Below are 103,740 nucleotides of genomic sequence, written 5' to 3'. Positions count from 1 at the left end.
ACTCCCGTCTGCGCCGCCAGGCGCTGTTCCGGGGGCTCCCGCCGCCCCCGGGCCCCCCCCCCCCCCCCCCCCCCCCGCCGCGGAAAGTGCCGGCCGATCTGCCGCCGGTGCTGCCCGATCTGGTGGACGACGTGATCCAGTATCAGTGGGGGGTGACCGAGCTGACGGTCGGGCTCCTGACGGTGGTGTCAGTGGTCGTCGGCTGGCTGGTCGCCGGGCGGATCCTGCGGCCCGTCCACCGGATCACCGCGACCGCGCAGCGGCTGTCCATGTCGACTCTGCACGAACGCATCGCGCTCGTCGGGCCGAAGGACGAGTTGAAGGAACTGGCCGACACCTTCGACGCGATGCTCGACCGCCTCGAGCACTCCGTCGAGGCGCAGCGGCGCTTCATCGCGAACGCCTCCCACGAGCTGCGGACCCCGCTGGCCGTCCAGCGAGCGGCGATCGAGATCGGCCTGCCCGAGGACGTCGGCGAGATCCGCGACAAGCTCCTGTTCCACAACCGCCGTACCGAGAGCCTCATCGGCGCCCTGCTGGTCCTCGCCCAAGCGGAACACGGCCTGGAGAAGCGGCTCCCGGTGGCCCTGGACGAGGTGGTGAGAGTCGTCCTGGCCGAAGGGAACGCGGACGGCCTCACCGTGACCACCCGGATCGAACCGCTCACCGTCGATGGGGATCCGATCCTGCTGAACCGGCTCGTCACCAACCTCCTCGACAACGCGGTCCGCTACAACCATCCCGGCGGCAGCGTCGAGGTGACGCTCTTCGACAGAGCTCTGACCGTCCGGAACACCGGCCCGGACGTGCCGGGCGAGCGTGTGGACGACCTCTTCGAGCCCTTCCGGCGGCTCCACACGACCCGTGAGCAGGGTGCCGGACTCGGGTTGTCGATCGTCGCGTCGATCGCGAAGGCACACGAGGCGGGTGTACAGGCATGCCCCAACCCCGGGGGCGGCCTGGAGGTCGTGGTCGTCTTCTGAGCGGCTCGGGTTGTGCCGCTGTCACGGGCAAGACCGATTCCCTGTGACTCCAATTCGCTTGGGGCGGACAAACGCCCCCAAATAAATCAACTCTTTATCGGACAAGCATCATCAAAATGCTTGTATGGGGCGCGTAAGGTCCCGAATTAAAACGCTGACGGTGATCAACCATAAAGCGCCGAGTGAAACTCGGGGCTAGTCATCGGCCGACGCCGTGGGGTAGAAAGTTCGAGGCGGCGAAAGGGGAGACTGCTTTGAGATAGAAATTGAGTCGTTTTCACATCAGCCGCACAGCGGCAAGGAGAACGCTCTTCCGTAATCGCGGAAAGGGCGCCACGCAAAAGAGGGGATGGATAATTCCATGAAGGCGAACAAGCGAGTGGCCTCGGTCGCACTTATGCTCGGTCTCTTCGGCTCCGCGCTCGTGGGTGGCGCTTCCATGGCCCAGGCCACCGGCGGTTATTCCTGCTCCAACGGCCTCGCCAACGTCGTCACCTGCAACAACACCGTCGCCGGCGTCCCGGTGACGCTCAACATCACGGGCAACAGGACGCTCAACGGCAACGAGATCGGCATCCTCCAGAACAACCTCAACAACACCGCCGTGAACGTCACGGCCATCAAGAACTCGGTCTTCAACACGTACGCGTCGTTCAACCCGACGGTTATCATCAAGAAGATCAACGTCTGTATCGCATCGGTCTGCTCGTAATCCGGATCCGGGCTCGGATGGGGGTCCGGAGACGATAGTGCGCAGTAAGTTCTGAGGCTACGGCGGGCCGCTGACCGGGCGGTGGACCGCCGTAGCCTGCTTTTCGCTGAATGCGTGTTGAATGGCCGGCTATTAAGGGACCACCGCATAGGCCCTGACGGGAAACGTCCCCATGCCCGCCACCATGGGCGGCGCGGCATGGAAGCGGAAGCCCTCGTCCGGCAGCGCCGCGAGCCCGGTCATGTGCTCGACGAGCGGGATGCCCGCCTGGAGCAGCACCGAGTGTGCCGGGCGCGGGCCGTGCGACGGGGTGTCGTCGATGTTCAGCGAGTCGATGCCGACCAGCGCCGCACCCTGCTCCGCCAGCCAGGCGGCCGACGCCGGCGCCAGATACGGATGCTCGCGCTGATACTCGTCAGTGCCGAAGTGCCGGTCCCATCCCGTCTGGATCAGTACGGCCCGGCCGCGCACGTCCAGGTCCTTGTCGAGGACGACCTTTCTGACGCCCTCGGCCCGTACCACCAGTCCTGGCAGATCGGCCAGCTTGCTCAGCGGCACCTGTGACAGGTCCTGGCCGTCGGCGTAGCGGTGGTAGGGGGTGTCCAGGTAGGTGCCGGTATTGGCGGCCAGCGCGATCGTGCCGATGTGGAACTCCGTGCCCGGCGCGTAGACCTCACGCGAGGCCTCCCTGCTGAGGTGCGTGCCGATCACCGGCCCCGGAATGCCCGGGTACGTCACCATGCCGTCGGTGATGCGGTGGCTGAGTTCGACGATCATTGAGCGAATCCGATCCTGGTGAGCTTGTAGATGGCCGTGACGCCGATGAGGGCCCAGACGAGGTTCAGGCCCGCCGAGGGCCAGGCGGCGTTCGCGGCGCTGTTGACCATCAGGCCGATCGAGCCGGCCAGGTTGATCACCTGGTAGTGGGCGCCGTCGCCGGACATGCGTGATGAGGAGACCATGGCGTACCCGAACAGCAATAACGCGGCGCCCAGCCAGCCGAGGGCGTCAACGAGGAAGCTCATGCGCGCAATTGTCCGGAGTTATTGCGCTGAAGCGCAAATAAAGATTGCTAAAGGTTGACGTAAGCTGATCTGCATGGACATCGACCCCCGCCGGCTGCGTGTCCTGCATGAGGTCGCCCGCCGCGGCGGCGTCATGCGGGCGGCCGAGGCCCTGTTCCTGACACCGTCGGCGGTGTCCCAGCAACTCGCCCAGCTCGAGCGCGAGGTGGGCCTCGCCCTCATCGACCGCTCACAGCGCCGCGTCTCGCTCACTCCGGCGGGCCGGGTGCTCGCCGGATACGCCGAGCGGGTCGAGGACGAACTGGCCGAAGCCAGGCGCGAGCTCACCCGCTTCACCGAACGACTGGCCGGGCCGGTGCGGATCGCCGCCTTCCCGACGGTGATCAAGCACATACTGGTGCCCGCCATGCGCGACCTCGCCGTCCGCCACCCCAAGATCGTCCCGGTCATCCATGAGGTGTACGGCCAGCCCGCGCTCCAGGAACTGCGGCTGGGGGCCGTGGACGTGCTGATCACCGAGCAGGACATGAGCCTGCCGGTGCCGGCGCAGCCGTCGCTGGCCGTCCGCCCCCTGTACGTGGACGAGTACCGCATCGTGGTGCCGCCCGACGGACCCGACCCGCACACGGTCGCCGACCTGGCGGAACTGCCGTGGGTGGCCAGCGAGCCCGACCAGGCGTGCGGGCAGGCGCTCGATCGGCTGGCCGGGCTGCACGGGTTCGAGCCGCGCAAGGTGCACGTCATCACCGAGTTCGATCCCACGCTAGCGCTGGTGGCGGCCGGGTACGGGGTGGCGATCGTGCCGTCGCTCGCCCTGCTGGACGTGCCGGAGGGGGAGGTGCGGGTCAGTGAGATCCGGGATGTGGGGGCGCGGCGGCTGGACGCCGTCACGCGGGTCAGCCGTACGAGATCGGGGGAGCCGGACCCGGTGCAGTCGGTGGTCATCAGCGCGATCGAGGACGCCACCGCCGCGCTGGACGCCACCCTCGTCGGCCACCTCCACACCCCCGAGCCCATCGACCCCTAGCCTGGCCGGTGAATCGGCCCCGGCCGGGCGTCGCCGATGTGGGTCAGCGGTGCAGCAGCGGTAGCCTGCTCCAGCCGTGTGCGATGAAGGACGGGACGTGCGGCAACTCGCTCTCGTCCACGGCCAGCCGGAGGTCCGGGAACCGGGCGAACAGCGCGGGCAGGGCGGTGAGCGCCTCCTGGCGGGCCAGCGGAGCGCCGATGCAGCGATGCACACCGATGCCGAAGGCCAGATTTTCGTCGCGATCCTGGGTCGGGTCGAACCGGTCGGCGTCCGGGCCGTGCTGGTCGGGGTCGTGCCCGGCCGCCAGGTAGCTGGTGATGATCGCGTCGCCCGCCTCGATCCGTACGCCACCGATCTCGATCGGTTCGATGGCGAACCGCAGCGGCAGGTTGGCGATCGACGGCGCCCAGCGCAGTGTCTCCTCGATCACCGCCTCCCAGGAGATCTCTCCCGCCAGGACCCGCCGAAGGTGGTCGGGATGGGAGAGCAGGGCGTGTACGGCGTTGCCGATGAGGTTGACGGTGGTCTCGTGCCCGGCCGCGATGAGGAGCAGCAGGGTGTCGCGCAGCTCGTCGTCGCTGAGCGAGTCGCCGCTGTCGCGGACGTTGATCAGCTCCGTGGTCAGGTCGTCGCCCGGGTGCTCGCGCTTGTAGGAGACGAGGGCGGGCAGCACGGTGCCGATCTGGGCCGCCGTGGCCGCCGCCTGCTCCGGGGTGGCGGTGGTGTCCATGATGGCCTCCATCACCTGGGCCATCGCCACCCGCATGTCCGCCGGGACACCGAACAGCTCGCAGATCACCCGCATCGGCAGCGGGTGGGCGTAGGCGCCGCGCAGGTCGACGACCTGGCCCGGCGGCACCGTGGCCATGGCGTCCAGCAGCTCCGTGACGATCCCCTCGACGATCGGCTGCATGGCCTTGGTACGGCGCGCGGTGAAGCTCGGGGCGATCAGTTTGCGCAGCCGCCGGTGCTCCTCGCCATAGGCGCTGAGCATGTTCGACACGCCGATCCAGGTCATGATCCAGGTCCAGCCCGGCTCGGTGAGCGCCTGAGGCAGCAGCCGCCAGTGCCGCTTGTCCTTGCTCACCCGCGGATCGAGGATCAGCTGCTTGAGCAGGTCGTGCCGGGTCACGGCCCAGGCCGGGATGCCTCCCGCGAGCTCTACGAGGACCAGGGGGCCGAGGTCACGTAGCCGACGGACCTCACCGGCGAGGTCTGCTCCGAAGGGGTCAAGGACGACGGAGGCTGCGCTATCCACGGGGATTCTCCTGGCTGATCTGGGCGGATGGGGGTGAAGCGCACCGGCAGGTGTGCCAGCGCGCGATGGAACGGGCCGGGCCGCCACAGGAGCTCCTCGCGCGGCACGGTCAGTTCCAGGTCGCACAGGTGAGAGGTCAGGCGTTCGATCGCGGTCATGGCGATGAGCACGGCCGGGTCGCTGGCCGGGCAGCGGTGCGGCCCCGCGCCGAAACCCAGGTACGCGCCGCCGTCGGAGCGCAGCTCTTCGGGAATGTTGGCAGGCTCGGTGTTGGCCGCGGCGTAGGAGACGAGGACCAGCTCGGCCGGCTGGATCCAGGTGCCGTGGAAGTGCACGGGCTGGCGCACGAAGTACGGGCCGTAGTTCGCCATGGCGGGCTCGGCGCGCAGGGCTTCCATCAGGGCGTCGTAGGTGCTGAGCGCGCCGTTGGTGAGCGAGCTGTAGTAGCGGTCGTCGCTGACCATCCGGGAGATCGTGTTGGAGATCAGGTTGGCCGTGGGCTCGTAGCTGGCGGCCATCACGAGCACGATGTTCTGCGCGAGCTCGTCGGTCTGCAGCGCGGCCGGATGATCGATGAACCAGGAGGTCAGGTCGTCGCCCCGCTGGCCGTACTTGGCCTGGAGCAGCTCGCCGATGTAGCGGCCGAACGCTTCGCTGCCTCGCGCGCCCGTCTCGCCGTCAGCCTCCATCATGTCCGCCAGGGCCTGGATCAAGCCGGCGCTGTCGGAGTCGGGCCGCCCGAAGAGCAGGTTGAAGATGCGGGCCGGGATGAGCCGGGCGAAGTCGGCGACCAGGTCGGCCTCGCCCTTTGCGGCGAACTGGCTGATGAGCGAGTCCGACACCTCGATCACCATCTGGCGCAGCTTGTGCGGCTGGACCAGCTGGAAGCAGTCGGAGATCACCTTGCGGTAGCGGGCATGCTCGGCCCCGTCGGAGAACAGCGCGTTGGGCCGGTGGCCGAGCATGGCAATCATGCCCGCGGCCTCGGGGGTGTCGGGGAGCCGCGTCTGCCAGGCGCTGGGGTTCTTGCTCCAGACGCCGCCGACGTTGGTGAGGACGTCCAGGGCGGCCTGGTAGTCGATCACCAGGTGGGCCTCGATGCCCGGGGCGATCTCCACAGGGGCGACCGCGCCGTGCCGCCGGCGGAGATCCGCGTAGACCGCCTGCGGGTCGCCGGCGTACTCAGATCCGTACAGGCGCCCGGCGTCGGGCATATAGCGCATGGTCATGACAGCACCAGCTCTCTGATGTGCTCCACCAGCGCGATCAGTGAGGCGCGGGCGGAGGCGGGGTCACGGGCGTCGCACACCACCAGCGGCGTGCGCGGGCCCAGGTCGAGCGCCTCGCGCAAGGCCTCCGGCGGGTAGTCCGGCGAGTCGGGGAAGTGGTTGACGGCCACTGCGTAGCGGATGCCGGCCTTCTCCACCAGGTCGAGGACGGCGAAGCTGTCGTCGATGCGGCGGGTGTCGGCCAGCACCAGCACCCCCAGCGCGCCGCGGACCAGCTCGTTCCACAGGACCTGAAACCGGGCCTGTCCCGGTGCTCCGAACAGGTAGAGCACCACGCCCGGCAAGGTGAGGCGGCCGAAGTCGATCGCGGTGGTCGTGGTCGTCTTCTCGTTCACGCCGGTGAGGTCGTCGACCAGCGTGCCCGCCTGGGTGAGCACCTCCTCGGTGTTGAGGGGCTTGATCTCCGAGAGGGCGCTCACGATGGTCGTCTTGCCCACGCCGAACGGCCCGGCGATGACCAGCTTGACCGGGATGTGTTCGGTACTGATGCCGCTGTCAAAGAGCGCGGAGGCCACTGAGTACCAACTCCAAGATCTCGATGTCGGGCAGGTCGGCGGCCGGCGGATCGCGGGTCAGCAGCGTTCCGCCCCCGACCAGCCCGGCGACCAGCAACCGCACCACGCAGTACGGCAGGCCCAGGTGCGCGGCGCACTCGTACACCGACAGCGGCCCATCCCGCAGCAGGGCGAGCAGATGCGACCCCGGAGGGTCCAGCCCGTTGGTGGCGGCGTCGGGCGCGATGTAGACCAGGGTCGTGCGCTCGACGTTGATGTGCTCGGGCACGGTCAACCTCGCGGCGGCCATGTAGTCCGGGACGACACGCCGCCGCCGTCCGGAGGTCATGTCCGGACGCCCGGCACCCTGGCCGCGCTGGCCTCGTCGAGAGCCTTGACCAGCTTCTGCACCTGCAACTGCACCTCGAAGGCCAGCGTGCCGATGTTGACCGTGCCGGTGGCGGCGACGACGATGGCGGCGCGGTCGCCGGCCGGGGCGATGTAGTAGTAGCCGCCGCTGCCGGCGGAGATGACGATGTCCACCACCTCGCCGTCGGCGCCGTTGCTGAGGCCGTCGCACAGGGCACGGGCCGCCCCCAGCACGGAGCTCGTCATGGCGGCGGCGCGCTCGCCGGTCTCGGCGGTCACGTCAGCGGAGCCGCCGAGGATGAGCCCGTCACGGCTCAGCACCACGCCGCGGGCGACACCGGGCACTGCCAGCAGAGGCGACAGGACCCAGGACACGTCGAGGGACAACGGGCGACCCTTGGTCTGAACACGGCTGGAAGCGCTGTGAGCATCCATGGAGCGGTCAAATCCCTTCGGTGATGTCATGCTGCTGCGGCGGGAGCGCTTCGCGGCGGCCCGCTTCGGCTCCGACCTGGAAGTCTCCCCACCGCTTCTGGGCCTCCTCCGGGGTGGTGAGCAACTTGTCGTCCGAGCCGTCGGAGCCGCCCTGGCCTCTGCTGGGCCTCGGCCCGGTCGGCGATTGGCGGCGGCGCTGTGGCAGCGGGGCGAGATCCCCCGCAGGGGCCTGTCGCTGCTCGGGGGTCGTCGCGGGCTCGGGTCGTACGGAGGAGGCGACGGGCTCCAGCCGGATGGCCGGTGCTGGGGCCGGGGCCGGGACGGCTGCCACGTGCGCCGACCGGAGGGCGGTGGCGGAGGCCGGGACGGCGGCGCGGATCGGCTCGGGCGCCAGCACCGACGGACGGCTGTCCTCCGGCATCTCCACCAGCAGGGCGGTGGGGATGTTCAGCACGGCCTGGACGCCGCCGAAGGCGCTCTTCTTGACCGTGACCTGCATGCCGTAGTGCGCGGCCTGGCGGCCGATCGCGGCCCAGCCGGTGTGGGGCGGGTTGCCCAAGTCGATCAGGCGGACCGGATGGGTGCCGCTCAGCAGGCGGGTCGCGCGGGCGTACTGGTCCTCGTTGAGGCCGACACCGGCGTCGTCGATGACGATGGCGGCGCCGGTGTTGGTCTCGTGCACGGCGATGGTCACCTTGAGCGTGCCGTGGGAGTGGTGGACCGCGTTGGCCAGCAGTTCGGCCGTGATGAGCAGGATGGACTCCGCGGCGCGGGCGGCGACCCCGATCCGGCGTCGCAGGTGGTTGGCCGGGCCCTCGACGCGCTGCTCGAAGTTCTCCACCCGGGAGATGGCGCCCACCATCAGGTCCACCAGGTAGGTGTCGTCACGCGACAGGCCGGGCGTGGCGCCGCAGGCGATGCCGGTGACCTGCACGCGACGGATCATCAGTTCGTTGAACATGTCGAGCCCCAGCACCTCGCGCAGCAGCGCCGTGTGCTCGTCACCGCTGTAGCGCTGTTGCACGCCGGCGAGCAGGTCCTGGGCGCGCAGCGCCTGGGTCTGCACGCGGGACATCGCGCCCCTGACGACGGCCTGGGCCGCCTCGTCGATGCGCTCGCCTTCCTCGCGGACGCCGCGGGTGAGCGCTTCGAGGATGGCGCGGTGCTGTCTGTCGATGTCCGTGCCGGCCAGCGCCGGGTTCTGCACGCCGGGCACGATCACGTGCGGGGCGCGCAGGTGGGACAGCAGGGCGGGTATCCGCTTCGAGATCAGGTGCTCGGTTTCGGCGCGCAGGAGGTCCTGTTGGGCGCGCGCCTCGCGGATCTGCTCCACGCTCTCCTGAGCTTGGCGCTCCACCTGCCCCTGCCACTGGTTCCTGGCGCTGGTCTCGCGCGTCAGGTGCTCGTGAGCCTGACGGGCCTGGACGAGCTCCCCACGGACCTTGGCGAGGTCGCGGCGTAGGCGTATGTGGAAGATGACGACGCCCGCGAGGGCGAGGGCGAGAACGGCGGCGCCGATCATGATCGGGACGCTGAAGGAGTCTGGCGGCATGACAGTCCTGGGGTCGGGGAGAGCCGGCGGGGAGGGTGTCGACCGCCGAGGGGCCCGTTAGCGGCGCGTGTCGGTCTCACGCGGCGGCCGACGGGGGCCGGATCGGCGTGGTACGAGCCCTTCCGCGACGCCGGCACCGCTACGTGCCTGGTGCGGTTCTGCCGGAGGCATGGCGGTGCCAAGCGACATGGGCATCCTCGGTCTCAGTGGAACGACGGCCAAACGGGAAATCCAGTATTCCCGTTTGGCCAGGTTAGTCAACTATGAGTGAGGAAATCACTGCGTTCGGCAATACGGTTTGGCGTCCGATTTGTCGGGTTTAATGCCGATGGACCACGATGTCGTGGACTGTGGTGCTGGGCGTGAGGAAGGCGAGGAGCCGGGCGCCTTCGGCGTCGAGTTGTTCGCGTTCGGCCGCGGTCAGTTTCCGGAATGGGCGCACGGTCAAGGTCGCGGTGTCGTGGTTGGTGGCGAGCTTCCAGGTGGCGGCTACATAGCCGTCGACCAGTACGGAGCGGGGCTGTTCGTTGGTCCTGCCGAAGCCCTGGTCGGCGTAGTTGACGGTGACCACGCGGCCGCGGTCGTTGTGGGAGAGCAGCAGGTTGTCGAAGTCGTAGAGAAAACGTACCGGGGCCGGGGTGCCCGGATCCGGCCGTGGCGCGTCGGGAAGGTCGAACAGTTCACGGCCCTGCTCGTCCCGGAAGGTGACCAGGCGTGGCCGGAGCCGGTCGATGACCTCGGACAACCGAGTCAGCCCGCACCATCGCTGGGCGTCGAGGACGGTCGCCGGGCCGAAGGCCGCCAGGTAGCGCAGTACCAGGGTGTCCACCGACGCGGCCTGGTCCACTGTCCGGCCGAGCCAGGTCTCGACCGTGGTGTGGGCGGCCGGGCCGCTGCGGCCCCACAGCCCGCGCGGCGGGACCTGCACCAGCGGCACCCAGGCGCGGGCCGCCTGGGCCAGCGCGGCCGGGTCGCGTTCCGGCCACCGCTGGGCCAGCTTTCGGCCCAGGGCGCTGAACGTCAGCGGTTCGGATGCCAGCAGTTCGCGGGTGGTGGACACGAGTTCGGCCTGGTCCAGGCCGGTGAGGTGCCGGCCGAAGGCACCCAGCGTGCTGCGCTCGATGACCGGCTCCACCAGCGGCCGTAGCCAGAGGCAGTCGGCGGCGGTCACCAGGTGGATGGTCGAGCGCATCAACGCGATCCGTACGATGGCGCCGTCAGTGAGCAGCCGGGCGGTGGGTTCGGGAGCGTAGTCGGCCAGGCGGGTCCACAGCCCGACGTACCAGGTGTGCGGCGTCTGGGCTTGCAGGCCGGCCAGCCGTTCCAGCGCCTGCGGCACGGTCAGGTTCGCGCGGTGCAGCAGCAGTTGCCGGTCGAGGGTGGCTCGGTTGAGCGCGCGGGTGGTGAGTCGTGGCACGAAGGGTCCTCAAGGGATGGGGTAGCCGGGCCGCGCCCGCCGCGACCCGGCAGGGCGCCGCTAGCGGAGCGGGCGGAAGAAGGTCCGGATGTCGGCGGTGAGCAGGTCGGGTGCTTCCACGGCGGCGAAGTGGCCGCCGCGGTCGAATTCCGACCAGTGGGTGATGTTGTTGCCGTATTCGGCGTAGCGGCGGATGGGCAGGTCGTGGGCGAACACGGCGACACCGGTGGGTGTGGTGGCCGGCTCGGTGTGCCAGGTGTTGGCGTGCATGTTCTCGTAGTACAGGTTGGCGACGGATCCGGCGGTGCCGGTGAGCCAGTAGAGCATCACGTCGGTCAGCAGCAGGTCCCGGTCGATGGCGGCCTCGGGCAGGTCGGCGGCGGGGAAGCTCCACTCCTTGAACTTCTCGACGAGCCAGGCGAGCTGGCCGACCGGTGAGTCGGTGAGGGCGTACGCCACCGTCTGCGGCCGGGTGGCCGAGATCTTGAAGTAACCGCTCTGGTCGTCCATGAACTCCTTCACCCGCCCCAGCCGGGCCCGCTCGGCGTCGGTCAGCGTGGCCCGCTCCTCGTGCGAGACATCCCCGAACGGGATGAACCCGAAGGAGGCGGCGTTGACATGTACACCGACGACCTGCCCGGTGGCGGCGCGGCCGAGTTCCGGGGTGACCAGGGCGCCGAGGTCGCCGCCCTGCGCGCCGTACCGGTCGTAACCGAGCCGGCTCATCAGCCGCGCCCACGCCCGCGCGATCCGGCCGCTGTTCCACCCGGTCTCTCGCGTGGGGCCGGAGAATCCGAAGCCGGGCAGCGACGGGATGACCAGGTGGAAGGCGTCGGCCGGGTCTCCGCCGTGCGCGGCCGGATCGGTCAGGGGGCCGATGACCTTGAGAAACTCGACCACCGATCCGGGCCAGCCGTGGGTGAGGATCAGGGGCAGGGCGTCCGGGTGTGGGGAACGTACGTGCATGAAGTGCACCCGTTGCCCGTCGATCTCGGTGGTGAACTGCGGGATGTCGTTCAACGCGGTCTCATGCTTGCGCCAGTCGTACGAGGTGCGCCAGTACTCGGCCAGCTCCTTGAGGTAGGCCAGGGGAACGCCGCGGCTCCAGCCGACGTCGGGCAGTTCGCTCGGCCACCGCACGGCGGACAGCCGACGGTGCAGGTCATCGAGATCGCTCTGGGGGACATCGATCCGGAACGGCATGATCGTTTCGCTCATGTCTGACACGCAAGGTCTCCTTGAATGATGTCTCGTGGCTAGAACGCGGCAGCGTGGTCGAGGACCCAGTCGTGGTAGCCGCGCGCGGGACGACCGGTGACCTTCTCGATGTCGGTGGTGGTGGGTGCGGTGCGGCCGACGGAGGCGGCCCAGGTGGCGAAAATGCTGTCCAGGATGGGGCCCGGCACGTGGGCGCTCATCGCCTCGCGCACGCTCTCGGCGGGTAGTTCGGCGTAGCTGATGGGCCGGCCGAGTGCCTGGCCGAGGATGGCGGCCTGGTCGGCATGGCTGAGTGATTGCGGCCCGGTCAGCCGGTAGACGCAGCCGGCGTGCCCGTCCTCGGTGAGTGCGGCCACGGCGACCGCGGCGATGTCGGCTTCGTGCACCGGGGCGGATGCCGCGCCGGCGTAGGCGCCGCGGATCACGTCGCCGGACCTGGTCTGCCCGGCCCACATGAGGCTGTTGGCGGCGAACACGTCCGGGCGCAGGAAGGTCCACGCCAGGCCGGAGCCGCGCAGGGCCTGCTCGATCTCGGCGTGGTAAGTGGCGATCGGTCCGTCCTGGACCTGCGCGTCGTCGTCGACCCCGCCGGAGGACAGCAGCACCACCCGGCGCACGCCGGCCCGCTGGGCGGCGGCGACGAACGCGGGCCCGCTGCCCGGTACGGCGAACAGGAAGACCGACTCCACGCCGGTCAGGGCCGCGTCCAGCGACGCCGGGTCGGCCAGGTCGCCGGCGGCGACGTCGACCTCGGCCGGCCACACCGCCTGCTGCGGGGACCGGCTCAGGGCACGCACGGCGTGACCGTTGGCGACCAGCACGTCGAGCACATGGCGGCCGACGTTTCCGGTGGCGCCGGTGACGAGGATCATGAAGCTCTCCTTGGTTTCGAGGGTTCCCGGGCGACCCCGGTACGAGGAACACTAGAAACCATTGAGGACAGGTCCGGTCCTCAGCTCTTCAGATCGAAGGGAGTTGCTCGCGGATGTTGGAAACCTCGGCGCGGCTGCTGCGGCTGCTGTCCCTGCTCCAGTCCCGCCCCGACTGGTCCGGTGCCGAGCTGGCCGAGCGCCTCGGTGTCACCACCCGTACCGTCCGCCGCGACGTCGACCGGCTCCGCGACCTCGGCTATCCGGTGGAGTCCGCCACCGGCATCACCGGCGGCTATCGGCTGGGGGTCGGCGCCGCCCTGCCGCCGCTGCTGCTCGACGACGACGAGGCCGTCGCCGTCGCGGTCGGACTGCGCGCCGCCGCCACGGGCACGGTCACCGGGATCGAGGAGACCTCGCTACGCGCGCTCGCCAAGCTCGAACAGGTTCTGCCCTCCCGGCTGCGCCACCGCGTAGGCGCGATGCAGTCGGCCATCCTGCCGCTGACCGGCCCCGGCCCGACGGTGGATCCCGATCTGCTCACCGCCTTGGCCGCCGCCTGCCGCGCCCACGAGGGCATCCGCTTCGGGTATCAGCAGCGCACTCGCCGCGTCGAGCCGTACCGCCTCGTCCACACCGGCCGGCGGTGGTACCTGCTCGCCTTCGACCTCGACCGCGACGACTGGCGTACCTTCCGCGTCGACCGTATGGACTCGGCTCCACAGCCTGGGCCGCGTTTCACGCCCCGGCCCGAACCCGCCGAGGGGGTACAGACCTATGTCTCCAACGCCCTCACGAGTTCCCCGTACCGGTATCGGGCGACCATCCTGTTCCACGCGCCGCTCGATGTCGTCGCCGAACACACCTCACCTACCGCGGGCCGTCTCGAACACCGCGACGCGGACAGTTGCCTCTTCTACGCCGGCGGCGACTCCCTCGACAAAATCGCCCTCTATGTCGCGCTCAAGGGCATCGACTTCCAGGTCCTTGACCCGCCCCAGCTCAAGGACCATGTCCGGGCACTCGCCAGCAGGCTCACCAACGCGGGGTCATGAGCGTCAGTCGGCGACCTGGGGACCGTTGACCCTCTCCAGCAGGCGGGCCAGGCGCTCGCGCAGCCCCGGGCGCGCCGGCAGCTCGCCCGCGGCCATGCTGACCAGGTGCTGGGCGCCGTCGAAAGTGACCGGCCCCAGCCGTGGCACGGCGATCGCGTCGTGCGCCAGCCCCTCCAGCGCCGTGTCGCCGCCTTCCAGCGCCAGGATCGTCGCCCCCGTACGGCGGGCGTCGTTGACCCGTTCGAGCAGCGGCACGGGCGCGTCCTGCTCGGCCACCACGAACAGCGTCTCGCCGCGCCCCGCCCGCTGAATCCGGTCGAGCCCGACGCGCAGGTGGGCCGGGGCGTCGGCGGGCGGCTTCCAGCGGACCAGGGTGGGGGCGAGCTGCGGCAGCTCGGAAAGCCGGGCCTCGTCGGCGAGATGCGCGGTGAGATGCCACGGCTCGTCGTCGGGCGTGCCCACCAGCATCAGGCCGCCGGGCGAGCGGGTGGTCCGCAGCGCCAGGCCGAGCTCGCGGGTGCGCTCCACCCAGCCGGTATCGGCGAGTAGTTCGCGCAGAAAGGTCACCGAACCAGCATCCATCCGTCCATGGTGCCTGACCGTCGCAGTGGAGTTCACCGTTTCGGGGCGGCCCGGTGATGCGGTCGTGGCCAGTGTTATGTGGCGCGGGAGGCAGTCTGACAACGGCTCGGATTCGCCGTCGTTTCGGGCCTTGACACGAGGTTACTGCCGGGTAACGATCGGCTCGCGGCGCCGCCTTCCCCTGAGCGAACCCCACGGAGAGGGGTGGCACATGAGGTTACGTGTCCGCGTCAGCATGACCATGATCCTCTTACTGATCGCGTCCTTCGTCGCGGCGCCGCCTGCCCGCGCGGCCGCGGCGGGGGACGTGGTCACCGCCCAGCCCACCACCGTCTACCTGCTGCCGGGCAAGCTGCTCGAAGTCCCGGTGAACGCCTGGCACCTGCTCTACCGCTCGACCTCCGCCACCGGCTCGCTGAACGCCGTGTCCGGCACCCTGCTCGTACCCAAGGCGAGCTACCCGCTGGGCAAGCGCCCGATCATCGGGTATGCCGTCGGCACCCACGGACTCGGCGACCAGTGCGCGCCCTCGGCCAGCATGAGCCGGGGCGGCGAGGCGGAGCTCGCGCTGGTGAGCCTGTTCCTGCTCAAGGGGTTCGCGGTGGCCATCACCGACTACGAGGGCCTCGGCACGCCGGGAGTGCACACGTACATGGCGGGGATCTCGCAGGGTCACGCCGTACTGGACTCGATCAGGGCCGCCACGCGCGTGTCGGGCTCGGGCCTGTCCACGGGCGGGCCGGTCGCGATCATGGGCTACTCGCAGGGCGGCGCCTCGGCCGCCTGGGCGGCCCAGCTCCAGCCGTCGTACGCGTCGGAGCTGCGGCTCAAGGGCGTGGCCGCGGGCGGAATCCCGGCGGACCTGCACGCGGTGGCGGACCACCTCGACGGTAATGCCAACTTCGGGCTGGCCGCAGCGGCCGGGGTCGGCTTCGACGCCGCCTACCCGGAACTCGATCTCAACGCCGACCTCAACGACCGCGGGCGCGCCCTGCTCGCGGACGCGGCCGACGACTGCGTGGGCGACCTGGGCAGCAAGCTCGCCGGCCTGCGCTTCTCCGACCTGAGCCCCGTGGACCTGATGAACCAGCCCAAGTGGCTGGCCCGGCTCGCCGAGAACCGCCTCGGGGCGACCGCGCCGCGTGTCCCGATGTTCATCTACCATGCCCAGGGCGACGAGATCATCCCGCAGGCGATCTCGGCCACGCTGCGCTCGGAGTACTGCCGGGCGGGCGTCAACCTCCGCTGGACATCCCTCCCAGCCCCGAATCACGTGACGGGGGCCATCGAGGGCGGGCCGCTGGCCATCGAATGGCTGGCACTCCGCATCCTCGGCCTCCCGGCCTTCGGCAACTGTTAGCGGCCTTATCGCAGTTTGGCGGGCGGCCGTATAGGTAACCATAGGTAGTGGATCAATAACCCTCCGCGATGGGAGTCCTATGCGTCGCCTGATCCTCACCCTCACTCTCGTCTCCGCGACCGCCGCAGGTGCACTGACACTCGCCCCTGCAGCGACGGCTCAGGCCACCGCCCGCGAGTACATCACCGTCACCCAGTGCGTGTTCGCGGGCGGCGTGGTCGTTCCTGACTGGCTGAGCCCGACCGGGCGCACGTGCATCGGCGGCGGTTACAACGGCTACCCGGTCTTCCCCTACTGATACGAACGGGTCCGCCCCCTTCTCCCGGGGGCGGACCCGTGGACATTTGAGTGTCAGGGGTCAGGGAGTGCGGTGCTGATGCTGCTCGGGCAGGTGGCTGTCCGGATGGACCCACAGGAGAACGTTGCTCGCCTGCTCCCACTGCTGCCGGAAGAACGCGAGGACCTGCTGGTCGGAGTGGCGCAGACTGAAATGGGTCAGGACGAACAGCGTCTGCGGATGGGCCTCGACCACGGGTCGCAGTTGACTCCAGACCGTGTGCCCGATTCGCTCCGCGCGCTCCAACTCGGTGTCATCCAGAAAGGTACATTCGGTGATGATGACCGGGTATTCAAACAGCCACGGGTTACGGGCGAACACGTTCACATGAGTGTCGCCAAGAAAGGCGAACAGCGGCCGCCGGACCTCGTGGTCGACTTCGACCCCCTCTTTGCGCTTCCGCGCCATGATCCGGCCGAACTCACCGCCCTTGCCCTGCTCGATCAGGTCCTGCCGCAACCGTTCGAACTCGGGCCGTAGGGCCTTGCTCCGCTCCGAGAAGGCGTACCCCACACAAGGCACCTTGTGCTCACACTCCACTACCCGCACGTGGTGTCCCCGGCGCCCGAAGCTGAACTCGTCGCCGCCCCGCACCCCGTGCAAGCGGTGCCCTGCCGCCAGGGCGGGATCGAACCCCGCGCCGTGATTGAGCTCCGCGGACGCGCGTAAGTAGGACTCCACATACGGCACCGCCTCGGCAGGCAGGTAGATGTCCGTGCCGGCGGGATTGGCGGCCAGGTAGTCAAGGTCCTTGGCATGGTCATGGTGGGTGTGCGTCAGGAAGACCGTGTCCACCTGCCGTCCCTCGCACAGCCCCGCGTCGAGGCTGCACCGCAGCTCGGGGATGTGGAAGAACGTCTTGTCGTTCGCGCGAGAGTAGCCGGTGAGGGTCAACTCGCTGCCGGGCATCCGCCAGGTCTTCCACTGCCTGAACGGGTGCCCCCGCTCAAGGCGCGCGGGGTGGTCGGCCGGGGCCAGGTCCAGCTCGGTCATTTCTCGCTCATCCCATTCGTCTCGTTCAAGCGGCGTTGGGCGGTGGGGTACTCGTACGGGACCGAACCTGCCAAAGGGCCTGGCGGACAGTTCGCGACCTTTGCCCGCCCGACGCCACAGGACAGCGACCATGGCAGGGCACGGTGATCTCCCCGGCTCGCTTGATCTTCTGCAGAACCTTGGCACAGCGTCCCGCGAAGAGGTAGCGAATTAGACGTCATTGCCGCCCGTCAAGCGGGTTGTCGACGAAGGCTATCGATGCCGACGCGGCCCGAAGTCAAGAAGACGCACGTCAGGGGGCCCAATCCGCCCTTCCGGAGGCGTATGCCCGAAGAAACCCCCATAGCCATAAGAAGGGATGGATAAGCTGGCTCCTGAGTGGTACACGGTGTCGGTGCTCGGCCCAGCCTGGTGAGGCAGTGGGATGTGGCGCGGCGTTGCCGTCGCGGATGTAACTGTAGGAAGCAGGCTCTATGGCCAAGCGCTGGACCATTCCTGCGTTAGCGACCGTGATGGTATTCACCCTGACCGGTTGTAAATATCCAAGCTGGACGGAAACGGGCTGCCGTCAGGAGGCGATCCAGGAGACCGTCGAGCTCAAGAAAGCAACATCGGCGCTTCTTCCTGAGTCCATAGCCGCCACACTTGAGGCACGTGACGACTGCGATTCGGGTGATGAGGGTGGCTGGTTGACTGCCATAGTGGACGGGAAGACACCCAGCGGCACGGTTCTCGACGGCTTCACAGCGAAGGGCTGGAGCCAGCTCAACCTACGCAAGGACGAGTGCAACGTCGAATGTATCGCCGGCGTCACTGACCAATGGCACGGCAAGAAGGTCGAGGTCGTCGTCGGTGCGACGCAGCAAGTCCAAACTCATGAGGTAATAATCGAATTTGCCGAATAACGATTTCCCGGGTGGGGCCGTGGACAGTCGGACGCGGCCGACTGATCCCCATACGGCTGACTGTTCAAACGAAGTCTGCATCTTGCTGTTGCCGTGTCGCATCGTGACGTTCGGGGCCGTGATACGCCTCGGCCTTCCTCACCAGCGGGCAAGGCCCGCGTGCCTTTTCAAGGGGCGGCGCCGGATGGCTGGATGCGCCCTCATCGTTTGTCGTGAGTCGGTACGTTGGCCACGTGCGAACAGGCTCACCTGATACCGGCAGGCCCGGCTATCACAACCTGCCGAATGGGGGCGGGGGCGGCCGGTCCCTCGCTGCTCCGCGACCGGGATAGGCGTGGTCAGGTCGCAGATGTCGCGAGCATTTTGATCGTGAAGTCGATTGCTGTGGCGAGCCGTTGGACGTCGTGTCCGGTGCGTTCACGTACGCGTAGTCCAAGCACCGTCGTGAACAGCAGCTCCACTGCGGCGTCGACGTCCAATGCGGCGGGCAGGTCGCCGTCGCGGATGCCGCGACGTAGCAGTGACGCCAGGGTTTTCCTGGTGACTTCGAACGCGGCCTCGGTCCTCTGCTGGACCTCGGGGTCGGTGGTGCCGAGTTCGGCAGCCGTATTGACCACGAAGCAGCCGCGACCGGCCTCGTGACTGATCATCCAGATCAACCACTCCCGCAGGACTTCGAGGCTGGGACCGGCGGCGCTGAGCTGCTCTTCGGCTTGCGTGGACTCCGTCGCCCGATAGTGGTCCAGCGTCCGCAAGAACAATGTGCGCTTGTCGTTGAAGGTGCGATACAGGCTGCTTTGCTTGAGTCTGAGCTCGGCGCCCAGGTCGCGGACGGACGTGGCGTTGTAGCCGCGGCGCCAGAACAGGTCGGTCGCCTTGGCGATCACATCTTGCTCGTCGAACTCCCTGGGCCGTGCCATGGTCGTCATTCTACCAACGTTGTGGAGCGATCGTTCCCGTATTATGGTGTGCCGTCATATGGGAGCGACCGCTCCCGAATGAGAGAGGGGAGATTCGACGTGACGGCAACGGACCCGACGACGACCGGGCGAGACGCGTCAGCGAAGAATTATTGGATCGCGGTGTCTGCCGTGGCCTTCGGCACATTTCTCCTGGTGACGGCCGAGCAGCTCCCCATCGGACTGCTCACCCCCGTCGGATCGGCGCTGTCGGTCTCTGAGGGTGCGGCGGGTCTGATGGTCACGGTCCCCAGCATCGTCGCCGCCGTCGCGGCGCCATCGGTTCCGGTTCTCGTCGGCAGGATGGATCGCCGGCTCTTGCTCGTCGCCTTGATGGGGCTCATGACGCTCGCCAACCTGGCCTCCGCCCTGGCCCCGAACTATCCGCTTCTGATCAGCGCCCGCGTGCTGGTCGGGGTGGCGATCGGCGGGTTCTGGGCCATCGCCGGGGGTCTGGCCGTCCGGCTCGTCCCCGCCCCGCTCGTGCCGCGGGCCACGGCGATCATCTTCGGCGGCGTCGGGGCCGCGAACGTCTTCGGCGTCCCCATCGGCACGGTGATCGGCGGGCTGGCGAGCTGGCGGATCGCGTTCGGCGCGCTGAGCGCCCTCGCACTGGTCGTGCTGGTCGCTTTGCTGGCTGTGCTGCCACCGTTGACCGCTGCTCAACCCGTCGGCCTGCGGCGGCTGGCTGACCAGTTCCGCAACCAGGGCGTCCGGGTCGGCATTCTGGCGACCTTCCTGATCGTGACCGGCCACTTCGCGGCATACACGTTCATCAGCCCCGTGCTGCAGGATCTGTCCGGCATCGATGCGCAACTCGTCGGGCCACTGCTGTTCGGATTCGGCATGGCGGGCGTCGCAGGGAACTTCATCGCGGGTGCCGCCGTGGCGAAACGGCTCCATCGGACGGTCCTCACCATCACCGCCGCCTTGGGGGTGACCGTGCTGCTCTACCCCATAGCAGGGCTCACCGCCGCTGGCGGGGTAACGCTGCTCGTCGTCTGGGGCCTGGTGTACGGCGGGGTCTCCACAAGCCTCCAGACATGGATGATCAAGTCCGCGCCACAAGCGGTCGAGGAAGCCTCCGCTCTGTGGGTGGCAGTGTTCAACCTCTCGATCGGTCTCGGCGCGCTGGCCGGCGGCACAATCGTCGATGCCCTGCCACTCCAGGGCATCCTCTGGCTCGCCGGCGTTCTCGTCCTGGTGGCCGGGCTGGCAGTGTGGAGCGCGCGCCGGAACGACAGCCTTCGATGACACCCATCTCGCCAATCTGCGGCGACCATGTTTGCCGCCCATCGAACTCGGACAGGACCGCGTACCCGTCGACTGGTTATCCCGCACGATGATGGTGGTCAGCGGCGCCGCTGACTCACATGTCGGCGATGAGCTTGTCCACCCGCTCGTCGACGCTGCGGAAAGGGTCCTTGCACAGGACGGTGCGCTGGGCTTGGTCGTTCAGCTTGAGATGCACCCAGTCGACGGTGAAGTCGCGCCGCTTCTCCTGCGCCTTGCGGATGAACTCGCCGCGCAGTCGCGCCCGGGTGGTCTGCGGCGGCACCGACTTGGCCTCGAAGATTTTGATGTCGGAGGCCACCCGCTCCACCAAGCCGCGGCGCTGTAGCAGGTAGAACAGGCCGCGCTTGCGGTGCACGTCGTGGTAGGCGAGGTCGAGCTGCGCCACCCTCGGCGACGACAGCGGCAGGTCGTACTTCTTGCGGTAACGCTCGATGAGCTGGTATTTCGTCACCCAGTCGATCTCGCGCGCCACCAGGTCGAGGTTGCCGGTGCCGACCGCGTGCAGCGTCCGCTCCCACAGCTCCAGCACCCGGTGCGTGATCGCGTCGCCGCCGCGGCGCTCGACGAAGTCCTTGGCCTTGGACAGGTATTCCTGCTGGATCTCCAGGCTCGACGCCTCACGGCCGTTGGCCAGCCGCACCCGCCGCCGCCCGGTCATGTCGTGCGACACCTCGCGGATGGCCCTGATCGGGTTCTCCAGCGACAGGTCGCGCATCACCGTGCCCGCCTCGATCATGCGCAGCACCAGGTCGGTGGCGCCGACCTTGAGCAGCATGGTGGCCTCGCTCATGTTCGAGTCGCCGACGATGACGTGCAGGCGGCGGAACCGCTCGGCGTCACCGTGCGGCTCGTCCCGGGTGTTGATGATCGGCCGGGACCGGGTGGTGGCCGAGGAGACGCCCTCCCAGATGTGCTCGGCCCGCTGCGACACGCAGTAGACCGCGCCGCGCGGCGTCTGCAGCACCTTGCCCGCGCCGCAGATGATCTGCCGGGTGACCAGGAACGGGATCAGTACGTCGGCCAGCCGCCCGAACTCGCCGTGCCGGCCCACACAGTAGTTCTCATGACAGCCGTAGGAGTTTCCGGCCGAGTCGGTGTTGTTCTTGAACAGGTAGACGTCGCCGGCGATGCCCTCTTCGCGCAGCCGCTTCTCGGCGTCGACGAGGAGTCCCTCGAGGATGCGCTCGCCGGCCTTGTCGTGGGTGACGAGTTCGATGACGTTGTCACACTCGGGTGTTGCGTACTCAGGATGGCTGCCCACGTCGAGGTACAGACGTGCGCCGTTGCGGAGGAAGACGTTGCTCGATCGGCCCCAGGACACGACCCGCCGGAACAGGTAGCGCGCGACCTCGTCGGGGGACAGCCTGCGCTGTCCCCTGAACGTGCAGGTCACGCCGTACTCGTTCTCCAGGCCGAAGATGCGACGATCCATTGCCTCACGCTACTCTCTCCGCACGGTCTCGCCCAGGTCATCCAGGTGGTCGGCGTCGACACCAAAACCCTGGGGCCTCCTGGCCTGAAATCCTTGAACCGGGAAGCACTCGGCGCGGCGCCAGCGGGTGCGACGGCATCGAGCGTGCCCCAGCAGTGCACGATTCCGTGCCGACCGGGTGCCGGACGTCACTCGCCGGGCTTGGCGAACTCCACGCCGTCGAACCGGAACACCGTGACGCGGCCGGGGTAGTCGGCGACCGCCAGGAGCCGGCCGTCGGCGGAGAAACCGACCGCCTGGCACCAGCGCGACCACTCGCCGGGTACGGCGAAGCGCGGCTCCAGCGGCTGTCCGGTCGCGACGTCGTGGACGATGACCGGGCCACCGGAGAGGGCACCGGCGAGCAGGGTGCCGTCGGGTGACAGCGCGAAGTCCGCCAACCGCGCGTACCCGTCCTGCTCGCCCTTGATCGCCCAGCACAGGGCACCGGATTCCACTGAGACGCCGAAGCATCCTGACGTCTCGCCGCTCGCGACGAGGATTTGCTCGGTCCCGTCGAACGCCAGTTTGTCGAACCGGTGGCTGGTCCCCTGGAATCTCGCCGGGAAGGGGAACGGGGCGGCGAGGACTCGCTGACCGGTGTCAACATCCCAGATCTCGAGGTCATGCTCCGTATCGCGATTGTCTGGATCATGGGCGAGAGCGACGAGCCGGCCCGACGGCGACAGTGTGGCGGTGGTCTGGAAGCGCTTGCCCGCCGGAAGATCGAGGCACGAACCGCCGTCCGGACCCAGCACTCGCAGCGCGTGATCATTGTCGACGATCAGCATCCGCCGACGGGCGGTGTCCCACGCTGGCCGGGTGTGGGGCAGGCGCTGGACATGACCGGTGGCGAGCGCCACCGTGTAGCTCACCTCCACCATGGTGATCCAGTCGCGGACGGTGAACGTCAGGTGCGATCCGTCCGGCTCGAAGGCCACGGTACGGATCATTGAGTACCGATACGCATCGGTGTACACCACCTGGCGGGCGCCGGTCCGTAGGTCGACCGTCTGTACCTCGCAGCCGGCATTACGGGTCCGGTCGGGGATGCCGCGGGCGACCGCGACGGTGTGGCCGTCCGGGTGCAGGGCGATCGCCACGACGCCGTTCGTGGCCCGCGTCGTGCATTGGGCGACGACGTCGCCCGGCTCGGTCGCAGCGACGTCGCGGAGCAGGGCGTACCCGTCACGCATCTTCTCGGTGACGACCTTCTCCAGGGCCTCGCGCGCCGCGCGCCCGTCGTCGAACGACTTCGTACGCCCCTGAGGCTTCCCAGTGCCGGCCCACCAATTCCGGTGCAGCTCAACCCCGTCGACCCGGAGCTCAAGGTACTTGGGCTTTGCCGTACCGGGATGAGTCAGGAGAATTTGATCACGATCCACACGCGGCATCCTAGAGATCTGGAGCATCAGTCATCGCGCAAAATCCTTTGTCCGCCGCACCGATGCCTCCCTAGGATCGCCCGAATGCGGCGCACGATCATCATCGGCGACATCCACGGCTGCTTCGACGAGCTGCGCGAACTGCTTGAGGAAGTCGACATCCGACCGGACGACCTGCTGGTCAGCGTCGGTGATCTGGTCGATCGCGGTCCCGCGCCCGGTGACGTGGTCAGCCTTTTCCGCGAGCGCCCGAATTCGGTCGTGGTCATGGGCAACCACGAGCGGAAGCACGTACGCGGGATCTTCTCCTACGCACAAGAGATCACGCGCTTGCAGCTCGGCGACCACTACGCCGAAACGGTCGACTGGATGCGGACACTGCCGTACTACTTCGAGAACGAGCATGTCCGTGTGGTCCACGCCGCGATGCTGTCCGGAATTCCGCTGGCCGACCAGAGGGAGGAAATCCTCTGTGGCTCGACGAGGGGTGAACGAGAGCTCGCGGCGCTGTTCCCGGACAGTCGCTGGTACGACCACTACACCGATGCCAAGCCGGTGGTCGTCGGCCATCACGTGACCGGCCGGGAACCGATGATCCTCGACGGCCGGATCTTCGGTCTCGACACCGGTGCCTGCCACGGCTGGAACCTGACCGCGCTGTGCCTTCCAGGATTCACGGTCCACTCGGTAAAAGCGCATGCGGATCATTGGTCGGCCACCAAGCGGCAGTGGCAGTTGCCCGTCCTGAAGTCCAAGCCTTGGCATGACTCCACCTGGCTGGAGCTGGCTCAGGCGACAGAGCGGTTCACTTCGGCAGCTGACAGCGCCACACAGAGGTGGCTGGAGGCGCTCCAGGAATGGGCCGCGGATCTGCAGTCGGCATTCCCCACCCTCGTCGCTATCGCGCATCGAGTCGCGGACGAGCTCACCGCGGACGGACTGCGCCGACATCCTGCCGCGAATGTTCTTTTCCAAGCCCGTAACGGCCGCCTCGACCAGACCAGCCTGGCCAGGCAGTGCCCGACACCGCGCAGAACGATCGACCTGGCGGCAGCATTGGGGCTGGCTCTGGACGAGTTGCCCAACTGAACCAGACCTTGGCCATCTCCAAGATCGTGGAGATGGCCAAGGCCGAGTTATCGAGCTATGGGGTATGTCATGGAGTGGTGAACAACCACCATTGGGTGGTGCCGTTCTGCGAGCAGAACCACGAAATCCATTGGTGGGCCTGCTGGCCCTGTAGCCCGGATACCGCGCAAACTTCGAAGCTGGCATAAGGGCCGAGGACGGTCTGGGCGTGAACGGCGCCGGCGACCGTCTTTTCGCTGGCGGCCATCGCTGGGGCGCCCAGCAGCAAACTAGTCGCCGCGGCAGCGCAGGCCACGTCGGCAAGCCGACGGATTCGGTAACTCATGAAAAACTCCTTTCTCGCCGTTTTGCCATTTCCGGTGCGAGTGCGAATCTATTTTGTCACTCGATCTGCTATCGATGGATGGCCGCTCGGCTCAGAAGTCGGCGGCGGAGCTCAGCAGGAGATCACTAGGGAGAACGGTCGATCGTCGTCGACGCTCATCGGGTTCTGAGCCGATGGCGTCGCTGTGCGAACGAAAAGCGTCCTTCCATTGACCGCGCCGACCAGGATCGACGCACTGCCCGGCCCGGGGTCATTGCCACCCGACGTGTTGATCGTTCCGGTCAGTGCGCATCTGCTGATGTCGGAGTCCGTCGTCAGGTTGTAGCGCCCCCCACCGAACTTGTTGACGTTCCTGATGCCCGACGCGGCGAGCAGGGTTCCGTTTGAGCTGACTTTGGCCCAGAGGATTCCCGGGGCAGCCCGATTGGCGGACAGTGCTGCGGAGTTGGTTTCCGCAGTCGCACTTGAGACGGCGAACACGCCGCTGGCGATGATGGCAGAGGCTGCCAGCATCATTGGCAGTCGCACTGAATTCTTCATGTCTACCTCCATGAGAAAGGATTCATCCTCGGCTGGATGCTTGCTCCGACTGTGCATCGCGGCGGCATGCGAGGGGGATCCCTAGATTCAGTGATTGCGGTGGCGTGCATTCGCGCGATGCGGGTTTTGACTGGAAAGCAAGGGAATGGCGGTTCGATATCCCTTTCGTGTTCAATGAGACCGAAAGGTTTGACTGGCAGACCGTAGTGATCGCCATTCCCCGCATGTGTCGAACCGGTTGGCATGGAGCCCGCATCAGATCACAGCGGCCAGCGGCAACAGCTGGGCAGGTGGCAAACCGGCCCCCACGGTCTCGTGGCCGTAAGGATGCGAACCGTCGTAAGCGTGATGTAGATCACATGTGCATTTTTCTTCAGGAAAGCGCCTTCCCTGACATGTCGGTTGACCAGTGAACATGGAGTGCGTGGCTGACGCGCCCTGACGGTTGGTGTCGGGTAAGTGACCCTCCCGTTGTTGACCGATCTTGGTTCGTCGATCACATTCCGAGTGATCGTTCTTATGTCTGCCTTAGGTGCGCCGAGGCCTCGTTTCCCGGGGTCTGCGTCAGCGTGCCGTGAAGGGGTGCGGTATGCGGGCTCGGCGTGTACGGATGTGGTTGGCGGCGTTGATCGTCGGGCTGTGCTCGATGGTGCTGATTTCGAGTGTCGGGGTGCCGGATCAGCTGGTGGAGCGGGCTGCCGCGGCCGCGCCGGACCCGGAACAGTCCGTGGACGGTCGCCCGGTGCCGAAACGCGAAGTGCCCAAGGGCGCGGAGGCGTCGGCGCCGAAGGTGGAGCGGCGTGAGCCGGTATGGCCGAAGGCGGGCACGGCCGAGGTGGAGGTGCCGGCCGTCGGCAAGGTGGCCGAGGCCGGGACGTTGCCGGTCAAGGTGGGCCAGGCCAAGAGCAGCGGGCTGGACAAGGTCAAGGTGGAGACCTTGTCGCCGGAGGCTGCCCGCGCACTGGGCGGAGTGGGCATCGCTGCGCGGATGATGCGGGCCGATGACGGGGCGGCGCCGGGCAAGGTGCGGGCGGAGTTTTCGTACGCGGGCTTCCGGGACGCGTTCGGTGGGAACTTCGTCAGCCGGTTGCGGCTGGTGCGGGTGCCGGCGTGTGCGGTGGAGGTGCCGCGGCCGAAGACGTGCGTGGTGCGCCCGGTGGTGGTGCCGTCCACGAACGATGCGCGGGCCGGGACGCTGACTGCGGAGGTCGAGGCGACGCCGGTCGGCGCGAGTGCGGCGGCGGTCAAGCCGACACCTGCGGGCAAGGATCGTAAGGCGTGGGCGGCTCAGGTGGCGCGCGATCGGCTGGTGGCGCAGCTGGCCGCCGGGTCGGTGTATCTGCTGTCGGTCGGCATGACGGGGCCGAACGGCAACTGGGGTGCGACCGATCTGAAGCCGTCGGGGACATGGCAGGCGGGCACGTCGGGTGGTGGTTTCGACTATGACGTGCCGTTGCCGGAGGCGCCGTCGGTGGGCGGTGACGGGCCGGATCTGTCGCTGCAGTACGACGCGTCGTCGGTGGACGGGCAGGGGCAGTGGTCCAACAACCAGTCCAGCGTGGTTGGTGCGGGCTGGGATCTGAGTGCCGGGTTCATCGAGCGGCGCTATCGCCGCTGTTACGTCGACAACTCCTACGACGAAAACACCGCGGAGCTGATCTGGAAAGCCGAGGAGAACGGGATCGGCGGGGAGGCGTTGTGCTGGGAGTCGCCGGATGACACCGACGACGATCCCGCCACCACTGACAGGTCGCAGTCGGAGTTGGTGCTGTCGGCGGGTGGCCGGTCGGCGCAGATCGTCAAGGACCGCAATGCGGGTGGGGGCTGGAAGACGGTTCCGGATTTCGGCTGGAAGATCGAGCAGGTCGCAGGGGGAGCCGACAGCCAGCCGTATTGGAAGGTGACCAGCCAGGACGGCACGGTGTGGCGGTTCGGCTACACCAAGGACGCCCAGTGGCAGGTGCCGTACGTGGGCAACGACTCGGGCGAGCCGTGTTACGACCGCTACCTCAACAACGACATCCCGCCCACCTGCACCGGCGTGTGGCGGTGGAACCTGGACCAGGAGCTCGACTCCAACGAGAACGTGATCGACTACTCCTACAACCGGGAGACCAACTACTTCTGCCTGCCCTCGTGCGCGCACGAGCTGTACCGGGTGCTGCCCTATGACCGGGGCGGCACGCTGGCCAAGGTGCAGTGGGGACACAACACCCAGGTGCCCGGCAGCGTGCCGACCGCGCGGACCACCTTCACCACCACCGACCGCGGCGGGGTGGACGTGCCGACCGACCTGCAGTGCGCCCAGGCCGTCGGCTGCGCCAACAGCGCGATCGGCTTCTTCTCCACCCGCAAACTCACCTCGGTCCTGACCGAGTCGCTCAACCCCACCTCGAACGCGTGGGATCCGGTGGACCGCCTGGACCTGGCACAGACCTGGATCTACCAGCGCACCGACTTCGGGCCGGCCGACGATCCGGCGCTGTGGCTGGACACCGTGCAGCAGATCGGGCTGGCCGCAGCCCAGGAGGTGGCGTTGCCGCCGCTGGACTTCGACGCGGTGATGCTGGCCGGCAAGATGGACTACGACTCCATGTCGGACTGGACCGACCTGCTGTCATGGCGGATGGTGCCGCGCATCGCCGCGATCGGCAACGGGATGGGCGGCCGCACCGAGGTCACCTACGGTCAAGCCGATCCGTGCGGCGGCGGCAAGGGCCGTGACGGCTCCAACTACTTCACCGACAAGACCGGCGACTGCTACGACGTCGACTACAGCATCCCCGAAGCCGATTATGAGAGCTGGTCGCGCTTCTTCAAGCAGCTCGCGGTCAAGGTCGTCGAACGGGACATGGTCGGCGCCTCGCCGGACATGGTGCATCAGTACGAGTTCATCGGCAGCCCGCGCTGGACCAAACCGGTCCAGTTCGCCGAGCCTGGCCAGGCTCCGCCGACCTCGGACTGGCGCGGCTACAGCCAGGTCCGCACTATCGATGGCTCCGGCACCGACCCGGCCGGCTACACCGTCACCACCCGCAACTTCCTGCGCGGCACCGGCGAGACCGTCACCGACTTCGACGGCGGCACCCTGGTGGACAAGCCGATCCTGCAGGGCAACGTGCTGCAGGAGCAGTCGTGGAAGATGACCGCGCTCAGCCCCCGCGCCTACACCGAGGTCGACTCGACCCGGTGGGAATACACCATCCAGACCACCGGCAACGGGCCCGGCACCATGGACCCCGCCCTGGTCCTGCAGACGCGTGAACGCTCCCGCGACAAGATAACCGGCGGAGCCTGGCGTTATACCGACTCCAAGACCGGCTACAACGCCGACGGCCTGCCCAAGCAGGTCAACGACTACGGCCAGGACGGCGTCACCACCGACAACACGTGCACCACCACCACGTACGCGCGCAACGCCGACGCCGGTCAGTGGCTGCTCGACTTGCCCTCCGTCGTGGAGGAGCGGTCCGGAGACGACTGCGCCGCCGGGGCGTTGATCGGCAAGACGGTCAGCCTGTACGACCTGGGCACCGACCCGGCGACCAACAAGCCGAGCGACGGCAACCCCACCGAGGTCCGTACTTACGCCAACGCGAGCACCATCTCCACGACCAAGGCGACCTTCGACGAGTACGGCCGGCAGCTGACCAGCGTGGACCCGCTGGGCAAGACCACCTCGACCACCTACACCCCGCCCGTCGGCTGGCCCGCCACCGGCATCACGACGACCAACCCGCTCGGCCACACCGTCACCGCCCGGCTGTCGCACCGCCTGGGTGAGGCCGTCGCGGTCACCGACGCCAACGGCAAGACCACCGAGATGGACTACGACGCGCTCGGTCGTACCACCGCTTTATGGAAGCCCGGCCAGCCGCGCAGCGGTGGCACTCCCAGCACGACGGTGGCCTATGACATCGCCTGGAACGGCTGGCTGGGCCAGCCGACCGCGCCGATCAAGACAACGATCAAGCAGTTGCTGACCGGCACCACCTACCTCAGCACCGTCGGCTACGAGGACGGCCTCGGCCGCAGTCGAGAGGCGCAGACCGCCTCCCCGTCGGGTGGCCGGATCGTCACCGCCACCACCTACGACGCGCGCGGCCTGACCAGCGCGGTATCTGAGCCGGTGCACAACACCGGCCAGCCGGGCAGCGGGCTGCTCAACCCCGCGACGACCGGGCTGCCGCAGTGGACCAAGTCCGTCTACGACGATCAGGAACGCCCGGTCGCGTCGATCGCCTACCACCTCGACACCGAGCTGCGCCGCACCAGCACCGCCTACCCCGGCGCCGACCGCACCGAGGTCACCCCGCCCGTCGGCGGCAAGACCGCCACTGTCACGGACGTCTTCGACCGCGCAGTGAAGGTCGAGGAGTGGGCCGACGCCACTACCCACCAGGACACCAGCTACAGCTACGACCTGCACGACAACCTGACGAAGATGACGGACGCCAACGGCAACGTCCGCACCTACACCTTCGACTGGCTGAACCGGCGCACCGCCGCCACCGACCCGGACGCCGGCGCCTCCAGCTACGGCTACGACCTGGCCGGCCAGCTCACCTTCAGCATCAACGGCAAGAACCAGAAGACCTCCAACAGCTACGACGACCTGGGCCGGCGCACCATCCAATGGGCCGGCGAGGTGTCCACCGGCACCAAACTCGCCGAGTGGAGCTACGACACCGTCGCCAAGGGCCAGCCCGGCGCCGCCACTCGCTATACGGGCGGCCAGCCCTACACCCAGACCGTCACCGCCTACGACAGTGATTACCGGCCCACCGCCACCAAACTGACCATCCCGGCCAGCGAAGGCAACCTAGGCCGCGACTACGCCTTCGCCTCCGCCTATGATGCCGCAGGCAACCTGCGGGAGCAGAGCCTGCCTGACGCGGGCGGGTTAGCTGCCGAGAAGCTCACCTACGCCTACACCGACCTTGGGTTCGCCCAGGGCCTGACCTCCGACCTGGGCGGTTTCACCTACGTCAAGGACACGGCCTTCACCCCCACCGGCAAACTCGCTACCCGCACGCTGGGCGCCGCCGGTCAGATCAAACGCACCCTCGAACGCGACACCACCACCGACTGGCTCTCGCGCGTCTCCACCCAGACCAAAGCCGACACCAGCGCTCCGGACACCGTCCAAGACGACCGCTACAGCTACAACGTCGCCGGCACCATCACCCGCGTCCTGGACGCCGCCTCGGCCATCCCCGGCAGCACCGACGGCCAGTCCGAATGCTTCACCTACGACGGCCTGCTCCGGCTGAAGACCGCCTACACCACCACCGCGAGCTCGTGCACCGGCACCGGTGACGCCAAGGGCCTCGATCCCTACAGCCAGGCGTACGCCTACGACAAGGTCGGCAACATCACCAGCCTGACCGACAACGGCCAAACCGCCACGTACACGTACCCCACCCCCGGCGCCACCGCGGTCCGGCCCAACGCCGTCACCTCCATCACCCGACCTGGCGGCGCTGACACCTACGCCTACGACGCGGCCGGTCAGCTATCGGCCCGCACCGTCGGCGGCAAGCCGGGCACCTTCGATTTCGACCAGCTCGGTCAGCTCACCCAGGCCACCGTCGACGGCAAGCAGACCTCGATGGTCTACGACGCCGCCGGCGAGCGGCTGATCCGCCGCGACCCCGACGGCAGCACCACCCTCTACCTCGGCCCGATGGAGCTGCGCCTGTCCGGTGGCCTGGTCGCGGGCAAGCGCTACTACAGCGCCAGCGACGGCTCCCCGATCGCCATGCGCGACGCCGCCGGCGTCACCTGGCTGCTCGCCGGCCAGCACGGCAGCACCCAACTGGCCATCAACGCCACCACCGGCACCATCAACCGCGAACGCTACCTCCCGTACGGTCAGCGTCGCGGCGGCGACGACCTGCCCTTCACCGACCGCGGCTTCCTCGGCAAGATCGAAGACGCCTCCACCGGCCTGGACTACCTCGGCGCCCGCTACTACGACCCCGCCATTGCCAAGTTCATCTCCGTCGACCCCGAACTCGATCTCCGAACCCCCGAATGGGCCAACCCCTACAGCTATGCCGCCAACAACCCCATCGACCAATCCGACCCGGACGGCCGCCGCGTCGATACCGGGAACGCCAAATCCGACAAGACATTCTCCAAGACTCACAAGGCCAGCGGCGCAAAGAAGTCAAAGACTTGGAAAAAAACGGAGAATAGGAACCAGCGGGCCTACCAGCAGTATCGGAGTAACCAGGATCGGAAAGCTCGTGAACAAGCCGCCAGAAGTGCAGCAAGGAAGCGGCAGGCGGCAAAAGACAAGAATCTCGATAGGGATTCTTATCGGAAATCACAAATCGATAAGAATTTCCGGAAATATGGCTGCTCTGAGCCTCCGTGTTCACGGGGAGAAGCTAGGCCTGATGGCCTTCTGGGCGAAGGCGAAGGTACTATTGAACTAGCAATCGTCGCGGTGGCATCGCGGGGGCGTGCAGAGGCGCCAAAGGGTGGTAATCCTCGCCCAGGGGGTCGAACCGCAGATGGACCGTCTAATGCTGCAAATGCCGAGCGCCTCAGGCAGCATCTCGGTCAACTGGAGAAGTACGGCAAAGCTGGTTATCGAAAATTGGATAATGGGCGGATAAGATACTATGGCGAAATAAAGCCAGCAAACAAGCCGGGCGAAATGGTTGGCCGTCGCACTGTCCGCGAATGGGATCCCGCTACGGGCGCAAAGCGGACCTGGCAGGAAACCATAGATGGATCCGGAAGGATCCGTCAGGCTCGACCTGAAGAAAGCATTACGGGAGGGAAGAAGGTACACTATACGTTCGATAAGGACGGAAACTATACCGGGAAGTGGTAGTGTGGAGCCCACGCGCGACACCATGCGCAACGCGATCAAAGACATGATAGAAGGGCGTCGCACCCGAGAGGATGTTTCCTCCTGGGCTGAGCGACTAATGCTAGATCTGGAGGAGGTAAAAATATCGGATATGGTTGTCTGGGATTCTCTACAAACACTGTCCGGGGCCGATCTCAAGGATGGGCCAGACAGTTATCTCCATGACTCTGAGGACCTCCGATCCTGGCTAGCTGAGTTGGAGTGACCTGTTGCACGACAACGGCGTACAGCGTGCCATGGAAGTAGCCCAAAGTCACACTTCCATGGCACGCTCCGCACTGGCGCTGCCAACCCGGACGCGGGTACCTCAGCCACCTCATCGATTTCAAGAGCACACGCGCCGCACCGGGTACTTCTCGTTGCCGGTGATCCTTCAGCTTCTCGGCTACACCTTGATGGACTTCACCGACCGGTATCGCATCGACCGGGTCGGCATGTATCTCACACGCGCTGGGGCGTTGGTCTTCTGGCCGATCGAGGACTACCTTGCCCTTCTCCGCGGAAGAAGAAGGACAAGGAAAGCCCGCAGTCTATTTGAACTGCAACCATGCTCTCTGTGAAAATGAGCCGGAATTTAGCCCGATTGAAATCGGAGTCTTCACTTGGCTGAAGAAGTACTACGACATCGTCACCGTTGGCACCACCTACGTCCAGAACCCGGACAAGAAATGCCTCGATGCCCTCGTAGGCGGCAAGATAAAGAAGTCGAATAAGCGAGGGAAAGACCGACAGCTGTCCTGTAAAAACAGTTTCGCAGCCAAGACCGAAGTCCTGATGAGCGATGGCACCCGGAAGCGCATCGAAGACATCAAGATCGGCGACAACGTGCTCGCCGACGACCCCGGGACCGGTCAGGGCGGTGCCAAGAAGGTCATAGCGCTGCACCGCAGTCGCGACACCGACCTAGCCAACGTCACCATCCCGACCGCCGATAGTCACGCAACCATCCATGCGACCCAGCACCACCCCTGGGACGCCACTAGCAAGACCTGGGACGATGCCGCCGACCTGCATCCCGCCGATTCCCTCCGGACGCTCTGTGGCGAGCACGTCAGAGTCGTCCAGGTGCGAGCCTTTGCCGGCTCGCAGTTGTCGAGGCGAGTGAGCGACTTATCGAACTGGTTCACGGTAATGATGACATTGCCAACCATGTCAACGGCAGCGTTCATCGTCCACCAAATCCTGCCGCTCGATACCTCACATTTGGCCTGTCGCAAGCCACCGCCACCTCCACGAGGTCATCGACGTTCCTGGCCAACCAGACCCCAGACCTCCACCAGGCCCTGGATCGGGGCCGCCTCCGACGGCGTACTCCACCTCATCCTCGACGGCAAGATCTTCGACTCCGACCGGTGCCGCATCGAGACCACCAGCGTCAAAGGCGAACCCGTCGACGCGTGGGGTGGGACGGGGACCCTGCTGCAGAAAGCCCCATTGCCCGAGTCGATCATGCTGAGAAAACGTCAGCGGGGCAAATTCGCCGACGGAATGGGTAGTCTGGTCGTCCTCGATTCCTCCCAAGCAGATCAGGATAGCGAGTATCCGGTCCCCGTTTGGAATCCTGGAGTTGTGGATCGTGAGAGTATGGAGAGGCTCGGGGTAGTTTTGGATTCTTCGCTCTCGCCCTGTGTCGGCGAGAGCTGTAGCCCGCTGGCGATAATCTATCTGAAGCTCGCGTTCGACAGAAAAGTAGAAGCCTCGCCAGACTGTTCTGGCGAGGCTTCTACGCTTCTTGGCTGGGAAATGGCCAGCTTGCGGGCGAGCTTGGCTGACCACCAGGCATGGTGTTCGATTATGTAGAAGCAGGTGCGACGCCCGTCATGGTGCATAACAGCGGCTCATGCGGGTTTAGAATTCCTAATGAAGCGGGGATTCTCCCTGGCGAGGCCCGGCGCATCCAGAATTCGGCGAATAGGATGGGGGCTTGGGTTGCGATGGTATGCAGTGCCGCTAAGGAGGATTTGGGCTGGGATTACATATTGTCCGGCAAGTCATCGTGAGTAAGAAGTAGGACTGCAAGCTCGCTCCCTATGGGGATTAGCAAGGCCGGAGGCGGGGGCAGGACATTTTCAGGATTGCATTCCGGATGCTCCGGAATGCGCCACATTAGAGCCTGATCGTCCGCACTTTATCTTCAATCCACAGGTGCCGTGATGAGCAAACGATTTATTATCCTGAATGAACTAAGCCAGGGGCGCCGCCCACTCCAGGAAGGGATTGACTGGTTCGAGGCGCTGCCGCTTGATGAGCGACGTGACGTGATTCGAGAGCTGTCTTCTTATTCCCTTCAGGCGAGGGCTGTAACTGAGGATGCTGCGAAGAGTATCGTCCGGGCAGGGGTGAAACCGACGGCGACCCCGGCTGTCCTGATTTCGCACGGGTCAATCCGTGAGCAGCTGGCTAAGGTAGGGAATCTACCAGAAGCCGAGATGGAAAAATCATTTAGGATATTGCTGGCACTTCTATCGATCTCGGATGCCCGCAGACGTGAGATTGATTGCGCTAATGGATGCGCACATTGGTGGCATAACTTGCCCGATTAGGCGTCACAGAGGATCGCCAACCGCGCGAACAGTCAGAGAGAGCTTTAGAGGCTGGGGTTGCGGCAGGTTCAGGTATTACAGATGGCGCACCTATCTACATTAGAGGGTTTGATCGGTGATACGTTTCTGGTGGGCTAGGCGCCGCAAGCGCGTCTGGCCCCAGGTTGAGAATCGAGCTGGTGTCCTCGGCAGGGGAGACATCAAGGGGGTTGCTCTTGATGAGGTTGAGCGCATGGCTCGACAAGCGAAGGCTCATCATTGGAGCGGCCAAGGGCGCCCAGCCTGGTTGAATGAGCATCGTGCATCAATCTCAGATATCTACCTTACGTTCCTATACGAGGAGTCCGAAGGCTGCTTTCGGTGCTCCGTCACAGCACTGTTCAGAGAAGGAGGAGGGGGTCATTTCGGGCTTGATGTTGCGCGAGATGAATTTAATTCACTTCCAGATCTGCAAGAATTCGCCGTAATTGAACTTGCACATCGCTTCCTAGATTCATTTCCCACTATTCAGCTAGATGTCGAGCAGCAGGCTGCATGGGACCGTAGCTATGGCGAGATTTAGGATGCTTTGTCTCTAAACTCGACTTTCGCTGTTCTAAATGAGAGTCATGCGGCGTCTTCCCAGGCCGGCGGGTCGGCCAGGATTCTTCGGGTTTTGGCTGGTCGTGTGCTACGAACGCTTCGGCCCGTCGAGGGTGGCGCTGAGGGTAGCGATGACGTCTCTCTGGAGGCAGCCGATGGATGGGTGCGTTCAGCTGAGGATGGGGAAGTTGGCACGAAGGGTGTTGTACGGGTCGTGGTGGCGTTTGAGGGCGCGCAAGCGATCCAATGCGGTCGGCGTGAAGGCGTCGGCCGGTGTCTCGCCAGGGCTGAGGAAGGTGAAGGGTTTGCGTCCGCTGACGGGGAGGGCGTCGGTGAGTACGCGTTGTCTGGCGGTGACGGCCTCGGCGGTTGCCGGGTCGGTTGGGACGCCGAACAGGTAGAGCGCGTAGGGCTCGGTCAGTGGGCCATGGGGAGTGTTGGACGGGAGGGCGAAAGCACCGCCGAGGTGGCGTATCTGCACGCTCATCAGCGGGGCGATAGGTTCGGCCACCAGGGTCTTCGCCACCCTGTCATCTAGGTCGGTGAGCAGTTCGCCGCGTGAGGAGCCCGCGCCGGGGTCGGTTGGTTCGGCGGTGATGGTGCCGAGTTCGGTGACCGTCATGGGGCGTCTGCTGTCGGTGAGGGGGTGGGGCAGGTGGTCCAGGGGGCTGAGCAGGGCGCGGGCCGTGGTGGCGGGGCCGAGGTAGGTGGCGTCGATGGCGATCATGGGTGTGGAGCCGGGGAAGTGCAGCAGGTCCAGCCAGAGGGTGAGGTCGTCGGGGGCGGTGGCGGTGATCTGGCGGTAGGCGTCCATCACGTCCGAAGCGTGCTGGATGGGCCACGACATGCGCCCTCCGTACAGGTGCGGAGCCGGGTGGAGGGTGAGTTCGAGGGCGGTGACTATGGCGAAGGAGCCGCCACCGCCGCGCAGCGCCCAGAACAGGTCAGGGTCGGTGTCGGCGGTGAGCCGTCGCTGTCGGCCTTCGGCGTCCACGACGTCGAAGGCGGTGACGTGGTCCGCGACCCAGCCGTGTTTCCGGCCGAACCAGCTCAGTCCGCCGCCGAGAGCGACGCCGGCGACGCTCACGACCGGGGAACTGCCGGGCAGGCCGGTCAGGCCATGCGGTGCGGCGGCGGCTTGGAGGCTGCCCGAGGACACGCCCGCGCCGATCCGGGCATGCCGGGTGGCGGGGTTGATCTCCAGGGTGTTCAGTCGCCGGGTGCGCAGCAGGATGGCGCCGTCGAGGTTCGGGGTGGCGCCATGGCCGTTGGGCTGGGCCGCGACGGCCAGGCCGCGGGTGTGGGCATAGCGGACCACGGTCGCGACGTCGGCGGCGTCGGCCGCTTCCACCACGGCGGGAACCGACTGTTCGATGGCCAGGTTCCAGGGGCGCCGGGCCTGGTCGAAGCCGTCGTCTCCGGGGACCAGGATGCGTCCTCGGACGAGAGCGCGCAGGTCGTTCAGCTTGCTGCTCATTTTTCTCCGATCTTCGGTGGCAGGGGTGCTCGTCAGACGCCGAAGATCGCGGTGGGGTCGCCGGTGTACCAGGCGTTGTCGATGCGCAGGCGGCGGATGATCCAGCGCTCGTCGTCGCGTACCAGATCGACGTCGTAGGGGTTCTTCAGCAGGGCGAAGACGGCGTGGTCGGCGGCGAGCAGATGCTGGGCCTCCACCAGGGCGGTCAGTCGCGCGGTGTCCCCATTTATGGTGATTCGGGGGTTGGTGACCTGGTGGGTGGTGTCCACCCGGCCGGTGAACATGGCCAGGATGGTGTCGACGATCGTGTCCCGTCCGGACATCACCGGTGGTCGGCCGCCCCACTTGGCGGCGGCGGGACGGAAGTCGAGTTCCGCTTCGGGGGCGAAGGCGGAGGCGAACAGGAACTTGTCCTGGAGGTCCTGGCCCAGGCCGAAGCGGTACAGCGCGTCCAGGATCTCGGCGCGGTCCCGCAGTTCCCGGACGACGGCGTCCGTGTCGTTCGTCAGGGTGGAGAGGGCGCGTTCAGTGGTGACGTACATGGCTTGCTCCCATGCGGCTCAGAGAGGCGGTGGCTGGCGCGTTCCACCTTCGTCTGGCGCGAGGGGCCGATCAACGCGGCCCTGTGCAAGGATCGTGAAGCAGGGGTTAACGATCTGGGGGTGAGATGCTCGAGCGGCATGAACTGGACGCGTTCCTGACGTTGGCCGAGGAACTGCACTTCGGCCGTACCGCTGAGCGGTTGCGCGTGTCGACCGCCCGGATCAGTCAGACGATCGCCAAGCTGGAACGTCGGACCGGGGTGCCGCTGTTCACTCGTACCAGCCGTCGCGTGGAGCTGACCAGGGCGGGGCGCCAGCTATATGAGGAGGTACGGCCCGCTTGGGACCAGATCGCCGCCGCATTCGCGCGGGCGATCGACGCCGGCCGCGGCCTGACCGGCACCTTGCGTGTGGCCTTTGTCGGTGCGGCGGGCGGGCAACTGCTCGCCGGGGCCGCCGAGCTGTTCCGCCGTCGTCTGCCGGACTGCGAGGTTCAGCTGCGCGAAGCGCAGATGGTCGATCTCATGCCCTGGCTGCGTGACGGCCAGATCGACCTCGCGCTGGGGACGTTCCCCATCGAGGAGCCGGGCATCGTCACCGGTCCGGTGCTGGTGTCCGAGGCGCGCATGCTGGCGGTGCCGTCCGGGCATGCGTTCGCCGGCCGTACGTCGGTCTCGCTCGACGATCTGGCCAGGGTGAAGCTGCTTCAGCTGCCGGACACCCTGCCCGTCTCGTTGCGACAGGACCGTACCCCGCGTACCACCCCCAACGGACGGCCGATCGAGCCGGGACCCGCGGCCTCGACGTTCAATGAGATGCTCACCCTCATCGGCGCCGGGCACGGCGCCTTCCCCGTCGGAGCCCAGGCCAGGCGCTACTACGCGCGCCCCGACGTCGCCTATGTCCGCATCAGCGATGCCCCGCCGCTGCGATGGGGGTTGCTGTGGCGGGCCGATGGCGCCACCGCCCGGGTCCGCGCCTTCGCCGAGGCCGCTCACGACCTGGTCACTTCTTCATGAACGGCTGCTGCTAGCTTGTGCTCGTGCCGAAGACAGACAAGGTGCGCCGTCGCTGAGAGCGACGGCGCAAAACCCCAGTTCTCGCCGTCGCTCCTGACCCCTTGGCCAGGAGCGCTTTCGTGGCGCTCGGATTTCCCTTGTTCCGGAGCGCACCCATGTTCGCCTTGTCTTCTCGTCAACGTCGGCGGGTCCTTGTCGCTGACTTGATCTCTACCGCGGTGTTCCCCCTCGCCATCACCGGCGCGACAGCGGCTGTCCCCGATGCGACCGCGCAGCTGCCCGGTGCGGATGCTCTGGGTCCGTGGATCGTCCTCGCCTACAACGGGCTGTTCGCTACGGCCCTCCTGCTGGCGGGGGTGACTGCGGATCGTACTTCCCGCAGCCGGTTCTTCGCCGTCGGCAACATCGTCGTCGCGGTCGCTGGGCTCTTGTCCGCGCTCGCGCCGTACCTGTCGTCTCTGGTGGCCCTTCGCGCGGTTGCCGGGGTCGGGGCGGCCATGTGCGCCGCCGGTGGATCGTCGATGGTCTTGGCCGTGTACCCGCCGGAGGAGCGGCGTCGGGTGTACGGCTACGCGGGCGCCGTGCTCGGCAGCAGCCTGGCGCTGGGACCGATCGTCGCCCAGGCTCTGATGGCCATCGGAGGCTGGCCGCTCGTCTTCGTCGTGCCGGGGGCTGTCGCCGCTGTCGCGGCCTTGGTCACGCTCGGGCTTCCGGGTCTTCGCAGCCCTCGCGTGTCTGATGACTTCGATCTTGCCGGCGCTGTCCTCTTCGGAGTGACCATTGCTGCCGTGGTGACCGCGCTCGGGCTGGGCCTTGGGGCCGGTGTCCCGTGGTGGGTGCCGGGGGGACTCGTCCTCGTCGCGGCGGTCAGCGCCACCGGGCTCATCCGCGTGGAACGGCGCGCGGCTGATCCCGCGATCCCCGTGGACTTGCTGCGGATCCCCGCCTATCGCGCGTACGCCGTGGCGACGGGTGCCTTCATGGGGATGCTCGTGGTGGGATTGACCGTGCTCCCTCAGCTCGGCGCTGTCCAGAACATGGGTCCGGGCGAGGCAGCGATCATGCTCAGCCTGCTGACCGTGCCATCAACAGCCCTTCCGCTTCTTGCCGCGCGGCTCGCACGCCGACGGGCACGGCAGATGGTGACAACCGCTCTGTTCGCCTGTACTGTCACCGCCGTCATCCTCCAGGTGACCGACCATCCTGCCGCCCTTCTCGTCGCGGCCGGGGTTATCGGGCTGTGTCTTGGGCTAACCGAGGGCGTCCCGGACGGGCAAGCGCTCAGCTACGTGCCCTCCCAGCGTGGAGGGGCGGGCGCCGCGCTGTTCAGTACGACGCGGATGAGCCTGGAAACCGTCACCCTGGCCGCTGCCACCGGGGTGATGGCGGCTCTCGGCCCCTCAGCCGGAATGGCAGTCGCTGGAGCCATGTGCCTCACCGCTGCCCTCATCGTCCAGCGAGCCGTCCCCTTCCGCGACATATAGTGCTGATCCCGACTGTGGCCCGGCCGCCTCGTGACAGCGCACGATGGATGCGTCCACTGACACAGACCGCTCATCGCGTTACGGGTTTCCGCCATTGAAGTCGGAGGTTCGCCTCCATGGTGGCCGTCCCCGCGGCTGCCTAGCGTTGGCCGGCGTGATCAGTCTCAAGGGTTTGTGCAAACGCTACGGTGACCGGATGGTCGTCGAGGACCTGTCGCTGAAGGTGAGGCCGGGCACGGTGACCGGCTTCCTGGGGCCGAATGGGGCCGGCAAGTCGACGACGATGCGCCTGATTCTGGGGCTTGATCACCCCACCGCGGGCACGGCGCTGATCGGCGGCGTCCCGTACCACGCGATCAGGAACCCGCTGCGGACGGTCGGCGCGATGCTCGACGCGCGGGCGCTGCATCCCGGACGCAGTGGACACGCGCATCTGGTGGCGCTGGCGCGCAGCAACGGCATCGCGCGCAAGCGGGTGGCGGAGGTCCTGGAGCAGGTCGGGATGGCGGATGCGGCGCGTAAGCGGGCCGGTGCGCTGTCGCTGGGGATGAGCCAGCGGCTCGGCATCGCGGCCGCGCTGCTGGGCGATCCCGAGGTGGTGATGTTCGACGAACCCGTCAACGGCCTCGACCCCGACGGCGTGCGCTGGGTGCGTCACCTGATGCGCTCGCTGGCCGAGGAGGGCCGGACCGTGTTCGTCTCCAGCCATCTGATGAGCGAGATGCAGCTGACCGCCGACCATCTGGTCGTGATCGGCAAGGGACGGCTCATCATGGACGCGCCGCTGGCGGAGGTCATCGCGCGCAGTTCCCTGACCGCCGTGGTCGTACGTACTCCGCATGCGGCCGATCTGTCGGCTCGGCTGAGCATGGCCGGCATCACGGTCGAACGGCTCGAAGAGAACCAACTCGTCGCCACCGGCGTCGCCATCGAGCGCATCGGCGACCTGGCGCACGATGCGGGTATCCGGTTGCACGAACTGCGCACCCGCGAAGCCTCGCTGGAGCAGGCCTACCAGGAGTTGACGGCGAGCAGCGTGGAGTACGGAGCACGGAAGGCGGGGGCGTGAACATGAGGGTTAGACAGTTGGGCCAGGCGGTCGGCGCCGAATGGGTGAAGCTGTGGTCGGTACGCTCCACCTGGTGGTGCCTGGCCGGTGCGATGGTGGTCATGGTGGTCAGCGCCGTGACGCTCGGCGGTAGCACCGCCACCAACATGCTGCGCGAAGGCGTTGAAGGCGCACGCCTGACCGCGAGTGAGCAGGTGGTGTCGGCGACGTCGTTCGCCCAGTTCGCGCTGGTCGCGCCGGCGATGCTGGTGATCACCTCGGAGTACGCGTCGGGCGGCATCCGCAGCACGCTGCAGGCCACTCCGATTCGCGGCCGCGTGCTGGCCGCCAAGGCGCTGGCGGTGGTGCCGGTGATGTTCGCCGCAGGAGTGCTGTCCGGGGGCGTGTCCACGGCGGTCGTCTACACGGTGTTGTCCGTCGACGTATTCGGTGGTTTTGCGGTGCTGCCACTCCACGAGGTCGTGCGCGACCTCCTCAGCATGGGGCTCTTCTACGCCCTGATATCCGTGATGACGATCGGTGTGGGCACCGCGGTACGCAGCGCCGCAGGAACCCTGACCGTGGCGTTCATGCTGCTGATGGGCCTGCCGCTGATGCTGCTGACGACGGGCAGCCAGGCGGCTTTGGAGGTCTCGTTGCGCATGCCGTTGTTCGCCGGCCTGGCTTTCATGGGCAGCACCGACAACCTGACCGGCGGCCCGATCCCCTACAGCGCAGGGGAAGGGCTGGCCTGGCTGCTGGCATGGACGGTGGGGGCGCTGGCAGCGGGCCATGCGGTACTGCGGCTGCGCGATGCCTAGGCTGCCGACAATGTCAGGTAACCGTCTCACGCGCACCCTGGTCGGTGTACTCACGGGTACGGCTCTCGGGATCGTCGAACTGGTCTTCCTCTGGGTGGCCTGGCCGGCCCGTCTGATCGCGTCCACGCGGCCCGCCGCCGACCGGGGCCTGGCCCGGCTGGTGGCACTCGAACGCGCGCGGTTGGCCATGTGGCTGGCCCACGACACGGCCTCGGCGGGCGGCGGTTACGGCTTTCTCACCGCTCGCGCCACTCTGGGCGTCGCGGCATGAGCGGGCTGTTCCTGGCCGAGATCGTGTTGCCGGGAGTGAAGCGTTCGGTGTCGGTGGCTCGCCGGTGCGTGGGGGAGGTGCTGACGGTTGCCGGGCACGATGACGTGGACGACGTCCGGCTGGTGGTCAGCGAGTTGGTGGCGAATGCCGTGGCGCACATTGCTTCTGGCGAGCCTGGTGGCTTCGTCACGGTGGAGATCTCCTCCGTGGATGCCGTGACGGCCTACATCGAGGTGATCGACGACGGGGCGCTGACCGTTCCCGAGGTGCGCAACGCCGACGCCGACGACTGTGGGGGCCGGGGGCTGTGGCTGGTGGAGGCGGTCGCGGCCGGATGGGGTGTGCGCGATGAGGGTTATCAGCGGCGGGTGGTGTGGGCGGAGATGTCCACGAGGAACGGTACGTCTGCCTGCGCGACAAGGGCGGGAGGGCGGAAATGAGGTGTTTTGGGATGTCCTGGATAGTCGATCAAGTGTGGTTCCCTCACTGCACAAGTCCGGACACGTCCCCAGCGCGGTCGCGCCTCCCAGGCCGTCCATTGCGGGCATGGCGGGCACCCGCTGGCGCCCGCCAAGCCGTGGTGTCAGCGGTGCCAGAGGACGGCTGAGGTGGTGGTGCTGTCGAGGGTGACGTCGCCGTTCCAGGTCAGGAACGACTGCTGGGGGAGGTAGTTCTGGCCGAGGAGGAAGCCGCGCTTGATTCCGGTGATGTGCACGGTGGCGCCGGTGTCGGTGCCGACCACGACGCGGTGGGCGGTCACCTCGGCGATGTCGTCAGCCGTCGTGCCCGCGGGCAGTTCGACCGTGGTTGCCGCCGGGTCGTCGCGCTGGAGGGACCAGGTCGGGTCCACGTGGTTTGACAGATACACGGTCTCGCCGTTCACGAGGCGTACGCCGAGCGAGACGCCGACCCAGGACGAGCCCGCGTTGGCCGGTTGCGTGGTCTTCTTGACCACCGTGTACAGGTAGTTGCGCTGGTCGCTCACGTCAGGCGTGGTCGGTGTGGTGGCTGAGGGGGTCTCGATCTTGCCCTCGCGGAGCATTTCCTTGGCCATGATCTCGTACGTCCAGGGATTGGCGTCCATGAGGTACTCGCGAGCCTGGTTGGCCGGCAGCGTCGGTAGGTACGACAGGAAGAACCGCATCGGGTCGTCCACGGTGTCGCACATGTTGTTGTTCGACGTACAGGTCTGCAGGAGTGCGTGGTCGTTCTCGTACCGGCCGGAGAAGCGAAGTGTCTGGTGGTCGGGGGCCTGGTAGGTGTCGCTGCCCGCGACCCGGTCGCCGTTCTGGTCGACTTCGACGCTGTAGATCCACTCGATGTCGGTGGTGCGGCCCCAGCGGGCCATCAGCGCGGGGGTGTTGGTGCCGCCGTCCTCGTTGCTCCAGATCACCGAGTACGTGAGCTTCGTGTGGCCGGGGGTGGTGGCCGGTGCCGCGTCATGCCAGGCGATGAGCGGGGTGTCGGTGGTCGCGTTCTGGTACGGGTTGCCGAGGGCGGCGATGTTGCGGCCATAGACGACGGGTGCGTAGCGCAGCACCAGGTATTCGGGGCTTCCCGGCGCGTATGTGGAGACCTTCAGTGCGTCCACCGCGACTGATTTGCTCGCCGCAGCGGAGCGCTCGCCTGCGAAGTGCAGGCGCAGCTGGTGTACTCCGGCTTTGAGTCGGCCCAGGGCGAGTTGCCTGTGCAGGGGCTGGTCGCCGGAGACCACGAGGTCGGCGACATAGCGGTTGTCGACTGAGATGGATACGACGGCCGATTCGGCGCCTGCCTTGGCCCAGTCCGTGCCTGGCGCGGATGCGTTCAGGTCGATGAGGGCCTCGCCGGACTTCCGGACGACGACGGGAATCCGCGTGTCCGGGTGGTTGCGGCGGACCTCGATGGGCCGCGTGTGGGTGATGTCGGCGGGCGTGGGCGTGGGTGTGGTCTGTGCCGTGGCCGGGGTGGCCGGCCCGGCCAGTCCGACGAGGCCGGTCAGGATGGCGACCGTCGTGGTGAAGAGGGGGACAACTCGCATCAGGGGGTTCCTCCGCTGCATGGACTGCGCCGCGGGCGGGGTGAATCGCGCCCGTGAGCAGGTCCGATCAAATGCCAGATCTAATTGACCGAAATCAACCGGCCGGACAACGCCGGGATAGCGGTCGTTGAAGAACGGGACAATCTAGTAGGCCCTTGTCGACAGGACCGGCCCAGGCCGCGTGGCAGGGACCGGCCCAGGCCGCGCGCAGGGACCGGCCCACGCTCCGGGCAGGGACCGGCCCATGTCGCCTGCGAGCCCACAGCCCCTGCGGGCTCGCTCAAAGTGGCGGTCTGTAGGGATCAGGGCGTGGTGACGGCCGCGCCCCTGACGGATGCGGACCAGTACAGAGCCCGAGCCACCTGCGGGAACAGCCCCTTGGGGTGGTTGCGGAACAGCGGCTCGGTGCCGAACAGCACCACCGCCGCGCCCCGCTCGTCACGCCCGCTCACCACAGCCGCCTGGCCCCTGGCCGCGTCCTGGCCGCCGGTCCCGTCAGGGTTGGGGCGCCAGTGGCCGGCGACCAGCGGTCCCTCCGCCGCGTACGCCTGCTCGACCGTGACCTCCGGCCCGAGCCCGGTGAACCAGCGCGGCGAGTACACGAACGAGTAGGCCGGCGAGCCGCCGCCCACCGGACCGCCCGCGGAGACCACCCGAGCCACACCGTTGGCGTCGCCGCGCCCGGCGACGGACGTCGCGGTGAGCAGTCCGGCGGCCGTGTTGAAGGCGGCGCCGGTGCTGCCCCTGGTGACCACGCCGCCCGAGGTGAGGAACGTGTCGAGCGCCGCCTTGGCCGTCGGGTTGAGCGCCGCGTAGCTCAGCCCGCTGGAGACGAAGAGGACGTCGGTCGTGCTCCAGTCGAAGCCGCCGTTGAGCGTGGCCGTGGAGATCGGGGTGACGGGGAAGCCCAGCTCGCGCAGCGTGAACAGCTCATCAGCCGACGCAGCCGCCGTGATCCGCACCTGGGACAGCGGCCTGCCCGTGGCGGAGCCTGCCGAGGTGCCCGCCGGGGTATGTGCCGGGGTGAACGCCACGCCGTACCGGTCGGACAGAACAAGCGCGGTCTGCCGCGCGGTGGCCGGGATGAGCGCGGTGCCGCCATCAGTCCAGGTCACCGCCACGCCCTGGGCCAGCAGCGCGTTCAGTGCCATGACCTCCTTGGCGTCGGTCACCTTCAACGCGAGCGGGCCATGGCCCCTCGGGACCGAGCCCGTCGGGGCGGCGGTCTTGACGGGCGCCGTCTGGAAAGCAAGGAGGGAGGTGACGGCGTCCACGGTGGCGCCCCAGAGCAGGGCGTGGCTCCAGCCGGATATGTCGTACATGGCATCGACCCTGGGTGAGATGTCGGCGCCCGCCTCCAGCATCACGTTGGCCAGTCCGCGCTTGGCCTGCCGCATGTCGACGACGTACGAGCCCGCCGGGTACGTCCTGCCGCCCGCCCTGAACGAGCGCTTGGCCCGACCCACCTCGACGTCGTTGGCGATCAGGTGGTCCACCAGCCGGGCCGCGGCCGTGGCGGAGCGCTGCCCGCCGCCCGCCGGGATCACGTACGCCCGGGGGAAGGCGGTGTTGTACACGTCCTCCGGACCGAAGCCGGGCACGATGCCCAGCGGCACGGTCCTGGACGGCTCGCCCGCGGCGCCCCGGCGGAAGACCTCGATCTGGTCGGTGATCAGCTGGTCGTGCCTGGCCTGCACGAAGCCGTACGTCGCCCGGATCGCGGCGGCGGCGATGGCGGTGTTGATCCCGGAGCGGCGGCGCAGCTCCTCGACGGGCAGATTGGTGTAGTCCGAGCCGTTGACCCGCAGCGGGATCTCGACAGTGTGCGAGGCGACCGCGCCATGGAACGGTGCGTACTGGGGGCTGAAGATCGGCGGCCAGTCGTCCCAGCCCTCCGCGGAGTCCCGGAACGGGATCTGCGGCGGGAACACGCCGTCGGCCTCGGGCGTGTGCCCCAGGGCCTTGATGGCGGCCTCCATGCCGAGCCCGTTGGCGTAGGTGTTCTTGATGAACAGGTCGTACTCGTAGTTGGCTCCGTGCGGCGGCGTGGTGGGCTCGATGAGGGTGCCGTTGACGTAGCCGTGCAGGTCGATCATGGTGACCGGCTGGGTGTCGATCATCACTTGGCGCATCGCGCGTACCTCGGGCTGCGAGGCGGTCACGAAGTCGCGGTTGAGGTCGAAGCCCGCGCCGTTGACGCGCACCCCGTTGACGCGGCCGTCGGGGTTGGCGGTGACGTTGAAGTACAGCCGCGTGCGCTTGAGCAGGTCGGCGACCTTGGGATCGGTGCTGGTGGCGAGCTCCTCGATCACCCGCAGGGCGGCGTCGGTGCCTTCCCACTCGTTGCCGTGGATGTTGTTGTTGACGAACAGCGGCGCCTTGTACCTCCTGGGCAGCCCCCGGTCGCGGGCCGCCGCCGGGTCGTGCTGGACGCGGTCGCGGATCCTGCTCTGCTCGCGCGCCTCGTCGCGGCTCTCCGGCGCGGTGACGGTGACGAGGTAGAGGTCATGGCCCTGGTACGAGCGGCCGATGATCTCCGCGCTCACCCGCTTGCTGCGCCGCTGCAGGTCGTTGAGCCTGGGCGCGATGCCGTGGTAGGGCACGAGGCCGAGCTTGATGGAGGCGTCGGCAGGGTTCTCGGCGGGGATCGGGAGCTGGTTCTGCCTGGGGTAGCCGCGGTCCTGATCATGAAAGTACGGCTCCTCCGCAGGAACACGGAGCGCGGCGCTCTGATCGGGCACGTCAGCCGCTACTTCGTTCCGCTCGGGACCGTTGCCGAAGTCCCGTACAGCGGGTGGGGGCGGCTCGACGGTGTCAGCCGTCGCGGCCGTGGGGGTGAGGAGAACGGCGATGCTGAGGAGGGCGATGGATAAGCGCAAGGAAGACCTCCTACTGCGATGTGATCTCGCCGGATCCGTACCATGAAGCGCGTCACCGCACCAGCCCGCTGCGCTCAGAGGTCAAACGAGCTGATAGGAATGCGACATGACTGTGAGCGGTGTTTCGATCGGGATTCTGGGCGGGACCGGAGACCAGGGGAAGGGGCTGGCGCGGCGGTTCGCGCTGGCCGGGCACCCGGTGCTGATCGGGTCTCGGAACGCGGGGCGGGCCCAGGAGGCGGCCGAGTCGATCGGCTCCGGCGCCCGGGGGGCCGAGAACGCGGTGGTCGCCACCGAGGCCAATCTGGTGATCGTGGCGGTGCCGTACGACGGGCACAAGGCGCTGCTGGAGTCGCTGCGCACCGAGCTGGCCGGGAAGATCGTGGTCGACTGCGTCAATCCGCTGGGCTTCGACAAGCAGGGCGCCTACGCGCTGCCCGTCGAGGAGGGGAGCGCCGCCCAGCAGGCCGCCGCGGTGCTGCCGGACAGCCGGGTGGTGGCGGCATTCCACCACGTGTCGGCGGTGGTGCTGATGGATCCGGCCGTGGAGAAGGTCGATCTGGACGTGCTGGTGCTCGGTGACGACCGCGAGGCGACCGACACGGTGCAGGCGCTCGCGTCGGTCATTCCGGGCGTGCGGGGCATCTACGGCGGGCGGCTTCGCAACGCCTTCCAGGTCGAGGCCATGACGGCGAACCTGATCTCCATCAACCGCCGCTACAAGGCCCACGCCGGAGTACGCGTCACCGACGTCTGACCGTCAAAGGAGCCAGCCCGCTGACCGTCAAAGAAGCCAGCCCGCGTCCTCGGCGATGCGGATGGCGTCGATCTTGTTGCGGGCGCCCGTCTTCGTGATCGCTCCCGTGAGGTGATTGCGCACCGTGCCCGCCGACAGGTGGAGGCGGGCGGCGATCTCCTCCGCCGACGCGCCACGGGCGGCCTCCTTCAGTACGGTGCTCTCCAGCTGGGGGAGGGGGCTCTCGCCGTACTCCATCGCCGATGCCACCAGCTCCGCGTCCAGCGCCCGGAGTCCGGCGGCGGTGCGTCTGATGGCGTCGGCGAGGCGGTTTCCGGGGGCGTCCTTGCGGCCAGCAGTACCCGGATCACGCGGGTACTTCCATCGACAGGCGGTACCCGCGGGTGCCGGTCGCGGAGGCGGTGGCCGTCCCGCCGGCCCCGTCAGCCCGCCGCCGTAGTCGGGAGAACGGCGGCCGAGCTCATGGCCGCCGGGGTCATCCCTACTGAGATCATGGGCGCCGTCGTTGACCACTTCGAGCCGGAGCCGGCCCTCCTTCAGGGACGTGCTGATCGTGCAGGTGATGGGCGACTGTGCCACAGGAGGTTGGTGACCGCCTCCCGCACGCCCCACACCAACGCCGTCTCCGACTGCCTTGACAGCGCGGCGTCGACCAGATGTGCCTGGCATCCGACCCCCGACGTCTCCAGCAGGGCCACCGCCCGATCCACCTCGCTCACCAGCCACAACTCCCGATACCCCCGCGCCACCTACTTTGGTGTGAAGACCACGTAGGCGTGGCGGCGGTGGACCACGCTTCGCCTCCTTTGGATATCGGGGTTCGGTTTCCAGCGCGGTGACATGCATCCAACCGCTAGTGTGTTCGATATGAGGTTGGTGGTGCCGGTGAAGCTGCTGCCGACGCCCGAGCAGGCAGCGGCACTGGCGGCCACGTTGCACGCGGTGAATCGGGCGGCCAACGAGGTGTCCCGACTCGCCTTCCAACGGAAGATCTTTCGGGGCCATGACCTGCGGAAGATCACCTATGGGCTGGTTAAGAACGATTTCGGGCTGTCCACGCAGACCGCCCAGCACGCGATCAAGAAAGTGGCCGACGCGTACGCCACCTTGCGGGCCAACATCCGCGCCGGCAACCTCGGCGACAAGGACTCCAAGCGGCGGGTGAAGGCCGAGAGCAAGCCGATCGCCTTCCGGCTGGACGCGGCCCAGCCATTCGACGACCGGTGCCTGTCATGGCAGGTCGAGGCGGGGACCGTCTCCATCCGGACGGTGGCGGGGCGGCTGCGCGAGGTCGCGTTCATCGCCTCGCCCGACCAGCTGTCGATGCTGGCCCGCCGTCGTAAGGGCGAGTCGGATCTGCTCTACCGCGATGGTTGCTGGTTCCTGATCGCCACCTGCGAACTGCCCGATGTGCCCACAGCCGACCCGGTGGGCGGGTTCGTGGGAGTCGATGTGGGGATCGCCAACATCGCCACGACCAGCGACGGCGTGCGGCACAGCGGCGCCACGCTGAACGCGCACCGCCACCGGCAACGCCAATTGCGCCGCCGGTTGCAGGCCAAGGACACCAAAAGCGCCAAACGCCTGCTGAAGGCGCGGCGGCGCAAGGAAGCGCGGTTCGCCGCCAACACCAACCATGTGATCTCCAAGACCATCGTGACCGAGGCGAAACGCACCGGACGCGGGATCGCCCTGGAAGACCTCCAGGGCATCCGCGACCGGGTACGGCTCCGCAAGCCCCAGCGGGTCACCCTGCATTCCTGGAGTTTCCACCAACTGGGCGCCTTCATCGGCTACAAAGCCGCCCGAGCGGGAGTGGCGCTGGTCTACGTCGATCCGGCGTACACCTCCCAGCAGTGCTCACACTGCGGCCATGTGGACAAGAAGAATCGACCTGACCAGGAAACGTTCGCCTGTACGTCGTGCGGCTTCGCTGAGCACGCCGACGTCAACGCAGCCCGCAACATCGCCACCCGTGGCGTTGCGGGCTGGGCAGTGAGTCACGCTGCCGACGACGCGGCCTGACCCGTACCCCCCAGGTGCGACGAGGAGCTGCAAGCTCGGTCCTTCACTTCAGGGCCGAGAAGCTGACGTAATGGGTCACGAGCAAGATCGAGCCGCCGCTTCTCACCGCCGGAGAGCTGGCGCACCCGTGTGCCCGCCTTCGGCAGCAGGTCCGCCAGCTCCAGCGCCTCGTCGCGGGGACTTGGCGCGGCGGTGAAGTCACGCCAGATGTCGACGGTCTGCGCGACGGTCAGATCCGGGAAGAACCCGGCCTCCTGCAGCATGATGCCGGTGCGCCGCCTTATGGCCGCCCGATCCCGTACGGGGTCGAGGCCGAGCACCCGGCAGGCGCCCCCGTCCGGTCGCTGGAACCCGGCCAGCAGCTCGATCGCCGTGGTCTTGCCCGCGCCGTTCCGGCCCAGGAGGGCGAAGATCTCCCCCTCGGCCACCTCGAACGAGATGCCTTTGACCGCCGCGAAGTCCCCGTAGCTCTTCCTTGCCTCTTCCACCTGAATTGCTGTCATGTGTACGACTATTTCGGGACATGGTGATCGGCGCCCGTGAAGAATTCACGACTTCCGCGAGAGCTTCAGCAGCGCGTCGGTCACCCCCTCGGGATCGACGACCTGCTGCAGGTGCTCGCCGGGCGTGCGCAGCACGGGCCAGCCCCGCCCATGCGCCTCCTCGGCCACCTTGTCGTAGGGCGGGCCGTACCACAGACAGGCGCACCTGACCGCGTCCCATCCGGCGGGGACGGGAATGGGCTCGGTGTAGTAGCCGAGCGGCAGGCGCGGCTGCTCCTCGACCACCGTGGCGCGGACGCGCGGGTCGGGCAGCATGGCGGCCACGTCGTCGTCGCTCCACCAGTCGGTCCAGCGCGGCAGCACGCCGTCGTCGTCGGCCAGATCGCGCAGGAACGGCAGGAACTCCTCCTGCGCCGCCCGCACCAGCCCGTCACGGGGCGGGATGTGCGCGTCGGCGAACACGCACGACACCACCCGCTCGCCCAGCCCCTCCTTGATCACCGGCAGGAAGAGCCCGGCGTTGCTGTGCGGGACCAGCACGAGCGGCGTCTCGGGCGCGGCCGCGCGCACCGCCTCCACCACCTTCGGCCAGTACGGCGAGCCGCTCCGTGCCACCCCGGTCAGGTCGGGCACCACGGCGGCATAACCCCTGCGCCCCAGGGCCTCTGCCACCGGAGTCCACGTCGAAGGCCCCACTGACGGGCTGTGCACGAGCACGAACGTCACGTTCATGCTGCTTACTTTCCCGCACGCGATGATGCGGCCACGCCGATGTCAGCTGTCGGCGGACTCAGCGGAGAGCGGATCAGACGATCAGGGTGTGGCGGGCGGCGGGCTCGTGAGTGCCGTCGTAGGAGCGCCAGGCCCGCGCCAGCCCGGCGACCGCCCGCGACAGCTCCTCCTCGGGGAACAGGAAGTGCAGCCGCGTGTACTCGGCATGCCCGCCGAGCGGGTCGAACGAGCGCCCCGGCGGCACCGCCACCCCGTGCCTGAGCGCCACCTGCGCGAACGAGTCGGCCTCGCCGCGCGGCAGCCGTACCCAGAGGGTCTGGCCGCCGCGCGCGGGCTCGAACTCCCACGAGGGCAGGTGTTCGCGCAGTTCGGCGCAGAGGTGGTCGTGGCGCGCCCGCAGCATCCGTACGCGCGCCCGCCTGATCTCGTCCAGTCGTCCCAGCAGCGTGGCGGCGGCGAGCTGGCCGAGGATCTCGCCCCCCAGATCGTGTACGGCCCGCAGCCGGGCCAGCCGTGAGACCAGCGGCGCGGATGCCCGGATCCAGCCCACCCGCAGCCCGCCCCAGACCAGCTTGCTCAGCGAGGCGATCGTGATCACCTGCTCGCTGGGCCCGTACGCGGCCAGCGGCGGCGGGATCTCGCCGGAGAAGCAGAGCTCCGCGCAGACCTCGTCGTCGATCACCGGCACGTCGTACTCGGCGGCGAGGGCGGCCAGGCGCCGCCGGTCGGCCGATTCCATGATCGAACCGGTCGGGTTGCTGGCCGTCGGCACGGCGTACACCAGGGCGGGCCGTTCGCGCATCGCCTCGGCGGGGACCGGGGCCAGCGTCACCGGGCGGACGGCCGCGGCGGCGTGCCTGAACACCTCCAGCGCGCCCGGGTACGTCGGCGACCCGGTCAGCACGGTGTCGCCCGGCGCGACCAGCAGGCCCGCCAGCAGCGTCAGGGCCTGCTGCGCGCCGTTCGTGACCAGGATCTCCCCGGCGGTGGTGGGCACGCCGCGTTCGCGGTAGTAGGCGGCGACGGCCTCGCGCAGGGTGGGGTTCCCGGCGGGCTGGTAACCCAGGTCGCGCAGGCCGGCGAGGCGGCCGGCCGCCTCCTGGTACGCCTCGATCAGCTCGGGCGGCGGGTCGTCGGGGGCGGCGCAGGTCAGCAGCTGTACGCCGTCCGGGGGATGGAGGATGTGCAGGAGCAGCGGGTTGGCGACGACGCTGTCCGTGGCACGGGTCGAGGGCAGGTCGCAGGCCGCGACGCGGGTGCCGCTGCCCTGGCGGCGCACCACGCGCCCCTCCTGCTGGAGCAGATCGTAGGCGGCCACGACGGTGCCCCGGCCGACCGCCAGCCGCCTGGCCAGCGCCCGGTCGGGCGGCAACTGCTCGCCGGGCGGCAGTACGCCGTCGTCGATGAGCGCCCGCAGGCGGCCGGTGAGCAGCAGGTAGAGAGGCCCGCGCCCGGACGCCCAGCGGCCCAGCAGGTCGACGAGGTCATCAAGATTGGCCCCATTCATGGACCAATTCTCTATCATTGGATCTGACAAAGAGCCACATCTTGGGACATTCTCGCTGTATGAGCGAACTGCACCCCGAGACCCGAGCCGTGCATCTGCCCCAGCCACCCATCGAGGGCAGCCGTCCGATCACGATGCCCATCTACCAGACCTCCGGCTTCGTCTTCGACGACCCAGCGATCATGGCCGACGCGATGGGCCGCCCCGACGGCCCGTTCGTGTACGGGCGTTACAGCAATCCCACCGTCCGAGCCCTGGAGCTGGCCGTCTCCGGCCTGGAGGGCGGAGTCGCCGCCATGGCCACCGGCTCCGGCATGGGCGCGATCAACACCGTGCTGCTGGGCCTGCTCAAGCCGGGCGACCACCTGATCGCTCAGAAGGCCCTGTACGGCGGGACGGCCGGGATGATCAACGACCTGGTCGCCAGGTTCGGCGTCGAGGTCACCTACGTGCCCGAGGACGACCCCGCCGCCCTGCGCGCCGCCGTGCGTCCCGAGACCAGGCTCGTCTACCTGGAGACCATCGCCAACCCGATCGCCCAGGTCGCCGACCTGCCCGGGATGTTCGCCGTCGCGCGGGAACTCGGCATCGTGTCCGTCGTGGACAACACCTTCGCCACACCCATGCTGTGCCGTCCCATCGAACACGGCGCCGACGTCGTCGTCCACTCCACGACCAAGTACCTGTCCGGGCACACGGACGTGGTGGGCGGCATCGCGGTGTTCGCCGACGAGGAGCTGTACGAGAAGGCGTGGCGCTTCGCGACCAAGCTGGGCGCCTCGGCGGACCCGTTCGCCGCGTGGCTGACGCTGCGCGGGATCCAGACGCTGGCGCTGCGCATGGAACGCCACTGCGCCAACACCCGCCTGCTCGCCACCCGGCTCGCCGAGCATCCGGCGGTCGCCGCCGTGCACTGGCCGGGACTGCCGTCGCACCCGTCGTACGAGCTGGCGGCCAAGCTCCTGCCCGACTTCGGCGGCGTGTTCTCCTTCGACCTCGTCGGCGGCCGGGCCGCCGGCGAGAAGTTCATGAGTTCGATCAAGCTGGCGCTGCTGGCTCCCTCGCTGGGCGGTGTCGAGACGCTCGTCATGCACCCGGCGACCACGTCGCACCTCGGGCTCAGCGCCGAGGAGTTGGCCAGGCACGGGGTCAGCGAGGGCACCGTACGCATCGCCGTGGGCATCGAGCACCCTGAGGATCTGTGGGCGGACATCTCCCAGGCGTTGACATAGCGCTTAGGGACTTAGGAAAATGCCTAAATGTTCGGAGGGAGATCTCGATGACGGTGACGTACCAGGACGTGACGAGCGCGGCCGAGCGGATCGGCGGGCATGTGCTGCGCACACCGGTGCTCGAGATCTCTCCCGGGCTGTTCTTCAAGCTGGAGCAGCTGCAGCACTCGGGCTCGTTCAAGGTGCGGGGGGCGTTCAACCGCATCCTGTCGGCCGGTGAGCTGCCGCCGAGCGGGGTGATCGCGGCCAGCGGCGGCAACCACGGGCTCGCCGTCGCCTACGCCGCCAGGGCGCTGGGCGTCCGGGCGGAGATCTTCGTGCCGGAGGTGACCAGCCCGGTGAAGGTGGCCGGGCTGCGACGGCTGGGCGCGGAGATCAACCAGGTCGGGGCCATCTACTCGGAGGCCGCGGAGGCGGCGGCCAAGCGGGCGGCGGAGACCGGGGCGCTTTCGGTGCACGCCTACGACCAGCCGGAGGTCGTGGCGGGACAGGGGACCACGGGCCTGGAGTTGATGGCGCAGACGGGCGGGGTGGACACGGTGGTGATGGCCGTGGGAGGCGGCGGGTTCGCCGCGGGCATCACGGTCGGTGTCGGGAGCGGGCCGCGGATCGTGGCCGTCGAGCCGGTGCTGTGCCCGACTCTGCACGAGGCGCTCCGGGCGGGCCATCCGGTGCCGGTGCAGGTCAGCGGTGTGGGAGCGGACGCGCTGGGCGCGAGCCAGGTCGGCGGCGTGGCCTACGACGTCCTCTCCCGGGCGGACGTCCAGAGCGTGCTCGTGTCCGACGACGCGATCGTGGCCGCCCGCCGCACCCTCTGGCAGGAGCACCGGCTGGCCACCGAACACGCGGGAGCGGCCGCGTACGCCGCGCTGCTGTCCGGGGCGTACGTGCCCGCCGACGGCGAGCGGGTCGCGGTCGTGGTGTGCGGCTCTAACACCGACCCCGCCACGCTCGCCTGACGTTCCAGGTGCCCGGCGTGCCGGGCACCTGGAGGGGGAGAGGTCAGTACTGCGTCGCGTCGTGTACGTCGAGCAGCGGCTCCTTGACGCCGTCGCCCGAGTCGTCGGTCCAGTTGGAGTTGCCGGTGGAGATCAGCTTGCTCCGCACGGCCAGCGCCCCTGCCCTGGTGGTGGGCTTGCGGGCGCCCGAGGTGAGGATGCCGGCCGCGCCCGCGACGTGCGGACTGGCCATCGAGGTGCCGCTGATCGTGTTGTAGCCGCCGTTCATCCACGTGGAGTAGATGCAGGTGCCGGGTGCGGCGATCTCGATCGTGGCGCCGAAGTTCGAGTAGAACGCCGAGGTGTCGTCCTGGTCGGTCTCGCTGCGGCACGACAGCGTGCTGCCGCCGAGGCCGCCCGCCAGCCCGTCGTTGTCGGTCAGCGCCGAGACGGTGACCACGTCGGGGTGGTTGGCCGGGAAGAACGACGAGGCGTTCGCGTGGTTGTTGCCCGCCGCGACGACGACCACGATGCCGGCGTTGGTGGCGTTCGTGATCGCGGTGCTGATCGCGCTGCTCGTGCATCCGTTGCAGCCGAGGCTCAGGTTGATGACCTCGATGGTGGAGGCGCGGGCCACGACCCAGTTGAGGCCGGCGGCGATGGCCGACAGGGTGCCCGAGCCGGCCGCGTTGAGCACCTTCACCGCGTGGATGCGGGCGGCCGGGGCCACGCCGACGGAGCCGATGGTGTTGTCGCGCGCGCCGATGATGCCCGCGACATGCGAGCCGTGGCCGTTGTCGTCCGTGCCCGTGTTGTTCACGCAGACGCCGGTCACGCAGTTGGTCCGGGCCACCACGTTCAGGTCGGGATGGGTGTAGTCCACCCCGGTGTCCACGACGGCCACGTCCGTGTTGATCTGGACGTCGTCGACGCCGTCGATGTCCAGGTTCGCGTTGGACGGGGCGAAGATCCGCCGGACGCCCGTCGGGACGGTCTGCGCGAACGCCGTGACGACGGCGTCCTTTTCGACGGTGAGCACGTTCGGGGTCTGCCGGAGCTTCTCGGCTGCCTCCGCGGTCAGGGTGGCGGTGTAACCCTTGAAGGCGTCCTCGTAGACGCCGATCAGGTGCCCACCGTACCTGCTGACCTGGTCCTGGGCGGCGGCCTGCGTGCCGGCGCGGACGTTGGGGTTGAGCTGGACGATGTACGTGCTGGTCTCCGGCGCGGCGGCCGAGGCGGGGAGCGGCGCCGCGGACAGAGCCAGCGCGCCGACGAGAGATGCGAGCATCAGGGTGCGTGGACGCATGACAGGTGTGAACCCTTCCTGGGGGATTGGATGGGGATCACAGAAAACATGAGTCAGAAGCGCGCTCGCGGCCATACGTGGAGGACACGTATTGCGCGACTACGTAGTGCCGACGTTGAGCTGCCTGCGTGAGGTTAGGCCGAGCTTGCGCAGCGCGTTGGCGATGTGCACCTCCACCGTGCGCGGCGACAGGAACAGGCTCTCGGCGATCTCCTTGTTGGTGAGACCGTCCGCGGCCAGCCTGGCCACCTCCTCCTCACGCGGCGACAGCGTGCCCTGAGGTGCGGCCGGGCCGGCGAGCCTGCGCCGGAGCCGTCGGCTCGCCGCCGGGGTGATCGTCTCCGAGACGGCCTGCCTGACCAGCGGCTGGCGCAGGCCGTACCTGCCGGGTGCCCACTCGCGCAGCAGGCCGCACCGTACCGCCTCGGTGAGGCCGCGCTCGCCCTGTTCCGGCGGCACGCCCGCGACGCCCGTCAGCACGTCCTCGCACACCGGATGCTCGACCTGGGAGGCCGCCTGCACGATGTGGCGCGCCGCGCGCGGCAGCGCGGCCAGCTTCACCAGCACGGCGTCGCGCAGCGCGGGCGGCGTGCCCGGCTCCTGGCCGTCGGCCAGCATGCGGGTCAGCTCCTCGATGGCGCGGGGTACGCCGCCGGTGAGCGGCCACAGGTCGGCCGCGCCCGGCAGCAGGTGCTTGACCAGGAGGGCGGTCTCGGCGGTGGCGAGCGGGGCGAGGGCGATCTCGGCGTGGTCGATCCGCGGTGGCAGATGCGCCAGCAACTCGGTCACGGGATGGCTCAGGTCCTCTGTGCGGTACGTGACCACCAGGTTGACCCCGTCGGGCAGGCAGCGGGCCAGGAACGCCAGCAACTCCCTGGTCCCCGGATCGACCCAGTGCACATCCTCGACCACCAGCGTGATCGGCCGCAGCGAGCCCAGCAGCGACAGCACCGCCCTGAACAGCCGATGCCGTTCCACCATCGCGTCCTGGATCGGAGGCGGGGTGGGCGGCAGCAGATGGCCGCACTCCGGGAGGAACGGGCGTAACGCCCCGGTGATCGGGTTGAGGTCGCGTAGCGGGCGTACCTCGCGCAATGCCTCCACGACCGGCCCGTACGGGAACCGCATGGGGTGGCAGCTCCCGACGAGCATCGGCTGGCCGGTGAGCTCATGCAGCAGCCGGGTCTTGCCGACCCCCGCCTCGCCCTCGATCAGGAGGACGAGCGGGGGACGGCTCAGGGCGTCGGCCAGTTGGCGGAGTTCGTGCTCTCGTCCCACGAAAGGCATGACGCGCACTCCAACCGGCCGGACTATAAGCTGTCAATAAACTTTTTCCCATTTGTCGGGATGTGTCCAGGGGGATGGCCGTGGCCGGTCACTCGCGTCATTCGTACGAGTGGCCGGCCTCAGGGAAGGCGCCCGAGGTCACGTCGGCCGCGAAGGCGCGCACGGCGCGGTCCATCTCCGTGGCCAGCCCCGAGTACTGCTTGACGAACTTGGCCGGGCGCGGCGTGAGCCCCATGAGGTCCTGCCACACCAGCACCTGCGCGTCCGTGGCCGGTCCCGCGCCGATGCCGATCGTCGGGATGGCGATCGAGGCGGTGACCCGTTCGGCCAGCTCGGTGGGCACGCATTCGAGCACCACCGAGAAGGCGCCCGCCCGTTCGAGGTCCTTGGCGTCCGACATGAGCTCGTCGCCCGCCTGGCCGCGCCCCTGGACGCGGTAGCCGCCGAGGACGTTGACCGACTGCGGAGTCAGGCCGAGGTGCCCCATGACCGGGATGCCCGCCGAGACCAGCAGCTCGACCTGCGGCAGGACGCGCCGGCCGCCTTCCAGCTTGACCGCATGCGCGCCGGCCTCCTTCATGAAGCGCGCCGCCGTCTCCAGCGCCTGCTGGGCCGAGCCCTGGTACGAGCCGAACGGCAGGTCGGCGACCACGAGGGCGCGCGCGGAGCCGCGGACGACGGCGGCCGTCAGCGGCAGCAGGTCGTCGACCGTGACGGGCAGGGTGGAGTCGTAGCCGTAGACGACCATGGCCGCCGAGTCGCCGACCAGCAGGACCGGGATGCCCGCCTGGTCGAACACGCGGGCCGTCATCGCGTCGTAGGAGGTGACCATGGGCCACCTCTCTCCGCGCTCCTTGGCCGCGATCAGGTCTCGGACGGTGACGCGGCGGTCGGTGGCGCCGCCGTACAACGTGGTGGAACCGTTCAGTGTGATGGAAGAGGACATGACAAACCCTCCGGTGAAGTCTCGAGGCGCCCCTGTGGCGTACCCGGACCCTTCCGATGATGGCACGAGGCTGACCGCGCACGGCGATAACCAGTGGCGGAATTGTCGGTGCCGCTTGCCACAATGGACCTGGAGGTAAGCAATCAACATGGCTCTCGACCCTTACAAGCGGCTGTTCCGGCTGCCCGGCGTGCGTACGTTACTCCTGGTGGGCCTGATCGCCCGCATCCCCACCACCGCGACAGGCATGGCGTTGACGCTCTATGTCGTCAACGGCCTGGGGCTTGGCTTCGGGCAGGCGGGGCTGGTCACCATGGCCAGCACGGTCGGCATGGCCGTCGGGTCGCCGCTGACGGGCAGGTTCGTCGACAAATACGGTCTGCGGCCGATCCTCACCGTTACCACCGTCGCGCAGGCGGCGTTCTGGGCGGGCGCGTGGGCGCTGCCGTACGCGGGGCTGGTCGTGGCGGCGGCGGTGGCGGGGCTGCTGGGGCAGCCGGTGTTCAGTGTGATCAGGCAGTGCCTGGCGGCCATGGTGCCGGTCGAGCATCGCAGGGCCGGCTTCTCGCTCGACTCGATGCTGGTCGAGCTCGCCTACATGGTCGGCCCGGCGCTGGCCGTGGCCGGGATGACCACCCTCGGCAGCGGGCCGACGCTGGCGGCCATCGCGGTCGGGCTGACCGGCTCGGGCGTGGCGCTGATCGCGCTCAACCCGCCGACCCGGTCGGCCGAGGAGCTGAGGGCGCCCGCGATGCGGGTGCCCCGGCGGCAGTGGCTCACGCCCGCCTTCGTCGCGCTGCTGGGCACGGTGGCCGCGGCCACGTTCGTGCTCACCGCGACCGAGCTCGCCCTGGTCGGCACCATGGAGCATGCCGGTCAGACTCCGTGGATCGGGCTCGCGGTCGCCATCTGGTGCCTTTACTCACTCGCGGGCGGCTTCGTGTACGGTGGGCTGTCGCGCGGCGTCTCGCCCCTGGCCCTCATCGCGGGCATGGGGCTGCTGACCGTTCTGGCCTCGCTGGCCGGTGGCGACTGGTGGTGGCTCATGCTGGCCCTGCTGCCCGCCGGTGTGCTCTGCGCTCCCTCGCTGTCCTCCACGGTCGACACCGTCAGCCGCTGGGTGCCCGCGGGCGCCAGGGGAGAGGCGATGGGCTTCCACGGCACCGCCCTGCTGATCGGCGGGGCGCTCTCCGCGCCGGTCGCCGGAGCGATCATCGACGCGCACGGTCCCGCCTGGGCGTTCGTGGTGGCCGGGCTCACGGGGGTGGCGATGGTGCTGGTCGCGCTGCCGTTCTGGCGGCGGCGACCCCAGCCGGTCGAGGCGCCGCCGACCGTGGTCACGGAGTCGGCCGAGCCAGTCGTCGCCACGAGTTAACCCTTACGAAACGAGTCCGTTGCGTATCGGAATATCCTTGCGATACGGTAGCGTTGCGAAACTCAAGCGTATCGAAATTAAGGTGCTTTCCATGGATGCGAACACAGGACATCCACGCCGCTGGCCCATCCTCGGCGTGCTGGTGTTCAGCCTGCTGGCGGTCGTGCTCGACAACACGATCCTCAACGTGGCGATGAAGACCATCGCGGACCCCACTGTCGGTCTGGGCGCGACCCAGAGCGAGCTGGAGTGGGCGATCAACTCCTACACGCTGGTGTTCGCCGGCTTGCTGTTCACCTTCGGGGTGATCGGTGACCGCACCGGACGCAAGCGGATGCTGTTCATCGGCATGTTGATGTTCGGCCTGGCCTCGCTGGCCAGTGCCTACGCGCAAGATCCGATGCAGCTGATCCTGGCCCGGGCGGCGATGGGCATCGGCGGCGCGGCCATCATGCCGGCGACCCTGGCCATCATCTCCAACGTCTTCCCGCCGAGTGAGCGGGGCAAGGCCATTGGCGTCTGGGCCGGTGGCGTCGGCTTGGCGGTGGCGATCGGCCCGATCACCGGCGGCGTGCTGATCGAGCACTTCTGGTGGGGCTCGGTTTTCCTGGTCAACGTGCCGATCGTGATCATCAGCATGATCCTCATCGGCACGGTCGTGCCGGAGTCGCGTGACCCCAAGCCGTCCAAGCTCGACCCGATCGGCGTGGTGCTGTCCATCATCGGCCTGGTCGCCATCGTCTACGGCATCATCCGCGGCGGCGAGCTGGCCACCGTTGCCTCCGCCGAGGTGCTCACCCCGACGCTGATCGGTGTGGCGGTGCTGGCGGCGTTCGTCTGGTGGGAGCGGCGTACCGACCACCCCGCCTTCGACGTGCGCAACTTCGGCAACGTCCGGTTCTCCTCCGCCATCGGCATGATGGGCATCGTCTTCTTCGCGATGATGGGCGGGATGTTCTTCCTGACCTTCTACATGCAGATCGTGCTGGGCTTCACCCCGGTGCAGGCGGGCGCGCTGATGATCCCGTTCGCCGCGGCGCAGCTCATCTTCGCGCCGCTCAGCCAGCGGGTTAACCAGCGCTTCGGAGCCAAGCTCTCCTCCGTGGTCAGCATGCTGGTGGTCACCGCGGCGCTCACCAGCTACGCGTTCCTCGACCAGAGCACGCCGATCGTGATCATCGAGATCATCTTCTTCGTGCAGGGCGCCGCGATGGCCAACATCATGCCCCCGGCGACCACCGCCATCATGGAGGCGCTGCCCAGGGAGAAGGCCGGTGTCGGCTCGGCCATGAGCAACACCGTCCGGCAGATCTCCGGCGCGCTCGGCGTGGCTGTGCTCGGCTCGGTGCTGTCCTCCAGCTACCGGGGCGAGATCGCGCCCGCCCTGTCCGGCCTCGGCCTCCCGGCCGACGCCCAGCACGCCGCCGGTGAGTCGATCATGGCGACGGTCGGCGCCGCGCACGCCCTCGGCCAGCATGGGCAGGCGCTGATCCAGCCCGCCTTCAACGCCTTCCTCCACGGCATGCACACCACTGCCCTGGTCTCCGCGGTCATCGCGCTGCTGGGCGTGCTGGTGGTGCTGAAGTGGATGCCGGGCAAGGCACGCCCGGTCCAGCAGGTGGAAAAGAAAGAACCAGCGGTAGTGTGAGGCCGCGATGACGATCCAGGAATCCACGACGGCCCGTCCGGCGGGCCGTCCGCGCAGCGAAAAGGCCGAGAAGGCGATCATCGAGGCGACACTCGATCTGATCGCCGAGGGCATGGGCGTGTCGGAGCTGTCCATCGAGGCGATCGCGTCGAGGGCGGGCGTCGGCAAGACGACCATCTACCGGCGCTGGTCCAACAAGGAGGACCTGGTGGTCGACGCGCTCGCCACGCTCAGGGCACCGCTGCCGCCGCTACTCCAAGAGTCGGTGCGCGACGACCTGATCGTCCTGCTGGAAGTGATCCGCAAGGAAGCGGGCGAGTCCCGGGGCCGGTGCGTGATGAACATCGCGATGAGCGAGGCGGATCGCTACCCGCGGCTGATGGAGCGCTTCATGAAGCGCGCCGTCGAGCCGCGCAAGCTGGCCATGCGCGGCACGCTGGAGCGTGGCGTCGCCTCTGGCGAGCTGAGGCCGGACCTCGACGTCGATCTCGCCATGGCCATGCTGTCCGGGACGATGATGCACCACACCAAGTGGGCGCCCGCCGGCGATCTGCCCGCCGACCTGCCCGAGCGGATCGTCGACGCGGTCATAGCGGGGATCGGGCCCCAGAGCTGAGATCAGCTCTCAGGATTGAGGTTCGGACGGCCGGGAGATTCTCCCGGCCGTTTTGATCTTGGCTCTAGGCAGAACATGAGTCCTGTTCTAGCCTCGCGGCCATGCCCCCCATGCGCAGGTTCGCCACCGTCGTCGCCCTGAGTTCGTCCCTGCTGCTCATGCTCGCCGCCCCGGCGCTGGCCCACGAAGAGCGCCCGGTCACGCTGCCCGACGGTTCGGGCACCTTACCCGTCTTACGCAGGGCGGAGCCCGATCTGCTGGTCTGTAAAACAGACGCGGACGACTTCGCCCGAAGAATCGCGACCTTCCCGGAACCCATCAAACAACGCAACCTCCACCTCTTCGCGAAATGTCGCGAAAAGGGGGTGAGGGATCTGCAGGAGGCCGTCGACCAGGTCGACCGGCCGGGCATGACCATCGCCGTACTCCCCGGCCTCTACCAGGAAGAGCCCAGCCAGGCCGCCCCCACCGGCGACTGCGCCCACCTCCCGGCCCGCTGGTCCACCTGGGGCTACCAGATCCTCTCCTTCGAACAGCAGCAGCGCTGCCCGCACAACCAGAACCTCGTCGCCATCCTCGGCAAGAAGAACCTCCAGATCGAGGGCACCGGCGCGTCCCCCCTCGACGTGATCGTCGACGCTCAGTACCGCAAGCTGAACGCCATCCGCGCCGACCGTACCGACGGTGTTTACTTCAGGAACCTCACCGCCCAGCGCACCACCTTCAACTCCCTGTACATCCTGGAGACCGACGGCTTCGTCATCGACCAGGTGCTCACCCGCTGGAACGACGAGTACGGCTTTCTGACCTTCGCCAGCGACCACGGCCTCTACACCGACTGCGAGGCGTACGGCAACGGCGACGGCGGCCTCTACCCCGGCAGCGCCTCCAACCTCAACAACGGCCGCGGCCACGAGGTCCCGCGCTACGCCATCGAGATCCGCCGCTGCAAGAGCCACGACAACGCGCTCGGCTACTCGGGCACCGCGGGCGACTCCATGTGGGTCCACGACAACGAGTTCTACGACAACATGGTCGGCGCCACGATGGACAGCCTCTGGCCCAGCCACCCCGGCCTGCCGCAGAACCACGCCAAGTTCGAGAACAACAAGATCCACGACAACAACAAGGACTACTACGAGTACACGCGCAACGGCACCTGCGCCAAGCCGCCGGCCCAGCGCGGCTACGAGCAGGGCGTGGTCTGCTCCCAGACGGGCGCCCCGCCGGGCACCGGCGTGCTGGTCGCGGGCGGCAACTACAACGTCTTCAAGAACAACCAGATCTGGGGCCACAATCGCGCGGCCTTCGGGCTCTTCGGCGTCCCCGCGTTCATCAGGGGCGAGAACGACCTCGCCAAGCAGGCCGACACCTCCAACTACAACCGCTACGAGGGCAACGTCTTCGGCGTGAGTCCCACCGGCGAGCAGCGCCCCAACGCTCTGGACGTCTGGTGGGACGGCCAGGGGACCGGCAACTGCTGGCAGGCCGACGTGGGCCGGGCCTCGCCCGCGGTGCTGCCGGTCTGCGCGGCTGAGGCGCCCGCGTTGTCCGGTGGCTCCAGCCGCTGGCTGGCCGAGCCGGTGAAACTCATCAAGCTCTACCTGTGCGCCGACTTCAGCGCCGCGCAGGCGCGGCTGCCCGCGGGCTGCGACTGGTTCGGCGCCACCGGCCTCGGCAAGGTGGAGGCCCAGCTCGCGTTGGGCGGCTCGGCCGTGCTCGCGCTGATCGCGGTCCTGTTCTGGCGGCGGACCGGCCAGGCCGTACGGCGGCGCAAGGGCGATCCGGCGGCCAACGGGGTGCCCCCGGCGATGGCCGCGCGCAGCGAGTACCGGCATCGGCTGGTCGTGGCCGGGAGCCTGTGCGGGTTCCTGGGTCTGGCGTTCGACGTGGTGGCCGCCGCCACGGGCGGGACGCTGGGGGCGGCGCTCGCGCTGCTGCTCATGGCGGGCTGGTGGCTCTGCCTGGGCGCGGCGCTGCGGCGGGGGCGGCCGGTGTTCGGCTGGTTCACGATCGTGCTGGGGGTGCTGGCGGCTGTGGACGCGTTCGACCGGGTGGTCTATCTGATTCCGGTGATCCCGCTGGGGCCCGGCTGGGTTCGCGGGCTGCTCACCGGGTTCTGGGTGCTCTGCGCGGTGGTCGTCCTGGCGCCCAGGCGGCGCGGCGGTACGGCGGAGACGGCGTCGGCTGAGGCGGGGGTGCCGGCGTGAGTGCTCGGGTGAGTGCTCACATGAGTGCTCAAGTGAGTGCTCACGTGAGGAGAGCCGTCGTCGCCCTGGTGTGTGCTCTGGCGTGCGCCAGGGCGCGTGTCCTGGTGTGTGCCCCGGCGTGTGCGTTGGCGTGTGTGCTGGTGGCGGGGTGCGGGCCGCTGTCGCAGACCCACCACAATCCCGGCAACAGCCACGAGGTCTCCACGGGACAGCCCAGCGCGCGGCCGAACGCGGCGATCGTCATCGCCGGGGGCAAGGTGAACCCGCCGTCGGGGTGGCTGGAGGTGGCCAAGGGGCAGCCGGTCAGCATCACGGTGACCAGCGACGTCGCGGACGAGCTACACGTGCACGGCTACGACCTCAAAGCCGAGCTGCGCCCCGGCGAGCCGGTGACGCTGCGGTTCACGGCGGACCTGACCGGCGTGTTCCAGGTGGAGACACACCGGAGCAAGCTCGTACTCACCCAGGTGGCGGTGCGATGACAGGCGTCACCGGGTCGGTCGGCGTGCTGGCGCATGGGGTTGGTAGTCGCAGCGATCTGCCGATTCCGCTTTTCTACGCCTATGCCGGGGCATTCGCCGCGCTCGTGCTGTCCTTTCTCGCGCTCGGGCTGCTCTGGGCGGACTCCCGCTTCCGTGGCGATCGGGCGGGGTGGGTGCTCCCGTTGCGCCTGCCTGCCCGGCCGTTGCGGGTGCTCACCCTCCTGGCCGTCGCGTACACGCTGGTCTGGCTCGTGGTCGGCCCCGCTGACGGCAACGCCGGCCCGTACCTGGTGTATGTGCTCTTCTGGGTCGGACTCGTGCCCGCTTCGCTGCTGTTCGGGCCGGTGTGGCGGGTGCTGAACCCGTTCCGGCTGCTGCCCGACCGGCCGCGCGCGCCACTGCCACCGCGGCTCGGCTACTGGCCCGCCGCCGTCGGCCTGCTGGCGTACACCTGGATGGAGCTGGTCGCGCCCGAGCCCGCCGCGCCCGCGACGCTGCTGGTCTTCTGCGGCCTGTACGGCACAGCGCAGCTGGCCGGGACCCTGGTGTACGGCCACGCGTGGCTGTCCAGGGGTGACCCGTTCGAGGTGTACTCGACCCTGATCGGCCATCTGTCACCCTTCGGCAGGCGGGCCGACGGCAAGCCGGTGCTGCGGAATCCGTTCGACGGCCTTGACGCCCTCGAACCGGCCCCCGGCCTGGTGGCCACCGTCTGCGTACTGCTCGGCGGCACCGGCTACGACGGCTTCTCCTCGTCGCCCGCCTGGGTGAACGCCCTGCAGTCCGGCTCCCTGGGCAGGGCCGGGCTAGGCACGCTCGGCCTGCTGGCGGCCATCGCCGGGGTGGCGGTGCTGTACGGCGCCTGCCTCGGGCTGGTCGGCCTGATCGGCGGGACCAGGGGACTGGCGCCCCGCTTCGCCCATTCGCTGGTGCCCATCGCGATCGGTTACCTGATCGCCCACTATTTCTCGCTGCTGCTCATCGAGAGCCAGCGCGCGATCATCCTGTCACTCGGCCTCGACGCCTCGGTGGACCAGAACGTGGTCAGCCCGGCCACGATTGCCACGGTCCAGGTGCTGGCCATCGTGATCGGGCACGTGGTGGGGGTGGTCGCCGCGCATGACCGATCCGTCCGCCTGCTGCGGCCCGACAGGGCGGTGGCGGGACAGATCCCGCTGTTCGTCCTGATGATCTGCTACACGATCGGCGGCCTGACCCTCTTCGCCTGAAGGTGCTGGGATGCCGCGACGTAGCCGAGTTCTCTGAACTTCCGTCTGATCTTGGCCGGAGAATCGGTTCACGCTCGCAGGTGCACCCATGCAAGGATCGGGGTGTCCCGTCAACAGGCGTCGCCGGGGCGCCCGACTTCGCTCAGCCGGTTTTCTCGCTCCGCCTCGGCGACGTGGACGACGACGGTGCGCTCGGCGGGCGGAGGTCCCCAGGTCCAGTAGGAATTGTGGCCGGAGTGGACCGGCGGCAGGCCCTTGCCGAGGAGGATGAGAGGGCTGGCCTCGCTGTAGCTGTTGGCAAGGATCACCGTGTGGGCGCGTTGCGCCGGGGGCAGCCCGGCCACGACCTGTTCCACGGTCGCCACGAACAGTGGCCAGCCGATCTGGTTGGCCACGTCGGGCACCGTGGCCGGCAGGGTGGTCTCGGCGTAAGCAGCGACCGGCAGGACCGGCAGGGTCAGCAGCGCGATCAGCCCACCGGAGGCGACGCCCGCCGCGCCGAACCCCGAGATCTTGAGCCGTCGATGGCCCCGGGCGATCCACTTGTCCAGGACGATCCCGCCGGCCGCCATGAACAGCGCGACGCTGCCGATCGCGTAGTACGCCTTGCCGCCGCTGAGCAGGACCAAGACCATGGCCACGAGGGCGGCGACCCCCAGCGGTCGCCAAAGCGCGGCCGCCCGCGACCCCAGCACCCAGACCAGGCCCATGACGCAGACCGGGAACAGCAAGGGACCGGTGAACAGCCACAGCAAAGGCAGGACCTGGGCGCGGTTCGTCGCCGCGTACCCGGCGATCTGCGAGGCCATCGTCAGCTGCGGCCAGCCGTTCACGGCCTGCCATGCCAGGTTCGGTGCCCACATCATGGCCGCGATCACGGCCGCGGCCCACGCCCACGGTGAGCGGACGACTTCCCAGCGCCGGCACAGCAGCACCCCAATGGCGAGCCCCGCGGCGAGGAACAGCAGCGTGTCCTTGTTCTCCAGCCCGATGCCCGCGCTCAGCCCCACCGCCACCCACAGCCGCTGATCCCCGCCGGCGAGCAGCCGCACCAGTAACCACATCACCACCGCCCAGACCAGCAGGTCCAGTTCGGTGGTGGTGTCGAGATGCCCCGCGCCGAGATACCCCGAGACGCCGGCCGTCACCGCGGCCAGTATCTGCGCCCGGCACGAGCCACCCAGATCGCGGGCGATGAACCCCACGATCATCACGACCGAGGCCATCTCCAGCGCCGGCAGGATCCGCACCGCCGTCGGCGAGGCCCCAGGATCGCGACCGACGCCGCCGACAGCAACGGCGTCAGCGGTGGCTGATCCACGTACCCGAACGCCGGATGCCGCCCCGCCACCGCGAAGTACATCTCGTCACCATGGAAGCCGTACGCCCCCGACAGGCTGAGCAACCCGGCGACCATCAGCCCGGCCACCAGCCACACCGGCCACGGCACCGCCCACGATCGGGAACCCGTCGGCGACCTCGTCACATCCACGCCGTCAACCATCGGTCGTGATCACCACCGGTCGTATCGGTAGGGCGTTCGCGATCGCCGTAGCGCAGGACCAGCCGGAAGAGGTGGCGGCCGGCTCGACCCCGCTCGACGGATCCGGTCGGCGAGGGGTTGTTCGCCGCACGGGCCGAAGCGATCCAGGTACGGCATGACCGTCACTTCACAATGCCCCCAGTCCGCGCATGGCGATCTCGACGGCACGTCGGCCCGCCTTCAAGTACTCCTCCTCCGAATGGCCGTGCAGTTCCCCGCAGGCGCGCGTCGCCGCCTGGACGGCGCCCAGCAGGGAGCCGAGCGCGGCCGCCACGCTGATCGGGTCCAGCTCGTCCGGGAAGGCCTTCACGAACGCGCCCGCGATCTTGCTCTGCAGGTCGAACAGCACATGCAGGGCCTTCGCCTGTACGGCCGGGACGGTCATGATCAGGTTGCCGTAGACCTCCATCCGCTCGCGGTCGCCGGCCAGCGGACCGTCGGCGAGGTAGCGGGTGATGACCCGGTCGTAGGTCCGCAGCAGCAGCTCCGGGACTCCTTCATCCGATGCCCGCTCGGCGAGGACCTCCAGCGCCGCCTCGTAGTAGTGCTCGGCGTCGGAGAACAGCACGTCCTCCTTGCTCGGGAAGTAGTTGAAGAACGTCTTCGTGGCCACATCCGCTTCGGAGGTGATCTGCGCGACGGTGGTCCGCTCGTAGCCCTGCTCGCTGAACAGCCGGTACGCGGTGCTGACGAGCAGCTGCTTGGTCTGGCGCTTCTTGCGCTCGCGCCGTGTCTCCTCCACGAGGATGAGCTTACATCACGACTTTTTTTACACTAGTTGTATTTTTACTCTTAGTGGTGTTAAGTGGAGCCGCGTCACCTCCAGACCAGAGAGGAATGAGATGTCCGCACCCTCGTACCCGAGCCCGATCCCGATTCCGATGACGCGTCGCCCAGGCTGTCCTTTCGACCCGCCCGAAGAGCTCGGGCACCTGCGCGCCGAACATCCCGTGGCCCCGCTGGCCTACCCCGACGGCCATATCGGCTGGCTGGTGACCAGGCGCGACCTGGTCCGCGAGGTCTTGGCCGACAAGCGGTTCAGCCACCGGGCCGAGCTCATCCACAGCCCGTTCGCCGGGTCGGCTCTCAGCGCGAAGCCCCAGCCGGCGCCGCCCGGAGGCTTCATCTCGATGGACCCGCCCGAGCACACCCGCTACCGTCAGCTGCTCACCGGCCAGTTCACCGTCCGCCGGATGCGCCAGCTCACGGGCCGGATCGAGCAGATCACCGCCGAACACCTGGACGCGATGGAGCGGCACGGCCCGCCGGTGGACCTGGTGGAGGCGTTCGCGCAGCCACTCCCGGCTCTGATGATCTGCGAACTGCTGGGCGTTCCGACCGCCGATCGGGCCGAGTTCCAGCACCACACGGCCGTGCTCGGGGGCATGGGCAAAACGCCGGAGGAGAAGGTCGCCGCCCTTACCGTGGTGCAGGGGTACATGCGCGACCTGGTGGTGGCCAAGCGCGCCGAGCCCACCGACGACCTGTTCAGCGGCCTGGCCAACGACAGCGACCTGACCGACGACGAGCTGTCCGTCATCGGCGTCATCCTCCTGGGCGCCGGGCTCGACACCACCGCGAACATGCTCGCCCTGAGTGCCTTCGCCCTGATGAGCCACCCCGACCAGCTCGCGTTCCTGCGCGCCGACGCCGGCAAGGCCGTCGAGCAACTGCTGCGCTACCTGAGCATCGTCCCCGGCCTGAGCCGGGCCGCATTGGAGGACGTCGAGCTCGGCGGGCAGCTGATCAAGGCCGGTCAGACCGTCACCGTGTCGATCCCGGCGGCCAACCACGACCCGCACCAGTTCGCCGATCCCGATGTGCTCGATCTGAGCAGCCCGGCCACCGGGCACGTGACCTTCGGCCATGGCGTCCACCAGTGCCTGGGCCAGCAGCTGGCCCGCGTCGAGCTGCAGGTCGGCCTGCCCGCGCTGTTCGAGCGGTTCCCGACGCTGCGCCTGGACGTACCGGCCGAGGAGGTGCCGCTGCGCACCGACATGATGATCCACGGCGTGCACCGGCTCCCGGTCACCTGGGACGTGGTGTGATGCACATCGACGTGGACCCGGAACGCTGCTGCGCCGCGGGCATGTGCGTGCTCAGCGCTCCTGAAGTGTTCGACCAGCACCCCGACGACGGCGTAGTGGTCCTGCTCGACCCCGCACCGCCGCCCGAACTCCACGCGGCCGTCCGCGAGGCCGCGCTGCTGTGCCCGGCCACGGCCATCGCTTTGACGGAGGAGCCGTGAGCGGTGTGCTCATCGTCGGCGCCTCGGCCGGGGGGCTCACCGTGGCGGAGGTGTTGCGGGCCAAGGGGTACGCCGGGCAGATCCGGCTGGTCGGTCAGGAGCCGCATTTGCCCTATGACCGGCCACCGCTGTCGAAGGAGGTGCTGGCCGGATCCTGGCCCGCCGAACGCGTCTTCCTGCGCGACCCCGCCCGGCTCGACGCGCTCGGCGCCGAGTTCATCCTCGGCCGCCGCGCCGAACGGCTCGACACCGCCGCCCGTACGGTGGATCTCGACGACGGGCGGACGCTGTCCTACGACACGCTCGTCATCGCCACCGGGCTGAGCCCGCGCCGGCCGCCGTTCCTGGGGGACCTTGCCGACGTGCACACGTCGCCCACTCAGGACCTTGTCGGCGTGCATACGTTGCGCACCCTCGACGATGCCCTGGCCCTGCGCGAGCGGCTGCGCGGGGCACGGCGGGTCGCGGTCATCGGCGCGGGCGTGCTCGGCTGCGAGATCGCCGCCACCGCTCGCACCCTGCGCGCTGAGGTCACGCTCGTCGACCCCCTGCCGACCGTGATGGTCCGCCAGCTGGGCGACGAGCTCGGCAACCTGGTGGGGGCACTCCACGAAAGCCATGGAGTCCGGGTATGCACCGGGGTGGGCGTGGCCGGCCTGACGGGAGCGGCTGCCGGAGATGATCCGGGCAGGGACGGCCCGGGTGCGGATCGTCTGGGCGGGGGTGGTCCGGCCGAGCGGGTCGGTGCGGTCGAGTTGACCAGCGGCGAGAGTGTCCCCGCCGACGTGGTGGTGATCGCCGTCGGGTCCGTCCCGGCCACCGGCTGGCTGGCCGGAAGCGGCCTGTCGCTCACCGACGGCATCGAGTGTGACTCCCACTGCCGGGCCGCACCGGGCGTGTACGCCGTCGGCGACGTGGCCCGCTGGCACCACGAGCTCCTGGGGACGAGCATCCGCCTGGAGAACCGCACCAACGCCACCCAGCAAGCCATGGCCGTGGCCGCCGACATCATGGGCGACGGCGCGCCGTACACCCCGATCCCGTACTTCTGGACCGACCAGTACGACGTCAAGCTCCAGATGCACGGCCACATTCCACCCGGCGCCCGCCTGCGCCCCCTTGACGGAGAGCCGGGCAGCGGCCGGTTCGCCGCCCTGGCCGAAGCGGACGGCGTCCCCACCGCGGCGATCGGCTGGAACCATCCGCGCGGCGTCAGGCTCGCCCGCGGGCACGTCACCGACGCCCTCCGATCCATGACTAGCGGGACCTGAACACCTGGGGGTGTCTTGTCGAGTGGCCAGGTCGAATTCGCACGGAGCCGGAGTTCTGCGCGGCAGAACAGCGCCACTCAGGTGTCGAGTCGGTACAGGCGGAAGAAGTCGTTGTCGACCGGCAGCACGGTGCATCGGGCGAAACCGGACTCACGCGCCCACTCTCCGACGGTCTCCGCGCGCAGTACCGTGCCCGTGGCCGCCGAAGGCTTCTCGGCGAGTTGTGCGGGCAGGCAGTGGGTGACGCTCCAGCCGTACATCATCCTTTCGACCTTGTCGCCGGGCGCGCTGAAGCGGTCGGCCACCCGCTCGTCGACGACGAGCACCGTGCCGCCAGGGATTAGGGCCGTGTGGACGGCCCGTAGCACCTGGACCGGTTGGGGCAGGTCGTGCAGGGCTTCCAGGATGAGTACGAGGTCGTACGGGCCGGTGTCGGGCAGGCGCTGGGCGTCGGCGTGCACGAAGCGCACCCGTCCTTCGAGATCGCCATCTTCGAGGTCGCAGTCGGCGGCGTGGCGGCGGGCGTCGGCGATTGAGGCCGCGTCCAGGTCGAGGCCGTCCACCCACGCGCTGGGGAAGGCGCGAGCCATGGCCAGGGTCGACCATCCCTGCCCGCAGCCGACGTCGGCGATGTGCGGGTGCGGCGCCGCCTCCAGGCGGTCCACGACGTCCGGCATCGCGGCCAGCCAGTCCGTGGGCAGTTCGTGGGTGAAGGCGGGGCGGTTGATGTGGCCCTGGCCGTGCCGGAAGGCGTGGCCGTAGTCCTGGTAGGGAACGCCGTCACCGGTGCGGTAGGCCTGTGCCACCTCGGTCAGGACGCCGCCGATTCCAGCGAGCATGTGGGCCAACGGCGCCACATGCGCGGGGTCGTCGGCGTGCGTCAGCACACGGGCGTACGCGGGGTCCAGGCGATAGCGCCGTTCCCTGTCGGCGGCCTCGGGGAGGCCCGGTTCGACCTGCAGAAAGCCGGCCACGGCCTGCTGGTCCAGCCATTCGCGGGCGTAACGCGCCGCGATCCCGGCCTGCTCGCCGAGCTGCGCGGCGGTCAGGGGACCCCGTTGTTCCAGTACGCGGTAGAGGCCGAGTTCGGCTCCCAGGTAGACCGAGAAGAGTTCGAGGGCGCCGATGGTGGTGTCCAACAGTCGCTCGACGAGCTGCTCGGTACGGGCTTCCGAGCTGGTGTCGATGTTCAAGGCGTCCATGGCCGCCTCTTCTCCTCAAGGACGTCATGGCAGAAGAGCAGAAGAGTCGCCTGCCCGGAGATCCGCCGGTATGCGGGACGACATGTACGTGAATACGCATTTTTGAGATTGGTTGCCAGTCGGCGGCCGCCGCGTACTGTCGAGCGAACTTGAGGCGACCTGTCTTTTGCCAACTCATCGAACTTGCTGGTCATTCGCGTTGGCGCGAGGACCTCTTGAGGAAGCTCGGGGCGCTGCCGCGGAGTTCCGCGAATCACGAAGGCGGCTGCAGGCCTTCGTACATCGGCAGCATGTGATCGAGCCGGGTCGTGAATTGCGGTCGGCCCAGGTCCTGGTAGGCGCGCGTCCAGAGGGGGAGCAGGATGGAAAAGTGGGCGATGTCGCGGTGGAACGCGTCCATGATTCCGTGCAGGGCGGTTGCCGGGAACCCCGCGTCCAGCAGTTGGCCGGCGTCGGCGAGGACGTCGTCCAGCCGGTAGGAGTCCATGGGGCCATCGGGGGCGAACGCGTCCGCCGGGGCCAGTACCCCGGGTCCGATTCCGTACGCGCCGGGCTCGTGTCTCCATCCGGACGGGACTGTGAGCTCAAGGGGCACCACCGCGTCGAAACCGTCCGGGGTGATGGCGCGTTCAGGGGCGGGGTCGAGGTCGAGCTCGGCGGCGACGTGGGCGATGAGGGAACGGTCGTCGTCGCGGAGGTTCTCTCTGCGGAGACCGAACGAGAGCATCCACTCCAGGCCGGCCCGGGTGTCCCTGGCGATGACGCGTCCTCCGGGTTCCTGACCGAAGAGGGCGACAGGGTGGTCGGTACCGCCCAGTTCCGGCGCGGGCACCACCCAGCCGACGTAGGTGCCATTGCCCAGATGGCCGAATTGCAGATAATCCGGCGTGGCGAACAACGGCACGTGGTCCCCTCGCCACGCCGGACCTGGATAGGCGTCTTCCCAGCCGTCGGGAGCGCGGGGAACGGATTCCAGGTCGAACATGAAGTCGTAGTGCGTTGTCAGGAGTTCGTCGTCGTACACCTCCTCGTCGATGAAGGCGTGCGGCCAGGCGATGTCGACCAGTTTGGCGAGCGCGGGCGGCGTAGGAAAAGGGAATAGGTCGTCAACCCAGGCCGGGGGCACAGCAGTCATGGCGATCAAGCTGCCACTCGCCCGGCGGGCGCGGCAAGCGGTTCGTGTCGGCCAGCCCCCGGTCAGTGACGGAGGAGCGTCAGGCCTGTCTGGCCGTTGGCGACGGTGAGCTGGGCTTGGCCGCCGACCGGAAAGGTGGTCAAGGGGTTGGTATGGCCGACGTCGATGTTGGCGAGGACGGGGATGCCGGTCAGTGTCGGCTGGGCGTCGATGATCTGTTCCAGCAATGGGCGGGTCATATTGCTGGCGCGCTGGAACCGTCCGATCGCCAGTCCTCGAATCCGCGGAGCATCGGGAAGCTGTAGCAGCGAGGTCAGATTGCGGGCGAAGGTCGCCGGCTGCGACTCGAAGTCGTCCTCGATGATCAGTATCGCGTCGTCGAGAGATGGCATGAAGGCGGTGCCTTGCAGCAGGTGGAGGGTGCACAGATTGCCGCCGACGATTCGCCCCTCGGCGATGCCGGGCCGGATCGGCCACCATCCCTCGTTGGGTGTCAGCTCGCGCTTGTCCTGGTCGAGGAACCAGAGATCGTCGCTCCAATGCGCTGCCGGGGTCAGGGTGATCGGAGCGGTGTCGAACATGACCGAGGTGAACCAGCGCAGGGTCTGCTCGAGGTGGTCTCGCATTCCGAACGTCGACCAGTGCGGGCCGGAGTAGGTGACCAACCCGGTGCGGGCGAGGATGGCGTTCTGCAGCGCCGTGATATCGGAGTATCCGCACAAGATTTTCGGGTTGGCGCGGATCAATTCCCAGTCCAGGTACGGCAGGAGCTCATTGGAGTTGTAGCCGCCGATGACCGTCAGAATCGCCGCGACCGATGGGTCCGCGAATGCCTCGTGCAGGTCGGTGACGCGTGAGGCGATGCTGGAGGAGTTGAACGCGTCTCGCTCGTCGACATGGCTGCCATAGGAGAGCGTCAGGCCGAGTTCGGCGAATCGAGTGTTGATGATGTCGGTGTGGTCGTGTTCCATCACGAACGCGCGGGACACAGCCGGTGCCACCACTCGTATGACGTCGCCGTCGGTCAGCTTGGGAGGGAAGATCACATCCATCATCGTCGGAGTGTATGGGTCAGGGCCTCGGCATCGTTGATATTTATCGGCTCCTTGGTCACGTGGAGGCCGAGGGTGGCAAAGGTCGCGGATGGTTTGGGAGAGGTTGTCGACTGTCTTTGCTGAGGAAGCACGTGGACGCTTGAGAAGAGCGGGGCATTGGCACGGGAAACGGCTGTGACGTGGGAGTCTGCGCTGTGAGGGGTACTGGCAAGGTCCCCCATCCGACCTGCTGGGGAGCTGTTCCCAGGGCTGTCAGCTCGGCGCTCCATCTATTCCTGGCCAGGGAGGTACTGGCGTGCTCTCCCTCGCACGGCCGGGGCTTCCTACGGTGGATGTCATGACCACTACTTCTCTCCAGTTGAACAACGGCGTCGTGATGCCGGCTCTCGGCTTCGGCGTCTTCCAGTCGTCCCCGGAAGAGACCGCCGCGGCGGTCGAGACCGCGCTGAAGACGGGCTACCGGCACATCGACACCGCCGCCGCTTACGGCAACGAGCGTGAGGTGGGCGAGGGCATCCGGCGTTCGGGGCTGGACCGCTCGGAGGTGTTCATCGAGACCAAGGTCTGGGTGAGCGACTACGGGTACGACCGGACTCTGCATGCCTTCGACAAGGCCGCCGGGAAGCTCGGTGTGGAGCAGATCGACCTCCTGATCCTGCACCAGCCGGCACCGAAGGGATTCGACGCGACCATCGCCGCCTCTCGAGCGCTCGAGAAACTTCTGTCCGACGGCAAGGTCCGCTCCATCGGGATCAGCAACTTCATGCCCCGGCACCTGGCCGAGCTGATCGAACGCACCGATGTCGTGCCCGCGGTGAACCAGATCGAGCTGCACCCCTACTTCACCCAGCCCGAGGTGCGGCAGGCCGACTCCGAGTACGGCATCCTCACCCAGGCGTGGTCGCCCATCGGCGGCATCACCTTCTATCCCGGCTGGGGGGAGCACCGCAGAAGCGTGCTTTCCGATCCGGTGCTGGGCGAGATCGCCGACGCGCACGGGAAGACGCCGGCGCAGGTCATGCTCCGCTGGCACCTGCAGCAGGGGCGTTCCGCCATCCCGAAGTCCGTCAATCCCGCCCGCATCGCCGAGAACTTCGATGTGTTCGACTTCGAACTGTCAGCCGAGGAGATCGCCCGCGTCGACGCGCTCGACACCGGCGTGCGCAGCGGTCCGGACCCCGACGAGCGAGACCCGATCAGCCTGGGGATCGTGATTCCCGAGGCGTGAGCGCCGCTTCGCCTGACGACCGTGAAACGCTCGGAGCCGGAAATGACTGCTCCCGAATTTGAGCTTGACCACCGGGTCACCTGACCGTCTTTCAGGGGGATATGTCCCCTGCGTGCGGGTGGAGGCGAGGAGACGGTCCTCTTAACCGGAGATCTGTCCGGTGAGGAAACGTGGACTGCCGAGGTATGTCCACCCGGTGTAGCCCGGCTTGTAAACGCCTGGTTCGAGATATTTGAACCATCTGAGCTCGCCGCTGCGGAGCAGGACGTAAAAGACGCCCCGGTAGGCCGTCTCGTCCTGGTGGATCAGCCATCCGGTGCCGTTGGGTTCGTAATCGTCTCTGAACCAGGTCCGGCCGCCTTTCTCGGGTGCGCGCTGGCGGTGCCAGGACAGCTCTCCGCGTGCGTCGATGGTGAACAGGACGCCGTCTTCCAATGCGACGAGGCGGCGGTAGCGTTGCCAGCCCCGCTTGACCACCTTGCAGCGACCGGCGTTCACCCATGGATCGGCGGCGTCCGGTCCCAGATAGCGATACCAGCAGAGTTGGCCGTTGGGCCGGAGGCCGTAGAAGATCTGGTCCGAGCCGTTTCCGGGGGCGGCGGTGAAATCCCTGAATGCGTTGAACCCATGCCCGATACCCTGGCCGGAGTCGGCTTCCAGACGTGCGCCCGGCTGGTATTTGAAGAGGAACAGGTCGCCTGACGCGTCCACCCCATAAAGGGAACCGTCCGCTCCTGCCTCCAGCCAGCGGAATCGGTTCCAGCCGCCGCCTAGTTCCTCTCCCTTTGGGGTCAGCCACTTGGCGACGCCGTTCTCGGGATCGGTGTGGACGAATCGGCGGAGGGTTCCGTCGGCGAAGATCGCGTAGAGCACACCGGAACCCGCATAGGTGATCTTTCTGGCCTTTTCGAAGGATGGGAGCGGTGCCTGTGCCACCTTCGCGGTCTGCGATGGCGGTGTGTCGTCGCCGAGGAAGCGCACATAGGCGGGTATCGCGGCGATGGCGGGGATCAGCACGGCTCCGGCCAGCCACATCAGGAAGGTGTGGCGATCGACCCGCCTGCGGGGCTCCTCTACTCGGGATGACTTCTCTTTCCGCGGCTCTTTCTGTGTCCGGGGGAGTGCGGCGGTGCGGGCACGGGAACGTGGTGGCATCGGAGGTTCTCGTCCGGAGGGAAGGGGCGAGACCAATGACAACATGTCGTCGCTCTCCGCGCTAGCACAATCACGAAAAGTGAGCACGAGTCAGGGCGTGAGCGAGCCGCAGGGCGCAGTGGGGTCCGGCCCCGAAGTCCTTCGGGGCTGATGGGGTTGTGGGTGATCAGGCGGCGGCGTATGCCAGGTGGAGATCGCACGCCTGGTCGAAGGCGTCTCCGGTGAAGGATCGACGAAGTCCGCTTAGTGCGGTGGCCGTGTAGGTTCGCCGGGTTGGTAGTCGGGGCGGTTGGATGAGCGGTGACGTCCGATCCGACCTCTGGAGACGTGGATTCGGTGCAGCGCACGTCCCTTCAAGACCGCAGCGTGAGCACACCTCCTGACCAGAGCACAGCTCATGAAAGGCTGGGCGGCATGATTGGGATGGGCGGACCGTCTGAGAACCCAGAACTCTGGGCGTTCCTGGAATCACTGCACTGCGGCGAGATCCTTTCCGGCACCGTCACAGCGATCGAACGGTTCGGCGTGTTCGTGGTGCTGGACGACGGCCCCGACCACCCGGTCTTCCCAGGCGTCGGGTTCATCACGATCCCCGAGTTGTCCTGGCGGCGCTTCGAAGCAGCTTCGGACGTCGTTCAGGTCGGACAGCGCGTTTCATGTGAGTTCCTCCAGTTCGACACATGGAACCTAGAGGCCAGACTGTCTTTGCGAGCGATGCAGCCGGACCCCTTCCAGGCGTTCGCCGACGGCAATGCGGTGGGCCGGAAACTACATGGACAGGTCACCAAGCTGGTCCCGTTCGGCGTCTTCGTTCAGGTCGCCGACGGAATCGAAGGACTGGTCCACCTACGAGAGCTCACATGGACGCCCGTGGAAGCTCCGTCGGATGTCGTCCAGGTCGGCGATGAAGTCACGGTCGTCGTCACCGAAATCGACCGGGAGCGACGCAGACTGGCCCTCTCCCGACGACAGGCTCACCCGACCACCGGTGACTCCTCCGTATTGCGGTAACACGGTTTTCCTGCGTGAGCGTTCCAGGGCGCCAGTCGCCTGCGCGGCGAAGGGGAGCCCCCTGCCCCAACGCGGCGAACCTATGCGGCCACAGCATTAGCGAGCGGTCATGACGCCCCTGGCTGGTGGAAAGAGGTGTCCCACTGGCCTCGGGCCGGGGGAGCGCGAGGGGGCTGGCAAGCCCTCTCGCCAAGGGGCGAAGCCTCCCGTGAGACTGCCCGAGCGCAGCGAGGACCATGCTTGTCGGGGGTCGAAGGGGGCGGCAGCCCCCTGGGAGGCGCTGCCCGAGCCATGGGCGCGCAGCGCCTCCGTGATGAGGACCATGCCTTAGGAGGTGGTTTCGCGCCACCTGTTGGTGATGGGGAGGCGGCGGTCGCGGCCGAAGTTCTTCGGGGTGATCTTCGGGCCCGGCGGGTACTGCCGGCGCTTGTACTCCGCCGTGTCCACCAGCCGGATGATGCGCGTCACCAGGGCGGGGTCGTGGCCGGCCGCGATGAGCTCCTGTACGCCCATGTCCTTCTCGACGTAGTCGTCGAGCAGCCGGTCCAGCACCTCGTACGGCGGCAGCGAGTCGGTGTCGCGCTGGTCGGGCCGCAGTTCGGCGCTCGGCTCCTTGGTGATCGAGTTCTCCGGGATGGGCCGTTCGGCGTCGAGGCGGAACGACGGGTCGCCGTGGGCGTTGCGCCAGCGGGACAGCTCCCACACCATCGTCTTCGGTACGTCCTTGATCGGGGCGAAGCCGCCCGCCGAGTCGCCGTACAGCGTGGAGTAGCCCGTCGCGAGCTCGCTCTTGTTGCCGGTCGTCAGCACCAGATGGCCGTGTTCGTTGGACAGGCCCATGAGGATCGTGCCGCGGACGCGGGCCTGCAGGTTCTCGGCGGCCAGCCCGGACAGGTCGATCTCCTTCTCGAAGGCGTCGACGATCTCGCCGATCGGCACTACCTGGGCGTTGATGCCCTGCCTGCGTACCAGCTCCTCGGCGTCGCCGAGCGAGTGGTCGGAGGAGTAGCGCGAGGGCATCAGCACCACGTGGACCCGGTCGGGCCCGACCGCGTCGGAGGCGATGGTCGCGGTCAGCGCCGAGTCGATGCCGCCGGACAGGCCCAGGATCACCGACTGGAAGCCGTTCTTGACCACGTAGTCGCGTACGGCGAGCACCAGCGCCGAGTAGACCTCCGCGTGCGGGTCCAGGCGCTCGGCCACCGGCGCGGGCACGGGCTCGCGCGGCTCGACCGGGTCGGACGACAGCACCAGGCGGTCCACGGTGATGGTGGAGCCGTCGCCCGTGTCGTACGGGAACGACCCGGTCTCGGCAGTGGAGACCGGGAGGTCCAGGTCCACCACGAGCAGTTCCTCGCGGAACTGCCCCGCGCGCGCTACCAGCTCGCCCGCCGCGTCCACCACGATCGAGTCGCCGTCGAAGACCAGCTCGTCCTGCCCGCCGACCTGGTTGACGTAGACGAGCGCGCACCCGGCCTCACGCGCCCTGCGCGCGCACAGCTCCAGGCGTACGTCGTCCTTCTCCTTCTCGTACGGCGAGGCGTTGGGCGCGACCAGCAGACCGGCACCCGCCTGGCCGACCACGGCCACCGGGCCGCCCTCCTGCCACAGGTCCTCGCAGACCGCGATCGCCACGTCGACCCCGTGCAGCCGGAAGATCGGCAGCCGGTCGCCGCGCACGAAGTAGCGGTATTCGTCGAACACCCCGTAGTTGGGCAGGTGGTGCTTGGCCGTGCGGACGACCACCTCGCCCCGGTAGAGCACCGCGGCGGCGTCGAGTGAGGCGCCCTTGGGCTGGCCGATGCGCGGCGCGAGACCCGCCCGGTCGACGTAGCCGACGACCACGGGCAGCTCGCCCAGCCCCTCCTCCCGCAGTCTGAGCGCGACCTCGCCCAGCGTCCTGATGCTGGCGTCCACGAAGGACGTGCGCAGGACCAGGTCCTCCACCGGATAGCCGGTCAAGAACATCTCCGTGAAGACGACCAGGTGCGCGCCGCGATCCGCGGCGTCGCGGGTCCACGTGAGCAGTCGGTCGGCGTTGCCGGAGAGGTCGCCTACGGTCGGATTGGTCTGTGCCAGCGCGATACGGAGATGTGCCACAAAGGTCAGCCTAGTACGGTGCCGTTTTTATCGTCCAAGCGACGAAAAGTGGGTTCGCTCACAGAGCCGGCTGGAGGGCGCGCCGCCTGATCGCCGGGCCGAGCGCCAGCATGGCCACCGCCGACAGCAGTCCGACGCCGCCCACCGTGAACCACAGGGCCTGCGGCCCCACGTCCAGCAGCGCCCCACCGGCCAGCGGCGCCAGCACCGAGGCGACCGACCACGCGAACCCGAACAGCCCCGAATACCGCCCCCGCAGGTGCGCGGGCGCCAGCGCCGCGACGATGGTCCCCGCGATGCCCGCCGTCATGATCTCGCCGGCCGTCCAGACGGCGATGGTGACGCCCAGCCAGACGGCATCGGTGACGAAGGCGGTCAGCGCGAACCCGGCCCCCGTGATGGCCAGCCCCAGCGCGAGCGTCCTGGCGGCGTCCAGGCGGCCGATCCAGCCGGACACCAGCGGCTGCACGATGACGATCAGCACCCCGTTCAGTGCCATCGCCACCCCGAACTCCCCGGTGGACAGCCCCGCCTGCTTGACCATCGCGACCGGCAGCATGGTCACCGTCTGCATGTACACCAGCGCCTGCCCCAGCACGACGAGCGTGAAGGCGACCATCACCCGGTCGCGCAGCACGACGCCGAACCCGCCCGCCGACTCCCGCTCGGCCGTGCGCGTCTCGGGGACCGCCCGCCAGACCAGTACGGCGAAGATCACGCTGCTGACGGCGTCGATCCAGAACAGCCAGCCGAACCCGAGCTGGGCCAGCCACCCGCCCGCCGTCATCCCGACCGCGTAGCCGAGGTTGATGGCCCAGAACAGCAGCCCGTACGCCCTGGGCCGTTCCACCGGCGAGACCAGGTCCGCCACCAGCGCGTTGGACGCGGGCCGGTAGGCGTCGACCACCAGCCCCAGCACGAACATCGAGGTCGTGATCGCGGCCAGGGAGGTGCTGTATCCCAGGGCCAGCATCGCGGCCGCGGTGGCGATCATGCTGCCGGACAGCGTGGCCCGCCGCCCGATCCGGTCGGTCAGCCACCCGCCGAGCAACTGCGAGATCAGCGACCCCGCGCCGAACACGGCCATCACGAGCCCCGCGCCCGCCACGGAGACGCCTCTGGCTTGTGTCAGATAGACGCCGGTGAACGGCATCACCATGGTGCCCAGGCGGTTCACCAGCGTGCCGCTCCACAGGGCCCAGAACGGCCGGGGGAGTCCGCCCACCTGGGACCTCAGGAACGATTGCTTCTCAACAACAGTGCTAGTCACGGGACTAAGACTGATCTTTCGCCTTTGGTGGCCGCGAACGATTTAGGGCACACTAAAAGGTATGTCGGTGATGTGGGTGATGCGGCCGGAGGACGTCGCGCGGATCAGGTTCGCGTTCTCGCCGATGTGGGAGCTGGTCGCCAGCCTGCGTACGCTGCAGGACCCGGCCAGGCAGTCGATCCACCTGCCGTGGATCAAGTGCGTCCGCCCCCGCCTCGCGGAGCTGGACCTGACCGAGTTGTTCGCGCTCGTCCCGCCGAGTGGCTATCTCGCCGATTTCATCACTCCGCCGCCCGACACGCCGCTGCCGGACTTCACCGCCGAGCTGGATCGCGTACGGCTCACCCCGCCCGAACGGGCCCGCGCCGAGGCGGCCGAGGTACGGGGAGCGGACCGGGCGGTGATCGAACGGTTCATGGCCGACCCGGCGGCGGGCGTGGCCCGGGTCGCCGACGCGCTGCAGGCCTACTGGGAGACGTGCTTCGCCGAGTTCTGGCCGCGCGTCTACGGGCTGCTGGAGCGCGACGTGCTGCGCAGGTCGCGGCAGCTGGCCCAGGGCGGTGCCCGTGAGCTGTTCGCCGCGCTCGATCCGGCCGTGGCGTGGACGGGGGAGCGGCTGCACATCGACCGGCCGTGGTGCACGATGGACAGGCTCGGCGCCGGGCTGCACGGTGACGGGCTGGTGCTGGTGCCGAGCGCGTTCTACTGGCCGTCGGTGGCCGTGATGTCGGCCCCGTACCAGTCGATGCTGGTCTATCCGGTGCTGGGCGTCGGGACGCTGTGGGAGCAGGGCCCGCCGCCCGCGCCCGAGGCGCTGGCAGCGCTCATCGGGCGCAGCCGGGCGCGGATCCTGCTCGCGCTGGCCGAGCCCAGCACGACCTCGGCGCTGGCCGGGCGCATGTCGCTCACGCCCGGCGCCATCAGCCAGCACCTCGGCGTGCTCAGCGGCGGCGGGCTGGCCGTCGGGATGCGCGTCGGCAAGCAGGTCGTCTACCGCCGCACCGCCGCGGGCGACACGCTGGCCGCGAGCACGCCCGCCCCCATGCTTGCTCCCACGCCCGCCATCGCCGGTCGTCAGGTGTAGCGGGTCGACTCCAGGAGCCAGTCGAGGTGGGCGCGCGGCGCGGCCAGGTAGGCGCACGCCACCTTGCTCACATCGCGCGCCAGCCTGGGCGTGAGCGTGTCGAGCGGCAGGCGCCGGGCCGCCTCGCGCATGTCCTGGCAGCGCTCGGCGATCCGGTCGAGCACCCACGCCGTGGCCTCCGGCTGGTCCAGGCCGAGCTGGTGCATCACGACCACGACGAGGTTGTGCCCGTCGCCGCGTTCCTTGGGCAGTGAGGCCACGTCGTTGCACCAGGCGGTCACGTCAGTGCAGGCGTCGACGAGCTGCTGCCACGGCTCGCAGGCGTGCACCCACGCGGGCACCTCCACGCGCAGGCACGGCTCCACGAGGTCGTAGAGATACGGGCCGACGGTCCCCCTGCGCAGCGCCGGATACTGCTCCAGGGTCGGTACGCGGCCCGTGGCGCGGTTCTCGGCCTCGATGCGGCAGGCGTCGTGCTGACGCCGCAGGTTGGCCGCGAACCTGGTCCGCCACAGGTCGCTCATCCGGGCACTGGTCACCCGCCACAGGTCGGCGAAGGCCGCCTCCAGCGGGTGGGCCGCGCCGCCCGCCAGCAGGCCCTGGAAGACCTCCAGCCGGCCCGGCCCCTCGTCGAGCTCGTCGTCGAGGTTGAACAGCCAGGTCAGCCACTGCGCGAACAGCGCCGCCGCGGCCGCGTCGAACTCGGCGAACGCGCGGCCCGCCATGCGGTGGAACCCCACACCGGGACCCGCGTGGAGATCGGTCCGCCGGGCCCAGTCAAGGACGGCCGCCTCGATCGCGTACACGGCCGGATGCATGCGGCAGGGCTCCGCCATGGCGGGCACCCGCTCGGTGAGCACCAGCAGCGTGGTGGCGGCGGGCGCCCCGCGGCGCGGCCCGGGAGCCAGGGGCTTCCACTGGAGCATCGACCTCAGGGCGGTGCGCACCGAGGTGATCACGTCGGTACTCATAGGGGACCAAAGAGCCAGTTGCCCGCGGCGCTCGGGTCGTCGCTGACGTAGTACTGCCGGGCGGCCACGATCAGCTCGTCCACGGTCAGCACGCCCCTGCCCGCCCGGTCGAGCCGGTCGAATGCCTCGTCCACGTCGTCGTAGGCGGTGCCGAAGGCGCTCAGCAGCGTACGGAACTCGCGGGGCCCGATCAGGCCGTCGCCGTCGTCGTCGCAGAGGCTGGCCACGGCCGCCGTGGCGGGCCGGAACACCGGCTCGTACAGGTCGCCCTCGACGAACGCCGCCGTCATGCCTTCGCGGAACTCCTCCCGCAATATCTGGCAGTCGGCGTCCCGGCCGAGCACTTCGGACAGGGTCGACCAGATCCCGTCGAAGCCGGCGACGAGATCGCTGCCGGTGACCGAGGTTGGGGACTCTCCGAATCCCACCAGGAGCCGTGCACCCAACCCCAGCAGGTCCACACGCTCGATGACGCCCTCGTCGCCCGCGTCGATGTGGTCGAAAGCCCTATCAAGCTTGTGATTGAGCAGGTCGATAGCCACCAATGCCTCCCCCGAGACTGACTGCGTGATCACGATAGGTCCGGCCGGGCTCTTTGTCAGCGAGGCTCGCACCGGGACCCCACGTAACGTGTGCGAAACACGGACACGGCATCCTGATAGGGAACTCAGTACTGTCTTCGCTAGGGGATGCTTTGGACCGCCAGCAGGAGTTCGTGCTCCGCACGCTCGAGGAACGCGACATCCGGTTCATCCGGCTCTGGTTCACCGACGTTCTCGGCTTCCTGAAGTCGGTGGCGATAGCCCCGGCCGAGCTCGAAGGCGCCTTCGCCGAGGGCATCGGCTTCGATGGCTCGGCCATCGAGGGCTTCGCCCGGGTCTATGAGGCCGACATGCTGGCCAAGCCGGACCCGGCGACGTTCCAGATCCTGCCGTGGCGCAGTGAGACGCCGGGCGCGGGCCGCATCTTCTGCGACATCCTCATGCCGGACGGCTCGCCGTCGCACGCCGACCCGCGCTGGGTGCTCAAGCGCACGCTCGCCAAGTGCGCTGACATGGGCTTCACCTTCTACACCCACCCGGAGATCGAGTTCTTCCTGCTGAAGAACCGGCCCGAGCCGGGTCAGCGCCCCGAGCCGATCGACTCCGGCGGCTACTTCGACCACACCCCGCACAGCTCTGGCCACGACTTCAGGCGCCAGGCGATCATGATGCTGGAGTCGATGGGCATCTCGGTCGAGTTCAGCCACCACGAGGGCGCGCCCGGCCAGCAGGAGATCGACCTGCGCTACGCCGACGCGCTCACCACGGCCGACAACATCATGACCTTCCGGCTGGTGATGAAGGAGGTCGCGCTGGAGCAGGGCATCTGGGCCTCCTTCATGCCCAAGCCGTTCACCGAGCACCCGGGCTCCGGCATGCACACCCACATGTCGCTGTTCGAGGGCGACCGCAACGCCTTCTACGAGGCCGGTGCCGACTACCAGCTCTCCAAGACCGGCCGCTCGTTCATCGCGGGGCTGCTCAAGCACGCCGCCGAGATCACGGCCATCACCAACCAGTGGGTCAACTCCTACAAGCGCCTCTGGGGCGGCGCGGAGGCCATCGCGGGCCAGGGCGGCGAGGCGCCGTCCTACGTCTGCTGGGGCCACAACAACCGGTCCGCGCTGGTACGAGTGCCGATGTACAAGCCGCACAAGGGCGGCTCGACGCGCATCGAGTTCCGCTCGCTCGACTCGGCCTGCAACCCCTACCTGGCCTTCGCGCTGATCCTCTCGGCCGGCCTGAAGGGCATCGAGGAGGGCTACGAGCTCCCGGCCGCCGCCGAGGACAACGTATGGACGCTCACCAGCGCCGAGCGGCGCGCCCTGGGCATCCAGCCGCTGCCGCAGTCGCTGGACGAGGCCATCGCGGTCATGGAGCAGAGCGAGCTGGTGGCCGAGACGCTGGGCGAGCACGTCTTCGACTTCTTCCTGCGCAACAAGCGGACGGAGTGGCGCGAATACCGGCGCCACGTCACCGAGTTCGAGCTTGGCCGCTACCTGCCGGTCCTGTAAGCGCGGGGCGGCGGGTGCGTCGTGACACGCGCCGCCCGAGCTCCGAGCCAGACCGTGTCGGTGCCGGACCTCGGCTTGGTGTCAACAGGTCGTATCGACATTTTCCAGAACGAGTTAAATCGTCGGCTTCCCCAGAGTACCGCCGAGGGAGCCGGGTATCCACCTGCCGGAAACCTGGATTAGGGCGGCGAATTACGGGTCATGACCCTGCCCCGGAAAGCGGGACCAACGCCGCCCTTGCCGACGACTCGACGGAGGACGACTCGTGACCATTACGCCGACTTTGCAGGCACCGCCATTTCCCGGCATCATCAAAAAGCCTCAGCAGGGCGACGCCGTAAAGAAATGGCAGCAGCGGATGCAGGACCGCGGCTGGCACATCAAAGTAGACGGGATCTATGGAACTGAGAGCGAGCGTCTCTGCAAGAGCTTCCAGGCCGAGAAGCACCTGCAGGTCACCGGCGTCGTCGACGAGACGACGTGGGACAAGACGTGGACGGCCCCGAGCGCGGTGGCTCCGCCGTTCCCCGGTCGCGTCCTCAAGCAGCCGCCGATCATGAACGGCGAGGATGTGCGGCAGTGGCAGGACGAGATTAACAAGCGCGGCTGGCCCCTCATGGTCGACGGGAGCTACGGGCCAAAAAGCGAAGAAATCTGCCGCCAATTCCAGAAAGAGCACGCTCTCGTGGTCGACGGTCGCGTCGGGCGGAACACATGGACCAATACCTGGGTAGAGACGATCTGAACTCGCCTGCCGAAAGTCAGAGCTTCGCTTAGTTCGGACCTCGTCCTTGTAAGGCGGCCCTTCACCGGCAAAATGCGGTGAGGGGCCCCTCGCATTGTCAAACGGTGTCGACGCGCCAGGCGAGTACGCGGCCGTAGTGGGACTGGCCGTACACGTGCGGCTTTCCGCGGATGGTCGCCGCGGCCACGGAGCGTACCGGGCGGGCGAACGCGCCCAGGACGGCCACCCGGCGCCGCGGGGCGGCGTCCCACAGCGTCACCGTGCCGTCCTCGGTCCCGGTCACCAGCAGGACCCGATCGTCGTGCTCGACCAGGCTCAGGCAGGTGACGGTCGAGGTGTGCGGGATCCACTCCCGTCGCTCCCCGGCGGCGGCGTCCCATAGGTGCACATACCTCCCGCTGCCGACGGCGAGTACGTCGCGGTCGGCGATCCGGCCCATGGCCAGGCCCGCACCGGCGTCGTCCACGCCGAGCGTCCGGATGTGCCGGCCGGTCAGCGGGTTCCACAGGTCCACCTCGCTGTCGCGCCGCGTGGCCAGCACCGGCTGATCCCCGGCCCGGCCGAAGGCGCTCTCGCTCAGCGCGAACCCCCACCCGGGCAGCTTGGCCACGCACTCCTGCGTGACCGGGTCCCACACCTCGGCGCCGGCGGCGAGCAGCGCCCGGCCGTCGACCTCGCCGAAGGCGAGAGCGGTGGGTGAGGAGTGGTCCAGGCCGCCGAAGGTGACCCGGCCGCCCTCGGCGTCGTCCTTCCGCGCGATCCCGCGGATCTTGCTCAGTGGCTGCCACAGCATGGTGCCGTACGCGGCACAGCCGCTGCTCGCGATGTACGGCCGACCGGCCACCTGCCCGGCCGTCAAGCCTCGGCAGCAGTGGTCGTAGGGCGATATGTCGCAGTCGTGGCCACGGCCGCTCTGGCGGCAGCCCACCGAGCCGATCTTCTTCCCATTCGTTGCGTCCACCAGGAGCACGGTGTCGCTGTGCGTGCCGACGGCCAGGACGGGCGCGCCCCGCGCCGTGGTGAACAGCGCCAGCCCCGACCCGCCGTAGCCGGTCCGCCGGTGCTGGTGCGGCGTCTGCGCGTCCCACACCTGCACTGTCCCGTCGAGCCCACCCGTGGCCAGGCAGAGACGTTCCGCCAGGCTCCCGAAGGCGGCGGTCGTGATCAGGCGGGTGTCGGCGTCCAGGTCGATGTCCGTCTTGTGGCCCGGGTGTCTGATCGCCGCCTTCGCGGGCCGTTCCCACACCTTGCCGGTGTCGGTGTGGTTCGCCACGAGCATGACGTTCCGCCCGGCGTGGGTGGTCATGGCCACCGGTCCCTGGTCGCGGTCGAACCCCCGGTCGCGAGACGTGTCGCGGAGGTCGTCCAGTTTCAGGTAGACCAGCTCGCGGCTTTGCACCGTGTAGCCCGGCGGGTGTTCGATGCGGACCACCACACCGACTTCGGGCCGCCCGTTCTCCTCGCCTATGAGCAGGGGCGGAGTGAGGCCGTCCTGCTCCATGTCCGCCCAGATGTCGTCCAGTTCGGCCGTCCCCAGTCGCTCGCCGGTGGCGACGTCCCACACGTGCAGCTCATACGAGGACAGAGCGGCCAGCACCGTCCGCTCGCCCAGCTTCGCCACGCCGAGGTCGAGTACCGCGTCCCGCTCCTCCGCGCGCAGTGCGCGCACGAGCTCGCCGGTGGCCGGATCCAGCAGGTCGACGCGGCCGTCCTCGTCGTCCTCCGGGTAGCCGCGGTTGTAGAAGCCGATGGCCACGGCGAGCAGCGTCCGGCCGCCCTCGGCCTCGACGAAGGTCAGGGCTGTCGGGTAACCGCCGGTCAGGTCGCGGGTGAATCCGCTCGCGCCGGTGAGCGGATTCCAGGTACGGATCGTGCCGCCGTCGTCGCCGCCGGCAAGTATTGGGCGGCCGTCCACCACGCCGAACGCCAGGGCGCGGACGCTCGCCGTATGACCCTCCAGGTCCGCCCCGGCCTGGTCGAACATGGCGCGAAGCCGTACCACATGGTCGTCACCGCCGCTGGCCACGAACGTGCGGCCCTCGAACTCGCCCACCGCCACTGCCCAGACCGGGCCGTCGTGCCGGGCCGGGCACACGTGGAAGGCCGTGGGTTGTTCGCCGGTCTCCCACGCCAGGGTCCAAGTCCCCGGCTCCAGGGTCCGTGTCCCCAGCTCTGCCGAGTCCAATGCCGCCAGGGCCTCCGGCTCCTCGGCGGCGGCGGTCGCGCGCAGGAACTCGAGCCGTTCGGGGCCGGGCAGCGTGAGGAGCCGCGGGAGTGCCCGGCGATAGGCCCGCAGCAGCGCGGGTGGCCATGATCCGTCGAGCGCGCCGCGCGGGAGCGTCGGACCGGCCTCGATCAACGAGGTGAGATCGAGCGGCATCGTCGCTGTCCCTCCTCTTGCGCTCGATCCTCTTGCGCTCGATCAGAACCTAATGATCGTGATCGCCAAGGTACGGCGGGCTTCGCCAAATCGTGATCATCTACGCGGCGGATTCTCCTCTCCCTGGTGGAGCCGGCGCATCACTGGGTCCCGAGCGTCGGCTCGGGCTGATGGCGGGCGGCGGTCACTGGAACGCGTAGCACTCCACTTCGGCTCGGCGATAGGACAGGTGCTTGGCCACGGAGTCCCGCACGCACGCGCGTTCGTTCGCGCTCAGCTGCAACGTGCCGCACACGGTCACGCTGGAATAGGTGCGGCAATCCAGCGAGGGATCCGCCTCCCCGACGCGGTAGTTCGCCCTGACCGCCGCGCGGCACTCCGAACGTGCCTGCGATGTGTTGGCGTACCTGCATTGATGCATCAGGACCTCGTACTGGGATTCGCTGACCTGGTGGCGGTCGCCGTCCCAGGCGGGGATCGTTCCGAACATGGGGAGCAGCCACAACCCGGCGGCGGCGATGATGAATTTCATGGCTTCCCTCCAACACGCGCGAGGCACTGGCGGGGAGACGTCGCAGTCCACATCACCTGCTGAACTACCCCCGTCTGGATACTTCAGTCGCAGGCCATGGCCTCATGGGGCCGACCGGCCGCGGGCCTGAGGACCAGCTCGCGCCGGGGTGGCCGCGACCCATGGTTTTGGGCCGGTGCGTGGCGAGGCAACCGGAATTCGGGCGCCATGCCCGAGGTGGCCCAGCCCCAGAAGGCGGCCGCAGCCGCGCCGGCCTCGTCCGCAGCGCTCCCCGGCCAAGGGCCGCCCCCTGATCGGCCAAAGGCCGCCCCTCGCTCGAAGGGCGGTACGTCGGATCAGAAGTACTTCGAGGTCAGGTCCGTCGTCGGCCAGGTGGTGATCTTGACGGCGTTCATCTGGCCGTCGATCACGTCGAAGTCCGGCGTCCCCGTCTCCTCGCGCCGGTTGAACACCGCCGCGTAGCTCCAGCCGTTCTGCAGCCGCGCCAGGTACGAGAACGTGCCCGGCATCGAGCCGTTGTGCCAGGTGTTGAGGTGCCCGGTCACCTGCCGGACCCACCAGCCGCCGCCGTACCAGGAGCCGGAGGAGGTGACGCCGGTCTCCGGCTTGGCGAACAGCTTGGCGATCGACGCCGTGCTCAGCACCGTGCCCGGCCGGTCGAAGGCGAGCGTCCAGCGGACGAGGTCCACGGCCGAGGCCAGCCAGCCGCCGTTGGCGTCCTGGTTGGGCATGTTGAAGCCGCCGTACGGGTACGGCACGACGGTGCCCGACTCGTCCATGACGGTCTTGTTCGTGTACTGGGACTGGTACATCACCTCGCCGGCCGCGGCCTCGGTCCTGAGGCTCTTGCCGAGGCGCATCCGGGTGATGCCGAGGGGCTTGAGCAGCTTCGTCTTGACGTACGTCTCGTACGACATGCCGGACACCTTCTCGATGATCCGGCCGAGCAGCATGTAGCCGTAGTTGCTGTAGACCATCTTCGAGCCGGGGGCGAAGTCGAGCTGCCGGCCCGTGGCGTACTTGATGATCTCGGCGTGGCCGATCGGCAGCGGTACGTCCAGCGCGGCCGAGATCGTGTGGTCCAGCCAGAGCTGGTCCTGCTTGGAGGTGTCGCGGTCCCAGCCGCCCAGGTGCTGCATCAGCCGGAGCACGGTGACCTGGTTCATCCGAGTGTCGGCGGGGGTGAGGCCGAGCAGCGTGGTCACCTTGGCCGAAAGGCTCAGCTTGCCGTCCTGCACCAGGCGCATGATGGCGGCGGAGGTGATGTTCTTGCTCAGGCTGGCGATGCGGAACAACGACGTCGGGGTGACGGCGGGGATCGCCTGGGCGCCGGTGCTGTAGCGATAGCCACGGGCCAGGACGATCTTTCCGCTCTTCATGACCGCCAGCTGGGCGCAGGAGATCTCGCGTTCCTTCACGAAGGTCTTGATCACGTTGTCGAACCCGGCCAAGGACGCGGGAGCGGTCCCCGACGTCTCCACCACCGGAACGGGTGCGGCGAGCGCCGGCCGAGCCGTCATGGCGGCGGCGGGTACGGCAATGGCCCCCGCTTTGAGCAAGCTTCTACGAGTGAGCGTTCGGCGAGTGAGCATTGTCACTTCTGACTCCTAGGTAACGTCCATGCAAAGTTGGGCCCGTATCTTACGGACATGGAGGATCCGGCGCAGCCTGGGTCTCCCGCTGGGAAGTTTCACGCCCCCGCGAGGGTTATGCGGTGGGCAAAGACCCGTTCAGGGTGTGGGAAACTGATCGTCCGTTAAAATCGGCTCGTTCCAAAACGACTTTTCGGATATTTCGCCATATGGGCGATGTTGGAGGGTGTGGCATGACGACGGCTGCCCTGCAGACCGTGCTGACCGTTCCTGAGCGTTTCAGGGGCCCGGCTGGAGTCGCCAACGGCGGCTGGATAGCCGGCACCATGGCGGAGGCCTTGGGCGGCGACAGATCGGCGGTCGAGGTCACGCTGCACGCGCCCACCCCGCTGGAGACCGACCTGTGCCTGGAGCACGTCGCCAACACGGTGTCCCTCCACCAAGGTGACAAGCTGCTGGTCGAGGCCATCCCGGTGGCCGAGGACCTGACGGCGCCCGAGTTCGTGGCGTTCAACGACGCCGCCCGCGCCGAGGCCGGCTTCCCCGGCTGGCGAGGCCACGCCTTCCCCGAGTGCTTCGCGTGCGGGCTGCGCGAGCCGGGTGACGGGCTGCGGATCTTCCCCGGCTCGGTCGAGGGGACCGACCTGGTGGCCGCCGGGTGGCGGGTGCCGTTCACGGTGGCCGACGAGGACGGCGTGCCCGCCTCCGTGGTGGGGGCGGCGCTCGACTGCATCACCGGCTGGGCCCACTTCAAGCCCGGCGAGTCGGCGCTGCTCGGGCGGCTGGCCGTACAGATCCATCGGCGGCTGTACGCGGGCGGGGCCTACTCCGTCGTGGCCCGGGCGACCGGCCGCGAGGGGCGCAAGCTGTTCGGCGAGAGCGCGATCTACGAGGTCGACGGCACCCTGGTGGCCGCCGCCCGCGCCACCTGGATCGCTCCCCGCGAAGCCTGAGACGCCTCGGCCTGGGGCACATGGCCTGCGCCTGACGACGCATGACCTGAGACGCATGACCTGCGCCTGAGACGTACGGACGGCCCGGCACGGAGTCGTGCCGGGCCGTCCGTCTGTTCAGCCGATGTCGCGGCGCCTGATCCCCGCCAGCCCCGCCGCCGCCAACCCGGCCGCGACAAGGACGAGCACGGCCAGCGGCACCGCGCTGAACGGCGCGCCGAGCAGCGTCCTGGGGATGTGCGAGAACGGTGACAGACTCAGCACCGCGTCGTTCACCTGCCCGAACTCGAAGGCCAGCTCGATGAGCAGGAACCCGCCGAGCATCGCCCAGGCCACGGCCGCCGCGATTCTGGGCAGCAGGCCGAGCAACCCCAGCGCGAGCGCGGCCACGACCCACACGGCAGGCAGCCACACCAGCGCGGTGCCGAGCATCATCGGCACCTCCCGGCCGACGTCGCCGATGCTCAGGCCGTACGAGAGGCCGATCGCCGCGCCGGCGACGGCGAGCATGACGATCGGGCCGGCGACCGCGAAGGCCAGGTGCGCGGATGCCCAGCGGGTCCGGCTCGGCGCGGTGGCCAGCAGCAACTCGGCCAGCCCGGCGCTCTCCTCCGCCCGGGGGCGCAGCGCCGCCGAGACGGCGTAGGCCGAGACCGCCTGGCTGAGCACCAGCAGGCTGAACGTGAACAGCGCGTCCGCCCCCGAGAACAGGCCGGACAGCTGACCCTCCGCCCCCTTGGCGGCCCCGCCGAGCAGCAGCCCCACCAGGGCGCACCCGGCGGTCCAGGCGAGCAGCGTGCCGCGTTGGGAGCGCCAGGCCAGCGCGAGCTGGTTGCGCAGTCCCGGCGCGCCGACCGCGGGCCCCGGCCGGGGCGGCAGCAGTCCCGCCGCGAGATCGCGCCTGGCCGACAGCAGATAGGCGGCGCCGCCCAGCAGGGCCGTCCAGGCGGCGAACAGCAGCAGCACCTGCCAGTGATCGCCGGTCCAGGCCCGCGACAGCCGCGCCCAGCCGAACGGCGACAGCCACGACAATCCGGAACCCCGCGCGTCGCCAGCCGCGCGTACCAGGAACAGCAGCCCGGTGACCGCCAGCGCGAGGCCACGCGCGGCGCCCCCGCCGGTGGCGACCTGGGCAGCCACGGCGGCGACGGTGGCGACCGCCACGCCCACGCCCGCGGTGGACAGGCCGAGCACGAAGGCCCCGCCGGCGGGGAGACCGAGGCCGATCAGCACGGCCGAGAGCAGCACCGCGACCATCAGGTTGGCGGCGGACACCACGGCCAGGGCCGCGGTGAGGCCCGCGTGCCGCCCCACCACGGTGGAGCCGAGCAGCTCGCGACGGCCGGTCTCCTCCTCGACGCGGGTGTGCCTGATGACCACGAGCAGGCTGGCCACGGCCGCGATGAGCGCGCCGGACATGCCCGCGCCCCAGGCGACCACTCCGCCCATGCTCGGCTCGTACACGAAGCCGCGCATCGCCACCTGGGCGGTGTTGCTCATCGCCTCGTCGGCGTACTGCCGCAGAGCCTCGGTGGTGGTGTAGAGCTTGACCGCGCCGGAGGCGACGCCGTACGGCACGAGGATCGCGACCGCGACCCATACGGGCAGCACCAGGCGGTCACGGCGGAGGATGAGCCGCACGAGCGCGGCCGTGCCGGTGAGTCGGCCGGCCCTTGAAGGCGGACTCACGCGCTCACCTCGTAGTGGCGCAAGAAGAGCTCTTCCAAGGTGGGCGGGCGGCTGGTCAGCGAACGGACGCCGATCTTGGTGAGCGTGCCGAGCAGCTCGTCGAGCGCGTCGTCGTCCACCTGGCAGCGCACCCGGTCGCCCTCCACGCGCAGGTCGTGCACGCCGGGCAGGGCGGCCAGGCCGTCGGGCGGCGCGGCCAGCTCGGCAGAGACGGACGTGCGCGCCAGATGGCGCAGCTCGGCCAGGGTGCCGCTCTCCACCACCCGCCCGGAGCGGATGATCGTCACCCGGTCGCAGAGGGTCTCGACCTCGGCCAGGATGTGGCTGGACAGCAGTACGGTGCGGCCGGCGTCCTTGGCCCGCCCGACCTGCTTCTGGAAGACGGCCTCCATGAGCGGGTCGAGGCCGGAGGTGGGCTCGTCGAGGATGAGCAGCTCCACGTCGGAGGCCAGCGCGGCGACCAGGGCGACCTTCTGCCGGTTGCCCTTGGAGTAGGCGCGGCCCTTCTTGGTGGTGTCGAGCTCGAACGCCTCGATCAGCTCGGTACGGCGGCGCGGGTCCAGCCCGCCGCGCAGGCGGCCGAGCAGGTCGATGATCTCGCCGCCCGACAGGTTCGGCCAGAGCGTGACGTCGCCCGGTACGTAGGCGAGGCGCCGGTGCAGCGCCACCGCGTCCTGCCACGGGTCGCCGCCGAGCAGGCGCGCAGTGCCCGAGTCGGCCCTGAGCAGGCCGAGCACGACGCGCAGGGTGGTGGTCTTGCCCGCGCCGTTCGGGCCGAGGAAGCCGTGGACCTCGCCGGGCCGTACGGACATCGTGAGGCCGTCCAGCGCGTGGACGCGGCCGTAGGACTTGCGCAGGTCCTCGATCCGCAGGACGTCAGGCATCTTCGCCCTCCTGGGCTTCGGCTTCATGGGAGGCGGCGTGGCGGTCGAGGCCGGAGCGGGCCTGCGCGACGAGGTCGGGGCCGGCGAACTCGGGGGAGACGATGTTCAGCATCGTCTTGCTGATCCGCGTCATGGTCTCGGGCGCGAGCGCGTCGCCGCCGAGCGTGCGGCTCAGGTGGTCGTGCAGGACGTAGATGCCGAGGTTCATGGCGGTGTAGACGGCGGCGTGCCCGCGCGCGTCCGGCCGGTCGCCCAGGTACTGCTGGGTGATCGCGACCAGCTGGTCGAAGATCGACGCGGCGGTCGGCGAGCCGTCGACCAGCGCCCGGCCCAGATAGCGCATGACCGGCGGCGCGGTGCGCCTGGCCTGGTCGATGAAGGCGGGGTCGTCGAGGCCGCCCTTGTCGACGGCCTCCTCCACCTCCTGGCGGATGTAGGCCACCACGAAGGCGTCGCACGCGTCGCGCAGCCCCTCCTTGGAGCCGAAGTGGTGCTGGACGAGGCCCAGCGACACTCCGGCGCGTTCGGCGATGGCGCGCATGGTCGCGCCTTTCACCCCGTGTTCCGCGAAGTGCACCAACGCCGTGTCCCTGATCCTGGCCTTGGCGGTCAGGTCTTCTGCTGGTCGCATGTATTGCCACCCATACATTCGTATTGTGAGCAAGTCGAGCGTATGGCACGCATGGCATGGCAGGCAAACCAGGGGGCTTCAGGATCCGGACGTGAGCCGGTCGGCGACGATCGACGCGCAGCGCTCGTCGAACATGATCGTGTAGTGGTTGCAGTCGGGGATCACCTCGTCGGCCAGCCCCGGCAGGCGGGCGGTCCACGTGGCGGCCAGCGCGTCGGGCAGCATGCCGGTGTCCTGGTCGAGCAGCCCGCGCGGCGCCCTGATCAGCGAGAGCGGCGCCCTGATCGCGCTCAGCGCCGCGCCGACGCGCTCGGACTCGGTGAGCATCCACCGCCCGTCCTCGCGCACCGCGTCACCGGCCACGCGCGAGCGCAGCGCGCCCTCGGCGCCGGTCAGGTCATAGCGCACGTACGCCTCGGCGTCGGCGTTCCAGTTGTCGAGGAAGGCCGGGTGCGCCATGAAGAAGCCGACGTAGGCCTCCGGTGTCGGGAACGTCCGGCGCAGCCGTTCCACGGCCGGTCCCAGGGTGGCCTCCAGGACCTCGTCAGGATCGGCGCCCTCGGGCAGCGGCAGCGGGAGGCCGCCGTCGAGGAGCACCACGCGGGCGAAGTCGCGTTCGGCGCCGACCAGCGCGGCGACGTAGGCGCCCATGGAGTGCCCGGTCAGCACGGCCTCGGGGCCCGCGCCCACGTGGTCGGCCACGCGCAGCACGTCCTCCGCGTGCCGGGTCAGCCCGTACGGGCCGGGCAGCGCGGCGCTGTGCCCGCGACCGCGCAGGTCCATCGCGACCAGAGACCAGTCGGCGGGCAGCAGCCGCGCCACCGCGGCCCAGGCCATCAGCGAGGCGGTGATCCCGTGCACCGCGATGATCAGGCGTGGTCCCGTCCCGAACGTGGCGACCCGCAGGCCGCCGACCTCGTCGAGTCTCATAGCCGGATCTTAAGGACAAACCTTCTGGTAGGGCAGTCCTGGCACGAAGCTTCGCCACTCGCCGGGACTCAACGGCCGCCCGGCGCGGGCGCAGATCGCGGCCACCATCTTGCCCGGCTCGACCGGCCGCTCGCGTAGGGCCCCTGCCTCGTCCAGGGTGAGCACTCCCGAGCCGTCGGCGGTGAACGCCGGGCCGTAAAGGTCGCCGTTGCTGCCGTCGCCGTCGTCGAGCGTGCCCAGGTCCGCGCCGGCGGCCAGGTCGACGAGCCGTAAACGGTGGTCGCGCGTGACCAGCGCGACCACGTCCTCGCTGGGTGACCTGACCGCGACATCCCCGCCCTCGAGACGGCCCAGGGCGGCCTGGCGGGCCCGCTTCCCGGTGGCGGTGTCGTAGACGCTCACGCGACCGCGGGAGTCCACGACCGCCAGTGACCTGCCGTCGTGGGTGAAGACCACGTCGGTGACGGTCGTGCCCTGGCCGGTGCCCCCGAACGGCTTGCCCAGCCGCCGGCCCGACGCCGCGTCGAACAGGTACTGCTCGCCGGACCCCACCGCCAGTACTTTGCCGTCGGGGGAGAAGTCGGCGTCATGTACCTTGCCCACCTTCGCCGACCACAGCTGGCGCTTCGATTTCCAGTCCCAGACGCTCACCGCGTAGCGGCGGGACACGTCCTCGTCGCTGTACTCCAGCCCGGTGGCCAGCTTCGTGCCGTCGGGGCTGAAGGCCAGGAAAGTGGTCTCATATTCCGCCAGGTCGCCGCGGGGCGCCGCCTGTGCGAGCGTGCGCCGCGTGCCGCTGTCGAGGACCGTGAACCCGCTGATGCCGCCCACCGCGGCCAGCCGCCCGTCGGGGCTGATCGCCGCGGCGTCCGCCGGGTCGGAATCGGGCCTCTTCATCACCGGGGCGCCGAATGACCCGCGCGGGTCGGCGAGGAAGACCTGGTAGCCGTCCTCGGAGCTCAGGACCTGCCGCGCGCCGGGACCGAACTTCGCCCACGACCACGAGGGCGCCTGTTTCGGCGCGCGCACCGCGAAGTCGCTCAGGTCCACGGTGAGGACGCGGTCCTCGCTGAGATAGCGCAGGGTGTGGCCGTCGAAGCCGACCTGAGGCAGCGGCACGGAATCGTCCTCAGTGCCGCCGGGCAGGGTCAGCGTGGTGAGCAGCCGGTCGTATGCCCGCCAGACCTGGATGTTCTGCCCGGTCGCCGAGGCGAGCAGCCGCCCGTCGGCGCTGAAGGTCACCGCGCCGCCGTTCCAGATGTCCACCTCGTTCCCGAGATTCTCCGTCTGTCCGCCCGGGCGGTACGTGATCCGCAGCTTTCCGCCCACGAGCCGCACCGCCGACTTGCCGTCGGGTGAGACGACCGGGCGAGTGGCGAGCGGGCTCTTCGTCGGGGTGCCGGTCCGCAGGTCCCAGGTGTATTCGTACTGGTCGAGGATGATCAGCGCGTACCGGTCGGTCGTCCCGTACTGGACGCCGACCGATGTGCCCGTGTCGTCGCCCACGTCATGGCTGAATGTCCACGTCCCGGCGGCCTTGGCGGTGCGCAGGTTCCACACCCGCGCCCGCTTGTTGGTAACCACCAGCAGATTCCGGCCGGTGGGGGAGAGGGCGGCGGTCAGCGGCCGCTCGCCCGCCAGGCCCAGCCGGCCGATGCCGCCGCTCCGCTTGCCGGTGCGTACATCCCAGAGCCTGACCGCGTCGTCGCTCACGCTGGCCAGCGTCCTGCCGTCGTGGCTCAGCAGCCGCAGCGCGTCACCCGAGGCGGCGGGGTCCCTGAACGCGGCGACCTCGCGCTGCGCCAGCGAGGCGGTCAGCGCGGCCCTGGTCTGCGGGGTCCGGTCCAGCCGCCAGGCGGCCACGCTCAGCAGCATCGCCGCTCTCGGGTCGCTCTTGCGCAGCGTGCCCGCGAACTGCGCCAGCCGCGCCGCCTCCGCCTGGTCGCGCTGAGCGGCGATCCGATCGGCCCGCTCATCGGCGAGCGCGCTCTGCTGGACGGCCAGGCCGGTCGCGAGCAGCGAGATCACCAGCAGGGCCGCCAGGCTGATGGAGACGAGCCTGCTCCGCCTGCTCCTGCGTCTGGTCAGACGGGCGCCCGCGTCGAGGAAGTCGCGTTCGGCGGTGGACAGGGTGATGTTCCTGCGGGCCGTGGCCGCCCACCGCAGCGCGTTCTCCAAGCTGCTGCCCTGCAACAGATCGCCGTCTTTGCGCCCGGCCCGAGCCCACCGCTGGGCGGCGGTCAGGATCTCCTTGTGCACGGCCAGGCCGTCCCGGTTGGCCTCGACCCAGCGGCGATAGCGCGGCCAGGCGAGGGGCATGGCGGGGCGGGCCAGCCAGACCTCCTCGCCTTCCCTGGACAGCAGGTAGCCGAACACCTCCAGGATCCGGGTGACCGACGAGACCTCGGGCAGCGGCCGGCCCTCGACGAGTTCGGCCAGCTCCGCCCGCCGTACCGCGAGGCCGCCCTGCTCGCTCACCGTGATCAGCCGGAGGAAGACCTCGGGCGCGAGTTCGCGCTCCTCCGCGGACAGCAGCGCGTACGCCTCCTCGGCCAGCGTGCCCAGCGCGGGATCGTGGGCGGGGGCGCCCACCCGCGCGGCCTCCCTGCCGCCGGCGGCGAGCAGCAGGCCGGTGTCGAGGCCGCCCTCGGCGCTCACCAGGGCCAGCAGCAGCTCGCGAGCGGACGGGCGCTCCAGCGGGTCCTTGCTGAGCGCCGCGGCCACCAGCGGGCGCAGCGTGGCGGGCAGCACGCTCAGGTCGGGCCGGGCCGACAGCACCCGGTGCATGACCGCGCCCAGGTTCTCGGCTTCGAACGGGTCGGTGCCGCTCGCCGCGTAGACCATGATCGCGCCCCAGGCGAACACGTCGGCGGGCGTCCCGGCCCGCTGCCCGCCGAACACCTCGGGCGCCATGTACGTGGGCGTGCCCGTCACCAGGCCCGTCGCGGTGAGCGACATCTCCGCGGTCCGCGCCACGCCGAAGTCGATCACCCGCGGCCCGTCGGGACCGAGCAGCACGTTGTCGGGCTTCAGGTCGCGGTGGATCACCCCGGCGTCGTGGATGGCGGTCAGCGCGGTCGCCACGGCCGTGGCCAGGCGGTGCAGCTCGCCGCCGCCGAAGCGACGTCCCTCCGTGACGGCCTTGCGCAGGCTGGGGCCCTGGACATACTCGCTGACGATGTACGGCCTGGGCCCCTCCAGCTCGGCTTCCAGGACGCTCGCGGTGCAGAACGCGGCCACCCGGCGCGCCGCGGTCGCCTCCCTGGCCAGTTGCGCCGACTGGTCGCCGTGCAGCACCTTGATCGCCACTCGGCGGCCGTCCTCGGCGTAGCCCTCGTAGACGACGCCCTGGCCGCCCGTGCCGAGCCGCCCGGCCAGCCAGTAGTTGCCCAGCCGCTGGGGATCCCCGTCGATCAACTTGTCCACGGGCAGTTGGATGCATGCGGCTTGGTGAAAGTTTGGGCGGATAAATTACTCCTTATGAGGATTACGGTCATTGAGCACGAGGCAGACGCAACCCTCGGCTACCTGGGCGACTGGCTGGGGCCGGTCTGCGACGTCGTACGGCCGTACTTGGGCGAGGAGGTTCCCGAGCGCGCCGCCGACGGGCTGATCGTGCTCGGTGGGGAGGCGGCGGCGTGGGAGGACGATCGCTGCCCGTGGCTGCCCGCCACCCGTGACCTGCTGGCCCGCTCCGTCGATGACGGTACGCCCACGCTGGCCATCTGCCTCGGCGCGCAGCTGATGACCCTGGCCTGCGGCGGCACCGTGGAGCGGGGCAGCGAAGGGCTGGAGGTGGGCGTCTGCGAGGTGGTCGCGCTGCCCGCCGCGGCCGCCGATACGCTGCTGTCCGGTGTCTCTACGGCCGTCGCCGTCCAGTTCCACCAGGACGTGATAGCCCGGCTGCCCGACGGGGCGGTGCCGCTGATGACCGGCACACCGTACCCGAACCAGGCGTACCGGCTCGGCGCGTCGGCCTGGGCGGTGCAGTTCCACCCCGAGGCCACGCCGGAGATCTTCACCTCGTGGAGCACGGCCTCGGGCCTCGGCTCGGCCCGCGAGCTGAACGCGGCGGTCGGCGCGGCCGAGGAGGCGCTCATCGCCACCTGGCGGCCGTTGGCCGAGGCGTTCGGGCGCCTGGTCGCCGACAGGGCGGGGGCGGACCTCGAGCCGATTCAGGGCATGTCCTGAGTCGTTCCCTGACGCGCGCCCTGGCTGTTCCTGGTCTGCGTCGGCTGACGTCCGCGCGCACCGGCCGCCGTGCCCGATGGGTTACCGGCGGCCGGTACGGGGCCGGGTGAGCGCATGGGCGAGGGCGTGGACGCCGCCCAGGACGAGCGGCAGTGCGGCCAGCCCGGCCAGGGCCGACCCGCCGCCCGCCGTCGGCACCCCCGACGCCTTGAGCCGCCGCCACGCCCACACCGTGAACGGGATCACCACCACTGGCGCCGTCACCACGCCGGGCGTGTAGCCGCGCGCGAGCGCCGACTGCACCAGATGCCCCACCCCGTGCAGCCCGAACCCGGCCAGCACCGCCTGGAACACCGGGCTCCGTCCTCTGGTGCGCGCCCCCATGGCCGACGCCCCGGCCATGACGCCGCCCATGAGCCCGATCGCCACGTTCACCTGCCGCTGGGACATCTCCAGCCGCTGCCATGGGACCCGTGGGTAGCGCCGCTCCAGCTCGGGCCGGTGCTCGCGGGTCCAGCGGGCCATCGTCGCCAGCTCCTCCGCATCGTGCGCCACCCAGGCCGCGAGCAGCCCCCACGTCACCGTCGCCGGCACGCCGTCCATCCCAACCTCCAAAACGCAACGCAACGTTGCGTTCTACTTTAGGCTTCAGGGGTGGCGGGCTGTCAAGATGGGGTGGTGCCGAGGATCGAGTCCACCGCCGCCCGCCTGGCCAAGCTCGGCTTCGCCGACGGCGCGCGGGCCGCGACCCTGGTACGACAGTCGGGGGCAGAGCTGGATGACCTCCTCAAAGGACTGGTAGCCGTGTCCGACCCCGACCTGGCGCTCGCCTCACTGACCCGCCTGGCCGAGCGCGAGCCCCGCGTGCTCGACACGCTGCGCGCGGACGAAGACCTCCAGGGCAGGGTGCTCGCGGTGCTCGGGGTGAGCGCCGCCTTGGGGGAGCACCTCGTACGCCATCCCGAGCAGGTGGGGCTGCTGGCCCTGCCCGAGCTGGGAGACGCGCGGGCCGAGCTGCTGCGCGCCGTCGGCGCCGAGCCGGAGCAGGGCGAGCCCACCGCGTCGGATCCCGACGCGCTGGTGGCGCTGCGGGTGGCCTACCGCGGGCGGCTGCTGCATCTGGCCGCCCGCGACCTCACCGGGCAGATCGGGCTGCCCGACGTCACCGCCGAGCTGTCCGACCTCGCGGGCGCGGCGCTGGAGGCCGCGCTGGCCATCGCGCGGGCCGAGGTCGACGCGAGCGACGTACGGCTGGCGGTGGTCGGCATGGGCAAGCAGGGCGCCAGGGAACTCAACTACATCAGCGACGTTGACGTGATCTTCGTGGCCGAGCCGCGCGAAGGCGCCGACGAGACGGCGGCCCTGCGCGGCGCCACCCGCCTGGCCCAGGCCATGATGCGGGCCTGCACCGCGACCACTCCCGAGGGCGCGCTGTGGGAGGTCGACGCCGGGCTGCGGCCCGAGGGCCGCGCGGGGCCGCTGGTCCGCACGCTGGCCAGCCATCTGGCCTACTACCGGCGCTGGGCCAAGACCTGGGAGTTCCAGGCGCTGCTCAAGGCGCGGCCGGTGGCCGGCGACCTGGCGCTGGGCGCGGCCTATGTCGAGGCGGTCAACGAGTTCGTCTGGTCGGCCGCGACCCGGGAGCACTTCGTCGAGGACGTGCAGGCCATGCGCCGCCGCGTCGAGTCCCACGTACGGGCCGAGGGCGAGCGGCAGATCAAGCTGGGCCCCGGCGGGCTGCGTGACATCGAGTTCGCGGTGCAGCTGCTGCAGCTGGTGCACGGGCGGCAGGATCCGCTGCTGCGGCGCAAGGCCACCCTGCCGGCCCTGGCCGCGCTCTCCCGCGGCGGCTACGTGGGCCGTGACGACTCACGCGGGCTGGCCGAGGCGTACACCTTCCTGCGGCAGGTCGAGCACCTGCTGCAACTGCACCGGCTGCGCCGTACGCATGTTCTGCCATCGGACCCCGACGACCTGCGGCGGCTGGGCCGCGCGCTCGGCATGCACGCCGACCCAGTGGGGGAGTTCACCGCCAGGTGGCGGCGCCACGCGAGGGAGGCGCGGCGGCTGCACGAGAAGCTGTTCTACCGGCCGCTGCTGCAGGCCGTGGCCCGGCTGCCCGAGTCGGAGGCGCGGCTGTCCACCATCGCGGCGGAAGCCCGGCTGGCGGCGCTCGGCTACGTCGACCCCAACGGCGCCCTGCGCCACATCGCCGCCCTGACCACGGGCGTCTCGCGGCGGGCGGCGATCCAGCGGACGCTGCTGCCGGTCATGCTCGGCTGGTTCGCCGACACGCCCGACCCGGACGCGGGGCTGCTCGGCTTCCGCCAGGTGAGCGACAAGCTCGGCACCACGCCGTGGTACCTGCGGCTGCTGCGCGACGAGACGGCCGTGGCGGCGCGGATGGCGCGGGTGCTCGGCAGCAGCCGCTACGCGACCGGGCTGCTCCTGAACGCGCCCGACGCCGTCGGGCTGCTGGGCTCCGACGAGGACCTGGCCGCGCGCTCGCCGGACGCGCTGCTGAAGGAGGCGTCGGCCGCCGTGTCGAGGCACGGGTCCGACATGGAGTCGGCGGTGGCGGCAGTACGTGCGCTGCGGCGCAGGGAGCTGTTCCGTACGGCCGTGGCCGATATTTCCGGACTTATGAGCATTGAGCAGGTGGGGGTGGCGCTGTCGTCGCTGAACGACGTGACCATCCAGGCCGCGCTGGACGTGGCGATCGGCAAGGTCGAGGTGGAGCGGCGGGGGGCACTGCCGACCAGGTTCGCGGTGATCGCCATGGGACGGCTCGGCGGCATGGAGTCGTCCTACGCCAGCGACGCCGACGTGATGTTCGTACACTCGCCCGTGCCCGGCGCCTCCGAACGCGACGCCACCGACGCCGCGTACGCGGTCGCCAACGAGCTGCGCCGCCTGCTCGCCCTCCCCGCCCCCGACCCGCCGCTGCTCATCGACCCCGACCTGCGCCCCGAGGGCAGGCAGGGCCCGCTCGTCCGTACGCTGGCCTCCTACCAGGCCTATTACGCGCGCTGGTCCTCCCCTTGGGAGGCGCAGGCGCTGCTGCGGGCCCGCTTCTCGGCCGGTGACGCCGCGCTGGGCGCCGAGTTCGTCGCCGTGATCGATGACTTGCGTTACCCGCCCGAAGGCCTGTCCGACGACGTCGTACGTGAGATCAGGCGGCTCAAGGCCCGCATGGAGGCGGAGCGGCTGCCACGCGGCGCCGATCCCGCCCTGCACACCAAGCTGGGCCCCGGCGGCCTGTCGGACGTCGAGTGGGTGGCGCAGCTGCTGCAGCTCCGCTTCGCGGCCGGACACCCGGCGCTGCGGACCACCCGTACCTTGGAGGCGCTGCGCGCGGCCGAGGGGGAGGGCCTGCTCGCGGCCCCCGACGCGGCCGTACTGGCGGCGGCCTGGCGCTTCGCCTCGCGCGTCAGGGACGCGCTCATGCTGGTCAAGGGTCGTCCGGGCGACAGCGTCCCGGCCGACGTCAGGGAGCGCAGGCTCATCGCGCGCATCCTCGGTTATCCGCCCGAGGGCTCGGAGGACTTCCTCGACGACTACCGCCGGGTGACCCGGCGGGCCCGCCAGGTGGTCGACCGGGTCTTCTACGGTTCCTGACCTTTGACCTGCTTCCCGCCCTGAAGGGGCGGGGATTCCCGTGCCGCTATGCGGCAGCTCGTGCCGCTTGCGCGGCCCGTGCTGTGGAACGGGGTGCTTGACGTTTCGCGGACCCGGGTGGGTCTCCACGCCCTGAGACGGCCGGCCCGGCCGCCTGTCCTTTGCTCTTGATGTTTCTCGCTCCGATGATGTCGGCTTGCTCGGTGTGCTCGCAAGAGGTGCAGGAGAAGATCGCTTGGCTCTTGCGGCTCTTCTCGTCTACCTTCCCGCACGCAGGTTCCGGGCATGTCTGGGACGTGTACGCGGGGTTGATCTTATGGATGACGCTGCCGGTGTAGCGGGCCTTGGAGCGGAGGGCGACTTCCAGCCCGTACCAGCCCTTGTCGAGAATCGCCTTGTTGAGCCCGGATTTCGCCGCCGCGCCGTTGCGCAGGAACCTGCCCGGCCGATCGGGGTCGGGCTTCGGCTTGACGGCCGTGCTCATACCCCTGGTGTTCAAATCTTCGATGACCACATGCCCGTACATGCGGGTGAGCCGGTGCGCGGCCTGGGCGTTGAAGTCAGCGCGCCGCCACCGCACCCGCCGCATGACCTCACTCATCGCAGCCCTGACCCTCTTGCGCCGCTTCGATCCCTTCTGCGTGCGGGCGAGTCGGCGTTGCAGCCGTAGATACCGTTCCGCTTCGCCGAGCGTGACATACCCGAGGTCGTCTTGCCGGTCCTGTTTCGTCCCCCGTGGCAGCTGCCGGGAGGAGACCCCGCCGGTTCCGGCGTGGCGGCGGTCGAAGAACTCCCCGTCCGAGGTCACGGCGGCCGTGACCACCCCCCGGTCCACCCCCACCCATCCAGGGCAGGCATGTTCCCCACGCTCGACGATCCCATCCTCGACCAGGAAGCTGATGAACCAGAGCTAGGAAGAGGGTCGTGGAGGGAAAGAGAGTGTACTATCTAGA

Annotated in this window: 90 protein-coding genes; 40 read left to right on the top strand and 50 right to left on the bottom strand. The window is 68.9% G+C overall.

The window, feature by feature from the left end:
• The first annotated feature begins 86 nt into the window (after positions 1-86).
• Both AB0L53_RS53360 and AB0L53_RS53355 read left to right on the top strand, forming a co-directional pair.
• The gene (locus AB0L53_RS53360; protein ID WP_364012870.1) at positions 87-983 is read left to right on the top strand and encodes an ATP-binding protein; all 897 of its coding nucleotides are present in this window, start codon (positions 87-89) and stop codon (positions 981-983) included.
• A gap of 361 nt (positions 984-1,344) precedes the next feature.
• Positions 1,345-1,695 carry a hypothetical protein gene (locus AB0L53_RS53355; protein WP_364012867.1) on the top strand — a complete coding sequence of 117 codons (351 nt, stop codon included), beginning with the start codon at positions 1,345-1,347 and terminating at the stop codon, positions 1,693-1,695.
• 132 nt (positions 1,696-1,827) lie between these two features.
• On the opposite strand, the gene AB0L53_RS53350 is transcribed toward AB0L53_RS53355, so the two are convergent.
• Together AB0L53_RS53350 and AB0L53_RS53345 are read right to left on the bottom strand one after the other, a co-directional pair.
• On the bottom strand, positions 1,828-2,472 hold the full coding sequence (locus tag AB0L53_RS53350) for a cyclase family protein (RefSeq protein WP_364012865.1): 645 nt from the start codon (positions 2,470-2,472) through the stop codon (positions 1,828-1,830).
• The gene (locus AB0L53_RS53345; RefSeq protein ID WP_364012862.1) at positions 2,469-2,720 is read right to left on the bottom strand and encodes a hypothetical protein; all 252 of its coding nucleotides are present in this window, start codon (positions 2,718-2,720) and stop codon (positions 2,469-2,471) included. Before AB0L53_RS53345 ends, AB0L53_RS53350 begins: the two co-directional genes overlap by 4 nt.
• 73 nt (positions 2,721-2,793) lie before the next feature.
• On the opposite strand from AB0L53_RS53345, the gene AB0L53_RS53340 reads away from it, so the two are divergent.
• The gene (locus tag AB0L53_RS53340; protein WP_364012859.1) at positions 2,794-3,747 is read left to right on the top strand and encodes a LysR family transcriptional regulator; all 954 of its coding nucleotides are present in this window, start codon (positions 2,794-2,796) and stop codon (positions 3,745-3,747) included.
• Positions 3,748-3,790: 43 nt separating this feature from the next.
• Here AB0L53_RS53340 and AB0L53_RS53335 read toward each other — a convergent pair whose 3' ends face one another.
• The 9 genes from AB0L53_RS53335 to AB0L53_RS53295 form a co-directional block, all read right to left on the bottom strand.
• On the bottom strand, positions 3,791-5,008 hold the full coding sequence (locus AB0L53_RS53335; RefSeq protein WP_364012856.1) for a cytochrome P450: 1,218 nt from the start codon (positions 5,006-5,008) through the stop codon (positions 3,791-3,793).
• Positions 4,912-6,237 carry a cytochrome P450 gene (locus AB0L53_RS53330; RefSeq protein WP_364012853.1) on the bottom strand — a complete coding sequence of 442 codons (1,326 nt, stop codon included), beginning with the start codon at positions 6,235-6,237 and terminating at the stop codon, positions 4,912-4,914. Before AB0L53_RS53330 ends, AB0L53_RS53335 begins: the two co-directional genes overlap by 97 nt.
• Positions 6,234-6,812, bottom strand: a complete 579-nt coding sequence (locus AB0L53_RS53325; protein WP_364012850.1) for an ATP/GTP-binding protein — start codon at positions 6,810-6,812, stop codon at positions 6,234-6,236. The genes AB0L53_RS53330 and AB0L53_RS53325 overlap by 4 nt, the downstream gene beginning before the upstream one ends.
• Positions 6,793-7,140: a DUF742 domain-containing protein gene (locus tag AB0L53_RS53320; RefSeq protein ID WP_357961334.1), complete on the bottom strand. Its 348-nt coding sequence runs from the start codon at positions 7,138-7,140 to the stop codon at positions 6,793-6,795. Before AB0L53_RS53320 ends, AB0L53_RS53325 begins: the two co-directional genes overlap by 20 nt.
• Complete coding sequence (locus AB0L53_RS53315) at positions 7,137-7,547, bottom strand: roadblock/LC7 domain-containing protein (RefSeq protein ID WP_364012846.1); 411 nt, start codon at positions 7,545-7,547, stop codon at positions 7,137-7,139. The genes AB0L53_RS53320 and AB0L53_RS53315 overlap by 4 nt, the downstream gene beginning before the upstream one ends.
• A 55-nt stretch (positions 7,548-7,602) precedes the next feature.
• Positions 7,603-9,147 carry a hypothetical protein gene (locus AB0L53_RS53310; protein WP_364012843.1) on the bottom strand — a complete coding sequence of 515 codons (1,545 nt, stop codon included), beginning with the start codon at positions 9,145-9,147 and terminating at the stop codon, positions 7,603-7,605.
• Between the two features lie 319 nt (positions 9,148-9,466).
• Positions 9,467-10,564, bottom strand: coding sequence for a winged helix DNA-binding domain-containing protein (locus tag AB0L53_RS53305; protein WP_364012840.1), 1,098 nt, complete (start codon positions 10,562-10,564; stop codon positions 9,467-9,469).
• Between the two features lie 60 nt (positions 10,565-10,624).
• Positions 10,625-11,782 (bottom strand): epoxide hydrolase family protein, encoded by a 1,158-nt coding sequence (locus tag AB0L53_RS53300; RefSeq protein WP_364012837.1) that lies wholly within the window; start codon positions 11,780-11,782, stop codon positions 10,625-10,627.
• A gap of 38 nt (positions 11,783-11,820) precedes the next feature.
• On the bottom strand, positions 11,821-12,654 hold the full coding sequence (locus tag AB0L53_RS53295; RefSeq protein WP_364012835.1) for an NAD(P)H-binding protein: 834 nt from the start codon (positions 12,652-12,654) through the stop codon (positions 11,821-11,823).
• 113 nt (positions 12,655-12,767) lie between these two features.
• Here AB0L53_RS53295 and AB0L53_RS53290 point away from each other — a divergent pair, with 113 nt between their 5' ends.
• Positions 12,768-13,706: a YafY family protein gene (locus AB0L53_RS53290; RefSeq protein ID WP_364012833.1), complete on the top strand. Its 939-nt coding sequence runs from the start codon at positions 12,768-12,770 to the stop codon at positions 13,704-13,706.
• A 3-nt stretch (positions 13,707-13,709) separates the two neighbouring features.
• Here AB0L53_RS53290 and AB0L53_RS53285 read toward each other — a convergent pair whose 3' ends face one another.
• Complete coding sequence (locus tag AB0L53_RS53285; protein ID WP_364012830.1) at positions 13,710-14,288, bottom strand: hypothetical protein; 579 nt, start codon at positions 14,286-14,288, stop codon at positions 13,710-13,712.
• Positions 14,289-14,499: 211 nt separating this feature from the next.
• Here AB0L53_RS53285 and AB0L53_RS53280 point away from each other — a divergent pair, with 211 nt between their 5' ends.
• Together AB0L53_RS53280 and AB0L53_RS53275 are read left to right on the top strand one after the other, a co-directional pair.
• Positions 14,500-15,648: a lipase family protein gene (locus AB0L53_RS53280; protein WP_364012827.1), complete on the top strand. Its 1,149-nt coding sequence runs from the start codon at positions 14,500-14,502 to the stop codon at positions 15,646-15,648.
• Between the two features lie 79 nt (positions 15,649-15,727).
• The gene (locus tag AB0L53_RS53275) at positions 15,728-15,946 is read left to right on the top strand and encodes a hypothetical protein (RefSeq protein WP_364012824.1); all 219 of its coding nucleotides are present in this window, start codon (positions 15,728-15,730) and stop codon (positions 15,944-15,946) included.
• A 60-nt stretch (positions 15,947-16,006) separates the two neighbouring features.
• On the opposite strand, the gene AB0L53_RS53270 is transcribed toward AB0L53_RS53275, so the two are convergent.
• Positions 16,007-16,978, bottom strand: a complete 972-nt coding sequence (locus AB0L53_RS53270; RefSeq protein WP_364012822.1) for an MBL fold metallo-hydrolase — start codon at positions 16,976-16,978, stop codon at positions 16,007-16,009.
• A gap of 473 nt (positions 16,979-17,451) precedes the next feature.
• Here AB0L53_RS53270 and AB0L53_RS53265 point away from each other — a divergent pair, with 473 nt between their 5' ends.
• Positions 17,452-17,883 carry a hypothetical protein gene (locus tag AB0L53_RS53265; protein WP_364012820.1) on the top strand — a complete coding sequence of 144 codons (432 nt, stop codon included), beginning with the start codon at positions 17,452-17,454 and terminating at the stop codon, positions 17,881-17,883.
• A gap of 338 nt (positions 17,884-18,221) precedes the next feature.
• Here AB0L53_RS53265 and AB0L53_RS53260 read toward each other — a convergent pair whose 3' ends face one another.
• Positions 18,222-18,803 carry a TetR/AcrR family transcriptional regulator gene (locus AB0L53_RS53260; RefSeq protein WP_364012817.1) on the bottom strand — a complete coding sequence of 194 codons (582 nt, stop codon included), beginning with the start codon at positions 18,801-18,803 and terminating at the stop codon, positions 18,222-18,224.
• 99 nt (positions 18,804-18,902) lie between these two features.
• On the opposite strand from AB0L53_RS53260, the gene AB0L53_RS53255 reads away from it, so the two are divergent.
• Positions 18,903-20,096, top strand: coding sequence for an MFS transporter (locus AB0L53_RS53255; protein ID WP_364012814.1), 1,194 nt, complete (start codon positions 18,903-18,905; stop codon positions 20,094-20,096).
• A 115-nt stretch (positions 20,097-20,211) separates the two neighbouring features.
• Here the strand turns inward: AB0L53_RS53255 and pafA are convergent, their stop codons facing one another.
• Together pafA and AB0L53_RS53245 are read right to left on the bottom strand one after the other, a co-directional pair.
• Positions 20,212-21,570, bottom strand: a complete 1,359-nt coding sequence (pafA, locus tag AB0L53_RS53250) for a Pup--protein ligase (protein WP_364012811.1) — start codon at positions 21,568-21,570, stop codon at positions 20,212-20,214.
• A 188-nt stretch (positions 21,571-21,758) separates the two neighbouring features.
• A complete protein-coding gene (locus AB0L53_RS53245; protein ID WP_364012808.1) occupies positions 21,759-22,994 on the bottom strand; it encodes a hypothetical protein in 1,236 nt (411 codons plus the stop codon).
• Here AB0L53_RS53245 and AB0L53_RS53240 point away from each other — a divergent pair.
• On the top strand, positions 22,980-24,083 hold the full coding sequence (locus AB0L53_RS53240; protein ID WP_364012805.1) for a metallophosphoesterase family protein: 1,104 nt from the start codon (positions 22,980-22,982) through the stop codon (positions 24,081-24,083). The genes AB0L53_RS53245 and AB0L53_RS53240 overlap by 15 nt on opposite strands.
• Positions 24,084-24,150: 67 nt before the next feature.
• On the opposite strand, the gene AB0L53_RS53235 is transcribed toward AB0L53_RS53240, so the two are convergent.
• Both AB0L53_RS53235 and AB0L53_RS53230 read right to left on the bottom strand, forming a co-directional pair.
• A complete protein-coding gene (locus AB0L53_RS53235; RefSeq protein WP_364012802.1) occupies positions 24,151-24,408 on the bottom strand; it encodes a hypothetical protein in 258 nt (85 codons plus the stop codon).
• Between the two features lie 111 nt (positions 24,409-24,519).
• On the bottom strand, positions 24,520-24,948 hold the full coding sequence (locus tag AB0L53_RS53230; protein ID WP_364012799.1) for a hypothetical protein: 429 nt from the start codon (positions 24,946-24,948) through the stop codon (positions 24,520-24,522).
• A 589-nt stretch (positions 24,949-25,537) separates the two neighbouring features.
• Here AB0L53_RS53230 and AB0L53_RS53225 point away from each other — a divergent pair.
• The 3 genes from AB0L53_RS53225 (at position 25,538) to AB0L53_RS53215 (ending at position 34,377) form a co-directional block, all read left to right on the top strand.
• Positions 25,538-31,795: an RHS repeat-associated core domain-containing protein gene (locus AB0L53_RS53225; protein ID WP_364012796.1), complete on the top strand. Its 6,258-nt coding sequence runs from the start codon at positions 25,538-25,540 to the stop codon at positions 31,793-31,795.
• 525 nt (positions 31,796-32,320) lie between these two features.
• Positions 32,321-33,634 (top strand): Hint domain-containing homing endonuclease, encoded by a 1,314-nt coding sequence (locus tag AB0L53_RS53220; protein ID WP_364012793.1) that lies wholly within the window; start codon positions 32,321-32,323, stop codon positions 33,632-33,634.
• A gap of 353 nt (positions 33,635-33,987) precedes the next feature.
• A complete protein-coding gene (locus AB0L53_RS53215; RefSeq protein WP_364012790.1) occupies positions 33,988-34,377 on the top strand; it encodes a DUF5958 family protein in 390 nt (129 codons plus the stop codon).
• A gap of 751 nt (positions 34,378-35,128) precedes the next feature.
• Here the strand turns inward: AB0L53_RS53215 and AB0L53_RS53210 are convergent.
• Both AB0L53_RS53210 and AB0L53_RS53205 read right to left on the bottom strand, forming a co-directional pair.
• Positions 35,129-36,436, bottom strand: a complete 1,308-nt coding sequence (locus AB0L53_RS53210) for an FAD-binding oxidoreductase (RefSeq protein ID WP_364012787.1) — start codon at positions 36,434-36,436, stop codon at positions 35,129-35,131.
• Positions 36,437-36,468: 32 nt separating this feature from the next.
• Positions 36,469-36,978 carry a nuclear transport factor 2 family protein gene (locus AB0L53_RS53205; protein ID WP_364012785.1) on the bottom strand — a complete coding sequence of 170 codons (510 nt, stop codon included), beginning with the start codon at positions 36,976-36,978 and terminating at the stop codon, positions 36,469-36,471.
• A 125-nt stretch (positions 36,979-37,103) separates the two neighbouring features.
• On the opposite strand from AB0L53_RS53205, the gene AB0L53_RS53200 reads away from it, so the two are divergent.
• The 6 genes from AB0L53_RS53200 (at position 37,104) to AB0L53_RS53175 (ending at position 42,061) form a co-directional block, all read left to right on the top strand.
• Positions 37,104-37,997 carry a LysR family transcriptional regulator gene (locus AB0L53_RS53200; protein WP_364012782.1) on the top strand — a complete coding sequence of 298 codons (894 nt, stop codon included), beginning with the start codon at positions 37,104-37,106 and terminating at the stop codon, positions 37,995-37,997.
• Between the two features lie 119 nt (positions 37,998-38,116).
• Positions 38,117-39,481 carry an MFS transporter gene (locus AB0L53_RS53195; protein WP_364012779.1) on the top strand — a complete coding sequence of 455 codons (1,365 nt, stop codon included), beginning with the start codon at positions 38,117-38,119 and terminating at the stop codon, positions 39,479-39,481.
• Between the two features lie 154 nt (positions 39,482-39,635).
• Positions 39,636-40,550, top strand: a complete 915-nt coding sequence (locus AB0L53_RS53190; RefSeq protein WP_364012776.1) for an ATP-binding cassette domain-containing protein — start codon at positions 39,636-39,638, stop codon at positions 40,548-40,550.
• A gap of 17 nt (positions 40,551-40,567) precedes the next feature.
• Positions 40,568-41,350: an ABC transporter permease gene (locus tag AB0L53_RS53185; RefSeq protein WP_364012773.1), complete on the top strand. Its 783-nt coding sequence runs from the start codon at positions 40,568-40,570 to the stop codon at positions 41,348-41,350.
• Between the two features lie 10 nt (positions 41,351-41,360).
• The gene (locus tag AB0L53_RS53180) at positions 41,361-41,621 is read left to right on the top strand and encodes a hypothetical protein (RefSeq protein ID WP_364012770.1); all 261 of its coding nucleotides are present in this window, start codon (positions 41,361-41,363) and stop codon (positions 41,619-41,621) included.
• Positions 41,618-42,061 (top strand): ATP-binding protein, encoded by a 444-nt coding sequence (locus AB0L53_RS53175; protein WP_364012767.1) that lies wholly within the window; start codon positions 41,618-41,620, stop codon positions 42,059-42,061. The genes AB0L53_RS53180 and AB0L53_RS53175 overlap by 4 nt, the downstream gene beginning before the upstream one ends.
• 143 nt (positions 42,062-42,204) lie before the next feature.
• On the opposite strand, the gene AB0L53_RS53170 is transcribed toward AB0L53_RS53175, so the two are convergent.
• Positions 42,205-43,641, bottom strand: coding sequence for a hypothetical protein (locus tag AB0L53_RS53170; protein WP_364012764.1), 1,437 nt, complete (start codon positions 43,639-43,641; stop codon positions 42,205-42,207).
• A 302-nt stretch (positions 43,642-43,943) separates the two neighbouring features.
• Positions 43,944-46,520, bottom strand: a complete 2,577-nt coding sequence (locus AB0L53_RS53165) for a M14 family zinc carboxypeptidase (RefSeq protein ID WP_364012761.1) — start codon at positions 46,518-46,520, stop codon at positions 43,944-43,946.
• A 106-nt stretch (positions 46,521-46,626) separates the two neighbouring features.
• Here AB0L53_RS53165 and npdG point away from each other — a divergent pair, with 106 nt between their 5' ends.
• Positions 46,627-47,277 (top strand): NADPH-dependent F420 reductase, encoded by a 651-nt coding sequence (gene npdG / locus AB0L53_RS53160; RefSeq protein WP_364012758.1) that lies wholly within the window; start codon positions 46,627-46,629, stop codon positions 47,275-47,277.
• 27 nt (positions 47,278-47,304) lie between these two features.
• Here the strand turns inward: npdG and AB0L53_RS53155 are convergent, their stop codons facing one another.
• On the bottom strand, positions 47,305-47,856 hold the full coding sequence (locus AB0L53_RS53155) for a LuxR C-terminal-related transcriptional regulator (RefSeq protein ID WP_364012755.1): 552 nt from the start codon (positions 47,854-47,856) through the stop codon (positions 47,305-47,307).
• 9 nt (positions 47,857-47,865) lie between these two features.
• Here AB0L53_RS53155 and AB0L53_RS53150 point away from each other — a divergent pair, with 9 nt between their 5' ends.
• Together AB0L53_RS53150 and AB0L53_RS53145 are read left to right on the top strand one after the other, a co-directional pair.
• On the top strand, positions 47,866-48,051 hold the full coding sequence (locus AB0L53_RS53150; RefSeq protein WP_364012752.1) for a hypothetical protein: 186 nt from the start codon (positions 47,866-47,868) through the stop codon (positions 48,049-48,051).
• Between the two features lie 93 nt (positions 48,052-48,144).
• Positions 48,145-49,302, top strand: coding sequence for a transposase (locus tag AB0L53_RS53145; RefSeq protein ID WP_364012749.1), 1,158 nt, complete (start codon positions 48,145-48,147; stop codon positions 49,300-49,302).
• Here AB0L53_RS53145 and AB0L53_RS53140 read toward each other — a convergent pair.
• The 3 genes from AB0L53_RS53140 to AB0L53_RS53130 form a co-directional block, all read right to left on the bottom strand.
• On the bottom strand, positions 49,278-49,805 hold the full coding sequence (locus AB0L53_RS53140; RefSeq protein WP_364012745.1) for an ABC transporter ATP-binding protein: 528 nt from the start codon (positions 49,803-49,805) through the stop codon (positions 49,278-49,280). The two genes, AB0L53_RS53145 and AB0L53_RS53140, sit on opposite strands and share 25 nt — an antisense overlap.
• A gap of 45 nt (positions 49,806-49,850) precedes the next feature.
• Positions 49,851-50,537, bottom strand: coding sequence for an alpha/beta hydrolase (locus tag AB0L53_RS53135; protein ID WP_364012742.1), 687 nt, complete (start codon positions 50,535-50,537; stop codon positions 49,851-49,853).
• A gap of 73 nt (positions 50,538-50,610) precedes the next feature.
• Positions 50,611-52,044 (bottom strand): PLP-dependent aminotransferase family protein, encoded by a 1,434-nt coding sequence (locus AB0L53_RS53130; RefSeq protein WP_364012739.1) that lies wholly within the window; start codon positions 52,042-52,044, stop codon positions 50,611-50,613.
• 59 nt (positions 52,045-52,103) lie between these two features.
• On the opposite strand from AB0L53_RS53130, the gene AB0L53_RS53125 reads away from it, so the two are divergent.
• On the top strand, positions 52,104-53,276 hold the full coding sequence (locus tag AB0L53_RS53125; RefSeq protein WP_364012736.1) for an aminotransferase class I/II-fold pyridoxal phosphate-dependent enzyme: 1,173 nt from the start codon (positions 52,104-52,106) through the stop codon (positions 53,274-53,276).
• Positions 53,277-53,323: 47 nt separating this feature from the next.
• Positions 53,324-54,235: a threonine/serine dehydratase gene (locus tag AB0L53_RS53120; RefSeq protein WP_364012733.1), complete on the top strand. Its 912-nt coding sequence runs from the start codon at positions 53,324-53,326 to the stop codon at positions 54,233-54,235.
• A 43-nt stretch (positions 54,236-54,278) separates the two neighbouring features.
• On the opposite strand, the gene AB0L53_RS53115 is transcribed toward AB0L53_RS53120, so the two are convergent.
• From AB0L53_RS53115 to panB, 3 genes are all read right to left on the bottom strand, one after another.
• Positions 54,279-55,520, bottom strand: a complete 1,242-nt coding sequence (locus AB0L53_RS53115) for a S8 family peptidase (protein ID WP_364012730.1) — start codon at positions 55,518-55,520, stop codon at positions 54,279-54,281.
• Between the two features lie 99 nt (positions 55,521-55,619).
• Entirely contained in the window at positions 55,620-56,807 is a 1,188-nt protein-coding gene (locus AB0L53_RS53110; protein ID WP_364012727.1) for an AAA family ATPase, read from the bottom strand.
• Between the two features lie 97 nt (positions 56,808-56,904).
• Positions 56,905-57,753 carry a 3-methyl-2-oxobutanoate hydroxymethyltransferase gene (gene panB / locus AB0L53_RS53105; protein WP_364012724.1) on the bottom strand — a complete coding sequence of 283 codons (849 nt, stop codon included), beginning with the start codon at positions 57,751-57,753 and terminating at the stop codon, positions 56,905-56,907.
• 148 nt (positions 57,754-57,901) lie between these two features.
• Here panB and AB0L53_RS53100 point away from each other — a divergent pair, with 148 nt between their 5' ends.
• The 6 genes from AB0L53_RS53100 to AB0L53_RS53075 all read left to right on the top strand — a co-directional run bounded on the left by AB0L53_RS53100 (position 57,902) and on the right by AB0L53_RS53075 (position 65,313).
• A complete protein-coding gene (locus AB0L53_RS53100; protein WP_364012721.1) occupies positions 57,902-59,128 on the top strand; it encodes an MFS transporter in 1,227 nt (408 codons plus the stop codon).
• Between the two features lie 91 nt (positions 59,129-59,219).
• The gene (locus AB0L53_RS53095) at positions 59,220-60,776 is read left to right on the top strand and encodes an MFS transporter (RefSeq protein ID WP_364012718.1); all 1,557 of its coding nucleotides are present in this window, start codon (positions 59,220-59,222) and stop codon (positions 60,774-60,776) included.
• Between the two features lie 7 nt (positions 60,777-60,783).
• Positions 60,784-61,392, top strand: coding sequence for a TetR/AcrR family transcriptional regulator (locus AB0L53_RS53090; protein WP_364012715.1), 609 nt, complete (start codon positions 60,784-60,786; stop codon positions 61,390-61,392).
• A gap of 101 nt (positions 61,393-61,493) precedes the next feature.
• The gene (locus AB0L53_RS53085) at positions 61,494-63,602 is read left to right on the top strand and encodes a right-handed parallel beta-helix repeat-containing protein (RefSeq protein WP_364012712.1); all 2,109 of its coding nucleotides are present in this window, start codon (positions 61,494-61,496) and stop codon (positions 63,600-63,602) included.
• A 44-nt stretch (positions 63,603-63,646) separates the two neighbouring features.
• Positions 63,647-64,084 carry a hypothetical protein gene (locus AB0L53_RS53080; RefSeq protein ID WP_364012709.1) on the top strand — a complete coding sequence of 146 codons (438 nt, stop codon included), beginning with the start codon at positions 63,647-63,649 and terminating at the stop codon, positions 64,082-64,084.
• Positions 64,081-65,313: a hypothetical protein gene (locus AB0L53_RS53075; RefSeq protein ID WP_364012706.1), complete on the top strand. Its 1,233-nt coding sequence runs from the start codon at positions 64,081-64,083 to the stop codon at positions 65,311-65,313. Before AB0L53_RS53080 ends, AB0L53_RS53075 begins: the two co-directional genes overlap by 4 nt.
• Before the next feature lie 110 nt (positions 65,314-65,423).
• On the opposite strand, the gene AB0L53_RS53070 is transcribed toward AB0L53_RS53075, so the two are convergent.
• From AB0L53_RS53070 to AB0L53_RS53060, 3 genes are all read right to left on the bottom strand, one after another.
• Entirely contained in the window at positions 65,424-66,563 is a 1,140-nt protein-coding gene (locus tag AB0L53_RS53070) for a glycosyltransferase family 39 protein (RefSeq protein WP_364012703.1), read from the bottom strand.
• Positions 66,524-66,805, bottom strand: a complete 282-nt coding sequence (locus AB0L53_RS53065; protein ID WP_364012700.1) for a hypothetical protein — start codon at positions 66,803-66,805, stop codon at positions 66,524-66,526. Before AB0L53_RS53065 ends, AB0L53_RS53070 begins: the two co-directional genes overlap by 40 nt.
• Positions 66,806-66,983: 178 nt before the next feature.
• The gene (locus AB0L53_RS53060) at positions 66,984-67,598 is read right to left on the bottom strand and encodes a TetR family transcriptional regulator (protein WP_364012697.1); all 615 of its coding nucleotides are present in this window, start codon (positions 67,596-67,598) and stop codon (positions 66,984-66,986) included.
• Between the two features lie 139 nt (positions 67,599-67,737).
• Here AB0L53_RS53060 and AB0L53_RS53055 point away from each other — a divergent pair, with 139 nt between their 5' ends.
• The 3 genes from AB0L53_RS53055 to AB0L53_RS53045 are packed head-to-tail and all read left to right on the top strand — an operon-like array spanning position 67,738 to position 70,375.
• Complete coding sequence (locus AB0L53_RS53055; RefSeq protein ID WP_364012694.1) at positions 67,738-68,904, top strand: cytochrome P450; 1,167 nt, start codon at positions 67,738-67,740, stop codon at positions 68,902-68,904.
• On the top strand, positions 68,904-69,104 hold the full coding sequence (locus AB0L53_RS53050) for a ferredoxin (protein WP_364012691.1): 201 nt from the start codon (positions 68,904-68,906) through the stop codon (positions 69,102-69,104). Before AB0L53_RS53055 ends, AB0L53_RS53050 begins: the two co-directional genes overlap by 1 nt.
• Entirely contained in the window at positions 69,101-70,375 is a 1,275-nt protein-coding gene (locus AB0L53_RS53045; protein WP_364012688.1) for an FAD-dependent oxidoreductase, read from the top strand. Before AB0L53_RS53050 ends, AB0L53_RS53045 begins: the two co-directional genes overlap by 4 nt.
• Positions 70,376-70,452: 77 nt before the next feature.
• Here the strand turns inward: AB0L53_RS53045 and AB0L53_RS53040 are convergent, their stop codons facing one another.
• The 3 genes from AB0L53_RS53040 to AB0L53_RS53030 form a co-directional block, all read right to left on the bottom strand.
• On the bottom strand, positions 70,453-71,577 hold the full coding sequence (locus AB0L53_RS53040) for a class I SAM-dependent methyltransferase (protein WP_364012685.1): 1,125 nt from the start codon (positions 71,575-71,577) through the stop codon (positions 70,453-70,455).
• Positions 71,578-71,830: 253 nt separating this feature from the next.
• Positions 71,831-72,712: a hypothetical protein gene (locus AB0L53_RS53035; RefSeq protein ID WP_364012682.1), complete on the bottom strand. Its 882-nt coding sequence runs from the start codon at positions 72,710-72,712 to the stop codon at positions 71,831-71,833.
• Positions 72,713-72,774: 62 nt separating this feature from the next.
• A complete protein-coding gene (locus AB0L53_RS53030) occupies positions 72,775-73,764 on the bottom strand; it encodes a S66 peptidase family protein (RefSeq protein ID WP_364012873.1) in 990 nt (329 codons plus the stop codon).
• Between the two features lie 340 nt (positions 73,765-74,104).
• Here AB0L53_RS53030 and AB0L53_RS53025 point away from each other — a divergent pair, with 340 nt between their 5' ends.
• Positions 74,105-74,995 (top strand): aldo/keto reductase, encoded by an 891-nt coding sequence (locus tag AB0L53_RS53025; protein ID WP_364012679.1) that lies wholly within the window; start codon positions 74,105-74,107, stop codon positions 74,993-74,995.
• A 141-nt stretch (positions 74,996-75,136) separates the two neighbouring features.
• Here AB0L53_RS53025 and AB0L53_RS53020 read toward each other — a convergent pair whose 3' ends face one another.
• Positions 75,137-76,030: a tachylectin-related carbohydrate-binding protein gene (locus AB0L53_RS53020; protein WP_364012676.1), complete on the bottom strand. Its 894-nt coding sequence runs from the start codon at positions 76,028-76,030 to the stop codon at positions 75,137-75,139.
• 420 nt (positions 76,031-76,450) lie between these two features.
• Between AB0L53_RS53020 and AB0L53_RS53015 the strand changes: the two genes are divergently transcribed.
• On the top strand, positions 76,451-77,161 hold the full coding sequence (locus AB0L53_RS53015) for a S1 RNA-binding domain-containing protein (RefSeq protein ID WP_364012673.1): 711 nt from the start codon (positions 76,451-76,453) through the stop codon (positions 77,159-77,161).
• A 327-nt stretch (positions 77,162-77,488) separates the two neighbouring features.
• On the opposite strand, the gene AB0L53_RS53010 is transcribed toward AB0L53_RS53015, so the two are convergent.
• Positions 77,489-79,261, bottom strand: a complete 1,773-nt coding sequence (locus AB0L53_RS53010) for an NAD+ synthase (protein ID WP_364012670.1) — start codon at positions 79,259-79,261, stop codon at positions 77,489-77,491.
• Positions 79,262-79,319: 58 nt separating this feature from the next.
• A complete protein-coding gene (locus tag AB0L53_RS53005; RefSeq protein ID WP_358188512.1) occupies positions 79,320-80,531 on the bottom strand; it encodes an MFS transporter in 1,212 nt (403 codons plus the stop codon).
• Positions 80,532-80,592: 61 nt separating this feature from the next.
• Between AB0L53_RS53005 and AB0L53_RS53000 the strand changes: the two genes are divergently transcribed.
• Positions 80,593-81,615 carry a DUF5937 family protein gene (locus AB0L53_RS53000; RefSeq protein ID WP_364012667.1) on the top strand — a complete coding sequence of 341 codons (1,023 nt, stop codon included), beginning with the start codon at positions 80,593-80,595 and terminating at the stop codon, positions 81,613-81,615.
• Here AB0L53_RS53000 and AB0L53_RS52995 read toward each other — a convergent pair.
• Both AB0L53_RS52995 and AB0L53_RS52990 read right to left on the bottom strand, forming a co-directional pair.
• Positions 81,606-82,586, bottom strand: coding sequence for a terpene synthase family protein (locus AB0L53_RS52995; RefSeq protein WP_364012665.1), 981 nt, complete (start codon positions 82,584-82,586; stop codon positions 81,606-81,608). The genes AB0L53_RS53000 and AB0L53_RS52995 overlap by 10 nt on opposite strands.
• Positions 82,583-83,128, bottom strand: a complete 546-nt coding sequence (locus tag AB0L53_RS52990; RefSeq protein ID WP_364012662.1) for a hypothetical protein — start codon at positions 83,126-83,128, stop codon at positions 82,583-82,585. The genes AB0L53_RS52995 and AB0L53_RS52990 overlap by 4 nt, the downstream gene beginning before the upstream one ends.
• A gap of 152 nt (positions 83,129-83,280) precedes the next feature.
• Here AB0L53_RS52990 and glnA point away from each other — a divergent pair, with 152 nt between their 5' ends.
• Entirely contained in the window at positions 83,281-84,642 is a 1,362-nt protein-coding gene (glnA, locus tag AB0L53_RS52985) for a type I glutamate--ammonia ligase (RefSeq protein WP_358538799.1), read from the top strand.
• A gap of 265 nt (positions 84,643-84,907) precedes the next feature.
• Positions 84,908-85,387 carry a peptidoglycan-binding protein gene (locus tag AB0L53_RS52980; RefSeq protein WP_364012659.1) on the top strand — a complete coding sequence of 160 codons (480 nt, stop codon included), beginning with the start codon at positions 84,908-84,910 and terminating at the stop codon, positions 85,385-85,387.
• A gap of 97 nt (positions 85,388-85,484) precedes the next feature.
• Here the strand turns inward: AB0L53_RS52980 and AB0L53_RS52975 are convergent, their stop codons facing one another.
• From AB0L53_RS52975 to AB0L53_RS52965, 3 genes are all read right to left on the bottom strand, one after another.
• Positions 85,485-87,767, bottom strand: a complete 2,283-nt coding sequence (locus tag AB0L53_RS52975) for a WD40 repeat domain-containing protein (protein WP_364012657.1) — start codon at positions 87,765-87,767, stop codon at positions 85,485-85,487.
• A gap of 184 nt (positions 87,768-87,951) precedes the next feature.
• Complete coding sequence (locus AB0L53_RS52970; RefSeq protein WP_364012654.1) at positions 87,952-88,299, bottom strand: hypothetical protein; 348 nt, start codon at positions 88,297-88,299, stop codon at positions 87,952-87,954.
• 335 nt (positions 88,300-88,634) lie between these two features.
• Positions 88,635-89,819, bottom strand: a complete 1,185-nt coding sequence (locus tag AB0L53_RS52965; protein ID WP_364012651.1) for a serine hydrolase domain-containing protein — start codon at positions 89,817-89,819, stop codon at positions 88,635-88,637.
• Between the two features lie 305 nt (positions 89,820-90,124).
• Here AB0L53_RS52965 and AB0L53_RS52960 point away from each other — a divergent pair, with 305 nt between their 5' ends.
• Positions 90,125-90,844 carry a hypothetical protein gene (locus AB0L53_RS52960; protein ID WP_364012648.1) on the top strand — a complete coding sequence of 240 codons (720 nt, stop codon included), beginning with the start codon at positions 90,125-90,127 and terminating at the stop codon, positions 90,842-90,844.
• Positions 90,845-90,961: 117 nt separating this feature from the next.
• Here AB0L53_RS52960 and AB0L53_RS52955 read toward each other — a convergent pair whose 3' ends face one another.
• From AB0L53_RS52955 to AB0L53_RS52935, 5 genes are all read right to left on the bottom strand, one after another.
• Positions 90,962-92,533, bottom strand: a complete 1,572-nt coding sequence (locus AB0L53_RS52955) for a hypothetical protein (protein ID WP_364012645.1) — start codon at positions 92,531-92,533, stop codon at positions 90,962-90,964.
• On the bottom strand, positions 92,530-93,417 hold the full coding sequence (locus AB0L53_RS52950) for an ABC transporter ATP-binding protein (RefSeq protein WP_364012642.1): 888 nt from the start codon (positions 93,415-93,417) through the stop codon (positions 92,530-92,532). Before AB0L53_RS52950 ends, AB0L53_RS52955 begins: the two co-directional genes overlap by 4 nt.
• Positions 93,410-94,048 carry a TetR family transcriptional regulator gene (locus AB0L53_RS52945; protein WP_364012639.1) on the bottom strand — a complete coding sequence of 213 codons (639 nt, stop codon included), beginning with the start codon at positions 94,046-94,048 and terminating at the stop codon, positions 93,410-93,412. Before AB0L53_RS52945 ends, AB0L53_RS52950 begins: the two co-directional genes overlap by 8 nt.
• 78 nt (positions 94,049-94,126) lie before the next feature.
• The gene (locus AB0L53_RS52940; protein WP_364012636.1) at positions 94,127-94,978 is read right to left on the bottom strand and encodes an alpha/beta hydrolase; all 852 of its coding nucleotides are present in this window, start codon (positions 94,976-94,978) and stop codon (positions 94,127-94,129) included.
• Between the two features lie 9 nt (positions 94,979-94,987).
• Positions 94,988-98,404, bottom strand: a complete 3,417-nt coding sequence (locus tag AB0L53_RS52935) for a serine/threonine-protein kinase (RefSeq protein ID WP_364012634.1) — start codon at positions 98,402-98,404, stop codon at positions 94,988-94,990.
• 54 nt (positions 98,405-98,458) lie between these two features.
• On the opposite strand from AB0L53_RS52935, the gene AB0L53_RS52930 reads away from it, so the two are divergent.
• Complete coding sequence (locus AB0L53_RS52930) at positions 98,459-99,169, top strand: type 1 glutamine amidotransferase (RefSeq protein ID WP_364012631.1); 711 nt, start codon at positions 98,459-98,461, stop codon at positions 99,167-99,169.
• A gap of 81 nt (positions 99,170-99,250) precedes the next feature.
• Here the strand turns inward: AB0L53_RS52930 and AB0L53_RS52925 are convergent, their stop codons facing one another.
• Positions 99,251-99,772 (bottom strand): HXXEE domain-containing protein, encoded by a 522-nt coding sequence (locus tag AB0L53_RS52925; RefSeq protein ID WP_364012628.1) that lies wholly within the window; start codon positions 99,770-99,772, stop codon positions 99,251-99,253.
• A 75-nt stretch (positions 99,773-99,847) separates the two neighbouring features.
• On the opposite strand from AB0L53_RS52925, the gene AB0L53_RS52920 reads away from it, so the two are divergent.
• A complete protein-coding gene (locus AB0L53_RS52920; protein WP_364012625.1) occupies positions 99,848-102,787 on the top strand; it encodes a bifunctional [glutamine synthetase] adenylyltransferase/[glutamine synthetase]-adenylyl-L-tyrosine phosphorylase in 2,940 nt (979 codons plus the stop codon).
• Between the two features lie 46 nt (positions 102,788-102,833).
• Here AB0L53_RS52920 and AB0L53_RS52915 read toward each other — a convergent pair whose 3' ends face one another.
• Positions 102,834-103,628 (bottom strand): transposase, encoded by a 795-nt coding sequence (locus AB0L53_RS52915; protein ID WP_364012622.1) that lies wholly within the window; start codon positions 103,626-103,628, stop codon positions 102,834-102,836.
• Positions 103,629-103,740: the final 112 nt, after the last annotated feature.

The sequence above is a fragment of the Nonomuraea sp. NPDC052129 genome (assembly GCF_040680095.1).
Lineage (GTDB): Bacteria > Actinomycetota > Actinomycetes > Streptosporangiales > Streptosporangiaceae > Nonomuraea.
Note: the sequence above shows the minus strand (reverse complement) of the source record. Positions and strands in the feature narration are given on the sequence as shown.

What these genes read in the sequence shown, in the direction of transcription:
- AB0L53_RS53355 (WP_364012867.1), top strand. Translation starts at nt 1,345, where the DNA reads ATGAAGGCGAACAAGCGAGTGGCCTCGGTCGCACTTATGCTCGGTCTC.
- AB0L53_RS53350 (WP_364012865.1), bottom strand. Translation starts at nt 2,472, where the DNA reads ATGATCGTCGAACTCAGCCACCGCATCACCGACGGCATGGTGACGTAC.
- AB0L53_RS53345 (WP_364012862.1), bottom strand. Translation starts at nt 2,720, where the DNA reads ATGAGCTTCCTCGTTGACGCCCTCGGCTGGCTGGGCGCCGCGTTATTG.
- AB0L53_RS53340 (WP_364012859.1), top strand. Translation starts at nt 2,794, where the DNA reads ATGGACATCGACCCCCGCCGGCTGCGTGTCCTGCATGAGGTCGCCCGC.
- AB0L53_RS53330 (WP_364012853.1), bottom strand. Translation starts at nt 6,237, where the DNA reads ATGACCATGCGCTATATGCCCGACGCCGGGCGCCTGTACGGATCTGAG.
- AB0L53_RS53320 (WP_357961334.1), bottom strand. Translation starts at nt 7,140, where the DNA reads ATGACCTCCGGACGGCGGCGGCGTGTCGTCCCGGACTACATGGCCGCC.
- AB0L53_RS53310 (WP_364012843.1), bottom strand. Translation starts at nt 9,147, where the DNA reads ATGCCGCCAGACTCCTTCAGCGTCCCGATCATGATCGGCGCCGCCGTT.
- AB0L53_RS53300 (WP_364012837.1), bottom strand. Translation starts at nt 11,782, where the DNA reads ATGAGCGAAACGATCATGCCGTTCCGGATCGATGTCCCCCAGAGCGAT.
- AB0L53_RS53295 (WP_364012835.1), bottom strand. Translation starts at nt 12,654, where the DNA reads ATGATCCTCGTCACCGGCGCCACCGGAAACGTCGGCCGCCATGTGCTC.
- AB0L53_RS53290 (WP_364012833.1), top strand. Translation starts at nt 12,768, where the DNA reads ATGTTGGAAACCTCGGCGCGGCTGCTGCGGCTGCTGTCCCTGCTCCAG.
- AB0L53_RS53285 (WP_364012830.1), bottom strand. Translation starts at nt 14,288, where the DNA reads ATGGATGCTGGTTCGGTGACCTTTCTGCGCGAACTACTCGCCGATACC.
- AB0L53_RS53280 (WP_364012827.1), top strand. Translation starts at nt 14,500, where the DNA reads ATGAGGTTACGTGTCCGCGTCAGCATGACCATGATCCTCTTACTGATC.
- AB0L53_RS53275 (WP_364012824.1), top strand. Translation starts at nt 15,728, where the DNA reads ATGCGTCGCCTGATCCTCACCCTCACTCTCGTCTCCGCGACCGCCGCA.
- AB0L53_RS53270 (WP_364012822.1), bottom strand. Translation starts at nt 16,978, where the DNA reads ATGACCGAGCTGGACCTGGCCCCGGCCGACCACCCCGCGCGCCTTGAG.
- AB0L53_RS53265 (WP_364012820.1), top strand. Translation starts at nt 17,452, where the DNA reads ATGGCCAAGCGCTGGACCATTCCTGCGTTAGCGACCGTGATGGTATTC.
- AB0L53_RS53260 (WP_364012817.1), bottom strand. Translation starts at nt 18,803, where the DNA reads ATGGCACGGCCCAGGGAGTTCGACGAGCAAGATGTGATCGCCAAGGCG.
- pafA (WP_364012811.1), bottom strand. Translation starts at nt 21,570, where the DNA reads ATGGATCGTCGCATCTTCGGCCTGGAGAACGAGTACGGCGTGACCTGC.
- AB0L53_RS53235 (WP_364012802.1), bottom strand. Translation starts at nt 24,408, where the DNA reads ATGAGTTACCGAATCCGTCGGCTTGCCGACGTGGCCTGCGCTGCCGCG.
- AB0L53_RS53230 (WP_364012799.1), bottom strand. Translation starts at nt 24,948, where the DNA reads ATGAAGAATTCAGTGCGACTGCCAATGATGCTGGCAGCCTCTGCCATC.
- AB0L53_RS53225 (WP_364012796.1), top strand. Translation starts at nt 25,538, where the DNA reads ATGCGGGCTCGGCGTGTACGGATGTGGTTGGCGGCGTTGATCGTCGGG.
- AB0L53_RS53215 (WP_364012790.1), top strand. Translation starts at nt 33,988, where the DNA reads ATGAGCAAACGATTTATTATCCTGAATGAACTAAGCCAGGGGCGCCGC.
- AB0L53_RS53210 (WP_364012787.1), bottom strand. Translation starts at nt 36,436, where the DNA reads ATGAGCAGCAAGCTGAACGACCTGCGCGCTCTCGTCCGAGGACGCATC.
- AB0L53_RS53205 (WP_364012785.1), bottom strand. Translation starts at nt 36,978, where the DNA reads ATGTACGTCACCACTGAACGCGCCCTCTCCACCCTGACGAACGACACG.
- AB0L53_RS53200 (WP_364012782.1), top strand. Translation starts at nt 37,104, where the DNA reads ATGCTCGAGCGGCATGAACTGGACGCGTTCCTGACGTTGGCCGAGGAA.
- AB0L53_RS53180 (WP_364012770.1), top strand. Translation starts at nt 41,361, where the DNA reads ATGTCAGGTAACCGTCTCACGCGCACCCTGGTCGGTGTACTCACGGGT.
- AB0L53_RS53175 (WP_364012767.1), top strand. Translation starts at nt 41,618, where the DNA reads ATGAGCGGGCTGTTCCTGGCCGAGATCGTGTTGCCGGGAGTGAAGCGT.
- AB0L53_RS53170 (WP_364012764.1), bottom strand. Translation starts at nt 43,641, where the DNA reads ATGCGAGTTGTCCCCCTCTTCACCACGACGGTCGCCATCCTGACCGGC.
- npdG (WP_364012758.1), top strand. Translation starts at nt 46,627, where the DNA reads ATGACTGTGAGCGGTGTTTCGATCGGGATTCTGGGCGGGACCGGAGAC.
- AB0L53_RS53145 (WP_364012749.1), top strand. Translation starts at nt 48,145, where the DNA reads ATGAGGTTGGTGGTGCCGGTGAAGCTGCTGCCGACGCCCGAGCAGGCA.
- AB0L53_RS53140 (WP_364012745.1), bottom strand. Translation starts at nt 49,805, where the DNA reads ATGACAGCAATTCAGGTGGAAGAGGCAAGGAAGAGCTACGGGGACTTC.
- AB0L53_RS53135 (WP_364012742.1), bottom strand. Translation starts at nt 50,537, where the DNA reads ATGAACGTGACGTTCGTGCTCGTGCACAGCCCGTCAGTGGGGCCTTCG.
- AB0L53_RS53130 (WP_364012739.1), bottom strand. Translation starts at nt 52,044, where the DNA reads ATGAATGGGGCCAATCTTGATGACCTCGTCGACCTGCTGGGCCGCTGG.
- AB0L53_RS53125 (WP_364012736.1), top strand. Translation starts at nt 52,104, where the DNA reads ATGAGCGAACTGCACCCCGAGACCCGAGCCGTGCATCTGCCCCAGCCA.
- AB0L53_RS53120 (WP_364012733.1), top strand. Translation starts at nt 53,324, where the DNA reads ATGACGGTGACGTACCAGGACGTGACGAGCGCGGCCGAGCGGATCGGC.
- AB0L53_RS53115 (WP_364012730.1), bottom strand. Translation starts at nt 55,520, where the DNA reads ATGCGTCCACGCACCCTGATGCTCGCATCTCTCGTCGGCGCGCTGGCT.
- AB0L53_RS53110 (WP_364012727.1), bottom strand. Translation starts at nt 56,807, where the DNA reads ATGCCTTTCGTGGGACGAGAGCACGAACTCCGCCAACTGGCCGACGCC.
- panB (WP_364012724.1), bottom strand. Translation starts at nt 57,753, where the DNA reads ATGTCCTCTTCCATCACACTGAACGGTTCCACCACGTTGTACGGCGGC.
- AB0L53_RS53100 (WP_364012721.1), top strand. Translation starts at nt 57,902, where the DNA reads ATGGCTCTCGACCCTTACAAGCGGCTGTTCCGGCTGCCCGGCGTGCGT.
- AB0L53_RS53095 (WP_364012718.1), top strand. Translation starts at nt 59,220, where the DNA reads ATGGATGCGAACACAGGACATCCACGCCGCTGGCCCATCCTCGGCGTG.
- AB0L53_RS53090 (WP_364012715.1), top strand. Translation starts at nt 60,784, where the DNA reads ATGACGATCCAGGAATCCACGACGGCCCGTCCGGCGGGCCGTCCGCGC.
- AB0L53_RS53085 (WP_364012712.1), top strand. Translation starts at nt 61,494, where the DNA reads ATGCCCCCCATGCGCAGGTTCGCCACCGTCGTCGCCCTGAGTTCGTCC.
- AB0L53_RS53075 (WP_364012706.1), top strand. Translation starts at nt 64,081, where the DNA reads ATGACAGGCGTCACCGGGTCGGTCGGCGTGCTGGCGCATGGGGTTGGT.
- AB0L53_RS53055 (WP_364012694.1), top strand. Translation starts at nt 67,738, where the DNA reads ATGACGCGTCGCCCAGGCTGTCCTTTCGACCCGCCCGAAGAGCTCGGG.
- AB0L53_RS53050 (WP_364012691.1), top strand. Translation starts at nt 68,904, where the DNA reads ATGCACATCGACGTGGACCCGGAACGCTGCTGCGCCGCGGGCATGTGC.
- AB0L53_RS53040 (WP_364012685.1), bottom strand. Translation starts at nt 71,577, where the DNA reads ATGGACGCCTTGAACATCGACACCAGCTCGGAAGCCCGTACCGAGCAG.
- AB0L53_RS53035 (WP_364012682.1), bottom strand. Translation starts at nt 72,712, where the DNA reads ATGACTGCTGTGCCCCCGGCCTGGGTTGACGACCTATTCCCTTTTCCT.
- AB0L53_RS53030 (WP_364012873.1), bottom strand. Translation starts at nt 73,764, where the DNA reads ATGGATGTGATCTTCCCTCCCAAGCTGACCGACGGCGACGTCATACGA.
- AB0L53_RS53025 (WP_364012679.1), top strand. Translation starts at nt 74,105, where the DNA reads ATGACCACTACTTCTCTCCAGTTGAACAACGGCGTCGTGATGCCGGCT.
- AB0L53_RS53020 (WP_364012676.1), bottom strand. Translation starts at nt 76,030, where the DNA reads ATGTGGCTGGCCGGAGCCGTGCTGATCCCCGCCATCGCCGCGATACCC.
- AB0L53_RS53000 (WP_364012667.1), top strand. Translation starts at nt 80,593, where the DNA reads ATGTCGGTGATGTGGGTGATGCGGCCGGAGGACGTCGCGCGGATCAGG.
- AB0L53_RS52995 (WP_364012665.1), bottom strand. Translation starts at nt 82,586, where the DNA reads ATGAGTACCGACGTGATCACCTCGGTGCGCACCGCCCTGAGGTCGATG.
- AB0L53_RS52975 (WP_364012657.1), bottom strand. Translation starts at nt 87,767, where the DNA reads ATGCCGCTCGATCTCACCTCGTTGATCGAGGCCGGTCCGACGCTCCCG.
- AB0L53_RS52970 (WP_364012654.1), bottom strand. Translation starts at nt 88,299, where the DNA reads ATGAAATTCATCATCGCCGCCGCCGGGTTGTGGCTGCTCCCCATGTTC.
- AB0L53_RS52965 (WP_364012651.1), bottom strand. Translation starts at nt 89,819, where the DNA reads ATGACGGCTCGGCCGGCGCTCGCCGCACCCGTTCCGGTGGTGGAGACG.
- AB0L53_RS52960 (WP_364012648.1), top strand. Translation starts at nt 90,125, where the DNA reads ATGACGACGGCTGCCCTGCAGACCGTGCTGACCGTTCCTGAGCGTTTC.
- AB0L53_RS52950 (WP_364012642.1), bottom strand. Translation starts at nt 93,417, where the DNA reads ATGCCTGACGTCCTGCGGATCGAGGACCTGCGCAAGTCCTACGGCCGC.
- AB0L53_RS52945 (WP_364012639.1), bottom strand. Translation starts at nt 94,048, where the DNA reads ATGCGACCAGCAGAAGACCTGACCGCCAAGGCCAGGATCAGGGACACG.
- AB0L53_RS52940 (WP_364012636.1), bottom strand. Translation starts at nt 94,978, where the DNA reads ATGAGACTCGACGAGGTCGGCGGCCTGCGGGTCGCCACGTTCGGGACG.
- AB0L53_RS52930 (WP_364012631.1), top strand. Translation starts at nt 98,459, where the DNA reads ATGAGGATTACGGTCATTGAGCACGAGGCAGACGCAACCCTCGGCTAC.
- AB0L53_RS52925 (WP_364012628.1), bottom strand. Translation starts at nt 99,772, where the DNA reads ATGGACGGCGTGCCGGCGACGGTGACGTGGGGGCTGCTCGCGGCCTGG.